The sequence below is a fragment of the Methanosarcina soligelidi genome (genome assembly GCF_000744315.1).
Taxonomy (GTDB): domain Archaea; phylum Halobacteriota; class Methanosarcinia; order Methanosarcinales; family Methanosarcinaceae; genus Methanosarcina; species Methanosarcina mazei.
This window is the reverse complement of the sequence record NZ_JQLR01000001.1, coordinates 1671736-1787078: the sequence shown is the minus strand read 5'-3', so window position 1 is coordinate 1787078 and position 115343 is coordinate 1671736. Positions and strand designations below refer to the sequence as shown.

The following is a 115343-nucleotide window of genomic DNA, read 5'->3' as shown; positions in this document are numbered from 1 at the left end:
TACCTTCAGAAAACCATCAACTGCCTTACGAGCCAGATCTATCACCTGCTTGAACATATCCTTACTCATCTTGGCTAAACTCTCACTTACGGTCAGATTGTTGGCGGTGAACATATCACATATATCCTTAGCAAAGGTAGAGACTATGTTTACCAAGTCTTCACCCAAGGGATAAAGAACATCACTGAAAAAGATCGTCAGTGGATCCGTATTACTGCCAACATAAAAGTCTGAATGGGGCGATGCCCCCGCACCCTGCATGATATGATAGTTAGCAAAGTTACCAGGAGCGGAATTCAAAAAGTCTTGAGCACCCGAATACTCGTGACAGTAATCCTCTCCTTTACTACGCAAGTTGATAGAGTTGACATCCCCTGTAATGGGCCCAATCTTGTCAATTGCGTTATCGAGTTCATCAAAAAATTTGTTGACAATTTTCTCAGCATTGCCTACTTTATGTTCGGCAAGTTCGAGCGTCTGATTAGTCACGTTAACTATAATTTTCTTAGTCCTAATGATGTCATCCCAATCAAAGATGAAACCGAGCCAGTTCTTGAGTTTCTCAAAGCCAACCTTAATATTCTGGAATACGAAGTTGATGAGGCTCATTGCGTGATCCACGGTTTCAACAACGAAATTCACAATTTTATCACCAATTTTGACTGCAAACTCAATTACTTTATTGACCACCCGTGAAGCTAAATCGGTCACTTTTTCTATACCACTTTCGATTGCTCTGATCACATCGCCAGCGAAACTTTTAATTTTATCCCAGATACCACAGACTCCAGCCAATTTTTCATGTGCATCCTTGTCTTCAAAATAAGTAACATTGTCACCATCGAAATGCAAACCCCAGAAATAATCATCTTTAATATCCAAGGTGGAAAGCAAATTGCGGTGAATTCCATTCCGATCGCGTTGAAATGCTACCAAGGTAGTAGGCTTCGTAAGGTCGCCCGTTCCATCGGTTACACATCTTTGGAAGCCGTCATGATGCAATTGATTGGTAACATCTGTGAGCTTCTTTAGCGCTTTAACTGTGTCATCGACAGAATCCTTGCTAACGGAATCTTGAGGAATCAGATAACTGCCATCTGGAAGGGTCACAGCACGTAAATCATCGCCGGACTGCACTTCGGAGAGCATATTGCGCACCTTGGTAGCGGGGTCAATTTCGACCACTTTATCTAACCATTCAGCGCCCAGCTCGAAAATAGGAGTCGAAAGATTTGAGACTTTGTTGATGATAGTGATATTTCCCGCCGCATCCGGTTTAATGGTAATCTGATCTTTGTAATTACCTAGTATGGTGTGAGACATTCCATTCACTTTGAGGTCAGTCAAGGTTGACGATTTTAGATTTAGCTCAATGTCGGTCACAGGAGTCCCAGAATCTTTATCGCGAACCGATATATGTGTCGTGTAGCAGTCGAAACTGATGATTTTTTCTGTGTCTTTAAGTGGAATACTCTTACTCTCACACCACTGAGTATTGTCTGGATCCTGCCACAAGTGAACTAATTTATTTTCATCGTTAATCAAGAAAAGGTGATTCGCATTGTAACAAAGGTTACGTAACGCTGCGATCTTGGAAACGTCTTTCCTAAATGGTAAAACCTCATGCCAAATAGTCTGATTAGATACAGGTGATACTGTCATCCACAAATTTTTATCATCCCCGACCATCCAAAGCGTAACGTAATTATTATCCTGACGAGCGAGTAATGTTTGAACGGGGATTTTATTCTTATCTGCAATTTTGATGGGATCCTCGCTACCTTGATAGAAGAGATACAAGCCCTCGCCTGCTGCGTAGACACTGTCACTGTAACAGCCACTAGGCAGCACGGCAAAACTGGTGATCTTGTTGCTGGAGGGCGGTTCGAAGAAACACGAGAATGTATCGCCGTGGAATTCCTTAATTGGAAAGGAAGTGAACTGCAAAGATCGACCTTCTATAGTATCATAAAGACAGTATGCACCGGAATATCCACTCTGTTTACCAAGCGCAAGATCGTGGATTACTATTGCGTTTTCTGGGATCGTTAGAGGTTTCCAAACCCAATCCTCCTCGATATTGTTGTTAAGAAGGTAATAATCAGCTTTGTCATCCCTCTCAATCGCCACCAAGGTAAGGAGTTTGGTAGAATCGAGACCTTCACCCATGTAAATTTTTTTCATTTTTGACCCAGGTATATTAAAGGGCCGGATGTGCCAGTATTGGGTAAAGTCGTCCCACTGAACTGTTGAACCAGGTTCCAACAATTTAGAGATATACATAGTTGTCTCTCCTTGACTCAGATGAGACAAAACTGAGCACGCTAACACAACTGACCCCGAGCTCATCTGAAACATTTCAAAAGCAACTACACCGCTGGCTTTCTCATTTCCCACGGGCGTGATATCGTTCTGCTTCCATCCAGTATCGCTTTCCAGGTCGCGAGTAATTGCGTAAAGTCGATTATCCAGTCCAACCGACACGATGATTGGTTTACCCTCACTATCTTGGGCTACTTGAAACAATTTGCCGGTTTTCGCTGGCGAACCAGCCTCATAATTCGTCATTAAATCGCAAGAAACAGTAAGTTCCACTTGTTTTTTGTCTGAATCTGATACAGGCATTAACAAGATCTTCGCGTTTTCGATTATTTGATTTCCGATCAAAATATTCCCTCCAACTTTTCCACATAATTCTCCACTTGTATATTTTGAAACTTGAAAGCTGGTCACATTTCCAAAAAAATGTGTATTCTGTGAGTTATATAAAATGCAGTGCAACAGAGACTTCAAAATGTTGATTTCTAGTTATCGAATTATTACGAATCTTTACTTTTTCGAGCGAATAACTTCCATTCATAAATGCTAAAGTAGCATTCTAAAAATATAGACATTTATCGTTGAAAATCATATTCAGGCTTGATGTTTCTCTTATTGGCCTAGCTACTTTCCTAATTAAGCAATTATTTTCACTCATGTAACCACAAGGGGCAAAAATAAAATACATTTCCTAGTATAAGATACTTTCTAAATTTATAAACTATTATAAATATATTAACCGTTAATAAAAAATATACAGACGTGTCCTGGAGTAATTGATCAATTCAAGCAATCTGAGTAAATAAAACAATCTACGCAAATAAAGAAGTTATAATAATTGTAGAGTATAGAGAAAGAAATAATCTAATGGTTACACCCAAGGATCACGTATTTACGGGGGTTTTTGGGAATAATGGGCGCCTGTCTTCTGTGGGCAAGGAATTAGAGGGCCAGGAACTCACAGTAATTGTACACATCCCAGAAAGCTAATTTTTTCACCGCCTCTCCTTTTTCTTTTAATGAACGCCGTTTATATAGAATTATAATAAGCCTACGTTTTATTCTGTGAGATCCAGGAATCTAAATCTTCTATTGCACTATAGAAAAAAATCTGCACACCGCCTGAACATTAAAGAAGGAGCTTGAGAATAGTCAGAAACGCGCAATAATTACATGCTGCAGGTTCAAACGTTGATTAATCAGAAGGCTATTGAAGCGCCAATAGGAAAAAAAGAAATGGTGGAGATTTTGGGAAAAACTCACGTTTCCAATTCCTAGTCAATAAGATTCATCTAGACCTTCAAAATCTTCACTGGCTTTCTTGTCAACGTCTGAATATGGAGCGCATATAACAAAACAAACAACATCATTCACACAGAAATCTATACTACCATTTATGTCTAGTTGAACTTTATTAATTGGGTATAAAGGTATTCTCCCAGAATCGTTAAACGTTCTTCTAGCGGCGCTAATAAGCTCGCCACCGTCTTTTTTCATCATTTCAACAAAGTGTTTATGAATAGCTTTAGGGCCTAATAACCCATCGTCAATGTCTTTCCGTAACACTTTGTAATATTCATCAGATATTATTCCCTTTGCATCTTTATTATTGGCAGCGTAAGTAATCAGCTCCTCGTCTATTTTCTTGATTGCCTGTTCCATACAAATCTCTATAGCCTTTGATACATTCAGCGGACGGTCAGTAATCTTATTGTACTGTGTGATTTTTTCATGCGTTTCTACAGGGATTTCTCCCATGATTCTTTTATATCCTTTTCTTGTGTTTGCCATGATGTATAATCCTTATTTTTGTTGTCTTAGGTTGACTCAAGTTGACTTAAATTAGATTAATACAGGATTGAGTTCATGGAATAAATACTTTATGGATAAAACAAAACAGAAGAATGAAGAAAAAAGGGAGTAAAAAATTGCCGGAATGGATGATGTACCTAGACTAGAGTGAAATTGGTATGTGTGTTGGACGTATATAAGTAGTGCTGCCCTCTGCGTGTGCAACCTGCGACCTATTAAGCAGCTATGTATTGTGATGTCCATAGGCAAGAGATGAGGGAATACAGAAAAGACAAATCTTCTCCTGTGTTCTCTTAAGTTCTGAGGGTATAGGAGTAAGGATTCCGAAGTCAAACCCAATTCGGTACTTTTGAAAAATATTAAAACACGAATTCTCATCAAATTTTTTGTAGAAAATTTAGAGTGATTTAGACAGTTTCTTAGGCTACCGTATTTTTCAGTTTGTGCAGTCGTTTTGAAAGCTGATCTTTATCTTCTATTAGTTCAATGAATTTCTTGATGTGCCTGATAAGCCTGAAGAGTCAGAGGAAGAGCAGGCTAAGAAAGCTGAATGAGGAGGCGGTAGACGACATAATTTTGTTTTAGATTCGTTATTTCCCTCTGTAATAACGAATAAGTGGAGGATTGTTGTCATCGTTAGGAGTCATATGGCGTGACTTAAAGCTTGACTGAAAGTTTTCTGGAGGAGGGCGAAGTTCCTTGTCGATAAGAATAAACTGCGTGCCTTTCAACTCAGAATCACATAGGTCGTAAAGCATCTTAGAAAAGCCCTCAAACTGTGCCCGATTTTCTCTTTCACTTATATTCTTCATGGGTGAGTCAATTATCAATAGTGTTGGTAGCGTTGCGCCGATTTCTACAGCTAAACGGTGAATAGCCACAGCAAAGCAACATTTGAATAGTGTTTTTTTACCACCGCTCCCCAAGTTTGTGAAAGACGTGACGGCCAAATCACCACTGTTTGCAGAGGTGACCTCTGGCAAAAAATAGGGTGGTTTCATTTCAATGACATCGTTACATAAAAAGCCTGGAATCTCGGCGTGAAGTAGACAGTCAAGGAATAAGAATTTCAAGCGATTAAGATTATGAATATCTTTTTCAGCGCGTTCCCGTGCATCCTTTAGTTCAGACCTAATTTGCTGCTCGTCGGCTGCAAGTTCATGTGCCATAACAGATAGGTCAGCTATTCGCTTCACAAGAACCTCAAGTTTGTTTAGATCAAGTAATTGCTGTTGGAGAGCAGATCGACGCTTTTCAGTCTCAAGCACGGAAGAGAGATATGCTGAGTCATAATCCACTGAAACGCGAGTTAGCTCGGCATCAACCACAGCCTTCTCATCAACCATTTCCCTTATGTATCTCTCGATCTTACCGCGCTGAGCTTCCTGAAGGGAAATAATCTCTTTCAGTTCTTCTACCCTTGACTTAAGATCAGTCTCCGCAGCCTGCTCATTCAGTGTCATTTCATCTGGTATATCAGAATTTAATTGACCGCAAACAGGACATATATCAGCCACTTTTGGCTTTAGTACATTGCCGCAGCATGGACAGTTCTTGAAATTGATTCCCTTCAAAATATTTTGTGCGGATTTGGAGCGTCGAAAACGAGTAGCAAGTGCTATGAGCTCATTCTTGTGGGCTTTGTCTTGTTCGATTGTTTCTCGAATATCATTAAATGCGTTCTTTAATTCTTCAATTTGGTCTGCTAAGCACCTTGCTCTATCTTGAAGAGTTTCCATCGCATGTGTACGTAGGGTTTGTGTACTTTTTCGGGCATTTGCAATCTCAATATTAGTCTTTTGTATCTCCAATTCAAGATTGCGTCTCACATCAGCAAGTTCACCCTCAGATGTAATATCAGAATCATTCAACGCATTGTTAATGGCAGTTATTCCTGCTTCACATTTTATTCGTTTCTCTCTCACGAGTGCGAGTTGGACTTCCAGTTCAGCCACTTTTTCTTGGTGGAACCCTACTAAGTATCTGAGCACGTCCCTACTTTTTAGTTGTTTAAATTGGTGAGCTTCATATTCCAAGTGGAAAAAGCTGCTATCTATTGAATCTTGGTCTAAATAGCAGTACCAGAGCAGATCACGTAGGCTTAACCGCTCCAATTCCGAGTCTTCCTTGATTTTACTTCTTCGGACTTTAGGAGGTATTATTCCCGACAAATAGTATATCAGATCGGATAGTACTTCCACTCCAGTGCCAGGTAAAACTTCTCCATCAGAATTTCGAGCTGGAATTAAGATTTCGAACTGTTGCTCAGAATCTGACCATTGTGCTCTGACTTGGTTAGAGTGTGCGTCACGTTCTAGTATGAGTGGATATTCTGCAACCTTCAGGGAAAGGCTTGCAGACACGAATTCAGCTTGGAGTGCAGGTGTCATTTCAGCTTTTCCTAAGTTCCCACCAAGGCAGTAATCAATGAGTCGAGCAATTGTGGATTTACCTGCTCCCATTTGGCCGAAAAAATAATTGAAGTCTTTGAAGTCTATCTGTTCGCGCCCACTTTTGAACACGAGCATAATATCTATGAGTCTAATATTCATATATCGATGTACCTCCCCCACTGCATGTCTACAATTTCGGGAAATACTTCGTAAACAAAATCTTTAAGCTTTGTAGCAGGGTAATCGCCGACTGCCGATACCACAATTTTACTTCTTTTTGCGATTGGGCTGAATTCTTCCAACTCTGACAATTGTGCAGCTACCTCTATACCTGCAGGAGTTAGCTTTACATTTACTGTTCGGCCTTTTAAATAGGTGTCAACAAGACCCTTAGACATAAGCAATCCTATCCAGCGTCGATAGCGTTTATCCCAAGGCCCAAAGCGGAAACGAATCATCCGCGTTTCAATAGTATTCTGTTCTTCAGTAGGAATTTCTTGTGCAATTGCTTCTTTATCGACCGCTTTCAATGCTCGTACGAGACAATTTGGATAACGGAGTAAGAAATCCATCTTAGCTAACTTCATGATCCCTTCCACAGGCTTATTGCTGCGCTTCCCCGCAGCATTAAGAAGTAGAATTAGGCGAGCAATGTGAAAATCATCACAATTTTCGATCTCAGCAGCAAGGTGAACTAATTTTAAGCTCATAGCTCCGCCTCGATCTCAAATACTTCACTCCACCAGACTTTACACTCAGATGTCAGCATGCCCGCGACTCCAACAAGAAGGTCATAAGATTGTCGATATACTCGAGTAGGTTCTTGTTCTGAAATTCGTCTCAATCTATCTTGGACGTCTATAAGCATCGTTCGCCCGTAAAGACCTTCTCTCTGGCTTGCCCGGAGATATGCATCATCACATTCCGCAAGTACTACATTTTCAATTTGTGAGACTACTTCGTCTCCATCATTTGGACGAGATGCTAAATCTAGTAATTTTTGTTCGGCTGATAAGGCTCGGCGGCGCATCGTCTCATAGTGAGCAGCCAAGCCACCACGGTACATTTTTTGTTTTAAAGTACCTAGATTGCCTTTAGTGTTACCAAGCTGAAGTGAGGCAAGACTTGGCAAAAAACAGAATGTAGGCTTCTGAGCATCTCGAACTACTAGTATGATATCCTCTACCGTAATTCTTTTTGCATGGAGAAAAGGGTCATCACCTAATTTGCACATGAGGCCTACCCAATCACGACTAGGATTATCTGAGATTCTCGAAGATGCCTTAAAAACCATCGAAATTAAGGAATCACGCACCCTTGACAGAGACAATACGTTCATTGATTCACATCCCTTCAAGGTAGTTATATGCCGTTGAACAAGTTCATCATTATACGCGCGTTCAGTAGGGCCAAGAACTAAATCCAAGCGTTGAAGCACCGAAAAGAGATTTGTTGCCTCAGCCCCAACTTTGTCCTTAAGCCATTCAAATCCTTTTTTTGCATTGCCAATAAGTTTTTCCCATTGGACGGCTGATTTAATACCAGTAAGTAATTTGCAAGGGCTAAAGTGTTCTCGACCTTTTATGGAAGAGTTAGAGAACTGAGTGTTAGAAACAAACAAAAAATTTCTTATTTTATCTGGATATCTAATATCAAGTCTTACGAAGCGAGCAATACTTTTCCAAAAAGGTTCATCATTTAACTGCCACTCACCAAGTTCAGATTTTCTTGTTTTGATTTGATAAGCGTCAAAGACACCAATTTCTGTTTCTGCCAAAAAATCCTCTTGTTGCTCGCACCAGATAGCAGTGTAATCTGATCTTCCCGTCGCCATACTAACTAAAAGGATAACTCCGTAAGCATGTTGGTAACGGAACTTTCCTTGAACTATGTCACCTGGATCTGACAAATTTATACTGCCTGTGGGTGACAATTCTCTGCTATCTGTTGGCAAGGTCATATGCTTTCCCCAAAGATAATGCTTGGTTCTTGCGAATGAACAAAATATGTCAATTAGTATCAAAATAACCAATGCTACAAATCTATTTTCTCTCCAGTTTACATTCTACATATGTGAAAAATATTTTCACCAAGCTAAAAATTATGTTTCTCTTTTGATATTATATCTGGCAACTTGCATTTTTTAAACTTCATTACATTATATATCTTTCTATTTTTGGTTCTGTAAAGTCTTCGGTTGCTAAGGGATGATAAAAATATAACTTCTAAATTTCAGTTTGGGAATTGATCTATAGTTCCATTTCCCCCAATAATCATTCTTGGCAACAAAATCCTTTGATATTATATTTGAATCATTCCTAAATTATATCAACCATAAAATCATTAGTGGTTACCTTCCCTAAAAGACCATTATTCATTTAACAATCGAAGACTTGACAGAACCCTATTATCAGTACTGCCTGACATTCTCAATCATTTTTCATGAATCTTTTCTTTTTTATCCTATATGTTAGAATCTTTAGGTGCAACTCCGGAGGGTAGTTCCTTAACTGGAATATCAAACTTGCAGGGAAAAAGAGAAATGGAACCTGGGAGTTCCTAGAGGAACAGGGCCTTAATTTACTCGCCAGGGTTCAAACCTTCAAGAGAAGAGTTTCTGTTTAGTTTGTCCAGGAAACCAACTATAACAGCTCTGCGCTCGTCTTTTGTCATTGTGGAATTGACATTCATGTTAAGGCTTCTGGTCTCTGTTTTCTGATCAACCTTAAGAGAACTTATTTTGCCAAATTCGGAAGAGTACTTCCTCTCTAATAGCCATTTCGCGTCCTCTACATTGCCTAATCTTATCGAAGTCCTCACCGCGTCCAAGCATTCGCGCTGTAAAGCTGCTTCAGCTTCCTGAATACGGATATAGAAACGTGCGTAAGGTTCCTTGCCTTCATATCCAAGGGACATCCAAGTTCGCCAGCTCTCATAACTAATTCCGATAGCTTGAGAGCAGGCAGTCAGGGACATTCCCGCACGTACATTTTGAACAGATATATCAATGATTTCATCAGTAAGTTTCGTTTTTCGGGCTATAATTATCACCTTTTATTAGAATTTATAAAGGGTCAGACTATAAAAAATAAATTGAAGTAACTGTATTAACCATATTTGATTTAAGGAAAGGGATTTTCTGTAAAGCTTCGTTTCCTGTGGAAAAAGAGGCTAAATATAGTCGGCGCTCTCGCTCGGCCTATACCAAAAAAATCTCTTTAGAGAGTTCAGATTTTTCTGGCAGAACGCCGATAAAAAAGGTGACATGAAAAGAAAATGAAATATTAACAACTCTCTTAACATTTTCGGTGTCTATAACATATGTAGAATTTAATTTTTATTTATATTTGCCTTGCCCTATAATTTTTTCATTATTCTTCTTTTTATCTCAGAATATATATATAGCCAGGGGTAGCCAGGGATAGCCAGATAAAAACAATAGATACGCCAGGTAGCCAGCAATCCAGGCACATTTTTAAAATGGGTAAAAACCAGAGGAGTATATAAACTAGTGCGAATTTTTTTGTGCCTGGCTACTATGGCCACCAAATAGAAAACGCTATTATGAGAACCTAAAAACGGTGGCCCGAAAATTGGTTAAAATTGCGATTTTTCACTATCGGCTATAGGATGGCCAGGGTAATATTGAGGGGTTGGCTACCTTCAAACTAGTCTAAAAAAAATCATGAATGATTAAATAGTAAAACGTGAAAATGTTGTGTTTTCACGTTATAAAAGATTTTATCCCTTACCTGCTGCTAAAACTCTTGTTATACAGTTCCTGCGAAGCGTAGTAAACTGGATTCGTTTTCCTGACTGTATGACAACGTTGATTAGGCTTGCATGCATCGAAGTTAACCAAGTCTAGCTCCGGATATCCGTTCCCTGGAGTATTCAGAGTTTTGCAGGAAGGGCACTTCATTTGCCTAAACCACGAGTCGAAAATGTTGCTCGTTTCTGCTCCCCATGTATTTGCTACTTGATACCATAGGGCCTTTGCTTCTTCCTCTTCCCATCCGATAACCCCAAGAAAAGCTGCAAGCACACCAAGAGCTCTTGTGGCTCCATTCCCGCCAACCTTTCTTGTAATAATATTCCGGATACATGGGGGAAAGTTCATAATATCGCGTCTGTATTTTGCTATCGTTGGATTTCCGTACTCCCTCGAATATCGGAGTCTTTTAAGTTTTTCATCCGTCATGAAGGTATCAATATCTTCTTTAAGGGACTGCAGGAAGGCTGGAGAAGGTTCTCCGTACTTGTACCAGTCCTTGCACCTTTGCAGAACTGCTGCACTTACTGGAAGTTTTGCTTCTTCGTAGTCAATTTCAGGATTCTCCAGGTCTAGTGGCACAACCGCATAGTTGTATTTTTTGTGCACGCTTAGAAGGGTTTTGACTAGTCGCTTCGGTTGATTTATAGGGTCTATTGCTACTAGTTCTCCGTACTCGGGGTACTTTTCCTTGAACTCGGAGTTAAGTCTCTCGATAAGCTTGTTAAGGGCCTTATACAGTGCCTTAACTTTCCTGATTAAATCGTCAGTGCTTCTGACCTCTTCGAAGTAATCAGCAAATACTTCGTGGTGAAGGAGCACATAAGCACCACCACCAGAATATGCAGCATAAACAGAGTTTGGAGCGTACTGTCTGAGATGGTCAATAACAAGTCTTGTCATCAACTCCACTGCTTTTTTGACTTCGGGCTCGTGGATATTGGAGCCATGCCCGCCTACTTTTGCTTTTGCATCAATATCAAATAGAGCAGACATACCAACGCAATTAAGAACGCTTATTCTATTCATTAAATCGGTTCTTTTGTACTGCTTCAAGTCCATTGAAAAAAGGTCAGGGTTAAAAAACCCCGTTGAATAATAAAGCGTTCTGTATCTATTGGTTAACTCGGTGTAATCAAAGTTCGTGCCTTCTCTTGCAAGAAGCCTGCTTTTACTTGATTGATACCAGTCTCTATTATCCCCACAAAACCACCTGTAACCCGCCTGAGCACCTTCTGAGAAAGTTGAAAGTCTCAGTATGGTATCTTTAACTTCTGGGCGCCTGTAGTGTTCAACAGTCGCCTCTGATGCCGTAATGGTAAAGCTCACATTACCACCCTGGGAATTGGGAAAGCATTGTTTCCAAAGTCATCAATTATGTACAGGTTCTTGCTTGCTCTGGTAAGCCCTACATACCATACTAGGGCCTCTTCCCGGAGCTTATCAGCCTGACTGATACTTCTGGCTGTAACTGTGTTTAGTTCGTTGTACAAGAACTGTGTAGGGGCCTCAAGACCTTTGCCAGCATGAATGGTGCATACAGTGACGTTCTTTATATTGTCCCTTGTTATTTGTTCAATTCCAACTCTGTTTGCTCCTGCGAATTTCATTTTAAGGAGATCAGGTTGCTCTTTTCCCATATCGAAACATACATTTCCTTTCTTCCATTCCATCTGCGTATATGGAGAAACAAAGCTGTAAATATCCTCACTTGTGAGCTTGTGCCCTGGTTCCTCTATCTTGTTTTTTCTCACGGCTGGCAGCATGTAATAATTTGTGTTGTAAAGCTTTGCAATAGACTTCAGTTCGGAGATGTTCGGAGCCCTGTTTTTCCTTAGCTTCTGAATTCCGTTATATGCGTACATCTCCGTTTCATTCCACCCGATGCCCTTTCTACCTCCGAAAATTACACCTTCCGAAGCAAGCCTTTCTGCAACCCGCCTGCAAAGAGAATTGGTTCTCGCCATGTGAAAGATTGTGCCTTCTTGTAAGTGTTTTTTAGTGGTCAATGGTGCTGCATTTGAGCATATAACGTCTATATTCCCGCCTGCTCCTTTTGTCTGAATTTCAGGAATAGGGTAATCTGTGCATCCTTTGATAACTGATGTTGCCAGTCTCCAGTGTTCGGAGTGTAACCTCCGGCTTACTGGAAGCGTGATTTCTGGAGCATCCCAATTAAGCATATATTCCGGCCTGGCTCCGTAGAAGGGGTAAATAGTTTGCAGGTAATCACCTGCAAGTACGATGCATGGAATTTCTTTGTTCCATTGGCTTAATAAAACGTGCATCTGTCCGGTTAAGTCCTGGGCTTCATCTACTAGTGTCTCAACCATTTAATTATTAGTCATCATTATAAACGTTGAATCCTTTTATACCTTCATGCTACAGATTCAACTTGCAGATAATGAGGTAAATTTCCTTCAGGATTTTGTGAGAAAAGGACGTAAAAGCGCAAGAGAACTAACTCGAGCCCGTATTCTCCTTCTATCAAACCAGCAAACAGAAATCACTGAAATCGTGAAAATATTAGGTATTTCCAGGAGTACCACCTTGAATATACGGAAAAGATACCTTGATGAAGGTATCCCCAATGCTCTTTTTGACAAATCAAGATCTGGTCAACCTATAAAATACACTGAAAAACATGTTGCAGAAGTAATCGCTTTAGCCTGCAGCAGTTCCCCTGATGGAAGCAAGAGATGGTCGCTATCCCTGCTTACTGAAGAACTTAGGAAAAAAGAAGGATTTGAAACTATAGGTAAAGAGAGTGTTCGGCTTATTTTGAAAAAAGCAAAACTAAACCTTGGTTAAGAAGGATGTGGTGTATTCAGACTATCGATACTGAATATAGAGACAGGATGTATGACATTCTTAGTCTGTATGAAGAGGATTATGATCCTAAAAAACCTCTTATCTGTCTTGACGAGAAGCCTAAGCAACTGCTCAGGGATAAAAGAATGAGCATTCCTATGAAGCTTGGAAGCTCAGAAAAATATGATTATGAGTATGTCAGGAACGGAACAGCAAACATATTCATGGCGGTAGAGTTCAAAGCAGGAAAAAGGGTAACTCAGGTAACCAAAAGAAGAACAATGAAGGATTTTGCACAATTCATGAAGATTCTTGTCACAGAAAAATATTCTGAAGCAGAAGTCATCAGACTGGTTACGGATAATCTCAATATCCATAAAGAGAAGTCATTCTACGAAGCATTCTCAGAAGAGGAAGCAAAGAAGATTCTGGACAAGATAGAGTTCCATTACACGCCAAAACATGCAAGCTGGCTCAATGCTGCTGAAATCGAGATCAATGTCATGGATATCGAATGTACAGGAAGAAGGATCGGGAACATCGAGACGCTTAAAAATGAAGTGGATTCATGGACAAAGAGAAGGAATGAACACAAAAGGAAAATTGAATGGAAGTTTACAAGGAAGAATGCAGATGAGAAAATGTCAAAGTATTATGTGAAATAATTAAATGGTCATGACACTAGCAGGACGTCAACATCTGGGACATAACCAGAATCTATGGCATAATCGAGAGTATCACAATATTCATACTTTCCATTTCTGCGTTTGTATTCTTGGAGTTCGTTGTCTACGTCTTGCAAAAGCTCAATAGAGATGTCTGTATCTTTCCCTAAGTCCACCATACTGTAATCCCTTTTAAAGCTCCTGGCTTGACTGTAGGTAGCATATAAGGGTGAAGCTTGGGTAAAGTCGTCTTCATCTCCTGGGAGCATCTTATGGCCTGATTCGCTGCTGAACTTCATCCAGTCCATATAATTCATATAATCAATTTTGCTTATGTTGGGGTCTTGTTCCCTCAGGGCCTGAAAGTGGGGATACCAGCAAGCAGAATGAATGGTCTTAGCTATGTTTTCTTTTTTCAGGTCTCCTGGAAGTTCAATACTTTCCGCAAGTCTGGAAGCCATACCCAAAGCCATTGGTTTTCTGTAGGTAATCATCATCATCCGGTTCGGTGAATACCCTTGTTCAATAGCCATCTTAAAGAGCTCAATCATAGTCCAGGTTTTGCCAGTGCCAGGGGGCCCGTAAAGTTTGGCGCCATTCTCCGGAAACTCAGGGATAAACATTAATATGCACCTCCCTCTTCTTCCTGCTCGCGGAAATTAAACTTCTCCATAGCAGGCAGATAGATTGCCCAATTTCTCCTGTCATCACCTTTGCCTGGGGTTTTTGGGTTTTTCTCAGTCTTGTACCCTAAAATTTCCATCCTCTTCGAAATTTCGCTGGGTGGTGATTTTATCCCCCATGCAGAAAATAACTCTGTAATGTCGCATGACTTGAGCCTATAGGTAACGATGCCCTTTGCTTCAACATTCCTGGTAATAGCTTTAGAACCATAGGTTTTATCTTTGAATCTTTCAAGCTTAACTATAGGAAGCCTGCAAAGGTTCCTCATGAACATTTCAAGTTCATATGTTACCGGATCGTCTTTAATTTCGTAATCTGTAGCAAAAGCCTTTGTAACATAGAAAAAGAAATCATTCCACACTATTTTATATTTTTTGTTGTAAAATACCTCTGGAAACTGGCCTCCTACAATCCCTGTGTATTGTAGGAAGCAATCCATAGAGTTTATCAGTTTCTTGTGTGGGACTATGTAAGATATTTCACTATAGTCTCCGGTATTTGGGTCTAGCACCTGATGCGCGAATCTCCAGTTTACACCGTTGGAAAGTGTCCCTACTGCTTCTTTCTTTATTCGTGTGGAGTTCAGCCAGTTTTTCAACTGGTCAAGCAGGTAATCTGGGATTTCAAGAGACTCTGCAAGTTTGGAAGGTATTTCATAATCAATGTTTGAATATCTGCTTTCTTCGTTTGATACCTGTTCTAATGTTTCAATTATTTCAATTGGTTCCATTTTTTATGCCTCCAATGGGCACATTGTAAAAGAAGACAGTCGTATTCTTACAAAATGTCGGGTATTCGGCTTTCGCTCGTTTCGCGGTCTTTGCCAGTTGGGGCTTTTACATGCTTTATTCGCGCAATTTTTTGGAGATTGTACAGTAAGCCAGTGTACTTCAGGGAATAGGATCAGTTTTAATATCGATAAGTGCCACGTTAAGTCCTTCCTGTCCTGCAACCCTTCTTCCCACGGAAGTTCAGACTCTTCCGGTTCCAAATCAAAATTAGTCATTAGTATGTTTTGAATAACATTGCCGGAAATATCAACATAGGTAGAAAAGTTAATATACAAATAATGCAAATTATTACTTGTAGTAATTTTTCTTTTTATCTGCGGAAGGTTCCAGACTTCCGCAACCTTGTTTTTAGGCACTTATTCCACCCCTGCTACCCGAATTATACGTTTTGCTATGACCCTATCAAGTGGATCAGCGCTTTTCTTCATATGATCCAAAATATCAGGGTGTTGAGTGCTCACTTGTTTTGCCCAGGACAAAAAATTATTAGAATTTTGAGTTTCATCTATCATTGCTGACTCATCTCTTCTATCATTTCGATGTGTTAGCCTCCAGTTTCTGTGGTTCTTGGCGGTTCCTTGAAACTGGAGTAATCCTTAATGCTTTATCTTCTGACATTTCGATTTTTAAAGAGTCCCCTTTGTCGATATTCATATTCTTAACCCAGTAAGTGGGGAGGGGTATTAGGTATGAATACCCAACTTTTTGGATTGTTCTATGGCCGAATTCAAAAAGCATATTTTTACCTCATCTATAAATTATGGAGGAGTTTATATAAAAGATTATTTGGGTTTTAATAACCTAGGTTATTAAAAACCTATAGCAGCAAATGAATTTATTAACCTATATTCTCGAATAGGTTTAAATATTAGAGAAAACTTATCCCAACTTATGGTAAAAGGTAAAGGAAAACATCTAGAGCATAAAAAAGTAAAATCCAGTATAATAGAATTCATTTTAGAAAATGAAGAAGAAGTCCCAGAACCAACTATTAGGAATTATTTGAAAAAAAGGCACGATGTAATAGATCAAAGTACAATCAATAAACATCTTCATGATTTGCAGAAGCTTGATTGTATAGAATTAATTCCTCCTGCAAAAAACGGCCTTCGTAATAAATGGAATGTAACGAAGCTTAAAAACTTAAGAAATATCAGGCATGAGTTCCCAGAGCTACATTTGAACAATTATGAAAAGGCTATTAATATTGTCCTTAGGGAACTTGAGTACTTTGATAATAGCCCGGACTGGTTAACTTATTATTTAAAGCTCTATTTGTCTGCTTCCTTTTTCAACACATGTATAGAGACTGGTAAAAGGCCACTAGAAACTGCAGTTGTGAAAGTCTACAGAAACAGCATAGATGCTCTCCGACAACGACGCATTGATGATCTCTTGAAAAAATGCTACATATCTTGTGTAAAACACTATCCTGATTTCAAAGCTCCAGAAGAAGAATTTACAAATGTCATGCATACACTCCGTTTTGAACCATTATTATCTTCCCACTCTATAATATTAGAATTATTTAAAGAGCATTTGCCGGGATTGCCTGAAGAAATCCCTCTGCAAATCTTCCAAACACAGCTATCCGGAATAGAAGGAATACCGGAGAAAATACCGGAAGAAATTGACAATAAGGATCTTATAAGATATGTGCTCAATACACTACATCTGATTAAGAAGCAATGGCAGGATTTTGAGTTTATAAACGACGATTTACTTTTCGAACATTTCTTGAATCATGATATATTAATTGGTGAGGAATCCGATGACCAGCTATATTTTGTGAAAAAAACAAAAGAAAATCACGCTTTGCCCAGAGGATCAACAGAGCCTTGGCAGATGATCCTTAAAGAAGCGGAATTAGCTGACTTGAAGCTAGCTAGCGAAATGATATTTAAATATAAGCAGCCATCGAGATTTAGTTTTAATACTATAGATGAGATATATCAAGCAGTGTTAGACTCTTATAGCCCTTGGCAAATACGACTATAATCATAATAATCCCTAAATTCTGTTAGAATTTAACAGACGAAAGAAGGGATATGCTAAAAATTTTGGAATTGCATCGGAGATAAGCAAAGATAATTAGCTTGTTCCATATATTGCTACTAAAAAATAAGTGAAAATTTGATTGAGACAGTTATTTCCCACTTTTAAGGATCATCTCCTTAAGTTTGGAGACTTCTTCAAGCTCTTGTTTTAATGCATTCTTCATTTCCCGAATTTCATCCAAGTCTGAAAGCTGCATATAGTCGGTTTTTATGGTTTCCACTGTTGTTGCAGCTTCTCTAGATAAAGGCAATCCACATTTAAGACAGAACCTCGCATTTACGGGAGTTAACTCGTGGCATCTGGGACACACTCCAGGCTTCAAGAATTCAGTATCATCTTCATTCGTTTTAATGCCATACATTTTCAAGACAGCGTCGTCCATATTTTTTCCGCTCAAATGAACATATGTAGCTGGTTGTGTCGATGTAGGAGACCAACCTAAATACACCTTGAGCTGTTGTTCTGTAAAATTTGCAGCTAGGTGAGTTGCCCTATCGTGGCGGAAAGAATGAGGGTTTACTTTCTTCTCGATTCCTGCTTTTTCCCCACATCTATTGAATACATTAACAAGTCCGGTAGCTGACATAGGGCTAGCTTTTTTGTCCAATGTGCACCATAAAGGTGCATCTCTGTCGTCCTTTCTGGGGTGGTCATCTATCCATTCCCGTAGGTATGGAGCAGAAAAAACCAATCTTACCCTCCGAGCTCCGGTCTTACCTTCTGGGAAGGTAACTACAGCCCCATACTCATCAAGCTCTACGTTTTTGAGCTTAACAGACAGTTGTTCCCCTCTTCTGGCGCCTGACTCATAAAAGCAAGCTATAATGGCTCTGTCCCGACTATTGCTGCCTGCTTCAATCATTTTTACAATATCTTCTTTACACTTGATGTCCTCAGGAAGCTTCTTTCCTTTGAGTCTCTTACATTTTATTTTTTCGTGAAGCTCGTAATTTTTGTTCCATTTTAAGAACTTCTTCAAAGATACCTTTCGAGTCTCCTTTGTCGGATCAGAATATTTCTTTACCTTTCCTGCCCTATCTTTGTAAGTATAGTTTTCTAAAGCATCAAAAAAGAGATAAAGGTCATCCTCTGTAAGTTTCCCCAAATCACATTCATGAAGAGCCTTCGCTGTCCATATCATATTCTCCATATGGTTTAAAGCTGTTCTTTCGCTATTCCCTTCATGCCTTAAATATCTGAAATACTTACTCAAAATTTCCCGATTACATTCTGAAAGCTTTTCAGACTTTAAGAAGTTTTCAGCATCCGCTAATTTAAACATACTAAGTAAATGGTGTTCTTAGTATTTAATTCATGAGGTACTCAATTTTCGTGCCTCAGAACTCATAGGGCTCATCATGGAATCAGCCAGATTTTTCATCACAGGCACGTATTTTAGGTTTAAAATTTCTATGGAATCAATCAATCAATCAATCAATCCAAAAAATATTCATTCAGCAAAAATATTCTTTATTACTTTCCGCGGAGCTCAGCCTGAATTTCTTCAGCAATCTCGCAGGCAGCCTCTTTTGGAGATTCCGCCTTGTAAATGCTTCTTCCTACAATCACCCAGTCTGCCCCGGCAGAGATAACGTCAGAGGCTTTTCCTCCCTGGGCACCCACACCCGGAGAGATAATGGTAAGCCTGTCTCCGATAATTTTTCTTATCTCTTTTACCCTTTCCGGACGTGTGGCTGGAGCAACAAGCCCGAAAGCTCCGGCTTCAACTGCCATTTTTGCAATCGCTTCTGCTGCTGACTGCAGGAACTCGGCTCCTCCCGGGTGGCTCATTTCGCTTACAACAAAAACATCTTTTCCGTATTTGGAAGCAACTTCAATGCAGGCATCAAGGCTGTCCCTGCCAGTAAAGCCCTGCACAATGACCGCATCGGCTCCGGCTTTAAAGACCTGTTCGCAGATAAGACGGTTGGTGTTAGGGATATCTGCAACCTTGAAGTCAGCTATGACCGGGGCAAATCTGGCAAGCTCTCTAATAATATCAAGCCCGGTGGCAAGAATTAGAGGGTATCCCACTTTTATTGCATCCACAAATTCCCGGACATTTTCTGCAATCTTCAGCGCTTCTTCCCTCTCAGTCACATCAAGGGCAAGGATCATACATGTATTTCGTTCCATAAGCTCACCTCTTTGAAAGACGCGTCCTCACAGCAGAGACTATAAGCGGGAGAGTAATTGTTGAATCTGCATATACGGTAACTGATTTTGCATCTTCCCCGACCTTCCCCCAGGACTGGGCTTCGTCAAGAGTTGCCCCGCTCAAGCCTCCTGTTTCCGGGCGGTCCATTGTCAGCTGGATTGCATAATCAAAGGACCTGGGAGTTACAAGCATGGACTGCAGGATATAGTTCTTGGGAACTCCTCCTCCCAGCAGCATCGCACCCGCACTTTCAGCCCCATAACAGATATCCATGAATTCATGCATGTCCGCAAAAGCATCCACATGAAGAGGATTTCCTTCTTTGTACAGCCAGGCCTGAAGGCCTATTACGGAGTCCTGAAGGGCGGGACAGTAGACCGGAATTCCCATTTCGGCAGCTGTTTTCAGGATAGAAGAATCATCGTCCAGATTTTTTCCTATTTCGGTAAGGACCTGCCTGATAGAGAGGTTTTCCTGCGGAAGCCCGGAATAAACGCCCTGAAGGAACTCTTCAAGATCAGTAAAATGCTGGTCAGGAAGGTAAACATCATAGATCCTGTCAATACATTCATGCCTGAGCTGAATATCGTTTGCGCAGTCCGAACCTTTATAATGGTGAAGTCCGAGGGCTTCGACGGTATCGTGAACCATATTGGCGCCTGTTGTAACAAGCACGTCTATATATCCGTCCCGGATCAGGTCTGCGATGATATTCCTCATGCCAGCAGGTGTCATTGCTCCTGCAAGCCCGAAAAATTTCGTAGTTTTCCCGGAAGCCAGCATTTCATAATAAATGTCCACAGCTTCAGCCAGCCTGCCTGCTCCAAAGGCACAGCCGGCGTACTCTGTTACAAGTTCGTCTACAGTCATATTCGGGACTATTTTTGCCCCTTTGACCGGAGTACTGAGATTTTTAGCAGAAGCTCCAAAATCCATTTTTGTTCCTCAGAAATTACAAGATTATTAAATGTAATCGTGTTAAACTGTAATGAATAAAATATGCAGGATACCAGCATACATTGCAGCCTGTCACAGATAAATAAACAGGTAGTATGAACCGGCCTGAAGTATTCGCACAAGGTAACTATATGCTGCTTTAAGTGAACACCTCAGTATAGATAAACTTTCTCTTCAAGAACAGCCGGGAAACCTGTTTTAAAAACGTGGAGAAAAGCGGACAGTATACACAGAATAACATATTGGAGATGTTTTTATAGATATAATAGAATAAGAATCAGGGTAAAAAATGCAGGACGAGATAATAAGGTATGAAAGTGCCGGCATAAGCTTCGGAAGAAAAAAAGTTCTTTCCGATTTTTCTCTTTGCATTCCCAGAGGAAAAAAGGTCCTTATGAAAGGGAAATCAGGAACCGGCAAATCAACCCTGATAAAAATACTTATGGGATTTGAGAAACTGTCCGAAGGCTCGGTTTATTACCGAGGTAAGCCCCTGAGCCCTCAGGTAGCCTGGCAGGTCAGAAAAGAGGTAGCCTATGTCTCCCAGGACACGGACCTCGGGGAGGGACCTGTAAAAACCCTGCTTGAAGAAGTTAATTCTTACAGGCCCAACCGGGAAAAGATGAAACCTGAAAAACTGCATATGTTTATGAATGAGCTCGAGCTGGAAAAAGATATACTCGACAAAAACTTTGAGAACCTTTCAGGGGGAGAAAAGCAGAGGATAGGGATTTTAATAGCTCTGCTGCTTGAAAGAGATATTTTTCTTCTGGATGAAGCAACCTCGGCTCTTGACTCCGGGCTTAAGAAAAAAGTTGCCGACAGCTTCCTTAAACAAGCGGGCTGGACGCTTTTCATAGTATCTCATGACCGGGAATGGGAAAGTAAGGAAGTAGAAATTGTGGAAATAGGGAAAAACGGAACTGATCATATTAATAGCTGAAATAGAACCAGTTCAGAGAACCAGTTCATAGGACCAGTTTAGAAAATGCAGTTTCTCTCGTGAATGCACGCAGTTTGAGCCTTAAAAAGAAAAGTAATAAAAGAAAAGTAATGATAGAACAGGAAAGATAACAAAAATAGAGTCAATAGAGTCAGGAAAAAATGAAAAGAGGAATTTTCAAATGGCAAGCCCCGATATATCGATAACTTCCCTGCTGCTCTGCTTTCTGCTGCTTATAATTCCTCTGGCTATCAGTTACAGAATAAAGCTTCGTATTTCCCGGGCAACAATAGATGCGGTTTCCCGCATGACAGTCCAGCTCGTTATGGCAGGAGTGTTTTTGACCTATGTATTTGACCTGAACAACGGAGCTCTGAACATGGCATGGGTTCTGGGAATGGTTGTAATTGCCAGTTACACGACTATAAAAAATGTAGAGCTTAAAATGGAAAAACTACTTCTGCCTGTTGTTCTTTCCTTTATGGCAGCAAATATAAGTGTGCTGCTCTACTTCAACGAATTCGTGCTTGACCTTGGAAACCTCCTGGAAGCCCGCTACCTGATCCCTGTAGGAGGCATGATTCTCGGCAATTCGCTGAGGGGCAATATTGTTGGTATGGGAGAATTTTACGAGGATATACGCAGAAACGAAAACAGATACCTTTACAACCTTTCTCTCGGGGCGAGCAGGTACGAAGCCCTTACACCTTATATTCGAAAATGCCTTCGCTCCGCTCTCAAGCCTACCCTTGCCAACATTGCAACTGCAGGGCTTGTCTTTCTTCCAGGGATGATGACAGGGCAGATCCTCGGAGGTGCAAGCCCGATGCTTGCAATCAAGTATCAGATCTCAATAATGATTGCTCTTTATGTTTCCACGTCCATGAGTACTGCATTCAGTATTTTCAGCACGATTCATACCACTTTTGACGAATACGGGCTGGTAAAGAAAGAAATATACAGAGAAAAAAGAAAAAGAAAATAGAAAGAAGAAGTCACAGTGAACCTGAATCATTACAGTAAACGCGAATCATCACAGTGGGTCTGAATCGTCACAGTAAACCTGAATTATACGTATCCTGTAATGTCCTGCCCTACAGGGGTGCTTTTTCTTATACATTCCTCACCGTGCTGAAGCATATCCCGGACAGCATTTTTCAGTATTGAAGGATAGATCTGGCCTACCTGTTCCCATACAGGTCTTCCATGGCAGAAAAACTTGAAGGTAGGAGTGCCCTGAACCCCGTATTTTTCTGCAGTCCACGGGTTTGTTGCTATATTTATTCTGCCAAAAACTGCCGAAGAACCGTATTCCTTAGCATATTCCTCAAAATATGGTTCCATAGCTTTGCAATATGGGCATGCAGGGCTGTAAAACATCACAACAACGGGCTTTTTGGAATCCTCAACCTGCTGGCTCCAGGTCATGTCCTCAAATTCGATTATACTGCTTCCGTTCAATCAACTTCCCCCTTAAAACTATAAATAGAGTAAATTCAGGAGTTAATTTGCTCCAGATCCATAAAACATGAAGGTTCATAAAACATGAATTTTCATAGTAGAGAATTTTTACATTTTTATTGTATCACATTTATGCCTTCATAGAATTAAAGTTCACGCATCCTCAGGAAAGCCCGTATATCATAGCGAAAAATGAGTAATTCAAAAACATATAATTTAAAGATGTATAATTCAAAAATATATAATTTAAAGATGTATAATTCAAAATACATAGTTAAAAATATGTAATTTAAAAGAAAGATATAATTTAAAAGAGAAATAGAATTTAAAAATATCAAATAAAAAAGCAAAGAAACAAAAGATAACAGGCTGAGAAATTCAGCCATCAAAAAATTATGGGTAGAGCATAGTACTCTACCGCAGGCGTTATATCAAATATTTTTTAGACTTCTTTCTCTTCATCATATTCGGGGTTCATCGTTTCATCGAAACATGTGCGGCAGATATATTTATCTCCAATGCATGTCTCTTTGAAATCTACTTTCGGTCCGCCTGGTTTTGTTGTCGCTTCCCTGACCACATAGAATTTTTCATTAAATTCAATTGGCTGTCCGCACCTTGTGCATACAAAAGGTGGATTTTCAACCGAATCAATTGCACATTCAATGCATATCAGATCAAATTTATCTCCCTGAACGTCCTTAAATTTAATCGGTTTCATATCGAGACTGGTATCAACTACTAGTGTCATGACCATTTAATTATTTCACATAATACTTTGACATTTTCTCATCTGCATTCTTCCTTGTAAACTTCCATTCAATTTTCCTTTTGTGTTCATTCCTTCTCTTTGTCCATGAATCCACTTCATTTTTAAGCGTCTCGATGTCCCCGATCCTTCTTCCTGTACATTCGATATCCATGACATTGATCTCGATTTCAGCAGCATTGAGCCAGCTTGCATGTTTTGGCGTGTAATGGAACTCTATCTTGTCCAGAATCTTCTTTGCTTCCTCTTCTGAGAATGCTTCGTAGAATGACTTCTCTTTATGGATATTGAGATTATCCGTAACCAGTCTGATGACTTCTGCTTCAGAATATTCTTCTGTGACAAGAATCTTCATGAATTGTGCAAAATCCTTCATTGTTCTTCTTTTGGTTACCTGAGTTACCCTTTTTCCTGCTTTGAACTCTACCGCCATGAATATGTTTGCTGTTCCGTTTCTGACATACTCATAATCATATTTTTCTGAACTTCCAAGCTTCATAGGAATGCTCATTCTTTTATCCCTGAGCAGTTGCTTAGGCTTCTCGTCAAGACAGATAAGAGGTTTTTTAGGATCATAATCCTCTTCATACAGACTAAGAATGTCATACATCCTGTCTCTATATTCAGTATCGATAGTCTGAATACACCACATCCGTCTTAACCAAGGTTTAGTTTTGCTTTTTTCAAAATAAGCCTGACACTCTCTTTACCTATAGTTTCAAATCCTTCTTTTTTCCTAAGTTCTTCAGTAAGCAGGGAAAGAGACCATCTTTTGCTTCCATCAGGGGAACTGCTGCAGGCTAAAGCGATTACTTCTGCAACATGTTTTTCAGTGTATTTTATAGGTTGACCAGATCTCGATTTGTCAAAAAGAGCATTGGGGAGACCTTCATCAAGGTATCTTTTCCGTATATTCAAAGTGGTACTCCTGGAAATACCTAATATTTTCACGATTTCAGTGATTTCTGTTTGCTGGTTTGATAGAAGGAGAATACGGGCTCGAGTTAGTTCTCTTGCGCTTTTACGTCCTTTTCTCACAAAATCCTGAAGGAAATTTACTTCATTATCTGCAAGTTGAATCTGTAGCATGAAGGTATAAAAGTATTCAACGTTTATAATGATGACTAATAATTAAATGGTTGAGACACTAGCACATCTTCAAGCAGTTCTCGACCACAGATATTACAGTATTCTTTCATTGCGCTGCCTCCCTTCCTAAGAGGATTTCTCACAAAACCCTGTGCTGAGTCTACAAAGGTTTCCGAACTTTCTGCGTTTGCACTCATCAAATTCCCCATTCTTTGCCTGTTTTCCTTATATAGAGCCGATCCATTTCCTGGATTTCTACTCAGACTCAGTGCGCACCTATTATTCCGAATCCTTCACCCTGCCGGATAGTATGAGATTTCCGGGTTTCAGCAGAGAGAAGCTTTGCCCGAGACTGAGCAAAGTCAAAACGGCAAGAAACATAGTAAGTATTGTTACAATGTAAACCAGGAAATGCCTGAAGCGCTCAGACAAGAGTAATCCTATCTAAAAAATTCCGAAAATATGTTTCAAACCGCTTTTCAGCTCTGGTTTAAACTTCCCTATAGAATTATTCGCTTTAAAACTATATACAGTTATCCATTTAGATCAAATAAAGCGAATTAGCGTAAAACAAAGAATTTTATTGCCCCTTGATCAATATATAAGAAGGGTAAAAGATAATAAAAGGACTCGAAAAAATGCTTAAGCAGAGATTTGTGCTGGACACAACGGCACTGACGGATCTGCAGACCAGGGAGGTTATGGGTTATACATCCCTCTGTGAAGGGATGAAAACGATACTCGACCTTATAGCCGAAGCCCGCCTGCATTTCGGGATAAGCTGTTATGTCCCTTATCCATCGGTATACAAAGAGATGTACGAATTTGCAAGCCGTAACGGTTGCGACAGAGAGGTAGTTGCGAAGATAGATACCTGGCTCGTAAAAAAATCTCCTGACCGATATAGAGTGGATGTAACCTCACAGATTTTCCATGAATACGTCTCTTACATGAGAGAAAGGATTAACCGCGGGATGGGAGTTGCGGAAGATGCAATATGGGAAGCTGCAACCGAATGTCTCTTTATGGAAAATCCGCAAAATAAGAAAAAAGAGTACAGGGAAGAGGTTGAAAGAGAGGTTATAGGGGGAATAATCGGCAAATTCAGGAACAAGTACAGAGCAGCTCTGAGATACGGGATTCTTGACAGTGCTCCGGATATTGATGTCCTGATCCTTGCAAAAGAACTTGATGCTGCAGTCATAGCAAGTGACTATGGAATTGAAAAATGGGCAGAGCAGCTCGGAGTACGCTTCGTGCCTGCAAACACCTTCCCAATGATGATTAAAGAATACCTCAGGCACGGCCCGGAAGTTGTAAAAGAACAGGAGGACGAGGATAGAAAGAGAATTGATTATTCGGATGACGCGGACTTCATTTAACAGGCACTAAAAGGATTTGTCAGGCTCTGGTAATCAGGCATGAAGCCTGGCTGGGCAGCTGCTAGCCAGAGGTACGTTATTAACATGTTTGTCTTTATCTATCCTGCCCACCATGTATTATATTTGCAGAAGGAATCTCTGACCGCGTCACAGGGATATTTATTGATAAATAGGAGTTACAGGTCATTAACAAATATGGATGAACTATTTGGACCATATCCGTAACATCAAATCGGTATCTACTGCGCCCTTAAGGGCAATCTGGGGGGAAAGACTTTGAGAAATATTGTTATAGAAGAGTTGAAAGCTTCGGAAGTCTACCGGCAAAAGGTAGAGGTTGTTGAAAGAAAAGGGCTCGGGCACCCGGACTATATCTGCGATGCAATTATGGAACAGATTTCCGTAAACCTGAGCCAGAAATACCTTGAGACTTTCGGAACCATCCTGCACCACAACATAGACAAGGGTATGCTTGTTGCAGGGCAGGTAGAAGGAAAATTTCTGGGGGGAAGGGTTGTAAGCCCTATGAGGCTGATAATCGGAGACAGGGCAACCTTCGAATACGAAGGGACCGAGATCGATGTTTCCGGGCTTGCTGTTGACACGGCAAAAGAATGGTTCTCGGAAAAACTCCGTTTTGTGGACGCTGAAAGTGTCATTTACCAGGTTGAACTTAAAAAGGGATCTGCAGAACTTACTGACATCTTCAGCAGAGGTGGGAAGGTACTCGGGGCAAACGATACCTCTGCAGCGGTCGGATATGCGCCTCTGAGCTCAACGGAGAGGCTGGTGCTAGAGACCGAGCGCTACCTTAACTCAAGGGGGTTCAAGAAAGAATATCCGGAGTCGGGAGAAGATATAAAGGTCATGGGGCTCAGGCATAAAGAGAATGTTCACCTCACGGTTGCTGCTCCTTTTGTGGACATGTATGTTGAATCTGAAGATGACTATTTTAAAAAGAAGATAGAACTTCACGACAGGATAGAAGAGTTTACTGCCGGGTTTGCGGAAAAAGAAAGAACTGAGCCTGAAGCCTGCATATGTGCAAGACCCACGGCTTCCCTTAACACCCTTGACATGCCTGGAAGGGGGATGGAAGGAATTTACACAACAGTTACCGGAACTTCTGCAGAAGACGCAGACTGCGGAGAGGTGGGGCGTGGAAACCGCGTAAACGGGATAATTCCTTTAAACCGCCCTGTAAGCAGTGAGGCTGCAGCAGGGAAAAACCCCGTGAGCCACATAGGAAAGATCTATAATCTCCTCTCCCACAGGATAGCCGCAGAGATTTACAGGCAGGTGCCTGATGTCTCGGAGGTATATGTCTGGCTCCTGAGTGAGATCGGAACCCCTATTGACCAGCCCCAGATTGCAACTGCCCAGTTGATAATGAAAAAAGGTGCAGCGGATGACGTTGAAAAAGAGGCAGCAGAAGTTATAGAAAAAGAACTTGACGATATCCATTCCTTTTCAATGGAACTTGTAGCAGGGAAGAGACCTATCTGCTGAAAAAACCAGTAAAAATTTTTCTGTCAAATTTGACTGCTAAATAAAAGATGGAATAGTAAGAGGTAGAATAATAAGAGATCAAATCTTGACAGATTATTAAATTTATTGTAAGAGATCAAATCCTGACAGATTATTAAATTTATTCGGTTCATACCCCTGCAATGAACGCGATGAGGGCAAAAAACATGGCTATTTTAAACAGTTTAGAGGATTTAGTGGGGTTATTTCGGACGAGGAGCTGTATAATGGCTGCAAGAAATCCGAGGTCTGCCAGAGAGACAAGATAAATGTAACGCAGGCCAAGGACAGACATGAAATAAGGCAGAGGGCTTAAAATTACTGCAAGGAGCCCTGTAAGCACCGCAAGATAACCCGCTTTTTTTGCCCCGATCCTCAGGGGCAGGGTGTCTGCTCCTTCCAGACTGTCGCCTTCCATGTCCTCAATGTCCTTTACTATTTCACGGGCTGTAATGGCAAGAGCAGCAAGCAGGAAAAGTACGGAAAGGGCTTTAATTCCTCCTAATCCAAAAATTGAAGCCCCGAATAAAAAAACGGAGCCTGTAAGGTAGCCTATACTCAGGTTTCCTAAAAGGGGAGTGCCTTTAAGGGTTTTTGCATAGAGGATCAGTAGCAGGGAATTAAAAAGAGCAATTGACCCGCATATAGAATTTATGGAAAAAGCAATCAAAGTGCCAAGAGCAAACAGAAGGTAAGAAAAATAAAAAGCCTCTTTTGCTTTTACCCTCCCGGAAGGGATGGGTCTTTCAGGGCGGTTGATAGAGTCTATTTTGATGTCAAAGTAATCGTTAATCGCATTTCCTGCGCCCGAGACTAAAAATACCACCAGAAATACTAAGCCTGCATCAAGAAAAGGGAAAGCATCCTCAAAATTTGGAGTTGAAGTTCCGGAAATGAGGATATTAAACGCTATTAAAGTTCCTATTACTGCTGCAAAACCTGCCATCAGGCAGTTTTTGTACCTCATGAGCTCAAGATATGTTCGGATTCCGGCAGACATCAGAAGAAACAGCATTATAAAGTATTAAAATTTTGCCAAAAACGACGACGATTAAATCTTACATGCTGATTCATCCAGAGCTTCATGAAAGAAAAATACCCATGAGAGAAAAATACTCATGAGAGAAAAACACCGGTAAAATAAGATTTGAGCGTTTATATAAAAAAGCTCTGGCTGTGTGAGGAGGTCAGGATTTTTATCCGGTTGTCAGATGCAAAATTACATGAATACATCATCTGGAGTCTGTTTTTTTAAGAAAATCCGAAGCTATTATCTACCTGGAATAAAATTTCACTCTTATAGATCTCAGGTATTGAACAAACTTACTTAAGAAAGATTCTAAATTTTGTTCGTATGAATAATGTAATAAATTGTTAAGGACTTACGGTGTACAGTAGACATTTCTATTTATGGACGGCGGGCGGAGGCCAGTAAAAATGAAACCCCATTTTTTAAGTTGTTTAATTTATGTATTGTTGGTAATACTGATAATCCCTGGAATGACTCCCCAAATGGCATCTGCTGCAGATGATATTGGAGGAGACAGTGGAAGTTCGGATGCCGTGGACACAGGAGATTCAGACTCAGAAACTGAAAGTTCGGACTCAGATTCGGACTCTGGAGATTCAGAAAAATTTAACCTGAGAGATCTGGGTTCAAAATACTTTAGCTGGAGGAATTCGGACCCGGAAGATTCCTCCTCAGATGATGATGAGACATCAGAAGAAGATGAAAAATCTGGAGACGATGAACAATCCGGCAACGATGAAACATCCAGTGAAGATGAAACATCAGGTGGAGATGTACCATCAGATAACGGTGAGACATCCGGTGAAGATGATCAATCTGGAAATGATGAAACATCAGGTGGAGATATACCATCAGGTAACGATGAAACATCAGGTGAAGATGATCAATCTGGAAATGATGAAACATCAGGTGGAGATATACCATCCGGTGAAGATGACTCAACAGATGATAATCCAGCGGATGATGGTTCAGAAACAGATGACTCAGGAACAGGGAGCCCCAGTACTGACAATCCAGAAACAGAAAACAGCGAGGTAAGTGATACTTCCAGCTCTAATTCCGGCTCTGGTTCGAGTTCCAGTTCAGATTCCAGTTCTACCGCAAATCCAGGTGCAGGTTCAGATCCCGGTTCTACCGCAAATCCAGAATCCAGCCCAGATTCCGGTGATACTGCAAATCCGGATACCGGTTCCAGTTCCGGTTCAAGCCCAGATTCAGACTCCGGCTCCAGCGGCATGGGAAGCGGAATCTCTACCGAGCCTGCCACAAATATTGCTATAAAGGAGCTTGCTACCAGAAACGTGATGAGTGGTTATCATGTCAAATACGAATTCCCGCAAAATGTTACATGCATAACATATATCGAATACGATGCTGAAAGGACATTCAGGAAAACAACAACAGTTGTGGAAGTCCTTAGAGACAAATCCACTCTTGTCAAGGTACTTCCTCGTGGAGAAGTATATAAGCACGTAAATATCTGGGTAGGAGAAAACGCAGCAGGACTCCCGACTTCCCTTAAAAACGGACTCGTAGGGTTTAAAGTTGAGAAAAAATGGATGGAAAAGAATAATGTTAGTGAATCCTTTATAACCCTTCAATGGTATAATAGAGGCTGGGAACCTCTTGATACTATAAAAACAGGAGAGGACGAAAAATACGTCTATTTTGAATCGGAAACCCCTGGTTATTCCTTCTTTGCAATAACAGAGTATGAGGGAGAGGAAACTGAATTGCAGAAAACTTTGAGAAGCCTGGCAGGTTCAAAAAAGGACGGCACAGCCAGAGAACCTATGAAAGCAGCTAAAATGCTTCTGGCAATTGCTCTACCACTGTTTTTGGTTGTTGCAGGATACTGTGTGTTAAAGAAAAAAATATAAAAACCACTGTTAGCATGAAAACACTGTCAGCATGAAAGTATGTGAGGTCTTCCTGCCTCACTTATTTAATGTTATTTTTCCTGCAAACCGCAAAGAAATAAAAAGATATGGTTTTCTGAAATTCATCCTTTAACTGGAACTTATTTCTTCTTTTTTCCTTCAATAAATCAGGATAATAATTCCCCTAAAAAACTACATCCCATTTTTGGCTTAAAATGCAATCATTGTCTTAAAAAATCGTAAATTTTAATGGAGAGGACGTACAATCCTCCTCTGAAGACACATTATGAAATCTTGGATGAGTTATGCCCTAAGGAAAAAAGGATAAAAATCGCCTTCGCCAAAATAGACGCGGCAAAATGTAGCGAAAAAAAGATTCAAATAATTAATTTATTTTTACTGCAAGCATTCTATCAAGGGCTTCTTTTGCCCTGGCTCTAACATCTTCGGGAACAATTACTCTGTGCTGCATTTTTTCAAGGGAAGTCAGGACTTTTTCAAGGTTGACCATTTTCATGCTCGGGCAGCAGGCAAATTCAGAGACGCAGTAGTATGTTTTTTCAGGAACTGCTTTAAGAAGCCCATGAATAAGCCCGCACTCCGTACCTATTATAAACTCCTTTGCAGGCGATCTCTCTGCGTGTACGATCATGCCCCGCGTGCTTGCCACATGGTCTGCAAGTTCAAGGACATCAGGGCGGCACTCGGGATGAGCTATAAATTCAGCCAGAGGATGCTTTTCTTTCATTTTCAGGACATCTTCCCGAAGGATCTGGTGGTGTGTCGGGCAGTGCCCTTCCCAGGGAATGATTTTCTTGTCAGTCCGGGACGCGACATAAGCAGCCAGGTTCTTGTCAGGCACAAAGATGACCTCGTCTGCGTCCAGAGAGTTTACCACTTCCACAGCGTTGGCAGAGGTGCAGCATATATAGGATTCTGCCTTTATTGCAGCCGAGCTGTTCACATAAGAGACAACAGGGGCTTCAGGGTGTTTTTCTTTCAATCTTTTAAGACCCTCAACATTGACCATATCTGCCATCGGGCAGGTAGCATCAATTTCAGGCAACAAAACCGTTTTATTCGGGGAAAGGATTGCAGCGCTTTCCCCCATAAAATGGACGCCGCAGAAGATAATGACATCAGCGTCCTGGCGTACGGCTTCCTGGCTCAGGGCAAGGGAGTCACCGACAAAATCTGCAATGTCCTGGACTTCGGGGCGTGAATAATAATGAGAAAGAATTACTGCGTTTCGTTTTAACTTCAATTCATTGATCCTTTTTGTAAGGTCTGCTTGCTGCATGGGACCACCATAATATTAGAGTAATTAAACAGAGCTATTTTTTAGCAGAGAGGTTCTCAAGCTCAGGAAGCTCCGGTGATATTTGATTTACTGGCATTTTAATAGAGGGGGCATATCAAACGTAAAAAAGTGCAGTAAGGAAAAGATTTAATCCATAAAGCTTTTTTCGCGCATATAGCTGTCTCCTGGGATGTACCTGCTTAACTCTTCCGTCCTATATAATATTTGTGAACACAGCCAGTCTCCTATCCTGAAAAAATTATCCGGACCCGCGCCAGGGAAGAAAAAAGAGGAAAAACGAAAGGGAAAATCAAATTGAAATAACCCTGCGTGTCTTCTATAGTTTATGACTTCTATCTCTTGTTTATGACTTCGATCTCTTGTTTATGAACTCTATCTCTTGTTTATGAACTCTATCTCTTGTTTATGACTTCTATCTCTTGTTTATGAACTCTATCCCTTCCAATTCAAGGCTGTATTGGAGATAGGACCTGTACTGGAGATAAGACCAGAACCCAAATGTTCACCAGGAATGAAATATTAACGGGCTTCAGGTTCCTATCTGGACAGGATTAAGTATCTTTTTCAGGGTTGAGATCGCAGAAAGGGCTGCAAGATAACTTGTTTTAGGATTTTCCGGAGAAGGAAGGTTTTCTACCTTTGTACAGAATTTCCCAAACTCTCCTTGTACATTAATTTCATGAATGTTCCTCGAAAGGGATGGATCAGCTATAACTCTCACCATCGTCCTTTCAAAACCTATGCCTGCAAGGCTTATAGTGGCTGCAACGTTAACGTTTGCGGGGAAGGCTTTTACGGCTTCTGAGGCAGTCCCTTCAAAAAGAATGGTCTCTTTTTCGAGCTTCTCAAGTTCTATGCCATGTTCCACAACATAAGGGGCCCCCATAAGTCCGGAAGGAGGTTTCCTGGTTGTCAGGGTAACAGAAGAAATCCCGGCGGCATGCGCTGAATTAATACCATCGATTCCGACAACGGCACCCGAGGGGAAGTAAAGCTTGCAGTTATGCTTTTTTGCAAGCCCGAAAAGAGTTTCTCTCAATTCTTTATCTGCAAGAGCACCCACACTCAGCACCATTACACTGCATCCGGCTTTAAGGGCCTGAGGTACGATAAACCTGACAGCATTCTGAGAAGCGCTTTCAACAACAAGGTCTACACTGCTAATAAGTTCTTCAATCTTCATATATGCAGGCTTGCAGGCTTTCAGGGACTTTGCAAGACCAAAGGCTTTGCTTTCAGAAGAGTCACATAAGGCATATAGCTCAGCATCAATCTCTCCGCTGTCAATTGCTCTGCAAATCTGTCCGCCAATAAAACCGCAACCAATAATTCCTATTTTCAGTATTCCAGGCTCCTGAGAATAATCAATAAATCTTGATCTTTAGATTTTAGTGCCCGGCATTATAAGCTCCAGGCGGGGTACTGTATTCTTTTCCCTTTCTTAAAACCTTCTGTTAAGAGTATTTTTCTCAATAAAAAATGTTTTTACTATTTTCAATTTCGTTTCAAATACTTTCATGTAATTCCAACTTTAAGAACCTCAATTTTTGAATCAACTTTATACCTTAATGACAAAAACCTCCGCCTTCCGAAAACACTACCCTGGAAATAGGAAACTACCTTCAAAAAAACTCTCAAAGATTCCCCAAAGACTGAAGCAAGGGTTACCAGTGTCACAGCCTGAAAATCGAAAAATGCCTGTGAAATATATTTAACGTAAGCCATATTCCGCACTTAAAAACGTGGCTCATATCCTATAAACGGGATTATTAAGTATGGTTACGGGGAAAAACCTCACCCGTCAGGCATTTAAATTATGGTTCAAGCATTCGTTTTTCCATAATACAGATGTATATACTTCAAGAAAATAACCACTGAAAAGAGATAGAAAAACCCAAAACGCCCGCGCCTCTTATAAATGCAGGAGACATAAAATAGCGGGGTAAAAATTATGTTTATCAGAGAAATTGAAAGCTTCATAGAAGAAGACCTTGGGTACGATGACGTTTCATGCACTATTGTCCCGGACAGGCCTGCTGAAGCCATTATTTTTACGAAAGAAGACTGCACGGTTGCAGGGATAGATGAGGTAGTATCAATATTTTATTATTTTGGGATTCAGGCTGAAACTGATTTTGAAGATGGGGACCAGCTAAAGAAGGGAGACATAATTTTCAGGCTTAGGGGAGGAGCCGTTTCCATTCTAAGGGCAGAGCGAATCAGCCTCAACTTCCTGGGGCACCTCAGCGGAATTGCAACCCTGACAAGAAAATGCACGGATATTGCTAGAAAGCACTCTGAGACTGTGAGGGTCGCCTGCACAAGAAAGACCACACCGGGGATCAGGAAATTCGAAAAGCTGGCTGTTGCCGCAGGTGGGGGAGATACACACAGGTTTAACCTCTCGGATGCGGTCATGATAAAAGATAACCATGTGAAACTTATGGGGATAGAAGCCGCAATCAAAGAAGCCCGGAAAACCAGCTTTACACGGAAAATTGAGGTTGAAGTTGAATCTGCAGAAGATGCGGTCTTTGCTGCAAAGCTGGGAGCTGATATAATAATGCTTGACAATATGCAGCCTGATGAGGTTAAAGAAACTATTTCCATACTAAACGGAAAAGGGCTCAGGGAATCAGTTCTTATAGAAGCTTCAGGGGGGATTTCTCTGGAAAACCTGGAAGCTTATGCAAAAACAGGAGTGGATGTAATATCCATGGGCTTACTGATCCACAGATCAAGATGGATAGATGTCAGCCTGGAAATAGTCCGCCCTGAGAGCTAAACATATTCTGGAAATTGGAAACACAGGTTAACTCCAAGTAGAAATCAGACCGAAAAAACTACACAGGGCAAGAAAATTAAAAAAACAGCATATGGGTGTTAAAAATATGAGGTATAAATATTAAAAAATGAGCATTAAAAGATATATATGAATATTAAAAAAATAAGTGTTAAAAAATAATATATAAATGTGAAAAAATAAGTGTTAAAAAAACGAGGTACAAGTGTTAAAAAATGATATATGAGTATAATTTGAAGAATCACTACTTCTCTTTTTATTGAAGAGACCTTTCTGTTTAATAGTATTTAAAGGTCTTTTGCTCAGGTCTATTACACGTCTCCCCATGACCTCGTTTTTGACATACGTGAGCATGAATATTTCTTACTGCATACACATATATTTTCCAGAAAGAGCATTATGTTATTCACAAAGTATTGATGCTTATTCTTTTGATTACTACCAGTTAAAATAAGAATGCTAATAAGTCATACCATTTTTTATGAAATTAATGATCTATAATAATTAGCAGAAAAATTTAGTTAAATTTATGTAATACTCTTCCTTTAGTAAACTAGAGGAAAGTAACATGAAAACTATTTCCAGTGTTAAATTTAAAAAAATTATTTTTATAGGAATGCTCATCCTCACCCTTATCGCAAGCTCAGGGTGTACGGGTGAGTCCAGCCCTGCTGAAAACGCAGAACATGAAAACCCGGCTGAAGATGCTGGAACCGCAACAGGTACCGATGAATTAACGGAGTCTGCCGAAAAAACAGTAACTGATGGGTTCGGCAGGACCGTCACCATACCCGGAAACGTAGAAAGCGTGGTCTGCTCAGGGGCAGGCTCCCTGCGTTATCTTGTATATCTCCAGTCTCAGGATCTGGTGGTCGGTGTAGACAGCCTGGAAAAGCAGGAAGCTGAGATCGAAGGTCGTCCCTATGCCCTTGCAAACCCCCAGCTTAAAGACTACCCGCTTATTGGCGAGTTCAGGGGCAAAGATGATCCGGAGAAAGTCATTGATATCGGCCCCCAGCTGGTCCTGAAAGCCGGCACAACCGGTCAGGCACCGGCAGCAAACGCAGCTGAAGCAGACAGTCTACAGGAAAAAACCGGTGTCCCTGTGATCTCTTTCCCTTACGGCTCATTGAATAATGAGGAACGTAAAGCCGAAATGTACAGCTCACTCCAGATAATGGGTGAGGCAGTGGGCAAAGAGGAAAGAGCAGAAGAGGTAATTGCCTATATCGATGCTACCATGGAGGATCTGAAAAAGAGGACTGCAGACATTCCAGAGTCTGAAAGAAAGAATGTTTATGTCGGAGGGGTCAGCAGTGCAGGCGCCCATGGGATAATCTCCACAGAGCCGGCTTATGCTCCATTCCTCTGGGTGAATGCAAATAACGTTGCAGCCGGAATGGGTGCAGACCACGCTGACATTGCCAAAGAGGCTCTTGTCGACTGGGATCCGGAATACATCTTTATCGACACAGGCACTCTCCAGCTCGGGAACGAAGGAGCCATCGGAGAACTCAAGACTGACTCGTCTCTTACCGGACTTTCAGCCGTTAAAAACGGTAACGTTTACGGAGTAATTCCTTACAATTTCTACAGCACTAACTATGAATCAGTGCTTGCAAACGCTTACTTTGTAGGGAAGGTGCTCTATCCGGACCGTTTCGAGGATATCGACCCTGAAGCCAAAGCCGACGAAATATATACATTCTTCGTTGGAAAACCTGTGTTCTCTGACCTTAACGGACAGTACAAGGACACCGGCTTCAAGCAGATTCCGCTATAACACGGAGGGTACAAATAAGTGCATTTTGCCGACGGAGCAGTTCCAGAAGATTACCTCGTATATGTGCGAAGAAAATTCTTCTGGATTATGGGGGGGCTCCTGCTCCTATTTATTATGCTCATATACTCAATCTCTGTAGGAGCAGTAACAATACCTCCTTATGAGGTCCTGCAAACCCTGATGGGGCAGAGTGTCTCTACAAAATGGGACTCAATAATCTGGAATATACGCCTCCCTCAAGCCCTTGCTGCAATAGTTGCCGGAGCCGGGCTCTCAGTTGCGGGAGTCGTAATGCAATCTATCCTGCGCAATCCACTCGGGTCTCCTTTCACCCTTGGAATCTCCAATGCAGGAGCATTCGGAGCTGCAGTTTCGGTAATTATCCTTGGCACAGGAAAAATGCAATCAACCGCTGCAGACGCTGTCATAATTAACAACCCTTACATGACCACGATTGTGGCTTTTATTTTCTGTCTCCTCGCTACCGGGATAATCCTGCTTATCTCCCGGATACGGGCAGCTTCACCCGAAGTGATGGTGCTTGCAGGAGTGGCTCTTTCTTCCCTCTTTACCGCAGGAACGATGTTCCTTCAGTACTTTGCTGACGATACCCAGCTCGCAGCAGTTGTATTCTGGACCTTTGGCGATGTGGGAAGAGCAAACTGGCTGGAACTTAAGATTATGGCAGTTGTTGTCCTGCTTTCAACTCTGTTCTTTATGATTAACCGCTGGGACTACAATGCCATAGACGCAGGAGACGAGACCGCGAAAGGTCTTGGAGTCAACGTGGAAAGAGTCAGGATGGTAGGCATGATTGTTGCAGCGCTAGTATCTGCCGTTATTGTTTCTTTCCTCGGAGTAATCGGATTTGTAGGGCTGATCTGCCCTCACATGGTAAGGAGACTCATAGGGGATGACCAGAGGTATCTCATCCCGGGCTCAACTCTGCTTGGAGGAATTCTTCTCCTGGCATCTGACACGGCAGCCAGGATTATAATATCACCATATGTGCTTCCTGTTTCCATACTTACTGCTTTCATGGGAGCACCGACTTTCATTTACCTGCTTCTCAGGGGGTATAGACGATGATTCTATCTGTAGAAGAACTTCAGTTTTTGTATCGTAACCGTAAGATCCTGCATGAGATTGCCTTTACAATCGATGAAGGAGAAGTTGTAGCAATTCTGGGCCCCAACGGGGTTGGCAAGACTACCCTGTTGAAATGCCTTAACAGGATTCTGCACCCGAAAGGAGGAGCAGTCCATATAGATGGAGAAAACCTGTTCGACCTCGGGACTATGGAGATCGCACGCCTGATAGGTTATGTCCCCCAGCGTGTGGAAACAGGAAGGCTGACAGCTTTTGATGCGGTTCTTCTGGGACGCCGTCCCCACATAAGATGGGACGTGACAGAAAAAGACCTGAAGATTGTTGACTCGGTCTTCAAGCTTCTCTCAATGGAAAACCTGCGCCTTTCATATATCGATGAGATGAGCGGAGGAGAACTCCAGAAGGTGGCAATAGCGCGTTCCCTTGTTCAGGAACCGAAAGTCCTTCTCCTTGACGAGCCGACAAGCAGTCTCGATTTGAAAAACCAGGTAGAAATCCTTGCTACTATCAGGCAGATAGTTCTTGACCATAAGATTGCAGCTGTAATGACCATGCACGACCTCAACCAGGCTCTAAGGTATGCAGACCGTTTTATCCTCCTTAAAGGAGGAAAGGTCCACGCACTGGGAGGGGTGGAAGTGATCACTCCTCAGGTAATCGAAGAAGTATACGGCCTGCCCGTTATCATAGGGGAAATCTCAGGCATGAGATGCGTGGTTCCTGGAAGTCCGGCGTGGGACTGCAGCACGGACTGCGTTGCAGGTAAATTATAACGTAGTTATAAAAAACAGAATGAAGAAAACGGAACGATTGTGAGACAAATAAATTTGATCAAAAGTACGGGCATTATAAAAGTACGGGCATTATAAAAGTACGGGCATTATAAAAGTACGGACTTTATGATACCTCTATAAAGAAGCATAGAAGTATTAATTTTTTTTAAAAAAGAGTTAAAAGGATGTTTGCCTTTCCGGCAAACTCAATCCTTAAACTGAAAAGTCCCCTGAAGGGAAATTCCAGGCTTATCTGGTAATCATCATTTCTGCGGTTTCAGGCTTGTAGAACCAGTCCCTCGGAAGTACCTTTTCCTGCTTGTAGTATTTAACAAGCCTTCTGATTTTGGATTCGGTCAGGTTGAGGGCGCGCTTGTTGTGGACATCTTTCTTGTTAGTAGAAAGGTGTTTTCTCAGTCCCAGAGCCTTTACAATAAGGTTGGTAAGGTCTTCTGGAAGGTTAGGAGCAACATTGTTTTCCTTGAGAATTGTTGTGATCTTCTTGCCTGTGACGAGCTTGGCATCCGGGACACCGTAGCGGTCCCTCAGAATCATTCCAATTTCGGATGTGGAGACTCCCTGTTTCCAGAGGTCAAGAGTGATTGTGGTTACTTCGTCTGCTCCAATCTTGCACCACTCAGGCGGTTCAGTCCTGTTAGGCCTGGTGGAAGAGGATTTGCCTTTTCTTTTGGTATGCATTTTTGCCATAATATTTCTCCTGATATCAATTGATCGATGCCCGGAAAAAAATTCCTCGGGCTGAAGTTATATCTTTACCGATTATAACGGACCAACACATCGATCGGGAGATTTTAATCCGCCACAGCAAATTGCTGCGTGGCTTTTCAGGAATTCCTGTAAAAGCTTGAGTTTTTCGGTAAAAACATCACTAGAGAGCGCACCATATGATATATACTTTGTGTCGGAATTTCAGGATAAGACCACACAAGGCATTTAAATGGTTTAAGTTAGGCCACACATGCATTTTAAATGGTTAATATGGTTTCCAGAGATAGAGGACTATCCTCGCCCCTCCGGGATTGATCTGCCTGTAAATTGCATCTATCTGAGAATCCCTCAGAACCCGAGCCTCGGAGAGATCTTTGACCTCAGCTACAGCATAAACAGTTTCATTAATCTCACCTGAAAACTCAGCCTCCAGTTCTGTTCGAATATCTGCTCTTATATGATCTACAAGCAGGACCTCAAGTTGAGAAAGTTCTGCAGTAGATATATTTTCAGAAAAATTTTCGAAATTGGGTGCAAATCCTGTATTAAACAGATCATAAAGATAAGCGTTAAATTCTTCTTCTGTTGAGGAAGAGTTTTCTCCATCCGAATATTCAGAAACCCCGTAAAGCAGCGTCTCAAAAGACTCATCTGCTTCCTCTCCAAAAACCGATCCTGAATAATCCGAGGGGAAAAGAAGCTCAGCTGCTGTTTCAGCTCCTTCAAGGGCTGCAGCATCAAGAGAAGCATTAAAAGCCTGGAAAAGTGCTGCTGAAGCCTCTTCGTCAGAAACGTTAAGAGAAGCTTCAAGGACGGAATCGTTCACGCAGGCAAGAAGGGAATTCCTGGACGGTGCAGCCGCATAAAGAGGCATGGAAATTTTTGCACTCTGCCGTATGGCATCAACAGGAGGTTTTTCTCCGATTATAAGTTCACTTCCCATGGGCAAAGCTTCCTGAGGATACCAGTAAGCTTCAAACCGATATGAAAATCTCCCTGCTGCCTTTCTGTCCAGATAAGCAGTTATGATTTCGGAAGCCTTGTCGGAATAGCCTTCAGAAAGAGGATTGAGGGGGACAGAAGAGCCTTTTCCCTGCAGCCTGAGGGAAATAGCCAGATATTCGGCTGTAAGGTCGGCAAAAGTCCTGTGCTTCAGTTCCTTTCCGAAAAGGGTGTGAGCAGGGTCCGCTACAATTGAGTTTTTCGGGACTGAAACGTTAACTACCGAAAGAGGTGAGATCTCGTATTCAAAATCTTCAAGCTTGCAGGAAAGGAGAGACTCAAGCAGATAGGTATCCAGTTCTGAAGAAGTTACGTACGAAGCTGCAGCATACTGTTCATCAGCCTGCAAAGAGGGCATAAGGATAATACCGGAAAGTGAGATTAAAACAAGCAAAAAGAGGGCATCGAAAACTGTAGAATAAGCGGAAGACTCCCTGATATCTTCTGCATTTACTTTTGTACCATTGAATGTTTGTATCTTTCCAGAGTTATCAGTATTTTTCAAAGAGTTCGCCTCTTTCAATTATTTGACTATTTCTTTCCTGAATCGGATGTTTTTCAGGGAACTTCAATTCCTGCATTTGATAAGCTCCGGACTCATCTGCATTACATCCAGGGGGTTTTATAAAGAACGACAGTAAGGGTTCCCGGGACCGTTTCTGCTGAATTCAGCTCGATTACAACCGGCACTGAAGCCGCAACTTTTTCCTGTTTTCCCATGAGATAGCCTGTTTCGACAATTTCAGAATTTATAATCCAATCCCACTGCCCGTTTTCTGTCCGGATCTCGACCAGAAATGGGTAATTTCCTGAAAATGCTGCAAAAAATGTCTCTCTTTCATCAAACCCTTCGGGGCATGAAAGCCTGTCAAGAGCTGATGCAGAAAGTACACCCGGATTCTCGGCTTTCAGGACAGATGCTTCTGCTACGGTACCTGCAAGAAGAGAAGCACTTTCATAATTTTCAAGCGCAAATGAGCGGTCTTCGTATCCCAGATATGCTTTTGAAAGAAGAGCTGCAAGGACAACGAAACCTATAACAGCGAGAGCTGTGGCAATGAGATCAGAATGGGGTTCAAGGACTCCCTTTTCATCCCGCAGAATTGAATCTTTACGCTTTACAAAATGTTTTACAGGCTCTATCCACTTATTGATAAACGAGAATATATTCAAAAGCAGAAACCCCCCCACTGCCCTTAATATAAACATGTTCTTTTCTTATTGAGATATTATCATCCGCTTTCAGCACAGCCTCTCCGGTTCCGGAAACCCTGAGAAATTCAGAAATTTCCTGAAAATCAGCCGAAAGCGGATACCCTTCGCTGCCGTCGCTTCCAAACCTTGTGTACAGTTTCCCCCTGAGTTCGGACTCATTGAAAGGCAGCACCCTGAATGTAAAGGGCCTTACAGCAGTGAAAATTTCTCCACCCGATTCTCCCTTTAAACAGACATATTCCCCTGATACATAGACCTCTATATTTTCTCTGAAAGGAGAGGAAAAAAAGACTTCGTTTTCATCAAAACGATAAGAGATCTCCTGGTTGTCCTCCGGAAAACTCTCTGCTCCGGCTCCATCTACTGCGGCTTTAAAATCCCTTGCAAGAAAATCCAGCTCTTCCTGTGCTTCAAGATCTTTAAAACCCGCAGCCAGCTGAAAAAGGGCTGCAAAAAAGACTATACTGGATAGAACCAGTGCAGCTTTTGAGATTAAAAAGTCAGCCCATGCAGACTCATCTGCTGAAATCTCCTTTGTTGCGCAGGTCTTTCCCGATTTCATCTTCTCAATCAGCCCCTGTTTCGGATATCAGGACAAAAAGCCTGCCTGATTCCGAATCAATTTTTGTAATAAGAAGCAACCTGTGTCTGCCCGGACCAAAAGATACGGGCCCGTTTAGCTCAGAGTTCGAAAAAGAAACAGCTGCGGGATAAAGTTTTGATTTTCCTTCAACAGTGATGCCATAGTTATCCGCATCCTCAGGCCAGTTGCCTTCCTGTCCCGGCAAAGCCCCAAAGATGACCGATGCCCTCTGAGGTACGTTTATTTCAAGGGCAAGCTCACTGCCTTCTCCGCGTATAGAGAGCTGTTCGGCAGCAGCTATTACTTTTGAAACCTCACCCATGGTTTCCCGCTCCTCTACTCCTTCCAGAAAGCCGGAGACAGAGACAGAAGAGATCAGCAGGAGTACAGCAAAAAGAATTCCTGTAACCGTGAGCCTGAAGGGAAGCCCACAAACTGCGGACTCCTCAGCTCCGATCTGACATGCTATCTGACATGCTAATACTCTCGCTTTTCCCGCCGTAATTTCCCCCCAGAAATCCAGATTGTAAAAAAACTAAGTAATTAATTATAACAAAAATTACACAGTTTGTATATAAAAAGATTACTTTTACTAGAAACAATGCGATTTGATAAATAAAATTTAGAGGAATAAGATATAGTTTACAAACTGATAGTATGTGAGAATAAAAAAATCTACGAGGAAAGAGAGAAGAGAAAAAATAAGAGAGTAGGAAGAGAAAAGAGAAAGGAGAGTGGAATGAAAAAAGGGAAAAAGAGAAAAGAAAATTATCGGTTTTAGAATTATCGGTTTTAGAATTATCGGTTTTATTGCCCTGAAATTTTCCCTGTGATTTCTTCCAGCGTCAAAAGCTCCTGTTCTCCGGAAACCATATCCCTGAGAGTCAGTTTTCCAGCTTCAAGTTCTTTTTCCCCTACAATTATCACATAGTCAGCATTGATGGTGTTTGCATAGGAGAGCTGTGCCTTAAAGTTGCGCTCCATAAGGTCTATCTGGACTGGCAGGTAGTTCCTCAATTCTGTCGCAACTTTTACAGCTTCCAGGTGAGTATCGGGTTTTGAGACCACCACAAGACTTTTCTGTGCAGGAGGTACGAGAGGGCAGATCTCCATTATCCTGTCAAAGCCGATTCCGAAGCCTGTAGAAGGCACATCTCCGCCCCCAAAGAGCTGGATAAGCTGGTAAGAGCCGCCTCCACAGACCTGCTTCTGGGCACCGAGTCCTTCGGCGTAGACCTCAAAAACCATGCCTGTATAATAATCAAGCCCGCGGGCAATTCCAAAGTCAAGAGAGTAATCGACTCCGTATGCATCAAGAAGCTTGAGGGTCTTCTCAAAGCTCACGAGCTCAGGAATGTTTCCGACTATTCCTTTTACTTCAGGGAGGATGTACTTGCCTTGAAGGTGTATAAGACGGAAGAGGTCGGACTTCAACTGTTCTTCTGCCCCTATCTCATAAAGCAGAGCTGCAAGACCTGCATACTCTTTCTTGTCCACAAGCCTCATGACATTGCTCACAATCTCGGGTTCAAGCCCTTTCAAAAGCGTGCGGATCACTGCAAGGTTTCCGAGCTTCATGTCCCCCTTTATGCCCACCGCTTTCAGAAGAGCACTGGCAAGGGCAATAACCTCGGCATCGGAGTCGGATTTCCCGCTCCCTATGAGTTCGACCCCGAACTGCCAGAACTCTCTGAAGCGGCCTTTCTGGGGGCGTTCGTAGCGGAAACAATTCTCGAAGTAGAACAGTTTAAGAGGTTTGGGGAAAGGCTGGAGTTCATTAACGTAAAACCTCATCACAGGAGCCGTAAGCTCCGGCCTGAGGGTCATTTCCCTCCCCCCTTTATCCGTGAAGTTATAGAGCTCCCCTATAATTCCTTCCCCGGACTTAAGGGTAAAAAGGTCCAGATGTTCAAACGTGGGCGTAATGATTTCACTGTAGCCCCAGTTGAGGACAACATTTCGCATAACGCTTTCCACGTACCTTCTCCGGGCAGTATCTGCGGGTAAAAAATCCCGGGTCCCTCTTGGCCTGTTGACTGACATTTTTTAATACACCTGGTATAATCGAATTTAGAGAAATATAAAATATGTATCAAATATAGAATTATTCTGAAAGAATATTCCGCTGAATACATGGAGTTTGTCTGGGTAAATAACTCTTGCATCCAGTAACTTTATACATTCCACAAAAGTATATAAACTCCTGTAAACAGCCTGTATACATGTAAGTGCAGGGATTTTTTCTGCTCATTACAGCTTTTCTGGATGGTAGTAAAAAGCAAGCTATTTTACTTTTTCGTTATTTATGCTTAACAAAGTGAAAATATGCGTACTATGCATATGATTGAGACTGGGAAACCGGCTGGAAAAGAACTTTAAAAAACAGATTAAATATAATTATTTTGTAAAATAAAGTAGAATGGATTCCATGAGAGAAAGTTTTCGCAATCAAATAACCATAAAGCAAATAAAGGCATGTTTGCACGAGCTAATATAATAAACAACTTAATATACAGGCTTCACGCTAAATATTTGCGATCAACGTGTCAGAGCAAAGAAGTGTACCTTTAAGGGAGCATCTGCTGGCCCTGAAGCCCTGCAGACATGGAGGGCTAATCCAGGAAACTTCGGAGACGTACGGGATCCCCGAAAACGAAATCCTCGACTTCAGTGCAAACTTTAACCCACTGGGAAGTCCCTTTGACTATCCGGAAAACGGGCTAAACTTTGAAGATATTATCAAGAAGAGTTGTGGAAAACTCCTGGAATACCCTGATAACAGGTATGTAGAGTTCAGGGAAGCTGCTGCAAGGTTTGTAGGACTTGGAGTAACACCGCAGAGCATTGTTCCTGGGAACGGTTCAACGGAAATAGTAAGGCTGGTAGTCGAATCCGTGATAGAAAAGGGAGATAAAGTCCTTTTACCCTGGCCTACTTTCGGAGAATACGAAATGCAGTGCCGGATCACAGGAGCTGAACCCGTATGTCCTTCACAGGAAGAAGTAAATACACTCCCTGATGAGGTGCTGGAAGAAGCAAAAATCCTTTTTATCTGTAATCCTAACAACCCCACAGGAAAACTCCGCACCAGGGAAGAACTTAAAGTCCTTGCGGAACGCTGCAGAGAACATAAGACCCTCCTCTATGTGGATGAAGCTTTCATAGAGCTTTCAGACCCTTCACAGAGTGTTGCAGACCTTCCTGCAGAAAATAATTATGTTTTTGTCATGCGTTCCCTTACAAAAGACTTTGCAATTCCCGGAATCAGAATGGGCTTCGGAATAGCTCCTCCGGCTATGGCTGATATACTTAACACAGCAAGGCTGTCCTGGAACCTGGGAGCTATTGCAAACAATACAGGAATTGCGCTTCTTAATATCGAAGGCGGAATTGACAGCCCTTACCTGAAAAAAGCAAGAGAAATGATACTCAAAGAAGGAGAAACCCTCAAAGCCAAAATCGACAGGATAAGGGGTTTTGAAGCCGGAGAAGTGAATGTTAACTTCATACTGGTTGATGTAAGCAAGTTCATGCTTAATTCAAGCGAATTAACTGCACGCCTTGCAGCACGAGGAGTCCTTGTCCGGGACTGTGTTTCTTTCCACGGCCTTGAAAAGAATTACATAAGGGTTGCAGTCAGGACAGAAAAAGAAAACGACAGGCTCATTGCTGCAATCGGGGACGTTATCACTGAATGGGGCAGAGAACAGGCAAAGAACGAACTGCAGCACGTAATCGAAAAAGCCAGTGAAGAAGGCATCGGAGGCAGAAAGACCTGCGAATACTATCCGTGCCATTTCGAAGGCCAGAACTGCACATTCTGCTTCTGTCCGTTTTACCCCTGTGAAAACGAAAAAACCGGAGGGAAATGGATACAGAGTTCAAGAGGAGGCAGGGTATGGAGTTGCGTTGACTGCCACCTTGTCCATAAAAAGGAGATAGCCCAGAAAATCCTTGACTGCCTTATGCACGAAGGGGATACTGACGAACTCGTAAAAGTAGCCTGGAAAGAAGTGATGGAGCCTATCTTATGATCATACCGGACAGCGGGCACCTCGCTCTGGTACTTCTGCTAGCTGCAGTCATAGACATAGTTTTCGGGGAACCTCCTGCTGCTGTCCACCCGGTCGTCTGGATAGGAAAACTTATCAGCTTTTTGAAAAATGCAGCCCCAAAAAACCACAGAAAACTTTACGGTACTGCAATGGCTCTCTTCTGCGTTTTATTTGCGTCATTGCTCGGGTATTCAGTCCTTTACATTGCAGCCCTCCCCGGAATTCCGGGATTTTTAGCCCTTCTTATAGAAGCTTATTTCCTCAAAGCTACCTTTGCAATCAACTGCCTTCTGAGCCCCGCGAGGGAGATTTATAAACACCTTGAGGAAAACAGGCTGGAAAAAGTAAGGGAACTGCTTCCCATTTACGTGAGCCGGAACACATCCAAACTGACAAAAAACCAGATGTCCTCGGCAGTTGTGGAATCAGTATCGGAAAATTATGTGGACGGCATATTGAGCCCGATATTTTATTATGCAGTCTTTGGGGAATACGGGCTTGTAGCAGCGTATGCATTTAAAGCCATAAGCACGCTGGACTCAATGGTAGGGTACAAAACCGAGCCCTATAAGGAACTGGGATACTTCTCAGCAAAATCCGATGACGTGCTGAACTGGATCCCTGCCCGGATCTCAGTTATCTTTATCCTTGCAGCAGCCTTTACAGTATCTTTATTCCCTAAAAAAGGAAGAAAAATCAATCCTTTTGACAGCGTAAAGACGGCACTCAAAGACGGAATGAAGACCCCCTCCCCCAATTCCGGTTATCCCATGGCTGCAACCGCCGGAGCCCTGGGAGTCAAACTTGAAAAACCCAACACTTATGTTCTGGGAGCCTCGTACCCACCCACCGAGATAAAAGATATAAAACGGGTGTCCCAATTAATAGCAATTGCTTCAGGCTTCTCACTCGTCGCTTTTGTGGCAGTGATCCGGATGGCGGGCATCTATCTTCACCCCTGAAAAATAGATTTACTCCAGATCATTTATTTTTGATCAATAAACGTAAATCCTCAATTACCCTATTAAAACCCGTTAATTCAACCCTTTATGCTGGAAGATATTAATTTAGAATCTCAGTCAACCTTGTAATCCGGAGTTTTATTCGCAGCCCGGGGCAGAGAAAGCTGAGTGTGCCCGGCAGGTGGTGCCGGGACATTTGTACTATCATATTTACCTGTACAGAAGCTTGAAACCAGGTTTAAGCCCGGATTTTTGTTTTAAGCTTAACTGTATTAAGAACAACCGTTTTAAGAATTTAAAAACCCCTGAAATAACCGTTTTGACAACCCCGGAGTGATCAGTTTGAAGTTATCAGATATTGAGGAAAGAGACCTTAAAAAAGGGCAGCCTGAAAATATAGAGGAAAAAGCTACCATTGATATCCTTGATGTCCTGGCTGAAGAGGGCATAAGTGTCCAGGACCTTGCAGATACGGCTCTCGAAATGTATGTCCCTCACCCTGGACTTGAGACAAGGGAAAAAGCTGAAGCTCTGTTTAAAAGAGAACTCAAATTCGCTCTTTCTGACCCCAATCTCTGCCTTTTGATTTACACAGGGGTCCTGCTTGAGAGAGAGGGAAAAGCCGGAAACCTTCCTAACCTCAGCAAAAAGTCTTACGAAAAAGACCTGACGTTTATAATTGCGGACGAAGTGCTCGGCACAAGCATAGCAACCTACATCAGCGGCTCCAAAGGTGCATTCGAGTTCGTCAGGTACGATAAGCAAAAACCCGGGATTCTTGCAAACCTGGGACCTTTTATGGACGATGTCATAGGAGGCCTCATAGGAGGGGTGTCCTCCAATATGTATTCAAGAGGGATGGCAGAGTTTGAAAGAAAAGACTGAAAAACAGGCGGTACATAATGAATTCATATTTACTTGCATTTAAGTCAGGTTTTGGTTTTCTGTCCACGATCCCTGTAGGAATTACTATGGAAGGGATCGATGAGCTCATGAAAAAGATTTTTTTTTACCCTGTAGTTGGAGCCGTTCTCGGGCTTCTAATAGGGATAGTTGCATATGCGGGACAGCTGGTATTTCCGGGTCCTGTTCTGGCAGCTCTTATTATGGGGTTCGTATATTACATCACAGGCTTTAACCATCTCGATGGAGTCACGGACATGGGAGACGGATTTATGGCCCATGGATCCCTTGAGAAAAAAGTCAAAGCCCTTAAAGACACAACCCTCGGGACAGGAGGGGTTGCTTTTGGCATACTTGTACTGCTTACCTTTTACGGCTCTATAAGGTCAGTCCAGGAAGAAGGAATTGCTGCATTTGGCTCTAATCTTCCGTTCCTGATGTTCGCATCCATGTTTATAGCGGAAGTCAGCGCCAAGCAGTCCATGTTAACAATTGCAGCTTTTGGAAAACCACTTCCACGGCCGAAGGAACAAACTTATCCTGGCCTCGGGGAGATGACAATAAACGGAGCAACCAGGAAAAATTTTCTTATAGGATTTATTTTCGGTGCGGTTGTATGCTGCCTGCCCTTTGGACTGATAGGGCTTATTCCATACCTGGCAGCATGCATCTCTGCTCTCGTACTCCTTAACAGGAGTTATGCACACTTTGGTGGCTTGAACGGTGACGGAATCGGTACAGCCAACGAGATTGGGAGGATAACTGCCCTGATTGTAATTGCAGTTACCCTTAAACTTTCATTAAATGGATACCTTGGAGGTTTAGAATGGACGCTATTGTAATGGCAGGAGGGTTCGGGCAGAGGCTTGGTATGGGGGAAAAGCCCTGCGTAGAATTGCTCGGAAAGCCGCTTATTACCTATGTAATAGATAACCTTAGAGCTTCAAAAAATATAGACCGGGTTTTCGTAGCGGTCTCGCCTGTTACCCCGAAAACCGAAATTATGATTCAAGAACGTTATAAGGGAGAGGTACAGGTAATCAGGACATTCGGCGGAAACTATGTGGGAGACATGATTCACGCAGTAGAGACTTCAAATACTGCAGGCCCGGTAATGATCATCATGTCCGACCTGCCGCTGGTGAATCCTGACCTTATTGATTCGGTGATAGAGAAATACAGGGAAGAAGGAAAACCTGCACTTTCCGTTTATGTCCCTATCAATGTCTGCAGAGGAACCGGGACCAGGCCTGACACAGTATTTAATAAGGACGGAAAACTCATCGTGCCTGCTGGAGTTAATATCCTTGACAGTTCTCAAATCAGGAAAGAACAGGAAGACTTTAATCTCATACTTGATAATCCCAGACTAGCAATAAACGTAAATACCGTTAAAGACCTGCAGCGCTGCAAGGATTTACTGCAGTGCTCCAACTAAAATTTGCTAGAGGTGTCATAGATTCTATCCTTAAAAAACCTGATATTGAGCCGCGATGGGAAAAAAATTCTTCGTGGTATTAACCTTGAGGTAGGTGACCGTGAAATCCACAGCATCATAGGCGCAAATGGTGCAGGAAAAAGTACACTTGCCTACACCCTGATGGGGCTCCAGGGTTATGAACACGAGGAGGGCAACATCATTTTTAACGGGGAAGATGTTGCAGCTCTCTCAATAACCGAACGTGCAAGAAAAGGCATAACCCTTGCCTGGCAGGAGCCAGCCCGCTTTGAAGGGCTGAAAGTCAGGGATTACCTTGCTATAGGGGCAAAAGGCAACGGCGGCATCACGGAAAAAGAAATAAAGGAAGCCCTCAGAAAAGTCGACCTGAAGCCCGAGAAATACCTTAACAGGGAAGTGGGCGAAGCGCTGAGCGGAGGCGAAAGGAAGCGTATAGAACTTGCCTCCATAATTACCATGAAGCCGAAACTTGCAATCCTTGATGAGCCGGACTCCGGGATTGACGTGGTCTCATTAAAAGAAATTGTTTCACTCATCCAGACTCTTAAAGAAAACGGCTCATCAGTGCTAGTTATTACACACAGGGAAGAAATAGCAGCAGCCTCAGATAAAGCGTCCCTGATGTGCGAAGGGGTCATCCTCAGGAGCGGAGACCCCCTGGAAATTAGCGAATTTTTCAAAAACAGATGTATACCCTGTGACAGCCGGGTATCTCCCACCAAGGTGGTCTGAAAAATGACTCCGATTACATTGAATACGCTTTCAAGAGAAGCAGAAGATATAACAGCAGCTTACACAGCAGCGGGAGGAGATGCTGCAGTCCTGCATAACCATGGGCTCTCGAGCCTTGTGGTAAGCGGAAATAAAGTGCTCAGCGCAAATGCGACTGAAGGCATAGTGCTTGAGAAAAAAGAGACCGAACACGGCGTGGACATTAAACTGACCATTAAAAAAGGTTATAAGATCCCCCTGCCTGTCCACCTCTGCTTCGGGCTGGTCCCAAAAGACGGGCTTCAGGAAATCAAAATGGACTTCGTAGCTGAAGAAGAATCCGCTGTCGAGCTTATAGCCCACTGCACCTTCCCCAATGCTGAAAAAGTTATCCACAAAATGGATGCCGAGATGATTATAGGAAAGAATGCAGCCCTGAAATACACAGAGACGCATTTCCACGGCCCTCACGGCGGGATTCAGGTTTTACCTAAAGCCCACATAAAAATCGAAGAAGGAGGCAGCTATTACACGAATTTTTCCCTGGTCTCGGGCAGGGTAGGGTATCTGGAATTTGATTACAGCGTGGATGCAGAGAAAGACTCGATATGTGAAATGGTAACCAAAGTCTACGGAAAAGCGGACGATAAAATAAAGGTTCTGGAGAGAATCTCCCTTAACGGGGAAAATGCACGCAGTGTTATTAAAAGCCGTATTGCCATAACCGATAATGCAGAATCAGTTTTCAGAGGGATCACCGAAGGTCATGCCCCAAGAGCCCGCGGGCATGTCGACTGCATGGAAGTTATCCAGGGCAATGCTAAAGCCGAAGCTGTGCCAATTGTCCGTGTAGACAACCCTCTTGCCAAGGTCACACATGAAGCAGCTATTGGCTGTGTGGACAAAAAAGAAGTGGAAACTCTTATGGCACGCGGGCTTGAAGAGGACGATGCAATAGATATTATAGTAAAGGGAATGCTGGCCTGAATCTGCCACTTATTCCTTTTTTATTTCAACCGCTGCCCTGATAAGCAGATGTTTTTATTCATATGCAGCGAATTATCAGGGAAATTCAAAGATTTCTATAGGGATGGAGGTTGAAAGTTTGGGTGAAGTAGTCATTCTTGAGAAAAAATATTCGGAAAAAAACCTGCAGCTCATAACCGGGAAAAAAGACATATGTGTGCATACTGAGGATATCCCTGAAGAAATGTTGCTTTTAAGCGAAGTAATAGAAGACCCCAGAAAACTGCCTTACATGCTGGAAACCTTTCATACTGCGCAGATAAAAAATGAAAAAGCTTTTCATTTCGCCCTGCTCAGGGTCCAGGTAGATTCGGATATAAGGATGCACGAGGATATTCAGAAATACCAGCAGAGAAAGTATGTAGCCGAAACCCTTGAGAAACTGCTCTACGGGGAACTTATGCTTTCAGTAGGAGAAAACTCAGGGATAGACGATGACTGAGAACATCTCAGTCAAAGATCATTTATTTAACTAATTTTTCATCTTCCGTACCTGCTGCCGGGCAATTAACAGCCTGAAACACTTTATCATGCTTGAAACACTTTTTCATATTAGTGCTTATAAGGGACTATGGCAAGAACCGGTATACCTGCACCTGCAACGGTATACTTTCACCTTTTATTTTCTATTTTATACATCATGAGCTTCACAGAAATCTCATATTTCAGTCCGGAAAATTCCTGATGTTTGAGAAATATGGGATAGATTTAATAATTTCTATCGGATAGTAATATTTAATTAAAAAACATTAAACAAAATGTCTTGATCAGAAAAAAGATACTTGACAGATTTTCGCAGGATTACACCTCGGAGAGGAGTGCATAAAAATATCCCGGATATCGGCTTTTCTGAAAAAGTGTTTTATTTTTATATAGTGAGTAAGGGATTTTCTGGGCGTGAAGCATTTATCCTGTTTTCAAATATGGCATGAAATGGGGGTTGAGAATGACAAGCGAAGAGGAGTTACTTCAGGAGCTTTCGGAAGCAATAATCTCCTGTAAAAAGGATGCAGTACTCGCTGCAGTTGAAAAAGCAAAGCAGGTTATGGAGCCTGCGGAAATAATCGAAAAAGGGCTTGCTGCCGGCATGAACCAGGTGGGAGTTTTATTTGAGAGAGGGAAACTTTTCCTGCCGCATGTAATGATGGCAGCCGATGCGATGACTGCCGGAGTCAAAGTCCTTGAAGCGGATATGCCTGCAGGTACCGGGACAAAGAAACTTGGGGTTATTGTAAATGGGACAGTTGAAGGAGACGTTCATGACATAGGGAAATCAATCGTCTCAACAATGCTGCAGTCTGCAGGCTTTGAAGTCCACGACATAGGCAGGGACGTCCCTATAAAGAACTTTGTCGAGAAAGCAAAAGAAGTCAATGCAAACATGATAGGGATCTCCGCGCTTATGACCACAACCCTGCAGGGCCAGAGAGAGGTTATTGAACTCCTTAAAGAAGAAGGCATGAGGGAGAAGGTGAAAGTGATGGTAGGCGGTGCCCCTGCAACCCGGGCATGGGCTGACAAAATAGGCGCGGACTGTTATGCAGAAAACGCAAGCGAAGCTGTAGCAAAGGCAAAAGAACTGCTTGTGAGGAAGTGAAAAGAAATGGCAACTGAATATGCTTTGAGAATGGGAGACGGAAAGAGGGTTTTCCTTGCCAGGGAAAAAATTATGGAGGAGATTGAGGCAGGTACTGCAAATGCTGCAGATCTTGGTGAGATCCCTGCCCTCAGTGCTGATGAAATGAATAAGCTTGCAGAAATCCTTATGATGCCCGGCAAAGCCGTCAGTGTCGAGCATGGTATGGAAATCCCTGTGACTCATGACATCGGTACAATCCGGCTTGACGGTGACCAGGGCAACAGCGGTGTGGGGATCCCTTCCAGCCGTCTTGTAGGGTGCATGATGCACGAAAGGGCATTTGGCGCTGACACAATGGAACTCGGCCACATTGACTACAGTTTCAAGCCGGTAAAACCAGTTGTTGCAAACGAGTGCCAGGCAATGGAAGTCTGCCAGCAGAATATGATCATACCGCTCTTTTACGGTGCAATGCCGAACATGGGGCTGTACTACACTCCTGACGGACCTTTCGAAAACCCCGGCGACCTCATGAAAGCTTTTAAGATTCAGGAAGCCTGGGACTCCATGGAGCACGCAGCCGAACACCTTACAAGGGATACGATCTGGATAATGCAGAAGCTCTTTGCTTCAGGCGCAGACGGCGTTAACTTTGACACAACTGCTGCCGCAGGGGATGGAGATTTTTATGGGACTCTTCACGCAATTGAGGCTCTGAGAAAAGAGTTCCCTGAGATGTACATCGAAGCCGGAATGGCAGGTGAGATGGTACTTGGAATGCACGGAAACCTTCAGTATGATGGAGTTACCCTTGCGGGGCTCTGGCCACACCAGCAGGCTCCACTTGTTGCGAAAGCGGGTGCAAATGTTTTCGGGCCTGTTGTCAATACAAACACAAGCAAGACCTCTCCATGGAACCTTGCACGCGCAGTGACTTTCATAAAAGAAGCTGTAAAAGTGTCTTCCCTGCCCTGCCATGTTGACATGGGTATGGGAGTAGGCGGGATACCCATGCTTGAAACTCCCCCGATTGATGCCGTCACAAGGGCAAGCAAGGCAATGGTTGAGATTGCAGGCGTAGACGGCATATAGATCGGGGTCGGCGACCCTCTGGGTATGCCGATCTCCCACATAATGGCTTCAGGTATGACAGGAATGAGAGCAGCAGGAGACCTTGTTGCAAGGATGCAGTTCTCAAAGAACATGAAGATTAAAGAGGCAAAGGAGTACGTGGCAAAGAAGCTTAATGTAGAAACCAGGGACCTTGCGGATGAATACGTTATGCGTGAACTCCGTGAAGAACTAAATATAGGAGTTATTACCTCGGTTCCGGGATCTGCAAAGGGAATTGCTGCAAAAATGAATATTGAGAGGCTGCTCGGTATTAAGATTAACTCATGTGAACTCTTTAGAAAACAGACCGGAAAATAACCCAGAGGTCAAGAACAAAAAGGAAAGTATGGAAAAAAACCGGAAGTAACCCGGGTCAGGAAAAAGGAAAGGCTAGAAAGGTAGCAAAAAGCGGAGAAAGTAGGGAGAAAAAAGAATTATCAGGAAAATATATATAGAAAAATATTCAAAATAAAATAAGCAGAATAGTATAAAATATATTGTAAAAAAGTAATCCTCGGGGGCATACCAGAAAAAAGATGATATCAAGAAGAAAGACTAAAAAATTTTCCCGGAATTAAAAAAGAAATAACTGAAGTATAAATAAGTATCAAGAAAAAAGCAGCAGAGGCACAAAAACAGATAGCTTCTGGAGCGAAAAGCGGGGAGAAGTACAGGCTTTAAGAAAATGGGGGAAAGTACTGGACTTTATTTTTTTCAGATTTTGCCTGTTTAACCGAAAACAGGAATTGAAAATCTGAAGTTTATTTTTTGATTTATTTTATGTCTATTTACATGAAAAACCTTCATTTCATGTAAAAAGTACTCTTTTCTTCATAGTCTCTGCACCCTGAATCGAAGATAAAAGAATTTGCTCTGAGTAAGACAAACTTAGCTAATGAAATGAAGCAAACCGGAAATATTCAGGAAAAAGGAGATAGAGAATGGCGCAAAATAATGCAGTTGCAGGATTCAACGCACTTAATGGCATAGAATTAAGCCTTTTTACTACCGATGAACTCAAAGCAATTCACTATGCCACAATGGAAGTTCTGATGAACCCGGGTGTTCAGGTATCGGACCCTGAAGCAAGGCAGATCTTCAAAGAAAATGGCTGTGAAGTTGACGAAAAAACCAGTATTGTAAAGATCCCCGAATATCTTGTAAGGAGAGCCCTTCAGCTTGCGCCTTCAAGGTTCGTTCTCTGGGGCAGGGACAAAAAGTACAATACTGTCCAGGAAGCAGGAGGCAAGGTACACTGGACCTGCTTCGGTACCGGTGTTAAGATGTGCAAGTACCAGGACGGAAAATACGTAACTGTTGACTCCGTGGAACAGGACATTGCAGACATCGCAAAGCTCTGCGACTGGGCAGAAAATATCGATTACTTCTCACTTCCGGTATCCGCAAGGGACTGGGCTGGGAAGGGAGCTCAGGACGTCCATGAAACCCTTACCCCTATAGCAAATACTGCAAAACACTACCACCACATTGACCCTGTAGGGGAACATGTCGATTACTACCGGGAAATTGTAAAAGCCTATTACGGCGGCGATGAAGAAGAAGCAAGGAAAAAGCCTATCTTTTCCATGCTGCTCTGCCCTACCAGCCCGCTTGAACTCAGCGTCAATGCCTGCCAGGTCATAATCAGGGGTGCACGCTTCGGAATGCCTGTGAATGTCCTGAGCATGGCAATGTCAGGCGGATCGTCCCCTGTGTACCTTGCAGGGACCCTTGTGACCCACAATGCCGAAGTCCTTTCAGGAATTGTTCTTGCCCAGCTGACAGTGCCCGGAGCTAAAGTCTGGTACGGAAGCTCAACAACCACTTTTGACCTGAAGAAAGGCACTGCCCCTGTAGGATCTCCAGAACTCGGCTTGATAAGTGCTGCTGTAGCAAAACTTGCCCAGTTCTATGGCCTGCCTTCCTATGTTGCAGGCACCTAGTCTGATGCCAAGATCCCGGACAACCAGGCAGGACACGAAAAGACAATGACATGTCTCCTCCCGGCGCTTGCCGGAGCAAATACCATCTACGGAGCCGGGATGCTTGAGCTTGGGATGACTTTCTCAATGGAACAGCTCGTCATTGACAACGACATTATCAAAATGGTTAAGAAAGCAATGCAGGGAATTCCAGTTTCCCCTGAAACCCTTGCAGTCGAATCTATCCAGAAAGTAGGAATAGGAAACAATTTCCTCGCCCTTAAGCAGACAAGGATGCTTGTAGATTACCCGTCAAGTCCCATGCTCATCGACAGGCGCATGTTCGGAGACTGGGCAGCATCCGGGTCAAAAGACCTTGCAGCCGTGGCAAACGAAAAGGTCCAGGATATCCTGAAAAACCATCAGGTGCCACCAGTAGATGCGGATATCCTCAAGGACATGCAGGCGATTGTGGATAAAGCTGACAGAGCATTCAAAGAGGGATAAGAGCAGGGAGGAGTAAAAATGGCAGGCAAAGAAGAAATTATAGCAAAGGCAAAAAATTCGATTACCGAGTTTGATGAAGAACTTGCAGCAGAAGTCGCAGAGGAAGCCCTTGCCGCAGGGGTTGACCCTGTAGAGCTGATTGAGAAGGGCTTCACTGCAGGCATGGAAGAAGTCGGCGAACAGTTTGGACAGGGAGCCCTTTTCCTTCCGCATGTACTTGCAGCTGCTGAAGCCATGAAGGCCGGCATAGAAGTTATCACGCCGGAAATGGAGAAGCGCAAGTCTCAGACCAAAAACCTGGGAACGGTCATTATAGGGACTATCGAAGGTGACATCCACTCCATCGGAAAAGACATTGTGGCTTCCATGCTGAACATTGCCGGTTTCAAGGTTGTGGATCTTGGAAGAGACGTTGCAATTAAGACTTTTGTAGAAAAGGTGAAGGAGCTCAAACCTCAGGTTGTTGCATCCTCTGCACTTATGACTACCACAATGGTTAACCAGATACAGATAGAGGAACAGCTCAAAGAAGCAGGTGTCCGCGACCAGGTGAAAACCATGGTAGGGGGTGCTCCTGTAACCCAGGACTGGGCAGATAAGATCGGTGCAGATATCTACGGTGAAAGCGCCAACGATGCAGTCGCCAAGGTAAAAGCAGCTCTGAAGGTCGGATAATCGGAAGAGCGGGCAGTCCCGGGGGCAAAAATAAACCAGAAAGTCCCCCGGCACACCTGCCTGATACTCTAACAAAGGAGGAGTGGGCATAGATCTGAAAGCTTTGAAAGAACAGGAAAACAGAAGAAGGGTCAGTAAAGGGTATATGTGGGCTCTTTTCTGTGCTGTGTTCTGGGGGATCTGGTATCTTCCGGGAACTGTAATATGGGTGCTTAATCCTTTTGACGAAATGTTCGGAGCAATTGCTGAAACAAATGGAGATGGGGTTTCTCTCGTTGTTACCGCAGCTCTGATAACCGCGTTTAATGCCCTGACTGTTATGCTTGCACTTATGCTCTGGAATGGAGTGCTGCAAAAATTCGGCGAACTTTCGAGAACACTCAGGGAGTTCAGTCCCTGTTCCAAGTGGTTTTTCCTTGCCTCGGTTTTCGGAGGACCTATAGCAATTCTCGGGTCTTTTATGGCTATGGGGTTCATAGGGGGAGCATTTGCAGCTGTCGCAGCTCTTCTTTACCCGGTCATAGGGTCCATACTTGCTTACTACTGGTACGGAGAGAAAATCACGAAAAGGGCTGCAGCAGGGATTATTATCATAATTATAGGCGGAATTACGATCTTCGGAGGCGGCCTGATTACCGAACTTGGGACAGGTAATGTCCCCTGGATAGGATATCTTGGCGGCCTTATGGCAGCAGTCGGCTGGGGAATTGAAGGGGCTATCGCAGGCAAAGGACTTGATATTTCAGAACCGGATGTAGGCCTGACCCTTCGATTCCTTGGAGAAAATATCATCTGGTGGATCATTATTGTGCCTATTCTGGCGATTGTCGGTTTTCCAATGTATACCTATGCGCTTCAGGCTTTTGAACCCATGGCACTTCTTGTCCTGATCTTTGCAGGAATCACCTTCGGATTCTGTTATGTTTCGTGGTATAAGTCTTTCCCGCTGATAGGAGTAGGAAGAGGACAGGGAATCGGAAACCTCTACGGGTTTTTTGCGGTTATTTTCATTTTTCTGTTCTTCGGTGATGTACCCCAGTGGACAATTCTCCTTGGAGGGACTCTCTGCATCATAGGAAGTTTCGTAATGTTCACTGAAGAAGCTGCAGAAATCGAAACCCTGAGGGGATGATAAGATATGGGGAAAAACCGCCCGATAAAGTTCAGGATTCTGGAACTCTTTCTGGATGGAGAAGAACACTGGAACTATGAAATTGTTTCAAAGATCCAGGAAGAATATAACATGCAGGGAAATTACGGCAGGGACAGCATCAACTTTGATATTATCGAACTTGCTTCAGGCGGAATGCTCAGGGACCTGGAACAGAGAGTTGATGAAGAAGGGATCTATAAAAAAGGGTTCCTGCTGCATAAGTACGTAATTACGGATTTCGGAAAGGTTCGCGGATCAGACGCCTGCGTAAGGTACGTGTAAGGAGAAAAAAGGAGGGAAGAAAAAGATGGTACAATCTGCAGCTGCCATGGAAGCTTACAATGCATACTGGGAGAATTCCTTCATCCCGGGAGCGGATATAATGTGGATGGTTCTTATCCTGGTCCTTTCGGTTATCGCTCTCTGGCAGGCAAGAACCTTTGTCTCGAAGTTCTGAATAGAGAGCGAAAAAGGAGAGGAGGAACGTAGAAAAAACTAAGTTACCAGGTTACAGAATATACCAGTCGGTATCGTCCACCGAGAGGTCTTCCTTCAAGCCTACTTCCCTTCCGGGAAGCCCGAAGGCGTCGGTAATTGCATCGGAAAGGTCCTGAAGGTACTCTCTGGACGAGAGGCTGTTGTAAATGAAAGATTTACCGGGCTGAATCATCTTCTGAATTGTGGCTTCCCTGGGGACGATATCAACCTTTACATCAACCATTTCCAGGGCTTGTTCCATTGCAGTCCGGAAATCCCCGATACAGTAGGCTATCCTGTGCCTGTAGTTATTCCTTGTCTTTTCAAGATAGGCGGCAATTCTTTCACTTTCTATTTTGATGAAGTCTCTCTTGATCTTTGTCACATTGCATTTGCCCATCATGAAAGTATAATTCATAAACGGGTACTGTGTATCAAGTTCCCTTGGAGCGATTCCACAGGTCCCGAAGGTAACTATGTGTACATCTTCAGGCTTTAAAATTCCGAAGATTATCCGGTCAAATTTTTTATGGGACGGGCTTTCATGGTAAGGCTTTCTCTTGGCGCAGGGAACAAAAATACATACCTCCCTGTAAGGGGCTTCATACTCATTAATAACCCAGTCGTTGGCTTTTATCATATCAGGATGGTAAATTATTCTCTCGGTATCAAGAGGCTCTTTAGAACGTTCGTCTTCAGGGATAATGGGCTGCATAAACCTCGAACTTATTGAGTCAGGAAATGATATATAAAATTTCCCGACCAGAAACCCTTGAATTAACGTTTTAAAAATGACCATGAAGGTATGATGAAATATTAGCAGATATTGCCTGACAAAAATAATAACATCAGGAGCGAGAAACAAGTTTATAAATAGATTCACTGATATTGGTAATTAAATAACACTAAAAGGGAATAACAAATAGTAAAAGGGTATAAAAAACGCTTAGAGGGAATAATACAATAAAGGACATGCTTTTAAAAGCAGATTTGGAGACTGGAAAAAGATTTTCTGTTTTGTGAGCTCCCTCAACCCATATCTGTGCATTGTATGAAAATGCTGGCCGGTCCCATAAAACAGTAATAAATTCTAAAATAAAAAGGACGAATTTTCCTTAAATAGTGGTTTTATGACAAATTCCATTCATGAAATGATCAGAGCAAGCTTCAAGTGCGAGGACATGGTAAAATGTGTGCTCGGTTTGAAGTCGCTCGACATCGAGGCATATAAGGCTCTGCTTGTGCATGGACCCCAGACAGCAGAAAAGCTGGGAGAGATTCTTAACAGAGAAAGGAGCACTGCATACCGTTCTCTTCAGAACCTCATAGCCTGTGGAATTGTTTACAGAGAAACAAGGTCCATCGAAAGCGGGGGGTACTATTACGAATATGTAGCCATCGAACCTCAGGAAATGAAGCAGATGGTTAAGAAAAACGTTGATGAATGGTACAATCAGATGAACGAGCTGATTGAAAAAATGGATGATAAAGTAAACGCCCTGGTTACACGATTGGAAGATGATGAGGCTAAACAGAAATAATAAAGTTGAATATAAAAATGCAATAAAAAGATTAGAAAGTAATTAAAAATAAGAAAGTAGTTAAAGATCAGAATTAAGGAAAAATGTAGAAACCAGCAGAAAAGAATAAGAAAAATGTAGACCGAAAAATTCGGCAATACTCACTGTTTTAATCCGTCTACAAAATCTCCCATTCTCTCGATTGCTTTTTTAATGTCATCAAGAGATGCTGCATATGCACAGCGCAGGAAACCTTCACCCGCTTCTCCAAAGACATCTCCCGGGATAGTAACAATTTTCTTTTCATTCAGCAGGCGCTCTGCAAAGTCAGAAGAGGAAAGCCCTGTATCTCCTATGTAAGGGAAGGCATAAAAAGCTCCTTTAGGGTTACAGCATTCAAGCCCTATCCTATTAAAACCATTTACAATAAAGTGCCTGCGCCGGTCATATTCCCTGACCATCCTCTCCATCTCTCCTTTACCATTGCGGAGAGCCTCAATTGCCCCTACCTGCGCGGTTATGGGGGCACAGAGCATGCAGTACTGGTGGATCATCATCATAGAATGAATGATATCCGGAGCTCCCATAGCAAAACCGAGTCTTAATCCCGTCATGGCATAAGCCTTGGAAAAGCCGTTCAGCATAACGGTACGGTCTTTCATGCCTTCAAGGGAAGAGAATGGTACATGGGTACCTTCATAGGTGAGGCACTCATAAACCTCGTCGGAAATTAAAAATAAGTCATTCTCAACAACGAGGTCTGCGATATCCTCCATTCCTTCCTTTTGCATAATTGCGCCTGTAGGGTTGTTGGGGAAATTGAGGACTATTGCCTTTGTTTTGCTGGTGATTGCAGGTTCAAGAACTTCTGCAGTAAGGCTGAAATCATCGTCCCTGTGTGTGGAAACAATAACAGGCTTGCCTCCTGCCATAATCACTGAAGGGACATACGCTACATAAGAGGGCTGAACCACAATTACCTCATCTCCGGGGTTTACCACTGCCCGGATTGCTATATCAAGGGCTTCGCTTACTCCTGTAGTGATAAGAATTTCGGATTCCGGATTATAGTCCAGTCCATAGCGCCTGTAATAGGTCCTTGTAAGTTCGTCTCTGAGTTCCGGAAGCCCGGAGTTTGAGGTATATGAAGTCTGCCCTTTTTCAAGTGAGTGGATGCACATCTCACGGATATGCCAGGGAGTGATGAAATCAGGCTCTCCCACACCAAGGGAGATAATGTCCTCAAGTCCGGAAACCAGGTCAAAAAAACGGCGTATTCCTGATGGGGGGATACTCTTTACAGCTTCCGCAATGAATTTTGAAGGATCGCATGGAGGTCTCAAGCAAACACCTCTATAAAAAATTATTTAAATCAGATGTAAAGTAAAACGGGATAAAAGGGTAGGGATTAAGCAGTTTCGCATTAAAACGAAACCGGGAGCCTCTGAATTGACTCCGGTTCATGAAGGATTACCCCGTCTTCTTTATAGGTCTTCAGCACGAAATGCGTGGACGTACTCTGGACCTGGTCAAGAGTGGCGATTTTTTCTGCCACAAAAAAGGCCACATCCTTCATTGACTTCCCCCTGACGGTAAGGGAGATGTCGTAGTCCCCGGACAGAAGCCTGACAGACCTTACTTCCGGGAATTTATAAATCCTTTCTGCAATTGCCTGATAGCCCTGGTTACGCTCGAGAGTGACCTTCAACTCAATTACGGCGTAAACATAATTTTCCCCAACCAGGTCCCAGTCAACTATGGTCTTGTAGTGCCGGATAACTCCTGTTTCTTCAAGCTTTGCGATCGTCTGGGAAACTTCCTGTGCAGACATTCCTGTCAGGGTCGCGATTTCTTCAGGACTTGTTCGAGCATCGTTTTCAAGGATTTCCAGTATATGTTGAATCATTTCATCCATATTGACCACCGGCACAAAGTTTGGAAAGAATAGGCACAGAACCCCGGTCTGGGGTCAGGGCTCTCTTCAATTATTCGATTAATACAGCGTTTATAACTCCATCCTGCCCGGGTCTGCTTGTAACTCTGGCAGTTCCCACGGGAGTCCTTATAACGGAACCTTTTGTCAGAATATTACGCCTGACATAGTGCTTGTTAGCGGTATTGTCAATTACTGTCTCGATTGTTGCAGTAACTGTTTTTCCGTCTTTTGGGTTGGTAATGTTTGCAACATTGGACTGGAGAAGTCTTACTTTCCTGTTACCACCCATGGTGTGAACTTTCTTTCTCTTTACATCGCTGATACGGGTCTCCGCAGATTCGCGGCCCATTTCAAACTTGCGCTTTCCGCGGGCAGCAATAATCTTCCCGCCGGTAGCCTTTCTTCTGGAGCTGCCTTGCCATCTCATTATTAAAACCTCATTATTTTATTGAAATATAAGTATAGACTTTTATTCAACGTTATTTTCATTGTTATTCTGCCGATATTTGACGTAACTTTGAATGATCCGGATAGTGAATATCCTGTAATCCTGGTGATCCTTGTCTGGTGATCTTATCAGGGCATAAGCATACCTTTCAGTAGCTTAATTGCTCTGCTAATATATTAATGTATTAACAGGAGTACTTTAATTAGCATATTTGCTATGGAGTAAGCAATACGAATAGAATTGTATATGAACTTTGCGATCATACCGCCATAGAAATACGAACTTCCGTACAGATCCTCAATACAGGTAACCTGGCTCAAAAGTAGCATCCTAAGCCTATAAAGTTATCGGATTAAAAAAGAAACAAAATGCACAGAAAAACATATATGCAGAATTAAATAAAAAATAACAGGAAAAGAGATTCAGGTACAGGAAAGGAAGAAACTCTCAGATTCTGCACTAAAAAGCTTTTTAGTCTCCGGATAACTATTCAATAAACGAGGATAAATAATGGTCACTGAAATTTCACTCAATACTATATGCGGACATACAACAAAAATAATCGCTACAAAAGAAGGAAAAAACACCCATATACATATTAAAACCACCTGTGAAAAACTTAGAAAATGGGGCACAAAATTCGATATGGGCACAAAAGACCTCATGGGAGGACCCGATACAGTTCTCGCCCGGAAATCAGCTGAAAATCCTCTTACTCCCACATGCCTTGTCCCGGCTGCCGTGATGAACGCCTGCTGGCTCGAAAACGGCATGATCTCTAAAAACCTTGCCAGAGGAATGGGAAAAATGGAAATTATTTTTGACAAACTTGAGTGAAGATAACTCAATGAATGAATTCCAGTTTTTACTCCTTTTAAGATAATGAGCAGTACGGGACAGAAAAAGGGAATTATGGAAACTGGATAAAAAATTAAGAGTACTGCGAAAAAATCCTTTAGAAATCATAACTAGAGAATATTTATATTGAATTCGGTTATGTATAATTTAGTCAAAACTGAGCAAAAACAGATAGGTAAAAAAGAGAAGATACATATAAAAAATAATATTAACAAAAATATTAAAAACAATATTAACAAAATAGCGGCTAGAGTGATAAAATGGAATTAAAAGAAATCAACAATTATGGACAGGAAATAATCAATTGCCTTAAACTTGAAACATCCCCTGTTGCAGTGAAACTGATCCCTAAAGGAGAAAAAGTTCCGGAAGGGATCAAAAAAGCTGAGGAAGCCATGAGACACTGCCAGTTCGTTGACCGTGTAAGGAGGACCGGAGAAGCGTTATACACCGGGTGGGATGATCAGTTATGCAAAGGAGGCGCGGCAGTCATGGGTCTTGGAGCGCTTCCCCCAAAAGTCGCAAGTGGAGAATTCTACTATAAAGGTTTAAAACAGTTCAGCACCCAGGAAGCCGCAAAGCGCACTATTGATATGGTGCCAACCCTTGCCCCTCACTCTACAGAAGCTATCCTGTATTCGCCCCTTGAGAAAACCACATTCATTCCGGACCTTGTACTGGTGATCTGCAATCCCAGGCAGGTAATGCTGCTAACTCAGGCTTACATGTACAAAGAAGGGGGAAGGCTTGAAGTCAGTTTCGCGGGCAAACAGAGCCTCTGTTCCGACGGTGTGGTTCAGGCTAAAGAAGGTAAAATGGCAGTAACAGTAGGCTGTAGCGGCAGCAGACTTTATACAGATATTGCAGACGAAGAAATGACAATAGGTATCCCAATTGATCTTCTTCCCGACATCGCAGCCGGCCTCAAGGCAATCTGCCCCGAATAAATATAAAACCCGAATCCTTATTTATGATATAAATTCCTCCATATATATCCCTTAAAGGGGTGAATTACAACCAGATATGAGATCGCGACATGACCTGTTTGCTATTTCATATTTGATAACTATTTTTCTCGCCTCTACTATCGCACTAATCTCAGAACAACACCGAGAACAATACGTATTGAGGAAGTCAACCTCTTTTTGAACTTCAGTTTGAATATAAACCTGTTATTCTGGTTATCTTTTAAAGAGAACTATAAAAATTGCAAAAGTTCTATTAGACAATAAAATTAATTAGAACTACAGTAAGTTCTGATTGAGTTTAGATCATTATATAACTTTTAAAGTAGTCCTCTTGAGCGAGCGAAAAGGACCTCGTGCTCCCGAAGCGAAACTCGGGAGACAATGAATTATATACTAACAGAGAAAAGAGAAAGAAAATGACCTCTTACATAGCAGACTCGGCAGTCTTTATAATGGGAAACTGCGGCGTGGACAGTTCGCTGCTTATTACTGTCCCTTCGGTTGCGGACGAATTGAAGAGCAGGGATTCCATGCTCCGTTTTGACCTTGCAAAAGAGGAAGGGTTAAGGGTAGAATGGCCAGAACCGGAAATGGTAAAAGAGGTTCGGAAAAAAGCTGAACAGACGCGGGACTCCGAGGAACTTTCAAAAACAGACCTGGAAATTCTTGCAAAAGCTTTTGAACACAGGGAGACAGCTGTACTGCTCACGGATGATTACGCGGTCCAGAATGTTGCCGTGCAGCTCGGGATTCAGGTTAAACCTATAGCCCAGAAAAAGATAAAAGATGTTCTTATCTGGCAAAAGCAGTGTACTGGCTGTAAAAAAACCTTTGATAAGGGAGATGAATGCCCTATTTGCGGATCACCCCTGAAAAAAAAGAGAAAAAGAAAACTTAAAGGCAAAGGTTACCAGGAAAGCTGAAGAAAAAGATATAACGCTTGATAGTCTAATAATGTTTTTAACTGAGAAAAGATATACTTGAATAAAGTTTTTCGGGCAGTAATTCCAGGCAGTATTCATAAGAAGAACTGCAAAATCGGCCGGAAATACAGCCAGATAAAAAATTTCAGGTGGGAATGGAGGCATGAAGAATATAGAAGATCTCATTCAGAAAGCTGTGGAACTTCAGAACAACGGGCTTGGAACTGGCCAGATTGCCGATGAGCTTAATGTATCAAGAGAAACAGTAACATGGCTTTTAACCCGTTCGAAAAAAGAAGTCTCATCCCCTGCTCCAAAAGACATATCCGTAAACTGGAGCAGCATAGGAAAGAGCGCTACACGGCTTCACTACATTTCGCTTGCACTCTGTGACATGGTGATTGAGACGCTGGAAAAAACAAACACCGAGGTGGATGTGGTAGTTGGTGTTGCAGCGAGTGGAATTCCACTGGCGAGCATGATGGCAAATGAGTTGGGAGTAGATTTTGCCCTTTACCATTCCCGTAAAGGGCAGGACATGGTCCAGCCAGGCCAGAAAGGCACCATCAGCAGGAACTTCGGAAGCGTTGCAGGCAAAAACTGTGTAATCGTTGACGATGTAATTACCACAGGTTCGACCACAATGGAAGTAATCGAGCAGCTGCGCGAAATGGACGCAAAACCCAGAGCAGTGGTGGTTCTTGTGGACAAGAAAGGTGCGGATACAATCGCCAATGTTCCTATCCAGTCCCTTGTAAGGATAGTGCGCGTGGACTGAAAAGACAGAAAAGATAAAACAGAAGCAATTTTTTACTGGAGAGCCTTTCCAAGGAAGGGTTTTTCCAGAACTTACATTTATTTTATACTTGCTTTTTTATTTACATCTGCCACACTTCTTAATGTGGCCTTTTTTGTTTTTACTGTCAAAAGAGATGAGAAAGATAAAGATTAACAGGTTGTTGAAAAGGCCTGTTAATACACAACTTCCGCAGATGCGATCTTTTCTGCGAGCCTTGAGAGCACTTCGGTTCTCATCCCTTCGACAAACTTGATACTCCCGACAACAAGGTGTCCACCTCCGTTTACTCCGGCTCCTTTTATGTCTTCACGGAGTTCCCTCACAATCTTTGGGATATTCATGAGCACGCCTTTTGAACGGATGACAGCAAAGTCAGGCCCGTAACCGATAGTGACAACAGGCTTATCCGGGTACTTTTTGGTGAGCACGTCATGAACTTCACCCGAAGTCTTGCCTGGAGGCGGGAAAGTAAACTTCTGGGCATAGTTTTCGACATCTATTACATTCATAATAGCTCCATTAGACAGCTTCTGGGACTTGACATTGAAGAGGCAGGTCTCAAGCTGTTCTTTTATCATAGCGTTTGCCTGTTCACAGAGCAGAGAGACAAGGTTTTTATGGATGGTATGGTCGCCAAGGTCCAGGATATCGTCAATAAGGCCTTTTCCGCTGCTGAATTTAAGCCAGAACTGCTCATAATCCAGAGCCAGAGCCATTTCTTTTAACTCCTCAAGGGTATATCGGTCCGAGACAAGAGATATGTATCTTTCAGCCTCAGGAGCTTCAGAACGGTCTCCAACTGCGGAAACAGCAGGAAGGTGCTTTATCGTATCACTGATATTCGGGTTGATCATACGGGCGACCTCGGCACACAGCATGCCTGCAGTAACTCCGAAATCTCCTCCTACATGGGCAGGGTTGACATGCCCTATAAGGTACTGGTCAACGATGTCGTCAGGGTGGTGGTGGTCAATCACAAGCATGTCGATGCCATAGACATTCGCCTGCCGCATTGCGGGCACGTCTTCTTCAGTGGAGCCGTTGTCTACCTGGATAACAAGAGGCATCTTTTGCCCGTGCCTGGCATAATCTTCAAGAGCAAAGGAAATGTCTCTTGTCACATCGGCAAGTTCATAAAAAGGAGCTTTTGATGGGGCGCGTTTATAGAAATAATATTCTGCATCCGACCCGCCAATTTCTGTAATAAGGGGAAGAATTGCCCGCTCAATGGCGATTGCAGAAGTGATCCCATCCGCATCAGCATGGTGCCTGAGAAGAATAGGTGTTGAATGAAGGATTGCCTTTTTGATCTCTTTTGCGACATGGAGCATTCTAGGCCTGAGCTTTTCCAGAATTTCGCTTTCGATCAGGAAAGGAATATCAGCAGGTGCTGCTTTCTCGTCTATTACCTTCTCAACCCTGGTCTTGACAGCAGTCTCTTTTTCTCCGGTCAGCAGTTTCATGCTCATGACTTCGATCTGGACCTGCTCGTCCCTTGGAGTCACTTCCCCTGTAATCGACACGATCATCCCCACATCGATATGAGGGTAAGAACGCTTCCCTGCGCTTTCAAAAGCGGCACACGGGATAAAGCCACCTTCATCGCTTATGGTGAAGATTGTCGGCCCGCTGGTCTGTTTTACCTGAATAACCTCTCCCTCGATTCTTATGAGCCTGCCTTTCATGCTGGTGTCAATCTGGGAGGAGTCCTTAAGCGGGAGTTCTTTTTCAAGTTCTATGGTTTCGTATTTTGCAAGAGTTTTGGGGATAAGGTCCAGTTTTCCTCCGGCTTTAATGCTTTTTACGAGGACAATTACAGCATCCCCTACTTCAGGCTGGACCCCGACATTGCTGGAATGCATAAGCCCTCTCACATGAGGATTTAAATCCACGAAGACTCCAAAAGAAGCAATACTGCTCACTATGCCGTGATACAATTTGCCTGCTTCAACATCTTTAAGGTCACAGGACTCGTCCAGAGCATATACATGCTGGGAACGTGCACAGGTACTGCAAATTTCGTCTTCTGCATCCTCCGGGTTATGAATCCTTGCTCCACAAACCTTGCAGGTATAGATTTTTCCAAGCCCTTCACAGGCTTCACAGGGTCTGGTAATTTCGATACTTCCCTTGCCTTTGCATTTTTCACATACTGCGCCATTTTTCAAAAAACTGTCAATATCTTTTTCTGAAATTTTCATGAAATCAACTGATTTTGACTTGCCTTTCCCCTTACAAAGAGGGCAGACCTCAGTTGAGATAACTTCATAGCCACGCCCGTGGCAGTCTGGACATTCTTTACTCATTAATATCAACACCAGTGGTCCTTCCGAACCTGCGTTTTCTTAATTTTACACTTATTTGGAATTCAAATCCTGCCTGAATTCCATGTACTCATTATATTCTGTGCCGACCCTCAGCCTCTGGTAACTGTAAGGTCTTCCCCCGGTCCGAAATTAGCGCCTGCAGATTCATTCTCAGTCCGAATATGTCCTGTATTTCAGATCAATATCTTGTATATGCAAGATATAAGTATTTGTTATCGTTCTATTCTGTATAGCTTATACAGATACCCAGAACTTACAGGCTTTTGAGGTTGTTTCTGTCACTTTAAGGTGAATTACATAATTAAAGACAGTGACTTCACTCTTAAAGACAATGACTTCACTCCATTGAAAATAGGAACGAAATCTGGTGTGAGGACTTATATAGCTTCACAGATATTTTAGGTAGACGACAGAATGTAAAATTTTTAACCTAGAACTGTTTATTTTATGTAAATTTTCATAAATTTCTCAAACGAAGAACACTTAACTATTATTAAGTTCAATCTTAAGATTAATGGATAGGAGGGAATAAAACTATGGTTGATTTCATTGGTGAATTAACGCTTCCTGTATTAATAGTTGTAATATTAATACTCTCACAATCCATAAAAATGGTTAATGAGTACGAACGCGTTGTCATATTCAGGCTTGGCCGCCTTAGTGGGGTAAAAGGACCGGGTATATTTTTAATCATTCCTATTATTGATAAAGCCATAAAAATTGACCTTAGAGTCATTGCGATTGATGTTCCCAAACAGGCAGTCATCACAAGGGATAATGTTACAGTTGAAGTGGATGCGGTTGTCTATTATAAAGTAGTCGAGCCAGGGGCTGCAATTACCCAGGTCGAAAACTACATGTTTGCAACTTCAACTCTTTCCCAGACCACTCTCAGGGACGTGCTGGGCCAGATGGAGCTCGATGAGCTGCTATCGGAAAGGGAAAATATCAACAAACAGATTCAGGAACTGCTGGATGCTTACACTGACCCCTGGGGGATCAAGGTTACAGGTGTGACTATCCGGGATGTATCCCTGCCTGAAACAATGAAAAGGGCAATTGCAAAACAGGCTGAAGCCGAAAGGGAAAAACGTGCAAGGATCATCCTTGCAGAAGGAGAGTTCCAGGCTGCAGAAAGAATGAAAGATGCTGCAACCCTTTACCAGGGAGTTCCAACTGCTATCAAGTTAAGAGAACTTCAGACGCTTGCTGAGATTGCCAGGGAGAAAAACCTCATTGTGGTTACAGAATCCAAGTCCCCTGACACCGGAAACATAGCCGCCCTTTCTAAGGCTATATCCGAAAAGAAAGAACTGTAAAAATGTATTAAAATTGAAAAAAATTATAAAGGATTGTAAAGGCTAGAAAGGACCAGAATTATGAAAATGAAAAAGGCCTTCCATCCTCTCTTTATTTTATTTTTTTGCATCACTCTCACAGCTTCTTTTATGCTTTCTGCAGAGGGAGCAACTGAAAACAGAGTGCTTGTGCTTGAAATAGCCGAATCTATTACTCCAGCATCCGATAATTTAATAGCTGACGCAATAGAAATAGCTGAAAACGGGAACTATGAGGCTTTCGTGATTACTCTGGATACTCCGGGCGGAGGGCTGGAAGAGACCCAGATAATCATAAAAGCAATTGAGAATACGACAGTTCCTGTTATCGGGTTTGTGCCGGAGAGCGGAAAAGCCTGGTCTGCAGGAACCCTCATCCTTATGGGGACCGATATTGCTGCAATGGCTCCCTATACAGTAATAGGATCAGCACAGCCAGTGAAGATGTCTGCAGAGGGGACAGTGCCTGTAGAAGACGATAAAATCATAAATGCCCTCGTTAAATTCTCTGTTGAAACCGCAAGAAAACACGGGAGAAATGAAACTTTTGCAGAAGAAGTGATTACCAAAAACCGGAACCTGAACGATGAAGAAGCCCTGGAATATGGGGTAATCGAGTACAGAGCTTCTTCTATTCCTGACCTCATGGCTCAGGTAGATGGAGAAAATGTAAAAGGCAGGAATCTGCAAACTGCAAATGCAGAGATTGAAACCTACGAACCTCCCTTTCATCTACTCTTTCTGAAGATTATTTCAAACCCTATCCTTTCTTCCCTTCTGCTGACAATAGGGCTTTATGGGATTATCTTCGGGATCTCAAACCCGGGTGCCGGAGCAGAAATTTTGGGGATTATTGCTATCGTTCTCGGGCTGATAGGTACAGGGTTTGATATCAATATAGCAGCGTTTTTCCTTATCCTTGTAGGGGCAGGGCTCCTTATTTTAGAACTTAATTCTCCGGGATTTGGAATTTTCGGGCTTGCAGGGCTCATCAGCCTGGTAATAGGCAGCCTCTTCCTCGTGCCTCTGGGGGAAAAGAATATCTATACACCTGAGTTCACAAGATTGCTGGTTCTGGCAATTGTTACTCCAACAGTCGTTATTGGGCTGTTTCTGGTATATGCGGTATACAAAGTGGCGGAGATCAGGAAAAAGAAACCTGTTATTGGAACTATAATAGGAGATACTGCCCGGACAATAGACGCAGTAAGCCCTGAGAAAGCCGGATTTGTCCGGTATAAGGGAGAGTACTGGAAAGCCAGGTCAGAAGAAGAGATAGAAGTTGATCAGGAAGTGGAAATTATTGGAAAAGAAAGGGAAGTGCTGGTAGTAAAAAGAAAAGTATAAACCTCCCTTTCTCTTCTGCTTTTCTTTATACAGAGTTGTGTTTCCTTATTTCAGCTTAATCTTTTCTCTTGTTCTTTATTTTCTCAAGAACCCTGTATTTTTTATTTATAGCCTCCTCAGCTGCCCTGTCAATTGCATCCCTCATTTCTTCAAAGTCTCTCGGATTCTCTTCCCCGTGAACCTTTTTAACAGGAGTATAGGCTGACTCCCTGAACCTGGGTGCAAAGTCCCGGACTTCTCCATTAACAATAATTTCAGCCCCGCTTCCTTCTTCAACATGGCCTATGATGTCAATCTCAACCCCGGCAGCGCGAACTGTTTCAAGAATTTCACCGGCATATTCCGGAGGGGCAATGACCAGCAGGGCATCAAGAGAAACACCAAGATAATCGATTTTAAGAAGCTCAAGCATGGAGAGCACCTTGGGGTCTACAAGAGCCCGCATTTTTTCTTCTTCAAAGACCATTTTTACACCTGCGGTCTTTGAGATCTCTCTGGCATCCCCACGAATTCCTCCATTGGTAACATCGGTCATGGAGTGGACTTTTTTATACAGGCCGGACTGCAGAAGGGCTTCACAGGCTTCAAGAAAACGGATGTTTATGGTCTCTTCCACGACGTCATGCATATCGTAATAAAGTGCAGTTGTAGAAATCGTTCCTCCTCCTGCGCCTTCAGTCATAAGGATGAGGTCTCCCGGCCTTGTCCTGTTTCGTGAGGTAAGGGAGGAAGTAACACCAACCGCTCCGACGCCTCCTGTCATTCTTTCTCCTATGACCATATCCCCGCCTATACGGAGAGTGCTCCCGGTAATAAGAGGAATTCCGGTAAGTTCCGAGACCGTGGTTATCCCTGCAATATGATCAAATATTTTTGCAACGTCCCCATCGTCTGCAACGTGGATGTCTGAAAGCATTGCAAGGGGACGTGCTCCCATTGAATATACATCACGCAGGGCTGCTCTGGCTACATGAAAACCTGATAGGAAAGGGAAGTCACTCAGGCGGGAATGTATGCCATCAATTGTAACCACAAGGTATTCATCCCCTATTTTCACAACGCCGGAGTCATCAAGCTGGGAACTGTCAACCACAGCGCCCGTATTGCCTATAACCTCTCCAAGCTTGGAATGAACGTAAAAGTCCCCTGTTCCTCTTGAGCCTACACCGAACTCTCCCATAGCAACTCCTGAAATAGTGGGGGTTAATACATCTCCTTCGGTATGAAGAGTGGCTTTTGCTTCGCAGATAACTGCAGCTGCAATCTCATGAGCCCTTTTTGAGCTTATGCTTTTGATTTCAAGTATTCTTGAAGCAAGCTGTTCTTCAAGTCCGGTTTCATTTGAAGGGTCTTTTTTAAGAGCCCGTTTTGCATAGCCTTCTATATCCATAACAACCATCCTCTCGCAGATACTGTCTCTGCTTTACAGGGAGCAGGACAGGATAATTTGGAATTAAAGTATCGGTTTTCTGTTTAATTTCAATTGAATCCTGATCAGTTATAATTGAATCCTGATCAGTTATAATTGAATTTTGATCAATACAAAATGCCCAAAACCCAGACATAAAAGTTTAAAAAATGATAAATAAATGTTCAGCCGCAAAGACAAAGCAAGCCAGTAGATTTATAGTTTAAAATATTCAGCACATTTCAACGAAGTTTCTCAAAATCTTTAATCCGGTGGCTCCGCTTTTTTCAGGGTGGAACTGTGTACCCATAACATTTCCTTTTGAGTTTACAACTGAAGCCGCATATTCAAGCCCATATTCGCATGATGCAAGGGTGTTTTCTGCAGACGTATCCACATAGTACGAGTGTACGAAATATACAAAAGAACCGTCGGGAATACCTTTAAACAGAGGGTGGTCCTGTTTGACCCTTATGTTATTCCAGCCCATTTGAGGAACTTTCAGTTCAGATTTCGGGAATCGAAGCACCCTGCCCTGAATGAGGTCAAGCCCGTCTGTCAGCCTGCCTTCTTCGGAAGAGCTCATCAAAACCTGCTGCCCCAGGCATATTCCAAGCATTGGCTTTCCCGATTCTGCAAATTCGGCTATGGTCTTTTTGAGAGGGACCAGACACTTCATTGCATCTATAAAAGCACCGACTCCTGGGAGAATAATACCATCTGCTGCCAGGATCTCTTCAGGATTCCCGGAGATTGTGGGACTTGCTCCAGCGTGTTCAAGCCCTTTTTGAACACTTCTGAGATTTCCAAGCCCGTAATCGATAATCACGATTCTTTTCATAGCTCTAACAAACAAAGTTAAGATAGATTAAGCTTACGAACAAAGAATTTTAGAAAGGTAAGAAAAATCAGGAAATAAGAATCAAAGAAAAATAGAAAATATACCTGAAAAATATAAAAGTAAACATTTCAGGTCAGTATCTATCTGCAGAAATGTTACAGGTCCTTTTCTCCTGTTCAAAAATCACCTTGTACTTGCCGCAGCGAACGCATTTATAACGTTTTTCGAGCGCAGTTGGCAAACAGCAGAGCGCTCCGCTTTTTCGTTTCCAGTCGTGCAGTCCTAGAAGACATAAAAAATTTTGTCTATGGTCCGATTCACTTGGCTCATCAGAACATTCTTGAGTCAAAAACCTCTTTCCCTCGCTAGATTCAGTAAGGTTGTTTTGCAGTATTAAGGAGTTTTATGCATAAAAGTGCTATATAAGTATATACTTATTAAGGACAAAAATAACCAGAAATTTCATTAAAAAATGAACTTTGTCAACATATCGAAAAGTTATAAATAGAAAGATAGAATATTGATAGAATGTTGTAAAGTTGAAAAGTTCTCAGAACTAAAGTGAGGGGGGAAATAATGGGAATTCAACTATTCAGACATAATGAAAAAGCAATGGAATTACCGATTAACATCGTTGTGATGCTCGTTGTGGCAATGGTCGCTCTTGCAACCCTTATTTCGATAATACCGATTCCTACAAAGGAAATGTCAGTTTTTGTGGAAAGCACAGGACCTGCGCCAGGAAACCTTCAGACAGGGAATTCAATAATAGTAAGTTCTACAACTGCGCAAAACCCGTTCACAGTATCATCAGAAGTAAGAGTCACTGATAAAGACGGAAACCCGGTTAGAAATGCAAACGTCATCCTTAAAGGACTTGGTGGTGTGGCATCAAACACAACTGACATTAACGGGGCTACTGTTTTGACAACGCCTGCAGGTGCGCTTGTGAGGCTTGACCCGAACCAGAATGAAGGTACAATGGACCTGAAAATCATAGCAGACGGTTTCTATGACTATGAGAAAAAAGATGCAATCATGATAGTAAAAACTCGCTAATAATTAACTTGCTAACAAGCCTGATAAAATAAAATATGGAGAAACCGCATATGCTGCCGGAAAACCTGAAAACGAACGAAACAGGAACCATTGGGCTTCCTATAAGGATTGTAGTTCTTTCGATCGTCGGGTTTATCGGGTTCTGTGCGATTCTCTCAGCCCTTTCATCTGCTCCAGAACCTCCGGAATCCATGTATGCAACATCAAATATAAGCACACTTTCACTCAATTCCGGAGGAACAGGATCAAACATTACATTTCAAATAAACGTGCTTGACAGGCAAAACAGGGGAGTTGCAGAAGCAAATGTAATTGTCTGGAGTCCAGACAGAAAAAAAGCCTGTTCAGGAGTTACGGATTCTAACGGAAATGTAATAATAACGGTTTCCGATCCGGAACTGCCTCCCGGAAAAGCCGAAGGGTATATTTCAATAAAAGCGATGAGAAGCGGATACATAGATCTCGATGAAGCGTATTTCGTAAAGGTAAAAAGAAGTTAAAATTCCTGATTGATTAAGTAAAGTTGATTGATTAAGTAAAATTGATCGATTAAGTAAAATTTCTGATTCAGCAAAAATTTAGAAAAAAGACAGGACTTAAAAAACAGCATTTCTTAATGCTAACAGCCTTTTTTCAGTACATAATTCGTTTCACAGACGGAATATCTCACACTCTGCAACTTAATATGCCTGATTTTTAACATACCTGTTTTTAACCTGAAAATAATCATTGCAGGACACTATTGTTGTTAATCATAAACCACATGCCAATGAATGACATAAATCCTCCGCACAGGTATACCAGCTTCTGGTGTGTGGGCTGTGAAATTATTTCCGTTCCTCTGGAAAAAGAGGACGAAACGGTTAGAAGAAAACCAAAGTCTGCTATCCAGTGCCCGATAATAAATGCTAGGACTGAAAGGATGCCTGCCAGATATTCCTGAAGAATAATTGCACTTCCTGCTGTCAACCACCAGGCAACAAAGAAAGGATTCAACGCTGAAGTTATAATTCCTGCTGAGACCGTGCTCGAAAAAGGGTTTAAGGCTGAGGTTATGATCCCTGAAGACATGGAACCAGAGGAAAGGTTCAGGCTGCTGGCCGAAATAGAGACATCCATTGTGGAGGCTTCTTTTGCTTTTTTAATCATTAGAAGCCCGAATGCTACCATTACAAAGCCGCCTACAATAGACAGATAAGAGATAATTGACTGCCTGAGAAAAGATGACGCGCCTATGAGAATAAGCATGAACAAAATACATTCCACAAGGGCGTGCCCCATGAAAATCGAAGGCCCTGCTCTCCAGCCTTTATGAAAAGACGCACCTATCGTTGCAAACATCATGGGCCCAGGAATAATGGCTGCAGATATGCCTACAGTGAAGCCGAAAACAAGAGCTTTGATTAATTCGATTATAGTCCCACCCGGAATGGATCTTAAAATATAAATGTAGAAAGTTATTATATAAAAATGTTTTGAGACTGATAAAAAAATAGAATTTACATCATCAGCCTGAAAAAGAATCTGTTCTCCCTAAGTGGATAACCTGAAAACTAATTTATATATATATATATATATACCTGAATATTTGATTATTTACCTGAATATTTATTTATCTGTTAGATTATTTGTTCAGTTATTTGTTCAGTTATTTATTCAGTTATTTATTCAGCTATTTATTCAGTTATTTGTTCAGTTATTTATTCAGCTATTTATTCAGTTATTTGTTCAGTTATTTATTTGTTTTTTTCTTGTTTGCTTGTTTGCTTGTTTATTTATCCAGTTATTTATTTCATATATTCCGAGGTCTATTTACCGATTTATTAACCTATTTATCCGTTAATCACCGGAAGAGGTAATTGATGTCCGTAATCTGTTTTCAAATTAATGCATCAGGGACTTTTGTTCCCGATTGACCATGGAAAACTTTAAAATTACAGCCCCTGCCATAATTACCGCAAGCCCGATTGAGAAGTAAGGCGACCTTATTATATCCCATCGGCCGGACAGGATAAGAATCCCTGTAAGAAAAAGGACTGAAGACCCGGCGATTCCTGAGATTTCTACCGGGACTTTTATGGAACCCAGTGTAAACCTGTCCCTATTTTCAAGGAATTCAATACGTGATTCGAGTTTTCGTATATATTCTTCCGAAGCATTTTCCTGGCTTTTCATATTCTGGATCTCGCCCTCAAGTCTTTTAACCTCGGGATCAAGGTTTTCATGCACAAAACCGGAAAGTTCGGATATGGCAGCCTGTAAAGTATGAAGGCTTTCAGAGAGGCTTGAAAAAAGAGTACTTATTTCTTTTATTCTGTAAACGACTCCTGAGACTTCGGATGAGCTATCAAGTGAAATCATGGAAGCTTCCGAAGATTCTGAAGAAGGGAGTGCAGAACTGAAGGCAAAATTCGAAGTGCTCTCCTGTGTTATTAACGGAGCAGAATCTGAAAGTAAAGAACTGCCCTGATGAGAAAAAGGAGCTTCAGGAGAAATAGAAGGACCCAGCGGAGTAATCGAAGTGCCGGCTACGAGCTTTGCAGAAGTTACTTCCTGAAAAGAGTCTGAAGAAACTCCTGGATGAGCTTTTGCAGCCTGTAAATTTTGAGGCGTTTCAAGAGATAGACGGCGTTCAATTGCCCTCAGCCGCTTTTCAAAACTTCTGATATTCTGGTCAAAGACTTCTATTCTTCCCTGCAGATCTTCCCTTATCTCGGGCTCTGCCTGATATGCTTTACTCAATAGAACCATAACCCCCAAAAAATTTCTATTATGAAATCACATGCAAACTGTATATAAATTTTTTGATGATTGGACAAAAAGTAGAAAAATATAATTAAAAAAGAAAAAAATATTAAACGGAAAGATTAGATGGGTCTTACCTCAACAAAATCTCCGCTGTCCTGAGCTCCCATAATTTCCAGTGCAAGATCCGAGTTCATCCTGAGTTTCACATCTCCATGCCTGCTTACAGTTGCACTGAAAAGATATTCATCTTCAATAAAGATCTCAACATCCATTCCTGAAAGCTCGGGGACTCCCAGAATAAGGTGTTTTTTTGTCCTTTCAATGACCGGGTGAACAGGAGAAGCAGGAGCAATTTTTTCAGGCGTAGCTTCCCTGGCTTTCCCCGGAAAAGCTTTGCGCTCTCCGCGCTTCGGGCCCTTTGTACTTTTTGGAGCTTCAGCTTCGATCTCCCTGACATCGATATGGAGCCCTAGTATATTTTCGATCCTATCAATGACGTTCCCGCCTTTGCCTATAACCTTTCTCATGTCCTCATTGAATACTTTTACAATTGCACTATCGTCGGAGGTCACTTCAACTTCAACTGGACCTGTCGCATACCTGCTGATGACGTTCCTTATCTCTTCTTCTGCAAGCTTCCAGGCAGGTTTTCTGCTTTCCCGTGAAGAGCCGATTGGCATGACCACGACCTGTTCTCCATACGTATAAATCTCATATTCGACCTTTCCTGTTTCAAAATCAGCAATGGTGATTACCGGCCTTGCAAGATCCTGCTCGGTCATCCCGTGAGGCACCTTAACCGTAAAGGCGAGCACCAGGACTTTTGCAACTTCTCCTTTATCGATGAAGATTACAGTGTCAACTACCTGCGGGATCACACCAAGTTCAACCCGTCCTATGAGACGCTGGATCGCATCGACCGCACGTGTCGCATGCACCACCCCTATCATTCCGACTCCAGCAAGCCGCATGTCCGCAAAGATCAGAAAATCCCCGGTTTTTCGGACTTCGTCATAAATAGTGTAGTCCGGCCTGACAAGGAGCAAAAGATCTGCAGTATCTTCCATCCTTCCATTCAGAGGAGAGTACTGAGTGATCTCAGCAGGCACCTGCAGGTCTCTTGGAGATTCCATGGTCTTGACAACCTGCCCGTGATCATTCAGGTAACGTGCAACTCCGGCAGCAAAAGTGGACTTGCCGGCTCCTGGTGGCCCGGCAATAAGGATCCCACGCTGGCTTATTATGCGCTCTTTCAACTTATCGCTCAGGCGGTAATGCTCAAGGTCAACAACAACAGTAGGCCTTACAACAGTTATCTCCATATCATCGGAAAAAGGCGGATGTGCAATTGCAATCCTCATATTTCGGATCTGCAGGACAGTAGCCCCGCTTGAAGACATCTCTATGAAAGATTCAGGGTCAAGCCTGGCTCTTTCGATAAGCTCTTTTGAAATGCTGGAAAGCTCCTGGGAACTTGCAGGTTCCTCCCTGATCCGCACATATCTCACCTGTCCGACGGGACCTTTTTTAGCCATGGGAGAAACCCCGTTTTTAAGGTGTACGGACATTGTGTCATCAGTAAAGAAGTGCTCGACTTTAAGGGGACCGAATTCTGAAGGGTCCTGAACTTTGGGATGCATGTACTCAACATCAAGTCCCTTTGCCCTGGCTATAAGAGACTGCACGCGGTCTTCGCTAACAAAAAGCCCTCCTTCGTCAAGAGCTGTCTGCCGGATAAGGGCATCCACTCTTCCTTCTCTGGAAAGCTTAATTTCCTCAAGGCTTGGCTGAACCCCGCTAAACTTAAGTTGAATATCTCCCCTGTCTGCCAGCTTGCGAAGCTCAGAAAGTTCTTCAAGCCCTTTGAAACCTATTTCTCTGCCCTTATTCGCCTGAGCTTCAAGTTCCGATACAACAGCTTCGGGAATGATAATTTCAGCACTCCCAAACTCACCACTTTTAATTCTGGAAGAAAGCCTCCCGTCAATAATCACGCTTGTATCCGGAATGATTCTCCATATCCGCTTCTCATCAGCCATATAAATGGATATAGAGCCAGAAAGTATATAATAAAACTTCTGCTGCTTTTTTTCGGATGAGTGAAGTTAAAAAAGCATAATTGATAAAAAACAAAGTTTTAAAAGATCCTGTAATAAAAAAGAATAAAATAGGGATGAAGAGGAGCAAAATATAACATAATAATTTGATTAATTATGATTTGAGAAAATCTCTCTTGATAAATTGAGGTTCAGTAAACATCCTCAGGCTCAAACACCTTTTCACCCACAACCTCTCCGTCAAGATTTCGATAGAAGCAGGACCTGTATCCCATATGGCAGGCCCCTCCAACCTGTTCCACGAGCAGGAGAACGGAATCCATGTCACAATCAATCCTGATTTCCTTTACTTTTTGCAGGTGCCCGGATGTTTCACCTTTTTTCCATAATTTTTGCCGGCTGCGGCTCCAGAAGTGAGCAATTCCTGTTTCTACGGTTTTTTCGAGGGCTTCCCGATTCATGTAAGCACACATCAGAACCTCTTTGCTGGCCCGGTCCTGAACTATGCCAATAATCAAGCCGTTTTCATATTTAAGGTTACCAAAGTCAATCATGTGAGAGAAATTGCCAAACTAGTATAAAAAAGGAGAAGGATAAGACCTGCCTCTAGAAAGAATAAAATCAGGAAATAGGAGTGTCCACTATTACAGAAAAAATGTATTTATAGAAAAAATGGATTTTTGTAAAAAACCGGAAAAACTATTTAAAAAAGGTGATTAAAGCTTATTTTTTAAGGTTTGATCCCCAGGACATCCTCAACATATGCCCTTAAAATTTCTGCAACACTCCATGCCTGGGCAATGCAGCCTCCAGGAGAATGGGGGAAGTCGCCATCAAACACTTCTGAAATCGTCCCTATGCCTGCGGTCTCAAGGTGCGAATCAAATCCCTGAAGCAGGGCACGCATATCCTCAAGGCTCTTTTTTGAATAGTTATGCACTTTCCTGTACGCCTTAACATAAGGTCCAAGGAGCCATGGCCAGACTGTCCCGTTGTGGTAAGCTGAGTCCCTGCTTTCGGATCCTCCCCTGTAAAGTCCTATGTAAGAAGGATCGTCCAATGAAAGTGTCCTGAGCCCGAAAGGTGTCAGCAAATCTTCCTCCACTCTATCCACAATAGCTTTCTCTTTTTCAGGGGAGAGCATTGTGTAGGGTAGAGAGACTGCAAAAATCTGGTTTGGACGAATTGAAGAGTCCTTGATCTGATTTCCAGCCTTGTCTTCAGACACTATATCATAGAGACAGTTATTTTCAGGATTCCAGAAAACTCTTTCAAAGCTGGAAGCTGCTCCGGCTGCAAGAGTTTCGTATGAAGACGTATCTCTCCCCAGCAGGTCTCCCAGTCTGCAAGCAGTCCTGAGAGCATTATACCACAGGGCATTGATTTCACAGGCTTTGCCTGCTCTCGGAGTTACAGGGATGTCGTTTACTTTAGCATCCATCCAGGTCAGCTGAGGGCCCTGCCTGATAAGATAATCAGAATCCATCCCAATCCCGAAATCCGTGCCTTTACTATAATTATCTATTATATCTTCCACAGTTCCCCAGATATCCGAGAGGAAGAGCAGGTCTTCCGTATATGCAAAATAACGGCTCAGGGAATGAATAAACCAGAGAGATGCATCTACAGTATTATAGACAGGCTCTCCTCCGAAAGCCGGGAAATTATTGGGGATCAGGCCTCGCCTGCAGTTACTGGAAAAATTTTTAAGGATGGATTTGGCATCCTCAAAACGGCGGGGGATCAAAACAAGCCCTGGAAAAGAGATCATTACATCCCTGCCCCAATCTGAAAACCAGGGATAACCTGCAATTATTGTTTTTTCGCCGGTCAGGGGGTGTTTTACAATAAAAGGGTCAGTAGCTCTGAGAAGTTTGAGGGCAAAAGGTTCGGTAAGCCTTGAATTAAAAGCAAAAAGGTTCTGTCTATAAACCTCCCTGGTATAGAGTTCTTCAGCTTTTTCAAGAGTAAGGGAGGATATATTTTCAGTTGAAGCGGCAATAAAGAAATAAGATGTTCCCATTTTAAGTCTGCTTTCGAAATAGCCCGGATTGAAATGATCCTCTCTGAATGCAAGCCCCCGATCTTTTTCTATATCATATTCAAAGTTATAATACCATTTTGGGTCAGCATGATACTGGAGATTGGATGAAAGCCAGAAAGTAAAACCATTTGAGCTTTCCAGTTTGGTTCCGTCAGTTTCAGCTTTCTGGGAAAAAGAGAGGTCTCCGGAACGTGTAGTTCCGTGAAAACTTCTTGCGTTGACAAGGGGAGAGATCCTGAGCAAAGCACCTTCTTTACGGCACCTGACCTCATAAAGGATACATGTAGTATTACTGTTATGTACCATGAAAATTTTCTTTTTTACAGTGAAGTCCCCGGGCTGGTAGACCCAGAGAGGGGCAGGTGCAAGAATAAACTTGGTAAGAGAGGTGAATCCTTCGGGATAAACCGTACCCGGGTATTTATGGGTTGCAAGCGGGTAGATCTCTTCATTAAGGGAAATCTCTTCATCCAAGGAGGAGAGCAGTAAAACCCTGCCAGGGGAATCAGGAGGAGCCGCAACAAGAAGTCCATGGTAAGTCCTTGCCCCGGCTCCAATGACCGTCGATGAAGCGTATCCACCAATACCGTTACCTATAATCCATTCTCTTTTTATGCCTTCTTCATAGGTATGAAACGAATCTCTTCCAAGCCGTATCCCACTCATAAATACCTGATTAGGATTTGATTTCTTATATAGTTGTACATTTAGAAGGGAGGGGTTTAAACGGAGAAAGAAGCATACGGTATAATAAGTTTTAAGATAATTATATTTTAATTGTAAACATAAACTATTTTAGCTGTGCAGGACATAAGAAAGTGAGAATCATGAAGCAAGACCTTTTAGAACTCCTTATTGATATTTTCAAATCATCCGGATACAATGTCATAATATCCAGCCAGTATGACATCCTTGTGGAGAAAAACGGACATAAGGCTTATGTCATGTGTGCCCTGAGTCCAGATTACGAAGAAATAAAATCTTTTTCTGAAAAGATAAAGGGTTGCACTGGAATTTATGTCATAACCCAGAAGACTTCAGGAGAACTTGATGATTACGCAGCCGAGCTCGGGATATACATATGGGACAGGGATGAACTGGCTCTCCAGATCGGAAGGGCGGTTCTGACAAATATGGAAAGAAAATCAAGGAACTGTCAAACAGAATCTGAATTGCCCTCCAGGGAATGCCAGAATAATGTAAGTCCTACCTCTGAATCTGCCAGAGATAACTGGAAAGAAAGCTTCGAACAGGAGCCCTGTTCAGGCGGGGGACTTGTGCCTCTACAGGAATTATCAGGGGGAACAGAAAGAGTCTCTTTTGAGTCAAGGATCCGGTCTCCGGTTCAGGAGAGGAAACCCTTAAAGAGAATAGAGGACGATGAAACTCCGGGAGCTGAAGAGTATGAGACGCTGAATATCCAGTCCGTAGAACCCAGAATTTCTAAAGATCAGGCTATTATTATTGCAAAACCCTATCTTATCGGCCCTAAAGATGCGATCTTAAAATTCGTTCCCTTCTGGATGTATTCTTACAGCGTGGAAGCAGAAAAACGGTTCAGGTCAAAGGTTGTGAATATTACAGGGGAAGGAAAAGGTTTTCTTAATGCCCTGAACAAGTCAAAAGAAAATATGGATATAGAAGGGCTTGGGACCCCCACCAGAATTCCGGCAGTGCAGTATGAGGTAAAAAGACCGAATGTAGATAAAAAGCAGGCAGAGAAGATTCTTCTGGATTTTATTATACAGGAAAATACACGTGAGATGCGCTTTAATAACCTGGAAGGGCAGGCAGTTATCTATGAGCAAAAGAATATTAGCCCGAGAGCTGATGAAGTCGAACTTAATATGGATCTTGTTTATGTTCCAGTATGGGAAGTGAAGGGAAAAAGAAATTCTCTTGAAATTAACGCTTATAATGCCAGCATTCTCGAAGAGCCTGTGGATGAAGATGCTGAATTTGTGTAAAGGAATTCCCGGAAAAAAATATCAGAAGAAAAATATATAATATAGAAAATATATTTACATATTGGAGAAAAAAGGGCTTTCATTAAAAGATCCTCATCTGCCCTTCAAGACTCCTTAATAAGGCTTTTTCAGGGGAAAAAGGGTGTCATCTCACATAAGCATTATATGTTTTGGATGCAAGATTATATAACTCTTGGGAGTTATCTGTAAGCTGTAACGGATGGCATTCTTTAGAAATTAAAGATCTTCAAGTTCTAAATTTACCAAAATGAAAAAAGAGGTGCATATAAATGATCGAAGTAACAGAAAAAGCTGCAGTAGAACTGAAAGCACTGCTGGAACAGGAAGGCAAGCCTGACCTTGCGCTCAGAATCTTTGTTGCTGGAGTAGCCTGCAGTGGAGTACAGTATGGACTGGCCCTCGACGAAGAAGTTAAAGAAGACGACGTCACCATGGAAAGCAATGGAATAAAGCTTGTAATGGCAAAAGATATCGAGAGAAACTTCTCTGAAGGCAGCATTGATTACATAGAAGACGAAAACGGAAAAGGTTTCCTTATCCGCAACCCCAACGCCGGCGGCGGATGTGGCACCTGTGGTGGCTGCCATTAAATAAGTTAACTGCTCTGAATGCTAAATACCCGAGCCTGAAGAAGCAAATAAGAAATAAAACAAAGGAGAATAAAATCTATGTTTCCAGGAATGGGAGGCGTGGGTGGTCGGGGGATGAACCCGGCTAAAATGAAGCAGATGATGAAGCAGATGGGGATTGATGTTAAGGAACTGAAGGATGTTGAAGAGGTTGTTATAAAGACAGCAGACTCTAACATAGTTATTGAGAATGCAAACGTCACTATAATGACAGTCCAGGGTTCGGAAACATATCAGATCGTAGGCGATGTAAAGGAAGTCCCAAAATCTCTGGAAATCCCTGCTGAAGACATCAAACTCGTAATGGAGCAGACAGGCGTCTCTGAAGAAGAAGCCAGGAATGCTCTGAAGAACTCAAATGGAGATCTGGCAGAAGCCATTGTGGCACTTTCTTCTGCCTGATTCCTTTTCTTCATTTTACAACTATTTACCTTGAATTTAAAGATAAATTATAAAGATAAATTAAAGTGGAATAATTTTATAGATTTAATACTTTTTTAAAGGTCTCATTTTAATGAGAATCCAATATAAATCTCATATTTTATCAATTACTTTCTTCTCTTCGGAGCCATCCTCAGATCCTGAAAGATCCACCAGAGACTCTGACATTTGAGGGCACTTTAACATAGGAGAAATAATGAAAAAGATCTTTTGTATGTACTTATTCTTTAAGTGCTTATAATATAAAAATTTGTATGAAGTATATAAAAAATAGATTACAGAGTTCACATTTTTTTTGCAGAACTTCAGTATGTATACTACAAAGCTGATCCCGAAACTCAATGTTGAGACTCTAAACTCCGTATGCTGAATAACCAATAGAGTTTCAGATCATGGAAAATATTTTTGAAACTTTGCTAATTTTGAGGTAAAATTGGTTTTGGGACGAACTCACAGAACAGAGAACAACAAGATTGAAGAAGTAGAAAGAAAACTAGAAAGAGATTAAAGAAATTTCAAAAAATAAAACAATATCGGAATACAACATAAGAGTACAATTTCAAAAAATCATTCAAAAAGACAATATTAGAAAAAACAATTTCAAAAATCGGTTTTAAAATTAAAGTATTATAAGGTGAGCTTGGCAGCGATCCAGAGTTCCCGAAGGCTCGCACACTTCAGTACAGTAAGGAACGCGGGCAGGCTTATCTTCTGTGTTCGGGATGGGTACAGGAGTTGCCCTGCCGCTATGGCCGCCAAACTCAACCTATAAAAAGGATAGGGGAATATGAAAGTCGTGTTTAGTGCTGCATACTGAATTTCGCCTGGACCTGAATTAGGGAAAGGAACGGATAGTTAGTGAACGCGGACTGAACACCTCGTTGCCTTGGTGCTTACATCCCGTTTCTATCAAACCGGTCTTCTACCGGAATCCTTAAAAAGGTCTCTTTTTAGGTCAGATTTCGAGCTTAGATGCATTCAGCTCTTATTCCTTAGCGCGTAGCTGCCCGGCGATGCCTTGTCAGACAACCGGTACACCAGTGGCGCCGCTGCTTGGTTCCTCTCGTACTAAAAGCAGCTTACCCGCAGACCTCGTGCACCTCTAGTAGATAGTAACCGACCTGTCTCACGACGGTCTAAACCCAGCTCACGATCTCCTTTAATAGGCGAACAACCTCACCCTTGGCCGCTGCTGCACGGCCAGGATGGAAAGAACCGACATCGAGGTAGCAAGCTGCCGGGTCGATATGTACTCTTGCCGGCAACGACTCAATTATCCCCGGGGTAACTTTTCTGTCATTTTTGGCCCCCACCAAGGAGGCTCAAAAGTTCGCTAGAACCGACTTTCGTCTCGTCATCCACTGCTGTGCTGAATAACGTCAGGCTGACTTATGCTCTTGCACTCTTCAGTGAGTTTCCGACCCACTTGAGTCAACCATTGCGCGCCCTTGATATCTTTTCAAGGGCGTCCCGCCCCAGGCAAACTGCCCACCTATCGGGGTCCTCTTCGCAGAGTTAGGGTCGTAGTCCCAGAAGGGTAGTGTCCCAATTGTGGCTCCACGCATGCTGGCGCACACGCTTCGATGCCTCCTACCTACTCTGTACATCCAGAACCACAACCCAGCGACAGGCTGCAGTAAAGCTCCACGGGGTCTTCACTTCCCCCTAGAGGTCTCTAGACTGTGCACTAGAATGTAAGCTTCACCGGATTCCAGTTAGGGACAGTAGGGCTCTCATTGATCCATTCATGCAAGTCGCCAATTAAGCGACAAGGTACTACGCTACCTTAAGAGGGTCATAGTTACCCCCGCTGTTTACAGGCCCTTCTTCCCGTTGAACCGGGGTTTCAGGTACCTGCACTGAGCAGGATTCAGAGATTGTACTAGCCCTTACGGGTTTGCAATCTCCTATGTTGGTATTAGACAGTTAGAGCCCCCTGGTCACTGCGACCTGCTGTCTTCACAGCAGGCACTCCTTATCCCGAAGTTACGGAGCTAATTTGCCGAATTCCCTTAACTGAAGTACTCCGACACGCCTTAGCCTTTTCAGCTAGGGGCACCTGTGTCAGTTCTCGGTACGGACATTTAGCTGCCTTTTCACGGGTCCCTGGGTGCAGCCGACTTGAGCCATTACAGATTCGCCCGATTCTCGCCATTACGGCTCTCCACGGGATTCGCTGCTTAGACGGCGCGACGGCGCCGCTCGGCCTGCCCTGAGACGTCAGACTCAGTGCTAAATGGTACAGGAATATTAACCTGTTTCCCTTTTGGCGTACTCGAATTACGGTACGTCTTAGGACCGACTAACCCTCGGCTGACGAACATTGCCGAGGAAACCTGGCCCCTTCGGCGGCAGGGATTCTCACCCTGCTATGCTGCTACTATTACCAGGATTTTCGTTTGTGAACGGTCCACAGGACTTCACAGCCCTGCTTCAGCCCGAACACAACGCCTTCCTACGAGATTACCTTACGGTACTCCGTGGTATCGGTGGTCGACTTGAGCCCCGTCAATTTTCGGGGCCCCAAACCTCGACTGGTGAGCTGTTACGCACTCTTTGAAGGGTAGCTGCTTCTAAGCTAACCTTCCAGCTGTCTTGGGCTTGGGACGCCCTTTAGTGTTTACACTTAGTCGACACTTGGGGACCTTAACCACGGGCTGGGTTGTCTCCCTTACGGACTACAAGCTTACCCCAGCAGTCCGGACTCCGACTATCTTTGATGACAGTGGGTTTGGAGTTTGACAAGCGGGCGAGGGGTTTCCCCCCCGGAACCGCCAATCAGTGCTCTACTCCACCGACAATCTCCAGTCAGGTCATGCTGCGACATGTTTCGGAAGGAACCAGCGGATGCCGGGTTAGATTAGCATTTCACTACGAGACGCAGGTCACACGAATGATTTGCAGATCAATACCGCTTGCGGTCCTCCACGTAGCTTTCGCCACGCTTCAACCTGCCCACGCCTAGATCACCCGGCTTCGGGTCGTACCCCGATGACTCCACGCACTTGTATACGTCGTGCCTCACCCGTAAGGGTTGCGCACATGTTGCTTTCGCTTCGGCTGCCCAATTAAAAGGTTAGCCATTGCCATCAAGATACACTCCCTGGCCCGTTCTTCAAAACGTAAGATACGACACTGGCAGTGATATTCGTACAACACTCTCGCGAGTGGTTCCTTCATATCAAAGATCCTTTCATGCCGTATCGTTCCATCACTATCAGGTTTCAGGCACTTTGCACCTCCCTTCTCGGGGTACTTTTCAGCGTTCGGTCACCCTACTATTTCGCTATCGGTCTCAAGGAGTATTTAGTTTTGGAGGTTGGTGCCCCCCGGATTCCCGCACGATATCCGACGCACGGTACTCAGGGACATGTTCCCGTCTTCTGGCTTACACCTACGTGACTGTCACACTCTATGGTCTGCCGTTCCAGGCAAGTTTGGTTTTGCCGCGAGACTTTTGAACAGCCCTACAACACCACATTTCCCCGAAGGGATTCGGTTTGAACTGTGCCGGTTTCACTCGCCGTTACTTACGGCATCTCGTTTGATTTCTTTTCCAGCTCCTACTGAGATGTTTCAATTCGGAGCGTTCCCGATCATGACTGATCACTATGGAGAGGTCCCATTCGGAGATCCCGGGTTCATTGGATCCATGCACCTACCCCGGGCTTATCGCAGCTTGGCACGTCCTTCGTCAGCTCTTGAGCCGAGCCATCCACCTGATAGCATAATTCCTGTATACCTAACCAGGTCCAGTTAGCGTTCAATATACAGCACCTATACACGACTTCATGTGCCTGCGGTTCCGCGCAGGCTATCCATCCTTCCCCGAAAATTTACTTTCCGGGTGCACCTGATGATTTGTGAGATTAATGGAGAAATCTTATCGATTTCTGGTTTGAGGATTTGTTCGGTTTATCGGCATCTGGGTGACATTGTTTTATGCTTAGGAGGTGATCCAGCCGCAGATTCCCCTACGGCTACCTTGTTACGACTTAACCCCCCTTGCAAAGCACAGGTTCGAACACGGCACAGAGTCCGTGCCCTCACCCATACCTCACTCGGGTGGTTTGACGGGCGGTGTGTGCAAGGAGCAGGGACGTATTCACCGCGCTATATTGAAACGCGATTACTACGGATTCCAGCTTCACGAGGGCGAGTTACAGCCCTCGATCCGAACTACGAATGGGTTTGTGAGATTACCAGCCCTTTTCAGGGGAGGGACCCATTGTCCCATCCATTGTAGCCCGCGTGTAGCCCGGGAGATTCGGGGCATACTGACCTACCGTGGCCCGCACCTTCCTCCGATTTAACATCGGCGGTCCCCACAGAGTACCCATCGTCCCGGAGGACATGCTGGTAACAGTGGGCACGGGTCTCGCTCGTTGCCTGACTTAACAGGATGCTTCACAGTACGAACTGGCGACGGCCATGCACCTCCTCTCAGCGATTCAGGCAAAGTCTTCAGCTTGGCCTACATATTGCTGTCGCCCCCGGTGAGTTGTCCGGCGTTGAGTCCAATTAAACCGCAGGCTCCACCCGTTGTTGTGCTCCCCCGCCAATTCCTTTAAGTTTCAGCCTTGCGGCCGTACTTCCCAGGTGGCTCGCTTCACGGCTTCCCTGCGGCACCAGACACGGTCGCGCCATGCCTGACACCTAGCGAGCATCGTTTACGGCTGGGACTACCCGGGTATCTAATCCGGTTCGTGCCCCCAGCTTTCGTCCCTCACCGTCGAACCCGTTCTGGTAAGACGCCTTCGCCACAGGTGGTCCCACAGGGATTACAAGATTTCACTCCTACCCCTGTAGTACCTCTTACCTCTCCCGGTTCCAAGTCTGGCAGTATCCCCCGAAAGCCTAATAGTTGAGCTATCAGATTTCCCGGAGGACTGACCAAACCGGCTACGGACCCTTTAGACCCAATAATCACGATCACCACTCGGGCCGCCGGTGTTACCGCGGCGGCTGGCACCGGTCTTGCCCGGCCCTTGCTAACGGATGTATTTTACACATCCGGACAGCCAGCATATGATGCTGGCACTCGGTGTCCCCTTATCACGGTTTCCCGCATTGTAAAGTTTTCGCGCCTGCTGCGCCCCGTAGGGCCTGGATTCATGTCTCAGAATCCATCTCCGGGCTCTTGCTCTCACAACCCGTACCCGTCGCTGGCTAGTAGGTACATTACACCCACTACTACCTGATAGGCCGCAGACCCATCCTTGGGCAGACGAATCCTTTTGACGCATAAAGCATTCCAGCAAATATGCGTTATCCGGAATTATCCCCAGTTTCCCGGGGTTATGCCGGTCCCAAGGGCAGGTTATCCACGTGTTACTGAGCAGTACGCCATGTATTGCTACATATGACTCGCATGGCTTAGGCGAACACCGATAGCAGTAACCTCTGGCAGGATCAACCAGAATTGTTATTGTATCGCACACTTCAAAATTAAAGGTCTTGGTCGCAGAAACTTGCACTAACAACTATCAATTCAGTTAGTTCATGTCGCGATAAATGTAGTATAACAAATATCACCCAGAATTAACCGAACCGACAAATCCTCGTCAGTCAGGAAACAACTCCTGACTCCATTTTTAATGAGTAGTAATCTGCATTTATGATGCAGGAAGTTATAGTTACGCACTCATAGTATTTAAAGGTATCGAACCCCCTGTTTGACAGGAGGGATCATAACCGATCACCATGAGAGAAAAACATCTAGCATGTGATTGAAACCACACTAGAGCAAACTTAGTGTTTGCGCATCCATTGTATTTAAAGATATCCATTCCCTCTTGAAAAAGAAGAAATATCAAACTTTTAGACAATGAGAAAACCAGCCTGCACAAAGACATTCATGCTTTGACTGGAAACACATATACATAAGTTTTAGTATATAAAGCTTGTTATTCAGAGAACTTTGTAAAGAAAAAGGATCATAACAGACTATGATATTTTGCTTTTTCAATTCCTGAATTCCCACTCTTGAATTGATAATTCGAGAGCAGCGCACGCTTGTTTTGCGCGTGAGACATACAAAGGAACATCCAGTATATATATCTATCGCTCGGTGCATTACTTGGAAAAAAATAATAAGAAGAAGAGATTAAAGAATAACAGAAAAGCGCAGCATTAAAATAACAACAGGAAATTGAAAGCTGCACGACGAATAACCTTAAAACCCGAAAAAAGAGATATAGGGATATTTAAGGATATAAAAATAAAAGATGAAATAATAATTACAAATTACATGTAATGAGGTATCACACTGGCAGACTTAAAGAAACCTACATCAAGAGCCTCTCCCAGCACAGAAGAGACCGTGACAAGAGTGCGCACTCCGCGCAGGGAAAACAACGAAATCCTGGCAACTGTAGAAAGTCTCCTTGGTGCAAACAGGCTCAGACTCCGCTGTATGGATGGAGTCGTCCGTATGGGAAGAATTCCGGGGTCAATGAAGAAAAAGACATGGATTAGAGAAGGAGACGTCGTCATTGCCGTGCCCTGGGAATTCCAGAATGAAAAAGCAGATGTGATCTGGAAATACACAAGACCGCAGGTAGACTGGCTTGAAAGAAAAGGATACCTTAAAGGATAAACATGAGCAGGGATCTGGAAGAGAAAGTAAAGCGCATTGACAGTGCTACAGACAAAGCCCGGGCAAGAGAAAAAGACTCTGATCGGCTGAAGGTGGAAGAGAATGTATTTGATGTTCCCACCCTTAAAATCCTTTATACACTTTCAAATAAAGGGATAATAAAAGCAATGGGAGGAGCCATCAGTACTGGGAAGGAAGCAAATGTTTTCTATGCAGAAGGCGATGAAAAAGAACTGGCAATAAAGATATACAGGATGGCCAGCAGCACTTTCAAGGCAATGGATGCCTATATTATGAAAGACCCCCGCTTCACGAACATTCGAAACAACAGGCGAGATATCATTTTTGCATGGACGCGCAAGGAACTGCAGAACCTGAAGCGTGCAAAGAGCGCAGGCGTAAGGGTGCCTGAACCAATAGTTGCTGAAAAGAATGTCCTTATTATGGAATTCATGGGAGAAGAAAAGAAACCCTATCCCCTGTTGAAGAACACTCCTCTGGAAGATGATGAGGCAAAGCTTGTTTATAACAAAATCGTTGAATACATGCATCTCCTTTATAAAGAAGCAAACCTTGTGCATGCTGACCTGAGTGAATATAACATTCTCATTGACCCGGCAGATAAGACCCCGGTCTTTATTGATATGGGGCAGTCCGTAACCCTGGAACATCCCAATGCAAGAGAGTTTCTCTACAGAGACGTGCTAAATATACTCAGGTTCTTTGGCCGCTATGGGATCACGGACAAACCTGAAGAACTGCTTTCAAAAATACAGGCGGAAACAACATGACTCAGTATGTCAAAATCCCCAGAGAAAGAATAGGAGTAATCATCGGTCCTAAAGGAGAAATAAAAAAACTCATAGAGGACAAAACCACATGCCAGCTGGAAATAGAGAGTGATAGCGGAAAAATCGATGTTACCTGCGAGGGAGACCCTTTAAAAGAATTCAGGGTCCTTGAAACCATCAAAGCTATTGGAAGAGGTTTCAGCCCGGAAAAAGCTCTTGAAATCCTTGATGATGAGATGCTCATGCTTGAAGTGATTGACCTTTCAGATGTTGCCACAACTCCAAAAGAGCTCCAGCGCATAAAAGGAAGGATTATCGGAAGGAACGGGCGGACCAGAGAGCTTGCGGAAAGCCTGATAAATGTCAAGATCTCGGTATACGGAAAAACCGTATCCGTACTCGGCTACCCCGAACAGAACACCATAATACGGACAGCAATAAAGATGCTGCTCGATGGAGCCACTCACGGCGCGGTCTACAAATTCCTTGAAAAAAAACATCAGGAACTTCTGCACTCGCAGCTGGACTCGGTAGACTTTTACTAAAAAAAGAAAGACCATTACAATAATTAATTAAAAAAGGAGAGTTCCGGAATCTTATTCTTATCCGGCCTCTTCTTCATCTTCTTCTGACATTTTTCCTCTGCCTTCAAGGAATTTACCTCTTCCGGGTTTTGCATTAATGGATTCTTCCATCCAGATAACCTCGCCTCTCGACAGAGTATATTCCGGAAAAACCGCATCAATGCCTTCGAAAGGGGTCCATCCCGCCTTGCTGTGAAGCATATCAGCTCTTACAGGCTGGAGGTTTCGAGGGTCCACAATCATAAGATCTGCATCATAACTCACCTCAAGTTTTCCTTTTCCCAGAAGGTCCAGCCCGAAAGCTCTTGCAGGATTCCAGCTTGTGAGCATTATCATCTTTGCAAGTGGCAGGATGTTTTTCCGGACTGCTGCAAGCATAAGAGGCATAAGAGTTTCAACCCCCGGCACTCCGGACGGAGCAGCCCGGATATCAGGGCCCTTTTCAGATTCAAGGTGAGGAGCGTGGTCCGAGGCTACCATATCAATAGTCCCGTCATTCAGCCCGTTTACAAGCGCCTTGATGCTGTGGCTCCCCCTGAGAGGAGGATTCATTTTGCCAAAAACCCCGAGCCTCTCCCAGTCCCTTGTGGAAAGAAAGAGGTGATGAGGAGTGACCTCGCACGTAAAAAGAGGTTCCTTATTTTCTCTTTTTGCAAGATACTTTTCCTTTCGGATCATCCCCACAGCTTCAAGTGTGCTCAGGTGGCAGAAATGTGCCTTTACTCCAAGCCTGGAAATAATCTCAAGCGCACACTGGACAGCAGATGCCTCGCACGCATTCGGGCGTACCTTCGAATGATAGTCACAGGAAACATCCCCTTTCAGCAGCTGCTCCAGTTCAAGCCGCATCTTTTCATCCTCAGCATGGATCGTGGCAAGGGCTCCGAGTCTTTTGATCTCAGCCAGGGCTTCTTCAAAATCTTCTTCTTTGATATTAAGCCCGCCCGTAGACTCAGCCATGAAAATCTCTCCAAAAGCTGTAACCCCCAGCCTCCAGAGTTCTTTGAGCTTCTCTATATTCCCTGTTACTCCGCCATTGATCCCGAAGTCTACTATGGACTTCTTCCTGGCAAGCTCAAGCTTCTGTTCAAAAGAGCGCCTGTCAGTTGTAGGAGGTATAGTGTTCGGCTGGTCGATAACTGTGGCAATCCCCCCGGCAGCTGCAGCACATGACCCTGTGTACCAGTTCTCTTTCAGGGTCATGCCCGGTTCCCTGAAATGGACGTGAACATCAATTCCTGCTGGCAGAGTGAGTGATCCCTTTGCATCTATCACCATATCCGAACTTGATACCCTGAAATCTTTCCCTATTTTTGTAATCTTGCCGTGCTCAATAATGATTTCTGCAGGCTGGAGAGAATTATTATAGTAAATTCTTGTATTTTTGATATGAATATCAGGCATGGGCGTCTATATGCTTAAAACGTACTTAAAACATACACATGGGCGAAAAATGAGAGCCAGAAACGAAAAGTAAAAAAGGAAAAAAGGAAAAAAAAGGAAAAAGGGAAGAAAAAAGAAACAGGGAAGAAAAAAAGAAATAGGGAAAAAAACCCTTTTCAGTTCAGTTTAATGCGTTCAGCTGTTGCAAGGTAAACAACGCTTTCACAGATATTACAGCAGTGGTCTGAAATCCTTTCAATATAACGAATAAGGAAAAGCAAATATGTGGCTTTGGAAATAACGCTGGTATCCTTTGCCATCATTTCTATCAATTCAACCCAGACTGCATAAAAGAGTTTATCCACCTCTTCATCCCGGGATGCTGCCACTTTTGCAAGCTCAGCATCCTGAGTCTCAAAGGATTTCAGGGAATTTTCAAGCATATATGCTGCAATATCTGCCATTTTTTTCGTATCTATAAGTGGCTTTATGTGGCCGCCTTCGAATTTTCCAGGAATTTTGGCAATATTAATAGAAAGCCCGACTATTCTCCTAAAGTCTGCTGAGATCTTGAGTGCTGACACAACAAGCCTGAGATCACTTGCCATCGGCTGCTGAAGTGCAAGCAGATCAAAAACGGAAGCCTCTATTCTTTCCTCGAGTTTATCCACTTCAGGCTCAAGAGCAAGAGTCTTTCCGGCAAGCTCGACGTCAAGATTTATAACAGCCTCCATTGAGTCTCGAAAAACCAGCTCAGACATTTCCCCGAGGGAAAGTACGGACTCTTTAAGCAGGTCCAGCTGCTGAAGGTATCGTTCTCTGACCATAGTTATCACCCGAACCTGCCAGTGATGTAATCCTCAGTGCTCTTTTCCCTGGGGCTGTGGAAGATTTGCCTTGTCTGACCGAACTCAACAAGTTCTCCCATAAGGAAAAATCCGGTATAATCCGAAATCCTGGCTGCCTGTTGCATATTATGAGTTACGATTACTATTGTATAATCTTTTTTGAGGTTCATAATAAGATCTTCAATCCTTGCAGTAGAAATAGGATCAAGAGCGCTGGTAGGCTCATCGAAGAGGATAATTCCGGGTTTTACCGCCAGAGTCCTTGCAATGCACAGCCTTTGCTGCTGACCGCCGCTTAAAGAAAGAGCAGGAGATTTGAGCCGGTCTGAAGTTTCTTCGAAGAGAGCAGCCGAACGAAGTGCATTCCTGACAACTCCATCAATATCCTTTTTATTTACTCCATGAATACGCGGCCCATATGCAACATTATCGTAAATTGACATAGGGAAGGGGTTGGGCTTCTGAAAAACCATTCCCACCTGTTTTCTCAGCTCAACGACATCAACATCCATTCCGTAAATGTTCTCGTTTTCGATTAAAACTTTGCCTTCTATCCTGCAGTTTTTAACAAGATCATTCATCCTGTTTAAGCAACGGATGAATGTGGATTTGCCGCAGCCGGAGGGCCCTATAAGAGCAGTTACGCTATTTCTGGGTATCTTCAGGGATACATTCTTAAGAGCCTGTTTTTCCCCGTACCAGAGATTAAGGTTTTCTACTGTTATATGCGGCTGAGCTACGTTTTGAACAACTTCAGTCATTTATTGACTCCGATTATTGTGTTAACCTGATAATTATTGAAAATTACAGAAAATATCCTGTTTACCTTAATTGATTCAGATTTTCAATTTCTGCCTGTAATGCCTGCGGATCATAACCGCTATGATGTTTAATCCCAGCACAATCATCAAAAGGACAAGAGCTGTCCCGTATTGAAGGGGCCGGGTCTGGATAATGTTTGTCCCTGAGGTTGCAAGAACAAAAAGATGGTAGGGAAGAGCCATGAACTGGGAATATACAGAGTCAGGCATCCTTGGCAAAAAGTAAGCAGCGCCTGTAAGAAGAATAGGAGCTGTCTCGCCTGCAACCCTTCCTATACTCAGGATCGAGCCCGTAACAATTCCCGGGATTGCAGCAGGCAATACAACGTGCCTTATAGTCTGCCACTTGCTTATTCCGAGTGCGAGTGAAGATTCACGGTATTCATTCGGGACTGCGATAAGGGCTTCCTGAGTGGAACGAATAATTACCGGAAGAATCAGAAGAGAGAGAGTAAGGCAGGCCGACAGCAGAGAAGAACCAAACCCGAAGTACTTAACGAAAAGTGCGAGCCCGAAAAGCCCGAATACGACAGATGGAGTCCCTGCAAGGTTATTGATTGCCATTTCTATGAGCCAGGTAGTGCGGTTTTCTCCTGCATATTCGTTCAGGTAGATAGCAGCCATAATCCCCACAGGAAGAGCTACAGCCATTGATCCCAGAATAAGATAAACAGTGCCTGCAATTGCAGGATAGATTCCACCCTGGGTCATCCTCATCCGGGGCATTTCGGTAAGAAACTCAATGCTGATTGCACTGTAACCATTGTAAATAATATAGGCGAGAATAACAACCACAAACCCGGCTACGGTCATTGCTGAAAGGGTGAGAAGTGAAAAGGCTATTTTTTCGCTTGTTCTTGCATTTAGCCCCATACTCAATCCCCCCTGTACCCGAAGGGATTTATGATCGTTTTCGTTTACTTTTGTACTTAGTTCCACTTTCAGTCCACCTTAAACCTGTATCTTTTTTTGACCATATCCGCAATCAGGTTAATCAGAAAAGTTATGATGAAAAGGACAGACCCAACCGCAAAGAGGGCATGGAAGTGCGCGCTTCCCTGAGGGACTTCACCCATCTCAAGTGCGATTGTGGCAGTCATTGTTCTTACAGGGTCCAGAATGCCGCCGGGAAAAGAAGGAATTACTGCAGTGTTTCCAGTTACCATCATAAGGGTCATTGTCTCCCCTATTGCCCTCCCAATGCCGAGCATCACAGCAGCTGAAATTCCGGAGAGAGCTGCAGGCACTATGACCTTGTAAATAGTCTGCCACCTTGTTGCCCCCAGAGCAAGCGAACCCTGCTTGATAGTACTGGGAACCGAACTTATAGCGTCCTCAGAAATGGTAATTATTGTGGGGAGAGCCATGATTCCGAGCATTATGGAACCTGTAAGAGCAGTCTGTCCGGTAGGCAGGTTGAATATATTCTGAACTGCAGGAACCAGGATGACAAGCCCGAAGAAACCGAATACAACAGAAGGAATACCTGCGAGAATCTCAATAAAAGGTTTCAGGGCATCCGCAACCTTTGGGGGCGCAATTTCAGAGATATAAATGGCAGCAGCAATTCCCAGAGGTACTGCAAAAAAGATTGCTCCGGCAGTAACTATAAGAGAACCGAAGAAGAGAGGCAATAATCCGAACTGCCTGTTAACTGATGTTGGATACCAGAACTTTCCTGTGAGGAAGTCCAGAAGGGACGTTGCTTTAAAGAGAAGTAAACTGTCCCTGAACAAAAAAAGGCATATAAGGAAAAGGATGACAACCGTAAGGGCACTTACTGAGAAAAGCACCGACTCAATCGTCTTCTCCTTATAATTCCTGCGAAACATGTTTTTACCTTAAAGTGGTTTTACTGTAACAGCTTGTAGGCTTTTATTACTGATCTGCAGGGAAGTACCCTACTTCAGTTACCAGGCTCTGTCCTGTTTCGCTGAGTACAAAGTCAACGAACTCCTTTGTCAAGCCTGAGGGTTCACCATTGGTGTAGAAGTAAAGAGACCTTGAAAGAGGGTATGCACCGCTGAGGATGTTTTCAGGACTTGGGGTTTCAGGGCCGTTTCCTGCATCCAGGCTTAAGGCTTTTACACTTTGATCAAGGTATGCAACACCGATATATCCGATTGCATTGGGATTCTGAGAAACTTCCCCAACTATTCCCCCTGTTGCAGGCTGGGTAAGTGCATCAGGTCTATATTCATCTCCCTGTAAAACCTCTTCCTTGAAATATTCGTAAGTACCTGAACTGCTGTCCCTGGAAATCACCACAATCTTCCTGTCTTCTCCACCTACGTCCTTCCAGTTGCTGATGCTTCCATTGTAGATGCCGCGCAGCTGGTCAAAGGTAAGTTCAGAAACAGGGTTCCCGGGGTTAACAACAACTGAAATGCCGTCATAGGCAATTGTTGTCTCCACAGGGGTGATGCCGTTAGACTGAGCAGCTTCTATTTCTTCGGCTTTAATTTCTCGGGATGCTGCAGCAATGTCGACTTCACCATCAATGAGAGCTGTAATCCCAACACCCGACCCACCACCGGTGACAGTTACACTTTTGTCAGGGTTTTCAAGCATGAATTCTTCAGCTTCAGCCTGAGCAAGGGGGAGAACCGTATCTGAACCTTTCAGAGTAATACTCCGGGATTCAGCCCCGGGAACTTCCCCTGAAGAGGTTTCTTCACCCTGAGAAGAACTTTCGCCATTTTCATTTCCGGTACATCCAATTCCCAGAAATACAAGTCCAAACACCAGTAACGTGAGGATTGCATATGTTTTTAATTTATTTACCATGTTACACATACTCCATTAAACAAATAACAATAAACTAACAATCTATAATCTACAATATCATTTATCGTACAGGAGGTAATAAAAAGAGAGAAATATATAAGGATTCTCCACATATAATATATTGAGATATATATAAGGAGTCCAGCCCCAGTAATCTATTTAACTATATAGCAAGTATGTAAAGCATATAGCTAAGATAAAACTTGCCAAAAAAGTAAAAGACTAATTGTTAAAAGAATAAAAAACATACCAGCTCAGTATATTCACACTTAGGAACACTTCTCCTGCCCCCGAAAGTTTATTATTCCTCAAAAGTTGCGGAGGGCCTCTCCAGCCTTTCTGGCGTCTTCAAAAAAAGAGATGACTGCGAGAAATGGATTAAAAAATATCCAGATTATTTTCAAAGAAGAGTAATTTTAATCAAAGAAGGGCAATTTTAATCAAATGAGGGTAATTTTAATTATTCAGCAGATCCGAAGCTATCTGGTGTTATTATTTTCTGGTTTTTCCTTTTTCTTTAGAAGTCAAACAGTGAACGCTGCTCTGCACGTCCGTTTTCCTGACATGGGACCTTTTCTTCCTGCACGATTCCTGTTATTTTATGGGAGGGAACTTTTTGGTTTTCCTGTTTTTTCACTCCGGGCTCTTTAACTTCAAAATCGAAGAGGCCTTTTTGTTTAGAGTCAAAGTCAAGAGATGAAACATTGACCCCGAAGACTTCCAGTATGCGTTCAACAGGAGGCAGGATCTGTTTCTTAACGTAATAATCAACATCAAGAGGAACATTATGTTCCCGGACATAATCAGGGTCCTCAGCGCGGTCTACAAAAAGACCTTTCCCTGCCACGATGACAAAAGGAATCCTTGTCCCTATTGAAGGCATGACCCCTGTCCGTTTTTTCAGGTTTTCCGCAACTGTGAGGTGAGGCTGCTTATTTTTGTAACTGTCCGTTCTCCGGGTAAGTGTCCGGGTAAGGACAAGTTTCTCAATGATACCTGCATCTTTCCCCGGGTCAAGGTTTCTGACATCACTGACCACGTTACGTACATGTTCTACAGCCCCGTCAACGTCACCTTTTATAAGCACAAGCTTGAGGACTTCATTAAGTGTAATGGAGGTCAGTTCACACCAGTCCCTGCGAACGGTTTCCATTCCTTTGACCTTGATTTTGTTTTCCCAGCCAGAGTTTCTGGGTTCAAAAAGCCAGAGAGCATAGCGCTTCTTTGCAATGAGCAGGGCGCGTTTTGCAATTGCCTCAAATTCAAGTTCCATGGGGTCCGGAAGAGATGCCGACACAATTTGGGACAATCTGTTCCCTACAAGGCTTACATCTTCAAGGGAAAGGTCTCCTTCTGACCTGCAGTGTACAAAAACACTATCCGTGTCCCCATAAGCAACTGACAGATCAATTACTCTGTCCTGAGGGGAAATTTCTCCTGCTTCCTCAAGAAACAGGGCTGCGGAATCCCTGAGGACAATTTTTCCTATATCGTTATTGATGAGATCCCTGGTGTTGAGGATATTACTTCTCCCGAAGCTGGTTACAGCATTTGCAAGTGTCAGGCTGTAGAGCCTTGCCCTTGCATATCCCGAATAGCCGTAAAAACTATTCAGCAGGATTTTTATAGCTAGCTGGGTTGCATCAAGCACACGGTACTCATTTTTGTCTGAAGTCAGTCTCATCCTTTTCTTTGTCTCGCCCCTCTGGTTAAGAAGGTCTTCAAGGATGGAGGGGACAATTCCCCTGTAAACCTCGGGAGGCACGAATTCTCCCCCTGAAGGAGGCTTTATAGCTTCCCCGTCAGGCCGGTCCTTTGTCACAACAGTCGTATAACACAGGTTGTGAGCCATCATAATTGTAGGATAAAGGGACTTGTAGTCAAGGATGAGCACATTTTCCAGAAGCCCTTTTTTTGGCTCAAGAACTTCCCCGCCTTTCAGGTCAGAACTCATGTCATACCTTTCTGCCGAAAGTTCGTCTCCTGGCTTTGGAAGGATGACCCTATCTCTCAGCCCAAACTCCCTGAGAAGAAGGGTCTCAACCATGGAAGTCTGGCCTCCGTCAACGATTTCCTGGAGCAGGCTCCCGCTTACCTGGGCAAGGGCAATATATTTGTCAAGAAGCCTCAGGTTAAGTACGAGCTCAAGTGCAAGTTCAGCGTCCCTGCGTGCATAATCAACGAATTTAAGGAATTTCTCCCCGGAGTCATTCCAGTGCTCCTCCATTTCCAGCGGAGGGACATCAAGTTTCTCACGGCTCAGAAGCTCTTTTGAAACGGCTCTCAAAGTATACTGCTTCAGGCTGAAAGCTCTCCTTACAAGCGGGAGGGCATCAACAACCACCCTTCCTTTAACCTCAGTCCGAGTAATGAGCCCGAACCTTCTGTAACCTATATGGCTGCCGTCCCTGCCCACAACAGGATTGATGTTTTCCCCTTTTGCATTCAGGGCTTTGACCCTGTCAGTTATATAGGGGATATCGAAGTCCTGGTGGTTGTATCCTGCAACAATATCAGGGTCGTACTCGCAAATAATCTCGAAAAAGCGGTTTAACATATCGGTTTCGTCTTTGCATGGGAGGACGTCTCCGTTCATGCCGTCAGCAGGCTTTGCCAGCAGGATAAGTGTCTTATGCCCTTTATACTCAGGTTCGAAAGAGAAACTGATCATAATTATTGGAGAAACATCCGGAGAAGGCATCCCTCCGTCGAGGGGAAGACACTCGATATCAAAAGAAAGGTATTTCAGGGGAGCAATAGTCAGGTTTTCAACCCTTTTTAGCTCAGACCCGAATATTGAAGTGTCACATGCAAACTTTTCGCAGCGGGAGTTTCCTGCAGAGCCTGCTCTTAAGTACCTGGCAGGGTCAACAGGCTTTCCTTCTGCAGAAATCCATACCATGCCTCCAAGGTTTCTGTCAATTAAAAAGCGGTTTCTGAAAAGAATATCACTCTCATAAACCTGCCAGTCACCTTCAGCTTTCAAAACATCCTGGATCTTCAGAACTTCGTCCCTTATCTCAGGAACATCCCTTGGCAGGCTGGTAGTAATCCTGAGCATTTTTGTTTTCGTTTTCTGGTACCCTACAGGCTCGAACTTTTCGATGATTTCGACCTTTTTGACCTGCTCAAAAGTATCCTTAATAAGCCGTGCTACAGCGTGCAGGTCTCCTGAGGCCTTGAGGTAAAAGTAAGGCTCAAAATCCGGGACAAAGCAGCATACACTTTTTCCGTCCGCCCCCCTGCCAAAGAGGCGGATGACAGGTCTACTGTCAACGATTTCGTAATCTGCATCCAAGATCTGAAAATCCATAGGCATGGTTTAAAGCTTAAGATAGACATATAGCTTTTGTTGTATTTTTGAGAAATGAAGCCTCACCCTGAAAAAGCTCTCCAGACCCGAAAAAATATAAGAATCTTAATAAACTCAAACTGAAGAAACGCCGGGATGCATCATGATTTCAAACGGGGCTGAAGCTCTAACAGCATTAACTATAGAATCTGCTTTTAAATTTTCAAGAGTGAGGTAGGTAGCTCCAAGAGCTGTGGAGATCTGCTGTGCAAACCCGAACTTAATCATACTGTTTTCCGTATCAATTACGGCGGACTGGATGCCTTCCTCCTTTAACCTGGATGCTATTGTGATTATTTCATGGAGAGGAGGTTCGCCGTTCATGCTTACATTTGCCCTGCCGTCAGAGATAAGGACCATAAAAGGGCAGGTGTCAGGGTCACGCCTGAGTTCGCTTTTTATAATCTCATACCCCTTTACAAGCCCCCTGGAAATCGGAGTCTTCCCTCCCGTGGGCATCTCCTGAAGATATTTTTGAGCCAGTTCTATACTGGAAGTCGGAGGCAGCAACAGTTCTGCGCTATCTCCTTTAAATGCGATAAGCCCTACTCTGTCCCGTTTCTGGTAAGCATCCATCAGCATGGAAAGGACCGCACCTTTGGACGCAACCATTCTCTGCCTGGCTCCCATGGAACCGCTGGCATCCACCACAAAAAGGACAAGGTTGCCAATCTTTTTCTCACGAATTTTTTTTCTTAAGTCAGGATCATGAATTATTATGGAATTTCCGTTCTTTTCCCTTGTGAGCTGATAAGGAGCAGCTGCCCTGAGAGTAGCATCGAAGGCAAGGTCTGTGGTTTTTTCATGAGGAATTGCACTCTTTATATACCTGCCCTGTCTGGAACTGGTAAAGGTTTTACTTCGCCTGCCCGACCCTTTCCGGTCAGCCCTGATAAATTCAGGAGCAAGCTGTTTTATCTGATAGTTTTCCCCTGTAGCAAAAATAGTTTCTGAAGAGGCATCAGGCTGCCCTTCGGCATTGCTCTGTGCGTTTTCCGGCTGCTGCCCTTCCGGGTGTTCGTGAGTTTTTTCAGGGTTTTCTTTACGGTCCTGCTTCTGCTGTTCCTGATTATTTTGATCTCTACTTTGGTCTTTCTCTTTATTCTTCTCTTTCTGTTTTTCCCTGTGTTTTTCAATGCTTTCATCCAGCTTATCCTGTTTGTCGGAATGAGAATCAAAAGGTTTTCTGCGCATGCGGTGAGAAAGCACAAGTTCTGCAGCTTCTTTTACGTCTTCTTCAAGAACGTCAGCCCTCCCGTTAAAAGCTGAAAGAGTGATTGAGGTTTTCATCATTGTTATGTCTGCCCTGTGCCCGTCAACACCCATATCAACGCAGATCTGGCTGATCAGCTCAAGCATATCATCCGAAATCCGGACTTCGGAAAGAAGCTGTTTCGCGGTGAGGATCTGTCCGCAAAGCTCGGTTTCGGCAGCCTGCCAGTTTGCTGCAAAGCCCTCAGGGTCTGCCTCGTAACTGAGCCTGTATTTTATAAGCTCAACCCTTCTGGAAACATCACTGATGCCTTTTACATCCACACATAAGCCGAAACGGTCAAGAAGCTGAGGACGCAGTTCCCCTTCCTCAGGGTTCATGGTGCCCACGAGCACAAAGTTTGCAGGATGGGAGTAAGAAATCCCTTCGCGCTCAACAGTATTTACCCCCATTGCCGCAGAGTCAAGAAGTACATCTACAATGTGGTCATCCAGGAGGTTGATCTCGTCCACGTACAGGATGCCCCTGTGAGCCATTGCAAGCACACCCGGCTCAAAACGTTTTTCTCCTTTTTTAATAGCATGTTCAATATCAAGGGTTCCGACAACTCTGTCCTCGGTGGCGCTTACGGGGAGGTCCACTACCTTCATTTTTATCCGGGAAACTCTCAGGTTTCCTGCATTTAGTTTTCCAAGGCATTCCTCACACAGTTCTTTTTGATATTGAGGATTGCATTTGAATTTACAGCCCTCAACGACTTCGATTTCAGGCAGGAGGTTTGCAAGGGCCCGTACTGCCGTTGATTTGGCAGTGCCTTTTTCCCCTCTGACAAGGACTCCGCCAAGTTTAGGGTTAATGAGATTCAGGACAAGGGCTTTTTTCATTTTCTCCTGCCCGACTATGGCGGTAAAGGGATAGACAGCAATATTATGGTTCTTCATATTTTTGCCCCGGTTTATTTTCAGACTCCTATCAGGTATTCTTCAATACTCATAGCCGGTATGGACCAGCTTGAAACGGACGGAAGGATGGACCTTACATTTTCCACCTTATTCATGTAAGGGTAAAAGGTAACAAAGAGATTCCCCGCGGTCTTCTTTTCAAACCTTCCAATCCAGATATCCTCCGTTACATTGATATCCGAACCGGACCAGACCACATGCTTATTTTCGAGCCTGAGTTTCGGATATGTTTCAACAATAGTAAGCTCTCCGTACTCCTTTCCGTAATTCAGCTCAAGCGGGCTGTCAGAGAAGTGCAGGAGGTGTTTCAGGTTAACAGCAGAGAGTTCATCCCCCTGTATTACACTGTCAACATATACTGAAAAAAGGGGCACCTCCACACCATTTAATTCCTTTTTGTAGAGGAAAGTGTGAGTTCCCAGGTCAGCGGATTTACCGGGAGAGATTATGCTTGAATAAACCGGGAGTTTGTTCCTGGAAAGAGTGAGGCAGGCTTTATCCGATGCCAGATCTGTAACTTTCAGGATATACCCTTCTTTTAGGTCGTATTCTTCATTCGGGTAGAGGATTTTCTCATCTTCTTCCAGAAGGATATTTACAATACCTCTATCAGTTCCGAGATATGCGTATTCTTCACCGTTCCAGCCAAGCACTGAGTATCCCTGATTAAACCAGTCTGTCCCGTAATCCATCATTTCCGGGTTTTCATAAGTTACCTTAACAGGCAGGGATTCATAAACAAGGCCTCCTTCAGGAACCCAGTCGTTTCCGGCGTCAAGCGTTATGCTGAGGCTTTCCGTACTGAGGTCGTATTCCGGGTCATAGAATAGCATGCCAAAAGAATCTGCTGTCCAGTTGCAGGAGTCAGGATAGGAATCGGACCGGTTTACAGTTAAGGATGTGCCCCTGATTTTATACGATTTTATAGTGTCCTGGGTCATGTTGTAAGAACATGCCCTGTAAACAGTATCAGCAACTCTCAAATCAATCAGGTTGTCAAGGACGGTTATGTGGTCCCCGGGCTGCATCCTGATAGGTGCTTTGTTTTTCAATTCGATACTCTTATTTGTAACTGAGCTGACTTCGAACTTTCCGTATTCATCCCCTTTTTCAATCCTGCGAGGAGTATCCGAATAATGGTTTACGCTTTTAAGGCGCACTATCGGGTCCCTGCTGTCAAGAACCTTTTCCAGGGTCCCTTCAAGGATAACATATTCTTTGCCGTCGACCTCTGTCGTGAAATTAAATTTGGAACCCTCTTCCACGGTTTTTGTGGTAACCTGCTCGGAATTTTTCTGGAGCTCGAGAAGGGCATAATTCCCGTTTATGCCCTGAAGAACCAGTTTACATCCGTGCCCGAGATCAAAATCGTTTCCCCTTTGAAGATCACGGCTTCCGGAACTGATGAGGCTCTCACTGAGCAGCCCGTCCTCAAGAACCTTATATTTCTTCCCAAAAAAAGCAGTTGAACCGGAAGTGATTTTGGAAGTATAGATTGCGTCTCCGGTGTCAATAAACCCGTCTTCGGCAAAAGTAAGCTCCAGAGTTTCATAATATGTTCCTGAAGTTGTTGAATAATAAAACCCCGGGCAATTTTCCGCATTGAGAATGTGATGGTCTCCCGCTGCGATGCTTATAAGCTGGCCCCGCTGTTCAATAGCACCCTCTGAAGGAATGGTAATAAATAAAACCACTATTAGAAAAAAAATTGAATACTTAAATGGTAAAATAATACGATTATCATCAATAATATCCATAAGAATAGCATGAATAGTATTACTAAATAATCTTTTCTTTTTTATTTCACGAAATCAAAAAAACTTGAAAGAAAAAATAGATTCAAATCCAGTATATTTTTGAAAAAATGCCCATTTACCTATAAGACGCAAATGAGGAAGTAAAGTCTTCAGATCCTGAAAAATAGAAAAATTCAAAATAAAGAGTCAGTGAAATTTGATCACAATTATAACCTGAGGTCCATTTTTTTGCAAATATGATTTTTAAAATTATTCCTAATTAGTAATCAGAATATTAAAAAAAGTATGAATATATTTGCAGAATTTAAGATTATTTAGAAATATTTATTACCTACTAACAATGACTATTTTTTATGCCTTCAGGAAAAAAAGCCATTCCGGGATTAATATTCCTCCTCTTTGCAGTCCTGATAATACTGTACTTTCAAACAGCAACTGATGAGAAAATAATTTATGAGGAAAATTTTGAGGACAGATCCGGGATCGAAGGAGGCTTCCTCGGGTGCGAAGACAGCACACTTTATCTGGATACTCAAAACCCTGCACAGACCGGGGAAGGGGTATGGAATAAAAATATAAGCCTGTCTCCCGGAAAAATCTCATGGAACTGGGAAGGGCAGGATACGGATAACTTCAGCCTCTGGTTAAAGGTCTCATTCAGTGACCACAAATCTATTTATTATGTTGCAGCAGGGAGCAGGAACCCACGGTCTGAAGGCGAATTTTACCGGGATGAGGAAAACAGGAGGCGTTTTTCTCCTTCAGTCGTAATCTCCGGAATCCCCATGGGTCTGGTTGAAAGAGATATCATTACGGATTATACCGGTTATTGCGGTCCTGCTGAAAATATAAAGATTGTGAAAATGAGTGCAGGGTTTGTAGACAACAGCACAGATCACACGAACCTGTTGAAGATTTCAGACCTGAAAATCCACGGAAAAGCGTAAAATCAGTCAAAATAGCCTGAAAACCAGATAGCCTGAAAACCAGAGGGATCTGAAAATGAAAAAAAGCAGTATAGCATTGATACTATTATTTGAATTTATTTTATTGACAGTTTCAGGATGCATATCTTCCGATATAATGTCTTCAGGTAATGTGTCTTCTGACAGCACATCTCCGGATGAAGGCGAAGGAAATGCAGGGGAAAACTCACGCAATGTACTGAATCAGATAGATACGGCATCTTATGAAAAATCTTCGCCTTATCTTTACTGGGAGTATGAGCTTGGGGACATAACTCCGGAAAACATAAGTGAAGGACGGGGGAACACTCAGGACTGTGTAAGGTTTACCACAGACGGAAAATATCTAGCTGCAGGGACAGGAAAAGACCTCACTGTTCTTGATGTGGCAGGTAAAAATGTTCTCTGGAAAAAGGCTCTTAAAGGAAATATTTCAGACCTTTCTTTTTCAATAGACGGAAAGTACCTCATTGCTGGAGAGAGAAGCGCTGACGGCTGCATATATTCCTTTGATGCCAGCACTGGTGAAGAGATACACCGTTACAGGACTGCAGATGACCTGGGGACAGACGAGAACTACAGAAACCAGCCCTGCATATACAAAATAAAGACTTCTGATGATGCCGTGTATATTGCAGCAGGGAGATACTGGAAAGATTCCGGATATGAGCTGGCTTCAAGGGTTTACAGGTTCAGTCCTGATGGCAATCTGTCCTGGAAACTTCCGGCAGCAGAAAATTACCCCAGAAGTGTAAACTGGATAGATTCAAGCCTGGACGGAAAAAATGTTGTTTTTTCAACGGGAGACTGGACAAATTCCCTTGAAACAGGTGCGGTAATTTACTCTGTGGATGAAAGAGGGAGTTTACGCTGGAAATACGAAATCCCGCCTCTAAGGCCTTATTTTGTCTCTGCAGCAGTCTGGCACGGGCTTGATATTTCGGATGACGGTTCCATAATAACTGCTTTTACAGGGGACGGAAGAAAATATCTGTTTTACGACTCCGAGATGAAAAAACCTGGAGACGGAAAATCCGAATGGCACTCCGCAAAATATCAGTCCAATGTGACAGCCCCGGAAGAGCTTGAAGGCAGCGTCATCTACGCCTATGGCGAAAACGCGAAAATCGCATCTGAAGATGAAATACTCTACCTTACAGGTGCCACACTTCCTGCATATTATCCCGGAAACGTCCCTATGGCATACCCACTTGAAAACTCACTCGTATCATGCGATGCCGAAACAGGAGAGACTTCCTGGACATACAACCTCGGAGGACGCTGTGCAGGAATTTTTTACTCTCCCGATGAGAGGTTCTTTGCCCTGACAGTCGGAAAAGATACCTCATCAGGCAATACTCAGGTCCATGGAATCCATGTATTCGATTCCCGGAAACCCGGAAATGGGAACTCAAAACTGCTCTGGACTTTCAAGACCGAAGGGGTTGTTGCAGATGCTGCAATTTCTTCAGACTGTACCGTAGCTGCGGTTGAACTTCCTCTAAAACTCAAAAACGGGGATGTAACCGGAAAACACAGGTTAATAATTGTCAGGTGAGAGAATGAGATGGAAATATTTGGTAGTCCTGCTTATTGTGATTTTACTGGCTTCGGGATGTGCTGAAAAAAGCCAGGGGCCTGGAGCCAGCGCAGCTTTTCAGGAGCCGGAGTCAGATACTCAGGATACTGAGAAAACAGGCAATTCCGAAGAAGGAGTCCACATAGACTCAGTGGTTTTCTCAAGGGCTGGGGCTCTGCTTACTCTGAAAGATGAGGCAGAAATTTCGGAAATAAGGGTTTACTCTGAAAGCGAAGAGATAGCTTCTCAGGAGATCGGAAAAAACAAAGACAATGTTTTTGTTTCCTTTAACTGGGACCCTGAAGCCCGGTACAGGTTTGAAGTGATTACAGGTTCAGGGGCATCCGGCACTATAGAAGCATACGCCCCTTCAAAACCCGCCCTGAAAAAGGAGTATACAATAGAGCTTGAAGATGTAACTCCGGGAGATATCGAAAAAACCTCAACAAACGTGGAAGGTGCGTTAAAATTTTCTCCTGACAGCGAATATCTAGCCATAGGGACAAATGGAGGCTCTCTTAAACTCATAAAGGTAGCAACAGGTGAAAAGGTGTGGGAAAAACAGCTCGTTAAAGGGATAGCGGACGCAAGAATAGCAGACATAGAGTTTTCAGAAGACGGCAAACGCCTTTTTGTGGGAGAAGAAAGCCCTGATGCTTTCCTCTATTGTTTTGACCTTGAAGGAGCTGAAATCTGGAAATATGGAGCAGGTAAGGAACTGGGTTCGGACCTCAAGTACATGCCTGCCATGAAAAAGATAAAACTTGACTCGGAAGGGAATATTTACGTCGCTGCAAGCAGGGCATGCGGTTATATCGGTGAGAAATACAAATACCTAGCAAGAGTCTATTCCTTTGACCCTGAGGGCAACCTGCGCTGGAAATTCCCGGAATCAGAATACATGGACTCTGGAGTTACATGGATTGATGCCACTCCTGATGGGAAATACGCTGTTTTTGGCACCACCTGTTTTACAGAAACAGAAAAATGGAGAGAAGGCACTGTCCATGTCCTGAACGGAAACACGGGACAGGAGCACTGGAGCTACCAGATCCAGCCTGTTGAACCGTTTTTTGACTATTCCGCAATCTGGTACAGCACGCAGATCACTCCTGACGGGGAAAAGCTGATAACAATGACAAGCGACGGCAGGGCTTTTTTATTCAATAATTCCCGGATCATAGAGACCGGGACCCCGGAAATTGCATGGCAGCAGAACATTTCAACCCCTATAGTCGTGAGTGGAGTCCCTATCTACGGCAGTGCTAACTATGCTTACATTGTCAATGACACCCTTATATTTTCAATAGGTAGCACCTTCTCCAAAGACAAAAACAAAGATGCACCCTTTGAACACCCGAGCGGAAACAGCCTTTTTGCGTATGATTATGACGGCAACCTGCTCTGGAAATGGAGAGTTGACGGGTATGCAGGGGAGTGTGCAGTAAATGACCGCTACCTTGTGATCCCGCTTGCCCAGAACCTGGTAACCGAAGACAGAAGTGTACACGGAGTGTATGTCTTTGACGCATCAAAAAGCGGAGGCGCAAGTTCAAGGCTCATCCAGACCTACAATACCGAAGGAATAACGGTCTCTGCTGATATCTCACCCGACGGCAGGTATATTGCAGCCCTGGAAGCCCCTTCAAGGCTTGACGACGGCACGGTTCTCGGAGAATATAAAGTGCATATCCTGACCTGAGGGGAAAGTATGAAAATCGTGTCAGTAACGTGGAATTCATACATTCCCACCCTTTTAAGGGCAGCAGAAGAACTTGGAATAGAGCTTGAGGCTTATTATTCAAAAATCCTTGAAGAAAACCCTGAAGAAGCCGAAAACGTGCTCATTGCGTGCGAGCATGCTGATGCTATCTTTCTTTACCACATAGCCAATCCCTTCTGGGAGGATTTTTATAAAAGACTTGAACCGCTGAAAGCAGATAGACCCTTAATCTGTGTTGGAAGTAACCCCTCAAGTTTCACCCTTTCATCAGTAAAACTCGAAATCGCAGCCACATGTTTTTCGTATATGATTTACGGAGGGGAAGAAAACTTCAGCAACATGCTCAGGTACCTCTTAAAAGAGGTTTTCGGAGCTGAAACCGAAGCAAAACCTCCGAAAAAGATACCCTGGGACGGGCTCTATCACCCGGATGCGGGGGAAATGTTCTCAAATATCCGGGATTACCTGAACTGGTACGGGCCCCTGAAGGATAAAACCGTAGGGATTCTCATCTCAAGGACTTCCTGGGTAAATAATGAGCTTGAAATTGAGAAAGCCCTTATCAGGGATTTTGAAAAACTGGGTTTATCCGTCATTCCTGTTTTTGCATACTCTCTGAAAGATGAGGAACTTGGAAGCAGGAGTATGGAAGAAGTCATAGAGGACTATTTCATGGAAGGAGGCAGCCCCATCATAGACTGCCTTGTGAAGCTTTCTCCATTTTTTATTGCCAGCAGCAAGGCAAAAGAAAGGGAAGCCTCATGTGCAGCACAGGGCGTAGAGCTGCTCAAAAAACTCGATGTCCCGGTTTTCCAGCCTGTAATTTCACATTATATGACCATAGAACAATGGCGGGAGTCGCAGGGCTTGAGTACTGAGATTGGGTGGAGTGTTGCTCTTCCTGAGTATGAGGGCGGGATTGAGCCCATCATAATAGGCGCAGGCAAAGCTGAAGAAAATTATATGGGGCGCTTCCCTATCCAGGACCGCTGCTCAAAGCTGACATCCAGGATATTAAAATGGATAGAACTCAGGAAAAAGCCAGTTGACCGGATAAAAATCGCGTTTATCCTCCACAACAGGCCCTGTACGGGAGTTGAAGCTTCGATCGGAGATGCTGCCAACCTTGATTCCCTTGAAAGTGTGTCAAGAATCCTTCACAGAATGCAGGAAGCAGGTTACTCTGTTGACCCTCCCCGGGATGGCAAAGAGCTTATAGACACAATCCTGAGCAAAAAAGCAATTTCAGAGTTCAGGTGGACTCCCATTAACGAAATAGTAAAGAATGGCGGAGCCCTCGCTTTTGTGGAGAAGGAAGAGTACGAGAAATTTTTCAATGCCCTGAGCCCGAGTGTCAGGCAAAAGGTAATTGAAAGCTGGGGAAACCCTCCTGGAGAAGAGGTCAACGGCATCCCTGCTGCAATGGTCTACGAGAATAAAATTGTGGTAACCGGTGTACGGTATGGAAACGCTGTGGTCTGCGTACAGCCAAAACGGGGATGTGCAGGTTCAAGGTGTGACGGGAAGGTCTGTAAGATCCTGCACGACCCTGAAGTCCCCCCTACTCACCAGTATCTTGCAACCTACAGGTACCTTGAAAACACTTTTGGGGCTGATGTGCTCGTACATGTCGGAACCCACGGGAATCTTGAATTCCTTCCCGGAAAAGGCGTAGGGCTTTCCGAAGACTGTTACCCGGACATCGGAATCGGGACAATCCCCCATCTTTATATCTACAACTCCGACAACCCCCCGGAAGGCACAATCGCCAAACGTCGGAGCCTCGCCTGCCTTGTTGACCATATGCAGACTGTTATGACCTCAGGAGGGCTTTATGAAAGCCTTGCAGAGCTTGACAGGCTGCTTGGGGAATACGAACAGGTAAAACATGACAGAGGTAGAGAACATGCTTTAAAGCACCTGATCCTTGATGAGATTAAAAAATCGAACCTTGACTCCGAGATAAGAGCCGACCACGAGACTCCTTTTGAAGAAGTTATAAGAAAAGCGCATGAAGCCCTTGGTCGGATAAGAAACAGCCAGATCCACCACGGGATGCATATATTCGGGCAGATTCCCGAAGGCGAGAAAAAAGTAGAATTCATAAATTCGATTTTAAGGTATGATGACAAGGAAAGCATGGGAAACAGGGTTTCTATCCGTAGGCTTATCGCAGAAATCCTGGGGCTTGACCTTGACGAACTGATCACTGACCAGAGCCGGATATCGGAAAATGGGAAGTCAAATGGTCAGAGGCTTGAAGAGATTGATTCTCTTTCAAAAGACCTCATCAGGACATTCATAAATAGCCCGGAAAAAAAGCTGTCCTCGATAATCAGAGGGATATTTACAGGTCAGAACTTTGCAGAGAAGGGAATAAATCCCGCCATTTCTCAGAATCCTGAAGTTTCTCAAAATCCTGTCATCTTTCAGAATCCTGAAGTTTCTCAAAATCCTGCCATCTCTCAGAAAACTGCTGCAATCTGTGAAAGGGTCCTTGATCTTGAGTCAAGGATAGAAAAATCTCTGGAAATTGAGGCTCTTTTGCACGGCTTTGAAGGAAAATACATCCCTGCCGGTCCTTCGGGACTCATCATGCGCGGAAGAGATGACGTGCTGCCGACAGGAAGGAACTTCTATTCTCTTGACCCCAGAAGAGTGCCGACAAAAGCTGCATGGAGAGTTGGGCAGCAGCTTTCAGGGGTCCTGGTCGATAAACACCTCAGAGACGAGAAACGTTATCCAGAGAATGTGGGCTTTTACTGGATGGCAAACGATATCATGTGGGCTGACGGAGAGGGAATGGCACAGATAATGAGCCTGCTTGGGGTCGAACCGGTCTGGCTCAGCAACGGGCAGCTGAAGGGATTCTCCATTATCCCCCTCAAAGAGTTGGGCAGGTCCAGAGTTGATGTAACCGTAAGGGTTTCAGGAATTCTGAGGGACAACTTCCCTAACTGCCTGGAGGTAATAGATGAGGCAATTCAGGCTGTAGCTTCCCTTGATGAACCTGAAGAAATGAATTATCCAAAAAAACACAGCCTCAGGATGATTGAAGAAGGAGCTGATGCGAGAGGATCTACATTACGGATCTTTTCAAGCAAACCCGGCACCTATTCGGCAGGGGTACAGCTTGCAGTCTATGCAAGTGCCTGGAAGGATGAAAAAGACCTGGCAGACATCTTCCTTTACTGGAACGGTTATGCATATGGAAAAAATGTTAAGGGAGAGGAGGCTCATGCACAGCTTGCTTCAAGTCTTAAAACCGTTGATGCTACCTTCAACAAAGTGGTCAGTGACGAGTACGATCTCCTAGGCTGCTGCTGTTATTTTGGAGTCCACGGAGGGCTCACGGCTGCTGCAAAGCAGGCTTCGGGCAGGGATGTAAGAGTCTATTTTGGGGATACGAGAGAACCACAGCATGTTGAAGTAAGGGATATGGCAGATGAACTTCGCAGGGTAGTAAGGACCAGGCTCTTAAACCCGAAATGGATCGAAGGCATGAAACAGCACGGGTATAAAGGTGCACAGGACATTTCTAAAAGAGTTGGGAGAGTCTACGGCTGGGAAGCTTCCACGCAGGAAGTGGACGACTGGATCTTTGATGATATCACAAAGACATTCGTGCTTGATGAAGAAATGCGCAGGTTCTTTGAAGAAAATAACCCATATGCCCTTGAGGAAATGGCACGCCGCCTCCTTGAAGCGCAGTCAAGAGGGCTCTGGGACCCGGACCCCGAACTTCTTGAAGAGCTGAAAAACTCCTACCTCGAAATCGAGAGCTGGATGGAGGAGCTGGCAGGGGATGGAGAATTTCAGGGTGGATCTGTTGATATCGTGAGTTTTGAAGATGTCCCTGACTGGGACAGGAAAATGCAGGAAATCCGGAAAATCCTCAGATAAAGGGCTGCGGAATGAAAAACATAGCTTTTATCCTTCTCGTACTGATGCTTGTCTTACAGCCAGCCACAGCCCGGGCGCAGGAGGATTTTGAACCAGAAGAGATGACCTCATTTATGATTCAGGTCCCGCACGGCGTGGATGGAAGTGGGCTTGCAGTCGGAGGCAGTAACCTCTCTGCATACATCTTTTTTGAGAGCTATTACAGCGGGGATATGAATGTAACACTGGAGCTTGATTTACCTGAGGGTTTCGTACTCCAGGATACGCCTGTCCATTCTTTTTCGCTTCAGACCGAATATGATGACTGGTACAGGCTCGTGGATATCTATATTCCGGAGGATTTGCATTCCGGGACATATGATATAACTGCAACTGCAGTTGTTGATGTTAATGGAAATGAGCATACAATTGTACGCAGAACCCGGCTCAGGGTTGCTTCAAAAGAGGAAGTTGCAGACGAGATCACAATAACCGGAGTGATCGTCCCTTCAGATGAGGACGGATATGGTGATCCGAGCCATCCTTCCAATACCCTGGTAATCCGGGAAACATCTCCAGCTCTCAAAAAGCTTCTTAAGGTTACGGACCTCCGGATCGACAGGAAGGAGCTCACTTCAACCTTTATGGGAGTTGAGGTTTCCAATAAAGGAGAAAATACAATCCCTGTCGTTATCACCTATGATATCCTTGATATCAGGACAGGCGAGCCTGTAAAAACCTTCAAGCCCGCAATTCTGGGAATGAATGCAGATACCTTCTGCTATGCTGCGTTAACACTTCCTCCAGGCTCGAGTTCCCTGGTAAGCCTTCCACTCTACGTATCTGATAATGCGATGGGAGGGAACTACCTGTTGAGGGTAAAAGTAAAGATCACAGGAAGCGACTGGATTGCAGTAACAGAGGACCAGAAAATAACTGCAGTATCAAGGAAATGGGGGCCTATAATGATTACATTTGCCTCCTCACTGCTCGGACTGACCGCAGTTATCCTCTTTTTCTCAAGGTCAAAGGAGATAATGGACAGGTTCAAAACCCGCAACCTGGTGTTGATTTCCCTTTTCGGCACCGTTTCTTTTGCAGCCATAAACCTGCCAATGACTATACTGTGGGAGCTGTCGCACGCCATATTCGGGCCTTTCAGTTTTCTTTTTACCGGGCTCTTTCATGAAGTCCTTCTTTACATGCTCATTGCCTCCCTTGTTGTCCTGATCCCAAAGCCAGGGGTTATAAGCCTTTTCATGGTGGTCAGGTTCCTTCTCGGGGGCTTTATAACAGGAAGCTTCACCCCGATTACTTTTATAACATTATCCCTGAGTGCGGTAATTCTGGAGTCCATGATGTATGTTACTGGCATAACCGGCAAAACCCCGGACCCGGAGAACAGAGTAAGGATGGGAGTTGTCTGTGGAATTGCGGACATGGTCAGCGTGTATGCATCATTCAGTGTTTGGATGGTGCTTTATCGGCTGTTTTACAGCAACTGGTACATAATGGCTAATATCCTGATCGACGGGTTCCTCTACACCTTCATAGGAGCCTGGTTCGGGATAAGCCTTGGAAACAGACTGAAAAAGGTAGCAGAATAAGGCGGGAAAATAACAGTCGCAGAATAGGGCTGTGAAGTGAGAGGATGGTACAGTGAGTCAGAACAGGGGCAGTACAATAATAGAGATCAGGGACCTGTGGTACACTTATCCGGGGAGAATGGAACCGACTTTAAAAGGAATCGACCTGAAAATAAAAGAGGGGGAATTCGTCCTCCTTACAGGACCTACAGGCTGCGGAAAGAGTACTTTACTGAAAACACTTAACGGCATAATTCCCCATGAATCAGAAGGAATATTTTCAGGCAGCATAAAGATCTCCGGAATAGAGACCGTAGATTCAGGGCAGATGGAGCTTTCAAAAAAAGCAGGACTTGTATTCCAGAGCCCGGACGACCAGATATTTTCTACAACTGTTGAAGATGAAGTAGCCTTTGGGCCTGAAAACCTATGCATGAAAAGGGAAGAGATTGATAAAAAAGTAGACGACGCT

92 protein-coding genes, 3 rRNA genes and 4 pseudogenes (2 of these 99 only partly in view) are annotated in these 115343 nt (G+C 43.3%); 47 read left to right on the top strand and 52 right to left on the bottom strand.

From position 1 onward, the window contains the following. The 8 genes from M886_RS07900 to M886_RS07865 form a co-directional block, all read right to left on the bottom strand. Positions 1-2667 carry the 5' portion of a hypothetical protein gene (locus M886_RS07900; RefSeq protein ID WP_048050996.1) on the bottom strand. Its footprint begins 924 nt before the window's first position, so the window shows 2667 of its 3591 coding nt (coding positions 1-2667); it begins with the start codon at positions 2665-2667; the stop codon falls past the left edge of the window. Positions 2668-3597: 930 nt separating this feature from the next. Further along, positions 3598-4110 (bottom strand): hypothetical protein, encoded by a 513-nt coding sequence (locus M886_RS07895; protein WP_048050995.1) that lies wholly within the window; start codon positions 4108-4110, stop codon positions 3598-3600. A gap of 611 nt (positions 4111-4721) precedes the next feature. Further along, positions 4722-6683, bottom strand: coding sequence for an AAA family ATPase (locus tag M886_RS07890; RefSeq protein ID WP_048050994.1), 1962 nt, complete (start codon positions 6681-6683; stop codon positions 4722-4724). After that, entirely contained in the window at positions 6680-7234 is a 555-nt protein-coding gene (locus M886_RS07885) for a hypothetical protein (protein WP_048050993.1), read from the bottom strand. Before M886_RS07885 ends, M886_RS07890 begins: the two co-directional genes overlap by 4 nt. Beyond that, entirely contained in the window at positions 7231-8484 is a 1254-nt protein-coding gene (locus M886_RS07880; protein ID WP_152558003.1) for a dsDNA nuclease domain-containing protein, read from the bottom strand. The genes M886_RS07885 and M886_RS07880 overlap by 4 nt, the downstream gene beginning before the upstream one ends. Positions 8485-9104: 620 nt before the next feature. Next, a complete protein-coding gene (locus tag M886_RS07875; protein WP_152558002.1) occupies positions 9105-9575 on the bottom strand; it encodes a hypothetical protein in 471 nt (156 codons plus the stop codon). A 697-nt stretch (positions 9576-10272) separates the two neighbouring features. After that, positions 10273-11625 (bottom strand): hypothetical protein, encoded by a 1353-nt coding sequence (locus M886_RS07870; protein ID WP_048050990.1) that lies wholly within the window; start codon positions 11623-11625, stop codon positions 10273-10275. Continuing rightward, positions 11622-12629 carry a 3'-5' exonuclease gene (locus tag M886_RS07865; protein ID WP_048050989.1) on the bottom strand — a complete coding sequence of 336 codons (1008 nt, stop codon included), beginning with the start codon at positions 12627-12629 and terminating at the stop codon, positions 11622-11624. The genes M886_RS07870 and M886_RS07865 overlap by 4 nt, the downstream gene beginning before the upstream one ends. 46 nt (positions 12630-12675) lie before the next feature. Between M886_RS07865 and M886_RS17730 the strand changes: the two are divergent. Next, a pseudogene (locus M886_RS17730) lies at positions 12676-13772 on the top strand (IS630 family transposase). A gap of 8 nt (positions 13773-13780) precedes the next feature. Here the strand turns inward: M886_RS17730 and M886_RS07850 are convergent. The 3 genes from M886_RS07850 to M886_RS07835 form a co-directional block, all read right to left on the bottom strand. After that, the gene (locus tag M886_RS07850; protein WP_048050988.1) at positions 13781-14395 is read right to left on the bottom strand and encodes a UvrD-helicase domain-containing protein; all 615 of its coding nucleotides are present in this window, start codon (positions 14393-14395) and stop codon (positions 13781-13783) included. Then, positions 14395-15186 carry a hypothetical protein gene (locus M886_RS07845; RefSeq protein ID WP_048050987.1) on the bottom strand — a complete coding sequence of 264 codons (792 nt, stop codon included), beginning with the start codon at positions 15184-15186 and terminating at the stop codon, positions 14395-14397. The genes M886_RS07850 and M886_RS07845 overlap by 1 nt, the downstream gene beginning before the upstream one ends. 592 nt (positions 15187-15778) lie before the next feature. After that, positions 15779-15985 carry an AbrB/MazE/SpoVT family DNA-binding domain-containing protein gene (locus M886_RS07835; protein WP_048050985.1) on the bottom strand — a complete coding sequence of 69 codons (207 nt, stop codon included), beginning with the start codon at positions 15983-15985 and terminating at the stop codon, positions 15779-15781. 153 nt (positions 15986-16138) lie between these two features. Between M886_RS07835 and M886_RS07830 the strand changes: the two genes are divergently transcribed. Continuing rightward, positions 16139-17245: a hypothetical protein gene (locus M886_RS07830; protein ID WP_048050984.1), complete on the top strand. Its 1107-nt coding sequence runs from the start codon at positions 16139-16141 to the stop codon at positions 17243-17245. 148 nt (positions 17246-17393) lie between these two features. Here M886_RS07830 and M886_RS17460 read toward each other — a convergent pair whose 3' ends face one another. The 3 genes from M886_RS17460 to M886_RS07815 form a co-directional block, all read right to left on the bottom strand. Beyond that, positions 17394-18587 (bottom strand): tyrosine-type recombinase/integrase, encoded by a 1194-nt coding sequence (locus M886_RS17460; RefSeq protein ID WP_053228874.1) that lies wholly within the window; start codon positions 18585-18587, stop codon positions 17394-17396. Positions 18588-18778: 191 nt separating this feature from the next. Next, positions 18779-19441 (bottom strand): orotidine-5'-phosphate decarboxylase, encoded by a 663-nt coding sequence (pyrF, locus tag M886_RS07820; protein ID WP_011034015.1) that lies wholly within the window; start codon positions 19439-19441, stop codon positions 18779-18781. 4 nt (positions 19442-19445) lie between these two features. Beyond that, the gene (locus M886_RS07815) at positions 19446-20399 is read right to left on the bottom strand and encodes a deoxyhypusine synthase (RefSeq protein ID WP_048050983.1); all 954 of its coding nucleotides are present in this window, start codon (positions 20397-20399) and stop codon (positions 19446-19448) included. Between the two features lie 310 nt (positions 20400-20709). Between M886_RS07815 and M886_RS07810 the strand changes: the two genes are divergently transcribed. Next, on the top strand, positions 20710-21363 hold the full coding sequence (locus tag M886_RS07810) for an ABC transporter ATP-binding protein (protein WP_048040932.1): 654 nt from the start codon (positions 20710-20712) through the stop codon (positions 21361-21363). A 181-nt stretch (positions 21364-21544) separates the two neighbouring features. After that, positions 21545-22348, top strand: a complete 804-nt coding sequence (locus M886_RS07805) for an ABC transporter permease (protein WP_011034012.1) — start codon at positions 21545-21547, stop codon at positions 22346-22348. Positions 22349-22431: 83 nt separating this feature from the next. On the opposite strand, the gene M886_RS07800 is transcribed toward M886_RS07805, so the two are convergent. The 4 genes and pseudogenes from M886_RS07800 to M886_RS18630 form a co-directional block, all read right to left on the bottom strand. After that, positions 22432-22824, bottom strand: coding sequence for a thioredoxin family protein (locus tag M886_RS07800; protein ID WP_011034011.1), 393 nt, complete (start codon positions 22822-22824; stop codon positions 22432-22434). A 442-nt stretch (positions 22825-23266) separates the two neighbouring features. After that, the gene (locus tag M886_RS07795) at positions 23267-23575 is read right to left on the bottom strand and encodes a hypothetical protein (RefSeq protein WP_235203896.1); all 309 of its coding nucleotides are present in this window, start codon (positions 23573-23575) and stop codon (positions 23267-23269) included. A gap of 10 nt (positions 23576-23585) precedes the next feature. Beyond that, a pseudogene (locus M886_RS17725) lies at positions 23586-24682 on the bottom strand (IS630 family transposase). Positions 24683-24717: 35 nt separating this feature from the next. Further along, positions 24718-24879 (bottom strand): hypothetical protein, encoded by a 162-nt coding sequence (locus tag M886_RS18630; RefSeq protein WP_167333145.1) that lies wholly within the window; start codon positions 24877-24879, stop codon positions 24718-24720. A gap of 441 nt (positions 24880-25320) precedes the next feature. Here M886_RS18630 and M886_RS07780 point away from each other — a divergent pair, with 441 nt between their 5' ends. Both M886_RS07780 and M886_RS07775 read left to right on the top strand, forming a co-directional pair. Next, the gene (locus M886_RS07780; protein WP_011034009.1) at positions 25321-26064 is read left to right on the top strand and encodes an RNA ligase partner protein; all 744 of its coding nucleotides are present in this window, start codon (positions 25321-25323) and stop codon (positions 26062-26064) included. A gap of 276 nt (positions 26065-26340) precedes the next feature. Then, positions 26341-27573 (top strand): methionine adenosyltransferase, encoded by a 1233-nt coding sequence (locus tag M886_RS07775; protein WP_011034008.1) that lies wholly within the window; start codon positions 26341-26343, stop codon positions 27571-27573. 148 nt (positions 27574-27721) lie between these two features. Here M886_RS07775 and M886_RS07770 read toward each other — a convergent pair whose 3' ends face one another. Further along, positions 27722-28591, bottom strand: a complete 870-nt coding sequence (locus M886_RS07770; RefSeq protein WP_048041916.1) for a geranylgeranylglycerol-phosphate geranylgeranyltransferase — start codon at positions 28589-28591, stop codon at positions 27722-27724. A gap of 512 nt (positions 28592-29103) precedes the next feature. On the opposite strand from M886_RS07770, the gene M886_RS17455 reads away from it, so the two are divergent. Continuing rightward, on the top strand, positions 29104-30501 hold the full coding sequence (locus M886_RS17455; RefSeq protein ID WP_053228873.1) for a PGF-pre-PGF domain-containing protein: 1398 nt from the start codon (positions 29104-29106) through the stop codon (positions 30499-30501). Between the two features lie 385 nt (positions 30502-30886). Here M886_RS17455 and nadA read toward each other — a convergent pair whose 3' ends face one another. From nadA to M886_RS07750, 3 genes are all read right to left on the bottom strand, one after another. After that, entirely contained in the window at positions 30887-31801 is a 915-nt protein-coding gene (gene nadA, locus M886_RS07760) for a quinolinate synthase NadA (protein WP_048036681.1), read from the bottom strand. 550 nt (positions 31802-32351) lie between these two features. Then, complete coding sequence (locus M886_RS07755; protein WP_080936913.1) at positions 32352-33167, bottom strand: aspartate dehydrogenase; 816 nt, start codon at positions 33165-33167, stop codon at positions 32352-32354. 170 nt (positions 33168-33337) lie between these two features. Beyond that, positions 33338-33547 carry a hypothetical protein gene (locus tag M886_RS07750; RefSeq protein WP_048050981.1) on the bottom strand — a complete coding sequence of 70 codons (210 nt, stop codon included), beginning with the start codon at positions 33545-33547 and terminating at the stop codon, positions 33338-33340. Between the two features lie 226 nt (positions 33548-33773). Here M886_RS07750 and nadC point away from each other — a divergent pair, with 226 nt between their 5' ends. The 4 genes from nadC to M886_RS07730 all read left to right on the top strand — a co-directional run bounded on the left by nadC (position 33774) and on the right by M886_RS07730 (position 38291). Then, complete coding sequence (gene nadC, locus M886_RS07745) at positions 33774-34607, top strand: carboxylating nicotinate-nucleotide diphosphorylase (RefSeq protein ID WP_048050980.1); 834 nt, start codon at positions 33774-33776, stop codon at positions 34605-34607. 586 nt (positions 34608-35193) lie between these two features. Further along, positions 35194-36408 carry an iron ABC transporter substrate-binding protein gene (locus M886_RS07740; RefSeq protein WP_048050979.1) on the top strand — a complete coding sequence of 405 codons (1215 nt, stop codon included), beginning with the start codon at positions 35194-35196 and terminating at the stop codon, positions 36406-36408. 18 nt (positions 36409-36426) lie between these two features. After that, positions 36427-37497: a FecCD family ABC transporter permease gene (locus M886_RS07735; protein ID WP_048037225.1), complete on the top strand. Its 1071-nt coding sequence runs from the start codon at positions 36427-36429 to the stop codon at positions 37495-37497. Then, positions 37494-38291, top strand: coding sequence for an ABC transporter ATP-binding protein (locus M886_RS07730; RefSeq protein ID WP_048036687.1), 798 nt, complete (start codon positions 37494-37496; stop codon positions 38289-38291). The genes M886_RS07735 and M886_RS07730 overlap by 4 nt, the downstream gene beginning before the upstream one ends. Before the next feature lie 249 nt (positions 38292-38540). On the opposite strand, the gene M886_RS07725 is transcribed toward M886_RS07730, so the two are convergent. The 6 genes from M886_RS07725 to hisS form a co-directional block, all read right to left on the bottom strand. After that, on the bottom strand, positions 38541-38999 hold the full coding sequence (locus M886_RS07725) for a 30S ribosomal protein S15 (RefSeq protein WP_011033998.1): 459 nt from the start codon (positions 38997-38999) through the stop codon (positions 38541-38543). A 286-nt stretch (positions 39000-39285) separates the two neighbouring features. Further along, a complete protein-coding gene (locus M886_RS07720; RefSeq protein WP_048050978.1) occupies positions 39286-40527 on the bottom strand; it encodes a hypothetical protein in 1242 nt (413 codons plus the stop codon). A gap of 101 nt (positions 40528-40628) precedes the next feature. Continuing rightward, a complete protein-coding gene (locus tag M886_RS07715) occupies positions 40629-41195 on the bottom strand; it encodes a hypothetical protein (protein WP_048040917.1) in 567 nt (188 codons plus the stop codon). Next, the gene (locus M886_RS07710) at positions 41170-41799 is read right to left on the bottom strand and encodes a hypothetical protein (protein ID WP_048040915.1); all 630 of its coding nucleotides are present in this window, start codon (positions 41797-41799) and stop codon (positions 41170-41172) included. Before M886_RS07710 ends, M886_RS07715 begins: the two co-directional genes overlap by 26 nt. Before the next feature lie 4 nt (positions 41800-41803). After that, positions 41804-42142 (bottom strand): hypothetical protein, encoded by a 339-nt coding sequence (locus tag M886_RS19095; protein WP_230624997.1) that lies wholly within the window; start codon positions 42140-42142, stop codon positions 41804-41806. 485 nt (positions 42143-42627) lie between these two features. Beyond that, the gene (hisS, locus tag M886_RS07700; RefSeq protein WP_048050977.1) at positions 42628-43863 is read right to left on the bottom strand and encodes a histidine--tRNA ligase; all 1236 of its coding nucleotides are present in this window, start codon (positions 43861-43863) and stop codon (positions 42628-42630) included. A gap of 500 nt (positions 43864-44363) precedes the next feature. On the opposite strand from hisS, the gene cobD reads away from it, so the two are divergent. The 15 genes and pseudogenes from cobD (at position 44364) to M886_RS18880 (ending at position 58342) form a co-directional block, all read left to right on the top strand. Further along, on the top strand, positions 44364-45854 hold the full coding sequence (cobD, locus tag M886_RS07695; protein WP_015412284.1) for a threonine-phosphate decarboxylase CobD: 1491 nt from the start codon (positions 44364-44366) through the stop codon (positions 45852-45854). After that, positions 45851-46837, top strand: coding sequence for a cobalamin biosynthesis protein (locus M886_RS07690; protein ID WP_011033991.1), 987 nt, complete (start codon positions 45851-45853; stop codon positions 46835-46837). Before cobD ends, M886_RS07690 begins: the two co-directional genes overlap by 4 nt. A gap of 342 nt (positions 46838-47179) precedes the next feature. Continuing rightward, entirely contained in the window at positions 47180-47722 is a 543-nt protein-coding gene (cobZ, locus tag M886_RS07685) for an alpha-ribazole phosphatase CobZ (RefSeq protein ID WP_011033990.1), read from the top strand. Positions 47723-47739: 17 nt separating this feature from the next. Beyond that, a complete protein-coding gene (cobS, locus tag M886_RS07680) occupies positions 47740-48582 on the top strand; it encodes an adenosylcobinamide-GDP ribazoletransferase (RefSeq protein WP_048050976.1) in 843 nt (280 codons plus the stop codon). Continuing rightward, the gene (locus tag M886_RS07675) at positions 48567-49178 is read left to right on the top strand and encodes an NTP transferase domain-containing protein (RefSeq protein WP_011033988.1); all 612 of its coding nucleotides are present in this window, start codon (positions 48567-48569) and stop codon (positions 49176-49178) included. The genes cobS and M886_RS07675 overlap by 16 nt, the downstream gene beginning before the upstream one ends. Before the next feature lie 45 nt (positions 49179-49223). Then, positions 49224-49931 (top strand): ABC transporter ATP-binding protein, encoded by a 708-nt coding sequence (locus M886_RS07670; protein WP_011033987.1) that lies wholly within the window; start codon positions 49224-49226, stop codon positions 49929-49931. Positions 49932-49934: 3 nt separating this feature from the next. Continuing rightward, positions 49935-50897, top strand: coding sequence for a SufB/SufD family protein (locus M886_RS07665; protein ID WP_048050975.1), 963 nt, complete (start codon positions 49935-49937; stop codon positions 50895-50897). 118 nt (positions 50898-51015) lie between these two features. Next, positions 51016-51378, top strand: coding sequence for a hypothetical protein (locus tag M886_RS07660; protein ID WP_011033985.1), 363 nt, complete (start codon positions 51016-51018; stop codon positions 51376-51378). Between the two features lie 504 nt (positions 51379-51882). Beyond that, a complete protein-coding gene (mtbC, locus tag M886_RS07655; RefSeq protein ID WP_048039968.1) occupies positions 51883-52533 on the top strand; it encodes a dimethylamine corrinoid protein MtbC in 651 nt (216 codons plus the stop codon). A 6-nt stretch (positions 52534-52539) separates the two neighbouring features. Further along, positions 52540-53946 (top strand): annotated as a pseudogene (mtbB, locus tag M886_RS07650) ([dimethylamine--corrinoid protein] Co-methyltransferase). 623 nt (positions 53947-54569) lie between these two features. Continuing rightward, positions 54570-56057, top strand: a pseudogene (gene mttB, locus M886_RS07640) ([trimethylamine--corrinoid protein] Co-methyltransferase). 18 nt (positions 56058-56075) lie between these two features. Beyond that, positions 56076-56732, top strand: a complete 657-nt coding sequence (locus tag M886_RS07630) for a methyltransferase cognate corrinoid protein (protein ID WP_011033979.1) — start codon at positions 56076-56078, stop codon at positions 56730-56732. Between the two features lie 88 nt (positions 56733-56820). Next, on the top strand, positions 56821-57864 hold the full coding sequence (locus M886_RS07625) for a DMT family transporter (protein WP_048039977.1): 1044 nt from the start codon (positions 56821-56823) through the stop codon (positions 57862-57864). Between the two features lie 6 nt (positions 57865-57870). Continuing rightward, a complete protein-coding gene (locus tag M886_RS07620; protein WP_011033977.1) occupies positions 57871-58167 on the top strand; it encodes a hypothetical protein in 297 nt (98 codons plus the stop codon). Between the two features lie 25 nt (positions 58168-58192). Further along, positions 58193-58342: a hypothetical protein gene (locus tag M886_RS18880; RefSeq protein ID WP_167333148.1), complete on the top strand. Its 150-nt coding sequence runs from the start codon at positions 58193-58195 to the stop codon at positions 58340-58342. Between the two features lie 51 nt (positions 58343-58393). Here M886_RS18880 and M886_RS07615 read toward each other — a convergent pair whose 3' ends face one another. Next, a complete protein-coding gene (locus M886_RS07615; RefSeq protein ID WP_048051669.1) occupies positions 58394-59077 on the bottom strand; it encodes a DUF5591 domain-containing protein in 684 nt (227 codons plus the stop codon). Positions 59078-59492: 415 nt separating this feature from the next. Here M886_RS07615 and M886_RS07610 point away from each other — a divergent pair, with 415 nt between their 5' ends. Then, a complete protein-coding gene (locus M886_RS07610; RefSeq protein ID WP_048039972.1) occupies positions 59493-59903 on the top strand; it encodes a helix-turn-helix domain-containing protein in 411 nt (136 codons plus the stop codon). Positions 59904-60043: 140 nt separating this feature from the next. On the opposite strand, the gene M886_RS07605 is transcribed toward M886_RS07610, so the two are convergent. The 3 genes from M886_RS07605 to M886_RS07595 all read right to left on the bottom strand — a co-directional run bounded on the left by M886_RS07605 (position 60044) and on the right by M886_RS07595 (position 62245). Then, positions 60044-61225 carry an aminotransferase class I/II-fold pyridoxal phosphate-dependent enzyme gene (locus M886_RS07605; RefSeq protein WP_011033973.1) on the bottom strand — a complete coding sequence of 394 codons (1182 nt, stop codon included), beginning with the start codon at positions 61223-61225 and terminating at the stop codon, positions 60044-60046. An 80-nt stretch (positions 61226-61305) separates the two neighbouring features. Further along, positions 61306-61797 (bottom strand): Lrp/AsnC family transcriptional regulator, encoded by a 492-nt coding sequence (locus tag M886_RS07600; protein WP_015412276.1) that lies wholly within the window; start codon positions 61795-61797, stop codon positions 61306-61308. 70 nt (positions 61798-61867) lie between these two features. Beyond that, a complete protein-coding gene (locus M886_RS07595; protein WP_048039973.1) occupies positions 61868-62245 on the bottom strand; it encodes a 30S ribosomal protein S8e in 378 nt (125 codons plus the stop codon). A gap of 531 nt (positions 62246-62776) precedes the next feature. On the opposite strand from M886_RS07595, the gene M886_RS07590 reads away from it, so the two are divergent. The 4 genes from M886_RS07590 (at position 62777) to M886_RS07575 (ending at position 65793) form a co-directional block, all read left to right on the top strand. Beyond that, positions 62777-63103, top strand: a complete 327-nt coding sequence (locus M886_RS07590) for a DUF6951 family protein (protein ID WP_011033970.1) — start codon at positions 62777-62779, stop codon at positions 63101-63103. A 281-nt stretch (positions 63104-63384) separates the two neighbouring features. Next, positions 63385-64071: a DUF169 domain-containing protein gene (locus M886_RS07585; RefSeq protein WP_048039817.1), complete on the top strand. Its 687-nt coding sequence runs from the start codon at positions 63385-63387 to the stop codon at positions 64069-64071. A 437-nt stretch (positions 64072-64508) separates the two neighbouring features. Further along, a complete protein-coding gene (locus M886_RS07580) occupies positions 64509-65015 on the top strand; it encodes an NOB1 family endonuclease (protein ID WP_048050974.1) in 507 nt (168 codons plus the stop codon). 163 nt (positions 65016-65178) lie between these two features. Next, complete coding sequence (locus M886_RS07575; protein WP_015412274.1) at positions 65179-65793, top strand: orotate phosphoribosyltransferase-like protein; 615 nt, start codon at positions 65179-65181, stop codon at positions 65791-65793. A gap of 194 nt (positions 65794-65987) precedes the next feature. On the opposite strand, the gene M886_RS07570 is transcribed toward M886_RS07575, so the two are convergent. Next, the gene (locus M886_RS07570; protein WP_048050973.1) at positions 65988-68120 is read right to left on the bottom strand and encodes a DHH family phosphoesterase; all 2133 of its coding nucleotides are present in this window, start codon (positions 68118-68120) and stop codon (positions 65988-65990) included. A gap of 557 nt (positions 68121-68677) precedes the next feature. Here M886_RS07570 and M886_RS07565 point away from each other — a divergent pair. Both M886_RS07565 and M886_RS07560 read left to right on the top strand, forming a co-directional pair. Next, positions 68678-69460, top strand: coding sequence for a slipin family protein (locus tag M886_RS07565; RefSeq protein ID WP_011033965.1), 783 nt, complete (start codon positions 68678-68680; stop codon positions 69458-69460). Between the two features lie 60 nt (positions 69461-69520). After that, complete coding sequence (locus M886_RS07560; protein WP_048046697.1) at positions 69521-70825, top strand: NfeD family protein; 1305 nt, start codon at positions 69521-69523, stop codon at positions 70823-70825. A gap of 55 nt (positions 70826-70880) precedes the next feature. Here the strand turns inward: M886_RS07560 and M886_RS07555 are convergent, their stop codons facing one another. Further along, positions 70881-72215, bottom strand: coding sequence for an AIR synthase-related protein (locus M886_RS07555; RefSeq protein ID WP_048050972.1), 1335 nt, complete (start codon positions 72213-72215; stop codon positions 70881-70883). Positions 72216-72465: 250 nt separating this feature from the next. Then, the gene (gene hisH / locus M886_RS07550; protein WP_048050971.1) at positions 72466-73074 is read right to left on the bottom strand and encodes an imidazole glycerol phosphate synthase subunit HisH; all 609 of its coding nucleotides are present in this window, start codon (positions 73072-73074) and stop codon (positions 72466-72468) included. A 576-nt stretch (positions 73075-73650) separates the two neighbouring features. Here hisH and M886_RS07545 point away from each other — a divergent pair. Then, a complete protein-coding gene (locus tag M886_RS07545; protein WP_048050970.1) occupies positions 73651-74133 on the top strand; it encodes a carboxypeptidase regulatory-like domain-containing protein in 483 nt (160 codons plus the stop codon). Positions 74134-74183: 50 nt separating this feature from the next. After that, positions 74184-74633 carry a hypothetical protein gene (locus M886_RS07540; RefSeq protein ID WP_048050969.1) on the top strand — a complete coding sequence of 150 codons (450 nt, stop codon included), beginning with the start codon at positions 74184-74186 and terminating at the stop codon, positions 74631-74633. 226 nt (positions 74634-74859) lie between these two features. Here M886_RS07540 and M886_RS07535 read toward each other — a convergent pair whose 3' ends face one another. The 5 genes from M886_RS07535 to M886_RS07515 form a co-directional block, all read right to left on the bottom strand. Then, the gene (locus M886_RS07535; RefSeq protein WP_268745876.1) at positions 74860-75489 is read right to left on the bottom strand and encodes a LysE family transporter; all 630 of its coding nucleotides are present in this window, start codon (positions 75487-75489) and stop codon (positions 74860-74862) included. A 528-nt stretch (positions 75490-76017) separates the two neighbouring features. After that, positions 76018-76884, bottom strand: coding sequence for a hypothetical protein (locus M886_RS07530; RefSeq protein WP_235203894.1), 867 nt, complete (start codon positions 76882-76884; stop codon positions 76018-76020). Positions 76885-77000: 116 nt separating this feature from the next. Further along, positions 77001-78920 carry a PINc/VapC family ATPase gene (locus tag M886_RS07525; protein WP_048050967.1) on the bottom strand — a complete coding sequence of 640 codons (1920 nt, stop codon included), beginning with the start codon at positions 78918-78920 and terminating at the stop codon, positions 77001-77003. Between the two features lie 209 nt (positions 78921-79129). Then, the gene (gene hisI, locus M886_RS07520) at positions 79130-79492 is read right to left on the bottom strand and encodes a phosphoribosyl-AMP cyclohydrolase (RefSeq protein WP_011033951.1); all 363 of its coding nucleotides are present in this window, start codon (positions 79490-79492) and stop codon (positions 79130-79132) included. A 176-nt stretch (positions 79493-79668) separates the two neighbouring features. Next, positions 79669-81648, bottom strand: coding sequence for an amylo-alpha-1,6-glucosidase (locus M886_RS07515; RefSeq protein ID WP_048050966.1), 1980 nt, complete (start codon positions 81646-81648; stop codon positions 79669-79671). Between the two features lie 161 nt (positions 81649-81809). Here M886_RS07515 and M886_RS07510 point away from each other — a divergent pair, with 161 nt between their 5' ends. The 3 genes from M886_RS07510 (at position 81810) to M886_RS07500 (ending at position 84001) form a co-directional block, all read left to right on the top strand. Then, positions 81810-82949 (top strand): hypothetical protein, encoded by a 1140-nt coding sequence (locus M886_RS07510; RefSeq protein WP_048050965.1) that lies wholly within the window; start codon positions 81810-81812, stop codon positions 82947-82949. Positions 82950-83239: 290 nt separating this feature from the next. Continuing rightward, positions 83240-83560 (top strand): HesB/IscA family protein, encoded by a 321-nt coding sequence (locus M886_RS07505; protein ID WP_048050964.1) that lies wholly within the window; start codon positions 83240-83242, stop codon positions 83558-83560. A 78-nt stretch (positions 83561-83638) separates the two neighbouring features. After that, positions 83639-84001: a nascent polypeptide-associated complex protein gene (locus M886_RS07500; RefSeq protein WP_011033947.1), complete on the top strand. Its 363-nt coding sequence runs from the start codon at positions 83639-83641 to the stop codon at positions 83999-84001. Between the two features lie 677 nt (positions 84002-84678). Here M886_RS07500 and rrf read toward each other — a convergent pair. From rrf to M886_RS07480, 3 genes are all read right to left on the bottom strand, one after another. Then, positions 84679-84800 (bottom strand): 5S ribosomal RNA (gene rrf, locus M886_RS07490). A gap of 76 nt (positions 84801-84876) precedes the next feature. Beyond that, positions 84877-87783, bottom strand: a 23S ribosomal RNA gene (locus tag M886_RS07485). 205 nt (positions 87784-87988) lie between these two features. Further along, positions 87989-89463 (bottom strand): 16S ribosomal RNA (locus tag M886_RS07480). Together the 16S, 23S and 5S rRNA genes form the textbook arrangement of a ribosomal RNA operon. 839 nt (positions 89464-90302) lie before the next feature. On the opposite strand from M886_RS07480, the gene eif1A reads away from it, so the two are divergent. Genes eif1A through M886_RS07465 form a run of 3 tightly spaced genes read left to right on the top strand, consistent with a single transcriptional unit; the run spans position 90303 to position 91974 of the window. Continuing rightward, entirely contained in the window at positions 90303-90638 is a 336-nt protein-coding gene (gene eif1A, locus M886_RS07475) for a translation initiation factor eIF-1A (RefSeq protein ID WP_080929504.1), read from the top strand. A 2-nt stretch (positions 90639-90640) separates the two neighbouring features. Further along, on the top strand, positions 90641-91429 hold the full coding sequence (locus M886_RS07470) for a serine protein kinase RIO (RefSeq protein WP_011033945.1): 789 nt from the start codon (positions 90641-90643) through the stop codon (positions 91427-91429). Continuing rightward, positions 91426-91974 carry a KH domain-containing protein gene (locus M886_RS07465; protein ID WP_011033944.1) on the top strand — a complete coding sequence of 183 codons (549 nt, stop codon included), beginning with the start codon at positions 91426-91428 and terminating at the stop codon, positions 91972-91974. Before M886_RS07470 ends, M886_RS07465 begins: the two co-directional genes overlap by 4 nt. Before the next feature lie 57 nt (positions 91975-92031). Here the strand turns inward: M886_RS07465 and M886_RS07460 are convergent, their stop codons facing one another. The 9 genes from M886_RS07460 to M886_RS07420 all read right to left on the bottom strand — a co-directional run bounded on the left by M886_RS07460 (position 92032) and on the right by M886_RS07420 (position 105073). Beyond that, positions 92032-93417, bottom strand: coding sequence for a dihydroorotase (locus tag M886_RS07460; RefSeq protein WP_048050962.1), 1386 nt, complete (start codon positions 93415-93417; stop codon positions 92032-92034). A 155-nt stretch (positions 93418-93572) separates the two neighbouring features. Continuing rightward, complete coding sequence (gene phoU, locus M886_RS07455; RefSeq protein ID WP_015412261.1) at positions 93573-94223, bottom strand: phosphate signaling complex protein PhoU; 651 nt, start codon at positions 94221-94223, stop codon at positions 93573-93575. 5 nt (positions 94224-94228) lie between these two features. After that, the gene (gene pstB / locus M886_RS07450) at positions 94229-95005 is read right to left on the bottom strand and encodes a phosphate ABC transporter ATP-binding protein PstB (RefSeq protein WP_048036337.1); all 777 of its coding nucleotides are present in this window, start codon (positions 95003-95005) and stop codon (positions 94229-94231) included. Between the two features lie 75 nt (positions 95006-95080). Beyond that, positions 95081-95938: a phosphate ABC transporter permease PstA gene (pstA, locus tag M886_RS07445; protein WP_048040870.1), complete on the bottom strand. Its 858-nt coding sequence runs from the start codon at positions 95936-95938 to the stop codon at positions 95081-95083. 68 nt (positions 95939-96006) lie between these two features. Beyond that, the gene (gene pstC, locus M886_RS07440) at positions 96007-96897 is read right to left on the bottom strand and encodes a phosphate ABC transporter permease subunit PstC (RefSeq protein ID WP_048044713.1); all 891 of its coding nucleotides are present in this window, start codon (positions 96895-96897) and stop codon (positions 96007-96009) included. Positions 96898-96943: 46 nt separating this feature from the next. After that, complete coding sequence (locus tag M886_RS07435) at positions 96944-97852, bottom strand: PstS family phosphate ABC transporter substrate-binding protein (protein WP_011033937.1); 909 nt, start codon at positions 97850-97852, stop codon at positions 96944-96946. Between the two features lie 517 nt (positions 97853-98369). Continuing rightward, positions 98370-101171: a DNA-directed DNA polymerase gene (locus M886_RS07430; RefSeq protein ID WP_048050961.1), complete on the bottom strand. Its 2802-nt coding sequence runs from the start codon at positions 101169-101171 to the stop codon at positions 98370-98372. Between the two features lie 108 nt (positions 101172-101279). Then, the gene (locus M886_RS07425) at positions 101280-103358 is read right to left on the bottom strand and encodes a putative cobaltochelatase (protein ID WP_048050960.1); all 2079 of its coding nucleotides are present in this window, start codon (positions 103356-103358) and stop codon (positions 101280-101282) included. Between the two features lie 20 nt (positions 103359-103378). Beyond that, complete coding sequence (locus M886_RS07420; RefSeq protein ID WP_230624991.1) at positions 103379-105073, bottom strand: S-layer protein domain-containing protein; 1695 nt, start codon at positions 105071-105073, stop codon at positions 103379-103381. A 416-nt stretch (positions 105074-105489) separates the two neighbouring features. Here M886_RS07420 and M886_RS07415 point away from each other — a divergent pair, with 416 nt between their 5' ends. The 6 genes in view from M886_RS07415 to M886_RS07390 are tightly spaced (at most 55 nt apart) and all read left to right on the top strand, a layout consistent with a single transcriptional unit that may run on beyond the window. Beyond that, complete coding sequence (locus tag M886_RS07415; protein WP_048036335.1) at positions 105490-106083, top strand: hypothetical protein; 594 nt, start codon at positions 105490-105492, stop codon at positions 106081-106083. Between the two features lie 55 nt (positions 106084-106138). Then, positions 106139-107659 carry a PQQ enzyme repeat domain protein gene (locus M886_RS07410; RefSeq protein ID WP_048050959.1) on the top strand — a complete coding sequence of 507 codons (1521 nt, stop codon included), beginning with the start codon at positions 106139-106141 and terminating at the stop codon, positions 107657-107659. A gap of 4 nt (positions 107660-107663) precedes the next feature. Next, positions 107664-109382 carry a WD40 repeat domain-containing protein gene (locus M886_RS07405; RefSeq protein WP_048050958.1) on the top strand — a complete coding sequence of 573 codons (1719 nt, stop codon included), beginning with the start codon at positions 107664-107666 and terminating at the stop codon, positions 109380-109382. Between the two features lie 9 nt (positions 109383-109391). Then, positions 109392-113306, top strand: coding sequence for a cobaltochelatase subunit CobN (gene cobN / locus M886_RS07400; protein ID WP_048050957.1), 3915 nt, complete (start codon positions 109392-109394; stop codon positions 113304-113306). An 11-nt stretch (positions 113307-113317) separates the two neighbouring features. After that, a complete protein-coding gene (locus tag M886_RS07395; protein ID WP_048040863.1) occupies positions 113318-114892 on the top strand; it encodes a hypothetical protein in 1575 nt (524 codons plus the stop codon). A 52-nt stretch (positions 114893-114944) separates the two neighbouring features. After that, positions 114945-115343, top strand: the 5' end (the start) of a protein-coding gene (locus M886_RS07390; RefSeq protein WP_048036332.1) for an ABC transporter ATP-binding protein. The gene runs 1347 nt beyond the window's last position; only the first 399 of its 1746 coding nucleotides appear in the window; its start codon is at positions 114945-114947; the stop codon falls past the right edge of the window.

Bases quoted from the DNA above. Each gene is read 5' to 3' on its own strand.
- M886_RS07795 (WP_235203896.1), bottom strand. From the start codon at position 23,575: ATGACACTAGTAGTTGATACCAGTCTCGATATGAAACCGATTAAATTT.
- M886_RS07570 (WP_048050973.1), bottom strand. From the start codon at position 68,120: ATGAGTAAAGAATGTCCAGACTGCCACGGGCGTGGCTATGAAGTTATC.
- M886_RS07730 (WP_048036687.1), top strand. From the start codon at position 37,494: ATGATTCTATCTGTAGAAGAACTTCAGTTTTTGTATCGTAACCGTAAG.
- hisS (WP_048050977.1), bottom strand. From the start codon at position 43,863: ATGTCAGTCAACAGGCCAAGAGGGACCCGGGATTTTTTACCCGCAGAT.
- M886_RS07435 (WP_011033937.1), bottom strand. From the start codon at position 97,852: ATGGTAAATAAATTAAAAACATATGCAATCCTCACGTTACTGGTGTTT.
- nadC (WP_048050980.1), top strand. From the start codon at position 33,774: ATGTTTATCAGAGAAATTGAAAGCTTCATAGAAGAAGACCTTGGGTAC.
- cobN (WP_048050957.1), top strand. From the start codon at position 109,392: ATGAAAATCGTGTCAGTAACGTGGAATTCATACATTCCCACCCTTTTA.
- M886_RS07850 (WP_048050988.1), bottom strand. From the start codon at position 14,395: ATGTTTATCCCTGAGTTTCCGGAGAATGGCGCCAAACTTTACGGGCCC.
- M886_RS07415 (WP_048036335.1), top strand. From the start codon at position 105,490: ATGCCTTCAGGAAAAAAAGCCATTCCGGGATTAATATTCCTCCTCTTT.
- M886_RS07505 (WP_048050964.1), top strand. From the start codon at position 83,240: ATGATCGAAGTAACAGAAAAAGCTGCAGTAGAACTGAAAGCACTGCTG.
- M886_RS07880 (WP_152558003.1), bottom strand. From the start codon at position 8,484: ATGACCTTGCCAACAGATAGCAGAGAATTGTCACCCACAGGCAGTATA.
- M886_RS07410 (WP_048050959.1), top strand. From the start codon at position 106,139: ATGAAAAAAAGCAGTATAGCATTGATACTATTATTTGAATTTATTTTA.
- M886_RS07750 (WP_048050981.1), bottom strand. From the start codon at position 33,547: ATGGCTTACGTTAAATATATTTCACAGGCATTTTTCGATTTTCAGGCT.
- M886_RS07805 (WP_011034012.1), top strand. From the start codon at position 21,545: ATGGCAAGCCCCGATATATCGATAACTTCCCTGCTGCTCTGCTTTCTG.
- M886_RS07845 (WP_048050987.1), bottom strand. From the start codon at position 15,186: ATGGAACCAATTGAAATAATTGAAACATTAGAACAGGTATCAAACGAA.
- M886_RS07610 (WP_048039972.1), top strand. From the start codon at position 59,493: ATGACAAATTCCATTCATGAAATGATCAGAGCAAGCTTCAAGTGCGAG.
- cobS (WP_048050976.1), top strand. From the start codon at position 47,740: ATGAATTCATATTTACTTGCATTTAAGTCAGGTTTTGGTTTTCTGTCC.
- M886_RS07460 (WP_048050962.1), bottom strand. From the start codon at position 93,417: ATGCCTGATATTCATATCAAAAATACAAGAATTTACTATAATAATTCT.
- M886_RS07585 (WP_048039817.1), top strand. From the start codon at position 63,385: ATGGAATTAAAAGAAATCAACAATTATGGACAGGAAATAATCAATTGC.
- M886_RS07770 (WP_048041916.1), bottom strand. From the start codon at position 28,591: ATGTCTGCCGGAATCCGAACATATCTTGAGCTCATGAGGTACAAAAAC.
- M886_RS07810 (WP_048040932.1), top strand. From the start codon at position 20,710: ATGCAGGACGAGATAATAAGGTATGAAAGTGCCGGCATAAGCTTCGGA.
- M886_RS07710 (WP_048040915.1), bottom strand. From the start codon at position 41,799: ATGAAATCGGGAAAGACCTGCGCAACAAAGGAGATTTCAGCAGATGAG.
- M886_RS07425 (WP_048050960.1), bottom strand. From the start codon at position 103,358: ATGAAGAACCATAATATTGCTGTCTATCCCTTTACCGCCATAGTCGGG.
- M886_RS07865 (WP_048050989.1), bottom strand. From the start codon at position 12,629: ATGGTTGAGACACTAGTAGATGAAGCCCAGGACTTAACCGGACAGATG.
- M886_RS07430 (WP_048050961.1), bottom strand. From the start codon at position 101,171: ATGCCTATGGATTTTCAGATCTTGGATGCAGATTACGAAATCGTTGAC.
- M886_RS07600 (WP_015412276.1), bottom strand. From the start codon at position 61,797: ATGGATGAAATGATTCAACATATACTGGAAATCCTTGAAAACGATGCT.
- hisH (WP_048050971.1), bottom strand. From the start codon at position 73,074: ATGAAAAGAATCGTGATTATCGATTACGGGCTTGGAAATCTCAGAAGT.
- M886_RS07545 (WP_048050970.1), top strand. From the start codon at position 73,651: ATGGGAATTCAACTATTCAGACATAATGAAAAAGCAATGGAATTACCG.
- M886_RS07590 (WP_011033970.1), top strand. From the start codon at position 62,777: ATGGTCACTGAAATTTCACTCAATACTATATGCGGACATACAACAAAA.
- M886_RS07740 (WP_048050979.1), top strand. From the start codon at position 35,194: ATGAAAACTATTTCCAGTGTTAAATTTAAAAAAATTATTTTTATAGGA.
- M886_RS07510 (WP_048050965.1), top strand. From the start codon at position 81,810: ATGAAGCAAGACCTTTTAGAACTCCTTATTGATATTTTCAAATCATCC.
- nadA (WP_048036681.1), bottom strand. From the start codon at position 31,801: ATGCAGCAAGCAGACCTTACAAAAAGGATCAATGAATTGAAGTTAAAA.
- mtbC (WP_048039968.1), top strand. From the start codon at position 51,883: ATGACAAGCGAAGAGGAGTTACTTCAGGAGCTTTCGGAAGCAATAATC.
- M886_RS07725 (WP_011033998.1), bottom strand. From the start codon at position 38,999: ATGGCAAAAATGCATACCAAAAGAAAAGGCAAATCCTCTTCCACCAGG.
- M886_RS17460 (WP_053228874.1), bottom strand. From the start codon at position 18,587: ATGTTTAAATTAGCGGATGCTGAAAACTTCTTAAAGTCTGAAAAGCTT.
- M886_RS07675 (WP_011033988.1), top strand. From the start codon at position 48,567: ATGGACGCTATTGTAATGGCAGGAGGGTTCGGGCAGAGGCTTGGTATG.
- M886_RS18630 (WP_167333145.1), bottom strand. From the start codon at position 24,879: ATGAGTGCAAACGCAGAAAGTTCGGAAACCTTTGTAGACTCAGCACAG.
- M886_RS07815 (WP_048050983.1), bottom strand. From the start codon at position 20,399: ATGGATTTTGGAGCTTCTGCTAAAAATCTCAGTACTCCGGTCAAAGGG.
- M886_RS07530 (WP_235203894.1), bottom strand. From the start codon at position 76,884: ATGGTTCTATTGAGTAAAGCATATCAGGCAGAGCCCGAGATAAGGGAA.
- M886_RS07615 (WP_048051669.1), bottom strand. From the start codon at position 59,077: ATGCAGCCCATTATCCCTGAAGACGAACGTTCTAAAGAGCCTCTTGAT.
- hisI (WP_011033951.1), bottom strand. From the start codon at position 79,492: ATGATTGACTTTGGTAACCTTAAATATGAAAACGGCTTGATTATTGGC.
- M886_RS07890 (WP_048050994.1), bottom strand. From the start codon at position 6,683: ATGAATATTAGACTCATAGATATTATGCTCGTGTTCAAAAGTGGGCGC.
- M886_RS07620 (WP_011033977.1), top strand. From the start codon at position 57,871: ATGGGGAAAAACCGCCCGATAAAGTTCAGGATTCTGGAACTCTTTCTG.
- M886_RS07465 (WP_011033944.1), top strand. From the start codon at position 91,426: ATGACTCAGTATGTCAAAATCCCCAGAGAAAGAATAGGAGTAATCATC.
- M886_RS07580 (WP_048050974.1), top strand. From the start codon at position 64,509: ATGACCTCTTACATAGCAGACTCGGCAGTCTTTATAATGGGAAACTGC.
- M886_RS17455 (WP_053228873.1), top strand. From the start codon at position 29,104: ATGGCATCTGCTGCAGATGATATTGGAGGAGACAGTGGAAGTTCGGAT.
- M886_RS07630 (WP_011033979.1), top strand. From the start codon at position 56,076: ATGGCAGGCAAAGAAGAAATTATAGCAAAGGCAAAAAATTCGATTACC.
- M886_RS07540 (WP_048050969.1), top strand. From the start codon at position 74,184: ATGCTGCCGGAAAACCTGAAAACGAACGAAACAGGAACCATTGGGCTT.
- M886_RS07560 (WP_048046697.1), top strand. From the start codon at position 69,521: ATGAAAATGAAAAAGGCCTTCCATCCTCTCTTTATTTTATTTTTTTGC.
- M886_RS07830 (WP_048050984.1), top strand. From the start codon at position 16,139: ATGGTAAAAGGTAAAGGAAAACATCTAGAGCATAAAAAAGTAAAATCC.
- M886_RS07555 (WP_048050972.1), bottom strand. From the start codon at position 72,215: ATGGATATAGAAGGCTATGCAAAACGGGCTCTTAAAAAAGACCCTTCA.
- M886_RS07470 (WP_011033945.1), top strand. From the start codon at position 90,641: ATGAGCAGGGATCTGGAAGAGAAAGTAAAGCGCATTGACAGTGCTACA.
- pyrF (WP_011034015.1), bottom strand. From the start codon at position 19,441: ATGGAACGAAATACATGTATGATCCTTGCCCTTGATGTGACTGAGAGG.
- M886_RS07895 (WP_048050995.1), bottom strand. From the start codon at position 4,110: ATGGCAAACACAAGAAAAGGATATAAAAGAATCATGGGAGAAATCCCT.
- M886_RS07515 (WP_048050966.1), bottom strand. From the start codon at position 81,648: ATGAGTGGGATACGGCTTGGAAGAGATTCGTTTCATACCTATGAAGAA.
- M886_RS07885 (WP_048050993.1), bottom strand. From the start codon at position 7,234: ATGAGCTTAAAATTAGTTCACCTTGCTGCTGAGATCGAAAATTGTGAT.
- M886_RS07500 (WP_011033947.1), top strand. From the start codon at position 83,639: ATGTTTCCAGGAATGGGAGGCGTGGGTGGTCGGGGGATGAACCCGGCT.
- phoU (WP_015412261.1), bottom strand. From the start codon at position 94,223: ATGGTCAGAGAACGATACCTTCAGCAGCTGGACCTGCTTAAAGAGTCC.
- M886_RS07575 (WP_015412274.1), top strand. From the start codon at position 65,179: ATGAAGAATATAGAAGATCTCATTCAGAAAGCTGTGGAACTTCAGAAC.
- M886_RS07565 (WP_011033965.1), top strand. From the start codon at position 68,678: ATGGTTGATTTCATTGGTGAATTAACGCTTCCTGTATTAATAGTTGTA.
- M886_RS19095 (WP_230624997.1), bottom strand. From the start codon at position 42,142: ATGGGTGAGGTTTCAAAAGTAATAGCTGCTGCCGAACAGCTCTCTATA.
- M886_RS07525 (WP_048050967.1), bottom strand. From the start codon at position 78,920: ATGGCTGATGAGAAGCGGATATGGAGAATCATTCCGGATACAAGCGTG.
- M886_RS07405 (WP_048050958.1), top strand. From the start codon at position 107,664: ATGAGATGGAAATATTTGGTAGTCCTGCTTATTGTGATTTTACTGGCT.
- M886_RS07595 (WP_048039973.1), bottom strand. From the start codon at position 62,245: ATGAGATGGCAAGGCAGCTCCAGAAGAAAGGCTACCGGCGGGAAGATT.
- M886_RS07665 (WP_048050975.1), top strand. From the start codon at position 49,935: ATGACTCCGATTACATTGAATACGCTTTCAAGAGAAGCAGAAGATATA.
- M886_RS07690 (WP_011033991.1), top strand. From the start codon at position 45,851: ATGATCATACCGGACAGCGGGCACCTCGCTCTGGTACTTCTGCTAGCT.
- M886_RS18880 (WP_167333148.1), top strand. From the start codon at position 58,193: ATGGTACAATCTGCAGCTGCCATGGAAGCTTACAATGCATACTGGGAG.
- pstA (WP_048040870.1), bottom strand. From the start codon at position 95,938: ATGGGGCTAAATGCAAGAACAAGCGAAAAAATAGCCTTTTCACTTCTC.
- M886_RS07395 (WP_048040863.1), top strand. From the start codon at position 113,318: ATGAAAAACATAGCTTTTATCCTTCTCGTACTGATGCTTGTCTTACAG.
- M886_RS07780 (WP_011034009.1), top strand. From the start codon at position 25,321: ATGCTTAAGCAGAGATTTGTGCTGGACACAACGGCACTGACGGATCTG.
- pstC (WP_048044713.1), bottom strand. From the start codon at position 96,897: ATGTTTCGCAGGAATTATAAGGAGAAGACGATTGAGTCGGTGCTTTTC.
- pstB (WP_048036337.1), bottom strand. From the start codon at position 95,005: ATGACTGAAGTTGTTCAAAACGTAGCTCAGCCGCATATAACAGTAGAA.
- M886_RS07835 (WP_048050985.1), bottom strand. From the start codon at position 15,985: ATGCTTTTTGAATTCGGCCATAGAACAATCCAAAAAGTTGGGTATTCA.